The organism is Bacteroides sp. AF25-5LB (assembly GCF_003602965.1).
Lineage (GTDB): Bacteria > Bacteroidota > Bacteroidia > Bacteroidales > Bacteroidaceae > Bacteroides > Bacteroides uniformis.
In genome coordinates this window covers 1-81,133 of the sequence record NZ_QTMC01000020.1, presented here as the reverse complement: position 1 = coordinate 81,133, position 81,133 = coordinate 1, and the positions used below count along the sequence as shown (strand labels likewise).

67 protein-coding genes and 3 pseudogenes are annotated in these 81,133 nt (G+C 46.8%); 20 read left to right on the top strand and 50 right to left on the bottom strand.

The annotated features are described in order from the left end of the window. From DWY57_RS18070 to DWY57_RS21115, 5 genes and pseudogenes are all read right to left on the bottom strand, one after another. On the bottom strand, positions 1–1,720 hold a 1,720-nt coding region (locus DWY57_RS18070), incomplete at its 3' end, for a DUF6443 domain-containing protein (RefSeq protein ID WP_243634721.1). Between the two features lie 12 nt (positions 1,721–1,732). Further along, entirely contained in the window at positions 1,733–3,760 is a 2,028-nt protein-coding gene (locus DWY57_RS18065) for a hypothetical protein (protein ID WP_119962196.1), read from the bottom strand. A 174-nt stretch (positions 3,761–3,934) separates the two neighbouring features. Continuing rightward, positions 3,935–4,036: a smalltalk protein gene (locus DWY57_RS20975; RefSeq protein WP_005825315.1), complete on the bottom strand. Its 102-nt coding sequence runs from the start codon at positions 4,034–4,036 to the stop codon at positions 3,935–3,937. A gap of 122 nt (positions 4,037–4,158) precedes the next feature. Next, positions 4,159–4,582 (bottom strand): annotated as a pseudogene (locus DWY57_RS18060) (N-acetylmuramoyl-L-alanine amidase). Between the two features lie 115 nt (positions 4,583–4,697). Further along, positions 4,698–4,910, bottom strand: coding sequence for a hypothetical protein (locus tag DWY57_RS21115; RefSeq protein WP_171030469.1), 213 nt, complete (start codon positions 4,908–4,910; stop codon positions 4,698–4,700). Positions 4,911–5,007: 97 nt separating this feature from the next. Here DWY57_RS21115 and DWY57_RS18050 point away from each other — a divergent pair, with 97 nt between their 5' ends. Next, positions 5,008–6,972, top strand: coding sequence for an ATP-binding protein (locus DWY57_RS18050; protein WP_119962195.1), 1,965 nt, complete (start codon positions 5,008–5,010; stop codon positions 6,970–6,972). On the opposite strand, the gene DWY57_RS18045 is transcribed toward DWY57_RS18050, so the two are convergent. The 15 genes from DWY57_RS18045 to DWY57_RS17975 all read right to left on the bottom strand — a co-directional run bounded on the left by DWY57_RS18045 (position 6,962) and on the right by DWY57_RS17975 (position 21,755). Next, complete coding sequence (locus DWY57_RS18045; protein ID WP_119962194.1) at positions 6,962–9,193, bottom strand: TonB-dependent receptor; 2,232 nt, start codon at positions 9,191–9,193, stop codon at positions 6,962–6,964. The two genes, DWY57_RS18050 and DWY57_RS18045, sit on opposite strands and share 11 nt — an antisense overlap. Positions 9,194–9,383: 190 nt before the next feature. Continuing rightward, complete coding sequence (locus tag DWY57_RS18040; RefSeq protein WP_243634719.1) at positions 9,384–10,220, bottom strand: hypothetical protein; 837 nt, start codon at positions 10,218–10,220, stop codon at positions 9,384–9,386. Between the two features lie 12 nt (positions 10,221–10,232). Continuing rightward, on the bottom strand, positions 10,233–11,225 hold the full coding sequence (locus DWY57_RS18035; RefSeq protein ID WP_117599973.1) for a thioredoxin domain-containing protein: 993 nt from the start codon (positions 11,223–11,225) through the stop codon (positions 10,233–10,235). A 4-nt stretch (positions 11,226–11,229) separates the two neighbouring features. Next, positions 11,230–12,015 carry a hypothetical protein gene (locus DWY57_RS18030; RefSeq protein WP_227187013.1) on the bottom strand — a complete coding sequence of 262 codons (786 nt, stop codon included), beginning with the start codon at positions 12,013–12,015 and terminating at the stop codon, positions 11,230–11,232. Between the two features lie 6 nt (positions 12,016–12,021). Beyond that, positions 12,022–12,213 (bottom strand): hypothetical protein, encoded by a 192-nt coding sequence (locus tag DWY57_RS21430; RefSeq protein WP_227187015.1) that lies wholly within the window; start codon positions 12,211–12,213, stop codon positions 12,022–12,024. An 18-nt stretch (positions 12,214–12,231) separates the two neighbouring features. Beyond that, positions 12,232–12,573 (bottom strand): DUF3244 domain-containing protein, encoded by a 342-nt coding sequence (locus tag DWY57_RS18025; protein ID WP_227204128.1) that lies wholly within the window; start codon positions 12,571–12,573, stop codon positions 12,232–12,234. Between the two features lie 177 nt (positions 12,574–12,750). Further along, the gene (locus DWY57_RS18020) at positions 12,751–14,385 is read right to left on the bottom strand and encodes a tetratricopeptide repeat protein (protein WP_117599954.1); all 1,635 of its coding nucleotides are present in this window, start codon (positions 14,383–14,385) and stop codon (positions 12,751–12,753) included. 270 nt (positions 14,386–14,655) lie between these two features. Next, positions 14,656–15,948, bottom strand: a complete 1,293-nt coding sequence (gene metK / locus DWY57_RS18010) for a methionine adenosyltransferase (RefSeq protein ID WP_025834620.1) — start codon at positions 15,946–15,948, stop codon at positions 14,656–14,658. Between the two features lie 300 nt (positions 15,949–16,248). Next, complete coding sequence (gene folK, locus DWY57_RS18005) at positions 16,249–16,725, bottom strand: 2-amino-4-hydroxy-6-hydroxymethyldihydropteridine diphosphokinase (protein ID WP_117599952.1); 477 nt, start codon at positions 16,723–16,725, stop codon at positions 16,249–16,251. Between the two features lie 2 nt (positions 16,726–16,727). After that, the gene (gene queA, locus DWY57_RS18000; protein ID WP_005825296.1) at positions 16,728–17,786 is read right to left on the bottom strand and encodes a tRNA preQ1(34) S-adenosylmethionine ribosyltransferase-isomerase QueA; all 1,059 of its coding nucleotides are present in this window, start codon (positions 17,784–17,786) and stop codon (positions 16,728–16,730) included. A 123-nt stretch (positions 17,787–17,909) separates the two neighbouring features. Beyond that, complete coding sequence (truB, locus tag DWY57_RS17995; protein ID WP_117599951.1) at positions 17,910–18,617, bottom strand: tRNA pseudouridine(55) synthase TruB; 708 nt, start codon at positions 18,615–18,617, stop codon at positions 17,910–17,912. A gap of 115 nt (positions 18,618–18,732) precedes the next feature. Further along, the gene (locus DWY57_RS17990; RefSeq protein WP_117599950.1) at positions 18,733–19,524 is read right to left on the bottom strand and encodes an undecaprenyl-diphosphate phosphatase; all 792 of its coding nucleotides are present in this window, start codon (positions 19,522–19,524) and stop codon (positions 18,733–18,735) included. 46 nt (positions 19,525–19,570) lie between these two features. Then, the gene (locus tag DWY57_RS17985) at positions 19,571–19,813 is read right to left on the bottom strand and encodes a DUF3098 domain-containing protein (protein WP_117599949.1); all 243 of its coding nucleotides are present in this window, start codon (positions 19,811–19,813) and stop codon (positions 19,571–19,573) included. Between the two features lie 84 nt (positions 19,814–19,897). Beyond that, entirely contained in the window at positions 19,898–20,773 is an 876-nt protein-coding gene (locus tag DWY57_RS17980) for a permease-like cell division protein FtsX (RefSeq protein ID WP_005833998.1), read from the bottom strand. Between the two features lie 82 nt (positions 20,774–20,855). Next, positions 20,856–21,755 carry a class I SAM-dependent methyltransferase gene (locus DWY57_RS17975; protein WP_005833996.1) on the bottom strand — a complete coding sequence of 300 codons (900 nt, stop codon included), beginning with the start codon at positions 21,753–21,755 and terminating at the stop codon, positions 20,856–20,858. Between the two features lie 372 nt (positions 21,756–22,127). On the opposite strand from DWY57_RS17975, the gene DWY57_RS17970 reads away from it, so the two are divergent. Further along, positions 22,128–22,631: a DUF3836 domain-containing protein gene (locus DWY57_RS17970; protein WP_005833994.1), complete on the top strand. Its 504-nt coding sequence runs from the start codon at positions 22,128–22,130 to the stop codon at positions 22,629–22,631. A 98-nt stretch (positions 22,632–22,729) separates the two neighbouring features. On the opposite strand, the gene miaB is transcribed toward DWY57_RS17970, so the two are convergent. Further along, the gene (gene miaB / locus DWY57_RS17965) at positions 22,730–24,103 is read right to left on the bottom strand and encodes a tRNA (N6-isopentenyl adenosine(37)-C2)-methylthiotransferase MiaB (protein ID WP_117599948.1); all 1,374 of its coding nucleotides are present in this window, start codon (positions 24,101–24,103) and stop codon (positions 22,730–22,732) included. A 393-nt stretch (positions 24,104–24,496) separates the two neighbouring features. On the opposite strand from miaB, the gene DWY57_RS17960 reads away from it, so the two are divergent. Beyond that, positions 24,497–24,877, top strand: a complete 381-nt coding sequence (locus DWY57_RS17960; protein WP_117599947.1) for a hypothetical protein — start codon at positions 24,497–24,499, stop codon at positions 24,875–24,877. Between the two features lie 85 nt (positions 24,878–24,962). Continuing rightward, positions 24,963–26,459 carry an acetyl-CoA hydrolase/transferase family protein gene (locus tag DWY57_RS17955; RefSeq protein ID WP_117599946.1) on the top strand — a complete coding sequence of 499 codons (1,497 nt, stop codon included), beginning with the start codon at positions 24,963–24,965 and terminating at the stop codon, positions 26,457–26,459. 432 nt (positions 26,460–26,891) lie between these two features. Here the strand turns inward: DWY57_RS17955 and DWY57_RS17950 are convergent, their stop codons facing one another. From DWY57_RS17950 to DWY57_RS17940, 3 genes are read right to left on the bottom strand one after another with little or no spacing between them, the layout of a single operon-like run. Continuing rightward, entirely contained in the window at positions 26,892–28,298 is a 1,407-nt protein-coding gene (locus tag DWY57_RS17950; RefSeq protein WP_119962193.1) for a TolC family protein, read from the bottom strand. 29 nt (positions 28,299–28,327) lie between these two features. Then, a complete protein-coding gene (locus tag DWY57_RS17945; protein ID WP_117599944.1) occupies positions 28,328–31,507 on the bottom strand; it encodes an efflux RND transporter permease subunit in 3,180 nt (1,059 codons plus the stop codon). A gap of 37 nt (positions 31,508–31,544) precedes the next feature. Further along, positions 31,545–32,651: an efflux RND transporter periplasmic adaptor subunit gene (locus DWY57_RS17940; protein WP_119962192.1), complete on the bottom strand. Its 1,107-nt coding sequence runs from the start codon at positions 32,649–32,651 to the stop codon at positions 31,545–31,547. Between the two features lie 222 nt (positions 32,652–32,873). Here DWY57_RS17940 and DWY57_RS17930 point away from each other — a divergent pair, with 222 nt between their 5' ends. Beyond that, entirely contained in the window at positions 32,874–33,785 is a 912-nt protein-coding gene (locus tag DWY57_RS17930) for a helix-turn-helix domain-containing protein (RefSeq protein WP_119962191.1), read from the top strand. Between the two features lie 97 nt (positions 33,786–33,882). Here DWY57_RS17930 and dacB read toward each other — a convergent pair whose 3' ends face one another. After that, positions 33,883–35,322, bottom strand: coding sequence for a D-alanyl-D-alanine carboxypeptidase/D-alanyl-D-alanine-endopeptidase (dacB, locus tag DWY57_RS17925; RefSeq protein WP_117599941.1), 1,440 nt, complete (start codon positions 35,320–35,322; stop codon positions 33,883–33,885). Between the two features lie 167 nt (positions 35,323–35,489). Between dacB and DWY57_RS17920 the strand changes: the two genes are divergently transcribed. Then, positions 35,490–36,761: a M1 family aminopeptidase gene (locus tag DWY57_RS17920; protein WP_119962190.1), complete on the top strand. Its 1,272-nt coding sequence runs from the start codon at positions 35,490–35,492 to the stop codon at positions 36,759–36,761. 8 nt (positions 36,762–36,769) lie between these two features. Here the strand turns inward: DWY57_RS17920 and DWY57_RS17915 are convergent, their stop codons facing one another. Together DWY57_RS17915 and lpdA are read right to left on the bottom strand one after the other, a co-directional pair. Beyond that, positions 36,770–37,192 carry a DUF2007 domain-containing protein gene (locus tag DWY57_RS17915; protein ID WP_119962189.1) on the bottom strand — a complete coding sequence of 141 codons (423 nt, stop codon included), beginning with the start codon at positions 37,190–37,192 and terminating at the stop codon, positions 36,770–36,772. Positions 37,193–37,226: 34 nt separating this feature from the next. Continuing rightward, positions 37,227–38,585 carry a dihydrolipoyl dehydrogenase gene (gene lpdA, locus DWY57_RS17910; protein ID WP_119962188.1) on the bottom strand — a complete coding sequence of 453 codons (1,359 nt, stop codon included), beginning with the start codon at positions 38,583–38,585 and terminating at the stop codon, positions 37,227–37,229. 190 nt (positions 38,586–38,775) lie between these two features. On the opposite strand from lpdA, the gene DWY57_RS17905 reads away from it, so the two are divergent. Next, the gene (locus tag DWY57_RS17905) at positions 38,776–39,723 is read left to right on the top strand and encodes a hypothetical protein (protein WP_119962187.1); all 948 of its coding nucleotides are present in this window, start codon (positions 38,776–38,778) and stop codon (positions 39,721–39,723) included. Here DWY57_RS17905 and DWY57_RS17900 read toward each other — a convergent pair. Together DWY57_RS17900 and DWY57_RS17895 are read right to left on the bottom strand one after the other, a co-directional pair. Beyond that, positions 39,720–40,052 (bottom strand): DUF4907 domain-containing protein, encoded by a 333-nt coding sequence (locus DWY57_RS17900; protein WP_016272216.1) that lies wholly within the window; start codon positions 40,050–40,052, stop codon positions 39,720–39,722. The genes DWY57_RS17905 and DWY57_RS17900 overlap by 4 nt on opposite strands. Before the next feature lie 25 nt (positions 40,053–40,077). Then, complete coding sequence (locus tag DWY57_RS17895) at positions 40,078–41,157, bottom strand: kelch repeat-containing protein (protein WP_057281503.1); 1,080 nt, start codon at positions 41,155–41,157, stop codon at positions 40,078–40,080. Positions 41,158–41,440: 283 nt separating this feature from the next. Here DWY57_RS17895 and DWY57_RS17890 point away from each other — a divergent pair, with 283 nt between their 5' ends. Both DWY57_RS17890 and DWY57_RS17885 read left to right on the top strand, forming a co-directional pair. After that, entirely contained in the window at positions 41,441–42,757 is a 1,317-nt protein-coding gene (locus DWY57_RS17890; RefSeq protein ID WP_119962186.1) for a DUF4270 family protein, read from the top strand. Continuing rightward, a complete protein-coding gene (locus tag DWY57_RS17885; RefSeq protein ID WP_119962185.1) occupies positions 42,754–43,965 on the top strand; it encodes a hypothetical protein in 1,212 nt (403 codons plus the stop codon). The genes DWY57_RS17890 and DWY57_RS17885 overlap by 4 nt, the downstream gene beginning before the upstream one ends. Positions 43,966–44,118: 153 nt before the next feature. Here the strand turns inward: DWY57_RS17885 and DWY57_RS17880 are convergent, their stop codons facing one another. Next, positions 44,119–44,865 carry a LytTR family DNA-binding domain-containing protein gene (locus tag DWY57_RS17880; protein ID WP_119962184.1) on the bottom strand — a complete coding sequence of 249 codons (747 nt, stop codon included), beginning with the start codon at positions 44,863–44,865 and terminating at the stop codon, positions 44,119–44,121. 204 nt (positions 44,866–45,069) lie between these two features. On the opposite strand from DWY57_RS17880, the gene DWY57_RS17875 reads away from it, so the two are divergent. After that, the gene (locus DWY57_RS17875; protein WP_119962198.1) at positions 45,070–45,678 is read left to right on the top strand and encodes a hypothetical protein; all 609 of its coding nucleotides are present in this window, start codon (positions 45,070–45,072) and stop codon (positions 45,676–45,678) included. A gap of 33 nt (positions 45,679–45,711) precedes the next feature. On the opposite strand, the gene DWY57_RS17870 is transcribed toward DWY57_RS17875, so the two are convergent. Next, the gene (locus tag DWY57_RS17870) at positions 45,712–46,104 is read right to left on the bottom strand and encodes a PH domain-containing protein (protein WP_117599934.1); all 393 of its coding nucleotides are present in this window, start codon (positions 46,102–46,104) and stop codon (positions 45,712–45,714) included. Between the two features lie 108 nt (positions 46,105–46,212). Here DWY57_RS17870 and nadB point away from each other — a divergent pair, with 108 nt between their 5' ends. Next, positions 46,213–47,784 carry an L-aspartate oxidase gene (gene nadB, locus DWY57_RS17865; RefSeq protein WP_016272212.1) on the top strand — a complete coding sequence of 524 codons (1,572 nt, stop codon included), beginning with the start codon at positions 46,213–46,215 and terminating at the stop codon, positions 47,782–47,784. A gap of 131 nt (positions 47,785–47,915) precedes the next feature. Here the strand turns inward: nadB and rbr are convergent, their stop codons facing one another. Next, positions 47,916–48,494: a rubrerythrin gene (gene rbr / locus DWY57_RS17860; RefSeq protein WP_005825226.1), complete on the bottom strand. Its 579-nt coding sequence runs from the start codon at positions 48,492–48,494 to the stop codon at positions 47,916–47,918. A 320-nt stretch (positions 48,495–48,814) separates the two neighbouring features. On the opposite strand from rbr, the gene sulP reads away from it, so the two are divergent. Together sulP and DWY57_RS17850 are read left to right on the top strand one after the other, a co-directional pair. After that, positions 48,815–50,497 (top strand): sulfate permease, encoded by a 1,683-nt coding sequence (sulP, locus tag DWY57_RS17855; RefSeq protein WP_117599932.1) that lies wholly within the window; start codon positions 48,815–48,817, stop codon positions 50,495–50,497. A gap of 7 nt (positions 50,498–50,504) precedes the next feature. Next, the gene (locus DWY57_RS17850; RefSeq protein WP_008662282.1) at positions 50,505–51,344 is read left to right on the top strand and encodes a DNA/RNA non-specific endonuclease; all 840 of its coding nucleotides are present in this window, start codon (positions 50,505–50,507) and stop codon (positions 51,342–51,344) included. Positions 51,345–51,349: 5 nt separating this feature from the next. Here DWY57_RS17850 and DWY57_RS17845 read toward each other — a convergent pair whose 3' ends face one another. Both DWY57_RS17845 and DWY57_RS17840 read right to left on the bottom strand, forming a co-directional pair. Beyond that, complete coding sequence (locus tag DWY57_RS17845) at positions 51,350–51,859, bottom strand: flavin reductase family protein (protein ID WP_009037517.1); 510 nt, start codon at positions 51,857–51,859, stop codon at positions 51,350–51,352. A 10-nt stretch (positions 51,860–51,869) separates the two neighbouring features. Continuing rightward, positions 51,870–52,643: a radical SAM protein gene (locus DWY57_RS17840; RefSeq protein WP_057281510.1), complete on the bottom strand. Its 774-nt coding sequence runs from the start codon at positions 52,641–52,643 to the stop codon at positions 51,870–51,872. 250 nt (positions 52,644–52,893) lie between these two features. On the opposite strand from DWY57_RS17840, the gene DWY57_RS17835 reads away from it, so the two are divergent. Both DWY57_RS17835 and DWY57_RS17830 read left to right on the top strand, forming a co-directional pair. Further along, positions 52,894–53,337 carry a hypothetical protein gene (locus DWY57_RS17835; protein WP_117588639.1) on the top strand — a complete coding sequence of 148 codons (444 nt, stop codon included), beginning with the start codon at positions 52,894–52,896 and terminating at the stop codon, positions 53,335–53,337. After that, a complete protein-coding gene (locus DWY57_RS17830) occupies positions 53,330–53,533 on the top strand; it encodes a helix-turn-helix transcriptional regulator (RefSeq protein WP_008662275.1) in 204 nt (67 codons plus the stop codon). Before DWY57_RS17835 ends, DWY57_RS17830 begins: the two co-directional genes overlap by 8 nt. A gap of 80 nt (positions 53,534–53,613) precedes the next feature. Here the strand turns inward: DWY57_RS17830 and DWY57_RS17825 are convergent, their stop codons facing one another. After that, on the bottom strand, positions 53,614–55,659 hold the full coding sequence (locus DWY57_RS17825; protein WP_117599930.1) for a helix-hairpin-helix domain-containing protein: 2,046 nt from the start codon (positions 55,657–55,659) through the stop codon (positions 53,614–53,616). Between the two features lie 97 nt (positions 55,660–55,756). Here DWY57_RS17825 and DWY57_RS17820 point away from each other — a divergent pair, with 97 nt between their 5' ends. Next, the gene (locus DWY57_RS17820) at positions 55,757–56,389 is read left to right on the top strand and encodes a DUF4294 domain-containing protein (protein ID WP_005833968.1); all 633 of its coding nucleotides are present in this window, start codon (positions 55,757–55,759) and stop codon (positions 56,387–56,389) included. On the opposite strand, the gene DWY57_RS17815 is transcribed toward DWY57_RS17820, so the two are convergent. The 3 genes from DWY57_RS17815 to DWY57_RS17805 form a co-directional block, all read right to left on the bottom strand. Then, the gene (locus DWY57_RS17815; protein WP_117599929.1) at positions 56,384–57,124 is read right to left on the bottom strand and encodes a DUF5131 family protein; all 741 of its coding nucleotides are present in this window, start codon (positions 57,122–57,124) and stop codon (positions 56,384–56,386) included. The two genes, DWY57_RS17820 and DWY57_RS17815, sit on opposite strands and share 6 nt — an antisense overlap. A gap of 129 nt (positions 57,125–57,253) precedes the next feature. After that, on the bottom strand, positions 57,254–58,216 hold the full coding sequence (locus tag DWY57_RS17810) for a YitT family protein (RefSeq protein ID WP_005825206.1): 963 nt from the start codon (positions 58,214–58,216) through the stop codon (positions 57,254–57,256). 257 nt (positions 58,217–58,473) lie between these two features. Next, positions 58,474–59,001 carry an RNA methyltransferase gene (locus tag DWY57_RS17805; RefSeq protein ID WP_005833966.1) on the bottom strand — a complete coding sequence of 176 codons (528 nt, stop codon included), beginning with the start codon at positions 58,999–59,001 and terminating at the stop codon, positions 58,474–58,476. 464 nt (positions 59,002–59,465) lie between these two features. On the opposite strand from DWY57_RS17805, the gene nadA reads away from it, so the two are divergent. After that, on the top strand, positions 59,466–60,404 hold the full coding sequence (gene nadA / locus DWY57_RS17800; protein ID WP_119962183.1) for a quinolinate synthase NadA: 939 nt from the start codon (positions 59,466–59,468) through the stop codon (positions 60,402–60,404). 93 nt (positions 60,405–60,497) lie between these two features. Here nadA and DWY57_RS17795 read toward each other — a convergent pair whose 3' ends face one another. From DWY57_RS17795 to leuS, 3 genes are read right to left on the bottom strand one after another with little or no spacing between them, the layout of a single operon-like run. Next, entirely contained in the window at positions 60,498–61,076 is a 579-nt protein-coding gene (locus DWY57_RS17795) for a non-canonical purine NTP diphosphatase (protein ID WP_016272207.1), read from the bottom strand. 37 nt (positions 61,077–61,113) lie between these two features. After that, the gene (locus DWY57_RS17790; RefSeq protein ID WP_117599927.1) at positions 61,114–62,016 is read right to left on the bottom strand and encodes a YitT family protein; all 903 of its coding nucleotides are present in this window, start codon (positions 62,014–62,016) and stop codon (positions 61,114–61,116) included. Positions 62,017–62,021: 5 nt separating this feature from the next. Further along, positions 62,022–64,889 carry a leucine--tRNA ligase gene (gene leuS / locus DWY57_RS17785; RefSeq protein ID WP_119962182.1) on the bottom strand — a complete coding sequence of 956 codons (2,868 nt, stop codon included), beginning with the start codon at positions 64,887–64,889 and terminating at the stop codon, positions 62,022–62,024. 351 nt (positions 64,890–65,240) lie between these two features. On the opposite strand from leuS, the gene DWY57_RS17780 reads away from it, so the two are divergent. From DWY57_RS17780 to DWY57_RS21420, 3 genes are all read left to right on the top strand, one after another. Beyond that, positions 65,241–66,119, top strand: coding sequence for a DMT family transporter (locus DWY57_RS17780; RefSeq protein ID WP_119962181.1), 879 nt, complete (start codon positions 65,241–65,243; stop codon positions 66,117–66,119). Positions 66,120–66,212: 93 nt separating this feature from the next. Beyond that, positions 66,213–66,389, top strand: a complete 177-nt coding sequence (locus DWY57_RS21425; RefSeq protein WP_243634718.1) for a hypothetical protein — start codon at positions 66,213–66,215, stop codon at positions 66,387–66,389. A gap of 118 nt (positions 66,390–66,507) precedes the next feature. After that, positions 66,508–66,846, top strand: a complete 339-nt coding sequence (locus DWY57_RS21420) for a hypothetical protein (RefSeq protein WP_243634716.1) — start codon at positions 66,508–66,510, stop codon at positions 66,844–66,846. 784 nt (positions 66,847–67,630) lie between these two features. Here DWY57_RS21420 and DWY57_RS17765 read toward each other — a convergent pair. The 9 genes and pseudogenes from DWY57_RS17765 to DWY57_RS17725 all read right to left on the bottom strand — a co-directional run. Next, positions 67,631–68,812, bottom strand: coding sequence for a glycosyl hydrolase (locus DWY57_RS17765; RefSeq protein ID WP_119962180.1), 1,182 nt, complete (start codon positions 68,810–68,812; stop codon positions 67,631–67,633). 17 nt (positions 68,813–68,829) lie between these two features. Continuing rightward, positions 68,830–70,317: a hypothetical protein gene (locus DWY57_RS17760; RefSeq protein WP_119962179.1), complete on the bottom strand. Its 1,488-nt coding sequence runs from the start codon at positions 70,315–70,317 to the stop codon at positions 68,830–68,832. Between the two features lie 19 nt (positions 70,318–70,336). Beyond that, positions 70,337–71,794: a hypothetical protein gene (locus DWY57_RS17755; RefSeq protein WP_119962178.1), complete on the bottom strand. Its 1,458-nt coding sequence runs from the start codon at positions 71,792–71,794 to the stop codon at positions 70,337–70,339. A 7-nt stretch (positions 71,795–71,801) separates the two neighbouring features. Beyond that, on the bottom strand, positions 71,802–72,764 hold the full coding sequence (locus DWY57_RS17750; protein ID WP_119962177.1) for a hypothetical protein: 963 nt from the start codon (positions 72,762–72,764) through the stop codon (positions 71,802–71,804). Positions 72,765–72,775: 11 nt separating this feature from the next. Further along, complete coding sequence (locus tag DWY57_RS17745) at positions 72,776–74,287, bottom strand: RagB/SusD family nutrient uptake outer membrane protein (protein WP_119962176.1); 1,512 nt, start codon at positions 74,285–74,287, stop codon at positions 72,776–72,778. A 13-nt stretch (positions 74,288–74,300) separates the two neighbouring features. Next, the gene (locus DWY57_RS17740; RefSeq protein WP_243634715.1) at positions 74,301–77,339 is read right to left on the bottom strand and encodes a TonB-dependent receptor; all 3,039 of its coding nucleotides are present in this window, start codon (positions 77,337–77,339) and stop codon (positions 74,301–74,303) included. A 216-nt stretch (positions 77,340–77,555) separates the two neighbouring features. Continuing rightward, positions 77,556–78,590: a glycosidase gene (locus tag DWY57_RS17735; RefSeq protein WP_119962174.1), complete on the bottom strand. Its 1,035-nt coding sequence runs from the start codon at positions 78,588–78,590 to the stop codon at positions 77,556–77,558. A 30-nt stretch (positions 78,591–78,620) separates the two neighbouring features. After that, positions 78,621–79,808, bottom strand: a pseudogene (locus tag DWY57_RS17730) (sodium/solute symporter); the annotation flags it as partial. A gap of 353 nt (positions 79,809–80,161) precedes the next feature. Beyond that, a pseudogene (locus DWY57_RS17725) lies at positions 80,162–81,133 on the bottom strand (hypothetical protein); the annotation flags it as partial.

Below are 81,133 nucleotides of genomic sequence, written 5' to 3'. Positions count from 1 at the left end.
CGTTTCCGGTGTTATAATACAGATTCTGCGTGAACTTGCTTCCGCTGACCCCCGTCAGCCAGTTGCGGATGTTGTAAGCATAGGTCTGCTTGTTGACGGCACTGCCATGCAGCGACTTCGACTGTAGACGCCCCAGGTCGTCATAGACATTGTTCACGAGCGTAACCTCTCCCAAAGCATCCAGCTTGTGCTTCACCGTCAATAACCGGCCTGCATGGTCATAGGAATATGTACGGACCTCCGTACGGACAGCCTTGCCTTGGGCAGTATGAACATGGCGCAACCTGGTAGGCTGGCCGGTAAAGTTATAGGCCGTGTATTTCGTTTCCTTGCCTCCCAGGGAATTGGAACCTTGCCGCTGGACAGGCCGTGAACGGCGGTCATAATACACCACACTGTAAAGCTGTCCGGCGCCGTCCCCGGCCAAGCCCGTCACGCTGCCCGTAAGCATTCCCCGGGCATCGGATTTGGTGCCGTATCCGGAGGACTCCATGGAACTGTCGTAGGCATAGGCAGGAAAACCGTTCTTGCCAAGAAAGTCATAGTTGTCGTAGTAGTTCACAGTGAGCAGCCTGCTTCCGGAAAGTTCACGGACGGTTCCACCCACTTTCACGGCATATCCCTTATAACTTCCGCTGCCCGTGAACTCCGCTTCTACCGGACTTCCGACCACCGGCAGGGTGTCCGAGCAGAGCCCGGAAAGCACTGTACGGCCCAGAGCGTCGGGAATGGTGAAGCGCCATCTGCCTTGTCCCTTCAGGTTGCCGTCCTGCACGAAAATCAGACGGTCGGCCTTGTCGTAGACATAGCGCACGGCATCACAGCCGGGCAGCTTCCTCCACACGCACCGGTCACGGCTGTCGTACCGATAGCAATAGGCCAGTGCATCCAGCTTGTCTTGTGAGATTCCCTCGTCCCGGATGCGCGGGGGAAGGACGAAGCGGAGATTGCCCCGGTTGTCGTAGACGTAGTAGGTGTCGTGGTTGTCGCTTCCAATGACCCAGCGCTGCAATACCATACGTCCCAGCTTGTCGGTAAACAGGTAGGAAACGTTCCCGTCCTCGTCCGTGGTGCATACCACACTGAGCTCTCCCGAAGCATAGCTGCCGGATTGCACCAATGCAGTGCCGCTCCCGACACCCCCTACCTTGTAGCGGATGCAGTCAAGCCGGTTGTCGCCCGTCCTGTTGGTCAGGTAGCTTGTCTGCACACGCTTCCGGTTGTCGTGCCACAGCTGGCCGGCACCATACTCCTCACAGACGCGTCGGTGTATGGGTTCCTCATAGGAAGACATGCCATAAGGAGCGGTGTCGCCGTAGTTCGTCCGTGCCTGTGCCGTGACAGAGGAGGGGGCGGTATATGCCCCGCCCGCACTGAAAGCCACCGGCAGCCAGTGCTTTTCCGGCACATCAAGGGAAGCGTACTCCTGCATGCTTATCAGATCCTTTCCCGCAGGCGAAGTGCGGTATTCCACCTGCTGCGCCGGGCGTCCCAATCCATCCATGTAACAGATGGAAACCTGCACGTTGCCGCTTTCGTAATTGCTGATTGTCCCGTTGTTGCAAGCCACGGAGGAAACCCCGTTGCGGGGAGTGAGCGTAGCCACATAATTCTTGTCCTTGCTGAACGAGACCGTTGCCGGACCGGAGCTTTGAGACTGCATTTCCAAAGAGATGCCCAAAGCGAATATCAATAGTATATATCTTAAAATCTTATTCATAGCCATGTTGTTTTAGGGATTGACATAATTATATTCATAGGATTGAAGCACTTTTCTGGACAGTCCTTCCAGCATCCAGACTTCTGACAGGCGGCCGAAGTTGTCGTATCCGTAGTAAGTGGTTGTTCCTGCCGGAGAAGTTTCTGTCAGCAACCCCACCTGGGGTTTATAGGTATAGGTGGTGACATGCGCCTTGCCCAATTTCGTCCTCAGTCCGTCTATCAGTGCCGTATCGGGACTGGAAGAGGAGGACAGTGATTCGGGAGCGGTGCCCAGGGCTGCCTTTACCTCTTCATACGTGGCATTCACGATTTTTGCCACCGGGTACATGCCTTGGTAGCTCCATAGGAAAACCATGTTTCCGGTTCCATCGGCAGAGACATACAGAGGATTGCCGTAGCTGTCGTATTTGTGGCGCTGGCTGGCAGACAATACCACCTCTTGTACGCGGTACATCAAATCTTTTTTATAGGGGTCTTGTTCAAAATCATTTGTCTTGTATACATTCGATTCATAGGTGAATTCCGCCGTTCCCCCCGTCGGATATGTCACCCACCTCAACTGGAATGCTTGTGCGAATGCCGGAGTGGGTTCGCGATCGGCACTGCCTCCATGTTCCAAAATGACCGAATCAGACTTTTGATTGCTGTTACAGCAATAGGCAGGAATCAGACTTTTGTTGGCCGCACCATTATAATATCCCCAATGATCACGAGCTTCCGACAACTTGGTGGGTAGAGCGGCTTCGTTGTAGGAAAAGGAATAGACTTCCGGTGAAGCCACATTGCTTGCCGTATGTTTGAGTCCGGTCAGTTTCAGTCTTTTGGTATTCCAATCTTTCGTAAACATCTTGTTGTTCCATGTGGAGTTGTAATAAGCGCTGTTAGGCAGCCTGCGATTCAGTTCGTCAAGGGTAGGCACATCGAAGCCAGTGTTGGCATTGGAAACAAAATATCCCTGAATCAACTCCCACTTGCTCAGATTGTTGCCCGCAGCGTCGTTGATGCGAACAGCCGACAAGCGCACTTCCGAACTGTAGTCCAACCGGTCTGTGGCATACTCAAAACTAATGCTGCCACCGGGATAACTGATTCTATCCAGATAGGGCACCTTGTAATAAGCCATATCCGCGGTGATATATTGTTCCATCCGACTGTCCTGAATATTGGCAAAAGAAGCCAAATGGAAATCCCTGGTTTTATAGCCGAATGTAACCACTGCTTCGGCCGTTGTCTTTATCCGCGTCAGGTAGAAAGCACTGGAATAGCTTTCTGCACGCGGACAGTCTGTGAAAAACGTCTGTTCAGTCTGTTCAAAACGGTATTCAGTGTCATCGGGGGTGGTCATGACCCAGCCGGCCAGTTTGGGATGGCCCATAGCATCGTTTTCCGTAAGAGGCGTAATCCGCACATTGTCTTCTCTTTCCTTCACTATGTGGCCCGAGTGAGAAAATATGAACTTTCCCGAATATCCCAAGAAGTGATAGTGGAAGACATCAGGAGCCAGTTCCGTACCGCCACAACTGGCATAAGTATCGCTCGTCAAAGCTCTGTACAGCATTTCATGGGTCATACCTTGGGGTAGAGCGAACGGCAAGGAAGTGCCGGCTCCCTGCGTAAGATAAGTGTCGATATGATAGATGCCCGCAATGTCCTGGAGCTGGTTATCCGGGGAGTCATTGAAATAGGCCCACTCGCAGAAGTCCTGATAACGTCCTCTCACGGTATGGGTCACAACTCCGCCGGCATTCAATGTCCAGCCCAGCCCTACCCGAGTGGCCTCCTCATTTACCTTGATGCCCGAGGCATTGTAGGAAAGAGAGACGGGAAAGGAAAAATCTTTCAACTGGACGGTATAGAGGGGGATGGTAATATCCGGTACCCCTGTATAGCCGGACACCGGAAAATGTCCTGCCTTCAGCATGCTTTGTGCATGAGGGGAAGGTGGAGTCACATTAGAGATAAGAATATTGTCTGACTGCGCAAACGTGGCAATTGCACACCATAGGCAGCAAAATAGGATATAAATTGTTCGCTTCATGTTTTTTTGTATTTCCTGATGAGTAAAAGTCTTAAGTTTCGTAAGTCCAATAATTGACTTTCAACAGAGGACTTGCGAAACTTGAACGAATGCTTTCTGTTTTTTTTCATAAAACTGCCCCACTTGGTAGCTTTGTATACCAAGCTGTAAGCGGGGTAGTTGTCATCCGGGAAATCAGAGCGGCATCGCCTGCACCCCCAGCACACTGGCTATGGTAGCGATGATAGTACCCACAATTTTCAGGATGTCTTTCCAAGTTTCTTTACTTATTTTCATGATGTTCTGTGTTTTTAGACCCCTCGTTCCCCTAAAGGGGAAGGAGAATACTCCCGCCAATCCTGCGCGCGCTCAATCTTCAGGACTATCCCCCTCCCCCTTCAGGGAGTCCTAGGGGGGGATTAAAGTTCTTTACTAACCTCGAAGCACGGGCACTGCTTCACCCACTCCCGTGGCTGCACCGTTCCGTCCCCGTCCAAATCCGGACTCAGGTCGCGGTGGCCGCAGACACGGGCATTCCGGAACTGCTTCAGCAGCTGGTGTACCAGCAGCCGGAGTGCCGAACGCTGCTCCGGGGTGCGGGTATCTTTCGGATTCCCCATGGCATCCAGTCCGCCTTCGTAGCAGATGCCGACCGAATACTTGTTGTGGCCGCAGTTCCAGAGAGCGGGCCCCGAGCACAGTGCCGTCGCGCCGGATATAGTAGTGATAGCCCGTCGTGCGGAAGCCGCGACGGCGGTGCTCTGCCTCCAAAGCTTCGGGAGTGAGCGCATGGCCCTCCCGCGTGGCGCTGCAATGCACCACGATGTTGTTGATTTTTCGCATGAATGATGAATAGGGATTAAGAGTTAATGATTAAGAGATGTACGATTTGACGATGTACGATTGGGATTACTCCTCGTATCATAAATGCCTACACAGGCGCGGCTATTTAGCAGTACTAACTCCAATCGTACATCGTCAAATCGTAAATAATTTTATCCCAAAGGATTTTCGCCCTGGTCGCCGTCGTTGCCGCCCGAACCTGCCGTGTCCTGAAGGTCGAAGCGATGGCCATCGTGAAGTTCTCAATAAGGAAGAATATGATGATGTAGAGGGCGGCATTATCACCGGAAATTTCGTAAGAACACTCCTGACAAGAACTATTTAACAAGTAAATAGAGAAATTATGCAAATAAAAAACTTGTAATTTATTCTTTTATCTTATTTTTGCGATGCCATAGGCATAATAATAAGTATCCGGAAAAAACATGCTTATTCCATCCAATAGAACAAAGAGGGAGTGCATTCTTTCAAGGTTATGTTTTCTAGTGCTTTCAGTATGGGTGTCCCTACCTTCCGCAGCACAGAACAATCCCTACAAGATAGACGATGCACTCTACCCCATCTACCAGCGGGCTTCCAAGCAGGCACGCCAGCAGGAGGGGCTGCTGGTGGCCGACACTTTGTATCAACAGGCTCTGAAGCTCGGTGACAAAAAAGCACAATGCCTGGCATACATCATCCCCCTGCAGTTCTATATATCCCAAAAAGATGATAGCAAAATAGAAAAGGCATCCACTGACCTGAAAGAGATTTCACGTGCCAATAACTATCTGCAATATTATTATCACGCTTGGAGCAGCGAAATCATCTACTTCCTGAACCAACAACGCTCATTGCTCGCCTTGCAGAAAGCGGAAAAAATGAAAAAGCAAGCTTTTGCCGACAGATACCCTTACGGTATCTTCAGCTGTATCCGAACCATGGGCCATATCTACAAATCACGCGGAAACTTCGACCTCTCCGCCCAATACTATCAGGAAGCCTTGGACTATATGCTGAAGAATATGCCCGACCAGGATCCCAGCCAACTATACTCAAACCTTGCCGAATATTACCGTAACACCCAAAAAGATTACGCCACCGCACTGGACTATTGCGAAAAAGCCTTGAAGAGCGCTAAAACAGAACGGAACATAGCCCAAGCCATGATAGAGAAATGCTTGATACTGTTCAAGCAGAAACGTATAGATGAATTCAACGACTGTTATAAAGAAGCCGTACAAATGGCAGACCGCTGCAAGCTCTCTGCCAACGTTTCCCTACTGATAGCCCACATCAGCAAGAACATACTGGACAAACAGTATGAGCAGGCCCATGCCCACGCTGACCAATTGTCCGAGAAAGGCTTGCAACAACATGCCTACATTTACGAATGCGCCAAAGACTATCCCAATGCCATCAAATATCTGAAAAAATATTACCAGCAGTTGGATTCGACAAACAATCTGCTGCAACTGTCGGACATCGCCGAACTGAACACCCAGATAGGCGCCGAACGCCTGAAAATAGAAAACATACAGGCCACCTCGCGCTACCGCATCACTCTTTTCAGCATTGTCACCGGCTTTTTACTGTTATCTCTGCTTTTCCTAATGCTCTACCTCCACCGCAAACGTAAAGTCAACCTCGAACTATGCCACAAGAACGAGGAACTTTCCGAAGCGCGCGACCAAGCCGAAGCAGCCAACAAGGCAAAGAGCATCTTCCTGCAGAACATGAGTCACGAAATACGGACACCGCTCAACTCTATCGTGGGCTTCTCACAACTCATCACTTCCCCCGACACGAACCTTTCCCAAGAGGAAAGGCAGGATTTCTGCCATCTCATACAGCACAATTCCGACCTCCTCCTCACACTGGTGGAGGACATCCTCAGCGCAGCCGAGTTGGAAAGCAACAGATACACCATGAAGATAGCGCCGCACAGTTGCAACAAACTCTGCCGGGAAGCCATAACCACCGTTGAACACCGCACGCCCGAAGGCGTGAAGCTCTACTACACCTCCGAAGTGGACGACTGCTACGAACTGAGCACCGACGGGCAACGTGTGTGCCAGATACTCATCAACTTCCTTACCAATGCCGAGAAACACACCACACAAGGCGAAATCCGCCTGCACTGCTCCCTCACAGAGCATCCCGGATACGTCACCTTCTCCGTCACCGATACCGGTACCGGCATTCCCCCGGAATACTCGGAAACCATCTTCGAACGCTTTGAAAAGGCCGACAACTTCGAGCAAGGCACCGGCCTGGGACTCAATATCTGCCGCCTCATCGCCGAACGACTGAAAGGGAAAGTGCTGCTGGACAAGGAGTACAAGGAGGGGGCAAGGTTCGTGTTTGTACTGCCGGTGGAGGAAAAAAATAAGAGTTATCTCAAAACTTGAAAGAATAGGTCAGCGAAGGGACGATGCCATAAAGATACAGTTTATAGATACGCCCGTTTCCTACAGAAAAGTGCCCCTGCCTCCCTGCATAAATAGAGAACACATTTTTCCGGCTATAAGCATTGATGATGGAAAGGCTCAAGCTACGGTCTTGCCTGATACGCCACGTTGCCGAAAAGTCCAACTGGTGGAAAGCCGGGGCACGATAACCATTCCGGTCAGAATAAATATAGACCAGTACATGTTCCGATTCATACTTTCCAACGGGAAGCGTAAGATTCATCCCCGATGCATAGGAGAAAGTGGAAGACAGAGACCAATGTCTGTTCATTTCCCAGTTTACGAACAATTTTAGGTTATGGGGACGGTCGTACACCGGTCGGTACTCCTCTCCTCCTATACGGTTACGCGCACGCGAGAGAGTATAACTAATCCATCCGGTCACGGCTCCTTTATTCTTTGACAAATAGAATTCCAATCCACACCCTCTGGCAGAACCGGTTTCGACTTCATCCTCTATCCGGTCGTTCTGAAAAATATCGGCATTTTTCCTATAATCTACCACATGGTTTGTTCGGCGCATATATGCCTCCAGTGACAATGTATATTCCTTATCAGGGAAATTGTATTCATATCCCAATGCCAGTTGGCGCATGACGGAGGGCTTCAACAGTGCATTGGCAGGCATCCACATGTCCGAGGGGATACCTACTGAAGAGGTGGTAAGCATGTGTATGCTCTGTGCCGCCTGTGTATACGATGCGGAAAACCGGTGCGAGGCATTCGGAATAAAAGAGAGTTCGGCACGGGGTTCGGGCATCACAAATGTCTTGGCTGCATAATAGGTAGAGGCCGGTGCATGCAATACGGACAGCCTAACCCCGGCATTCAGAAGAAAACGGGGCAGGAATTTATAATTTGCCTCGGCATACAATGCCGCATCCCACAAACTCTTGCGCGACATTTCCGAAGGAGTGATGTTAGAATCCTTACCGGACTTGCCCACCTCACCGGGCATCGTAGTGAAATAATGCAGGTTCACCCCTCCCTTCAAGGTCAGCAGATTGTTCTGATACCTCTCCCAATCCGACTTCAACTGATACGACTGCATGTTCGACTTCCACACATATCTCAATCCGTCCGACAACGATTTGTACTTATAATAATAGTTGCTGAAGACAGCGCTTGTATTCACATTTGTCTTATCATTCAGTATATGATTCCAACGTATCGTAGCCGTAGCATTTCCCCAATCCATCCCATAGCCTTTCACCAGCTTGTTGAACACGGTATGGTCGCCTCCGCTATACAAGGAAAAGAACATACGATTTCGAGCATCCAGCGTTCTGTTCACTTTGGCATTGACATCATAAAACCACATCTGCGGTTTCGACGTCAGGTTACTTCCCAACAGTCCGGCTACTACACCCGGATATCCAAACCGGCCGGAAACCAGATAAGACCCCTCTTTCTTCTTCAAAGGTCCCTCCAACAACACTTTCGAGGCTATCAGCCCCAAGCTGGCACTCCGTTCACGTTCCTTGCTGTTACCTTCGCGCATACGCACGTCTATGACGGATGAAGAACGACCGCCATACTTCAGCGGGAAGAACGATTTGTACAAGTTCACCTCACGGATGGCATCGTTGTTGAACACCGAAAAGAAGGACAATACATGACTGGGGTTATAAACTACAGCCTCATCCAGCAAGACCAGATTTCCCCATTGGTTACTACCCCGTACAGAAATATTGTTTGTCCCTTCATTGCCACTCTGCACTCCGGGCAGAAACTGCAATGACTTCATCAAATCCGGTTCCCCTCCCACAGATGGCAATGCTTGTATTTCCTTTGCTTCCAAAGCAAATTGTCCGCTATGCTTGCGGCTTCCCACTATCTCGATACCTTTCAGCCAATAATCATCGGGAGTCAATGCGATATTCACCACCGTATTTCCTGATAAAGTCAAGGTATCTCTCCAAGTAACATACCCCAACATGGAACATTGCAATATACATTCCCCCTTGGGAAGTAATATGGAATAAAGTCCGTAAGCATTGGTTGCCATTCCCGTTCCCGACCTTCGTTCCAGCACATTGGCATCCGAAAGAATCTCACCCGTTTTGGCATCCGTCACACATCCTCGTACAACGGCCTTTTGAGCAACCACTGCCTGACAACTCAAAAACAAAATACAGAAATAAATCAGCAACAGTTTCATTAATTTTATCTTCTTACGATTACAAAAAAGAACGCATCATCTTTCCCCCGTTGCAATACCTTTTTCGGAAACCGCACTCACACGGAAGCAGCCATACGCCCCGCCGCTTATATTGCTGCCCACCGATGACGGTGCAGGTGTATAAGCGCCACCATCCGACCGGAACTGGCGTATCATCTGGTCGAAAACGTCATAACAACTCTTGGATATGGTCTGAGCCCCATACATATACAGAATCTCCCATGGGATAATCCCAACCCGGAGGATAACCCAGAGGATTTTCTCCGTCGTCAATCAGAAAATCAACCACATTCTCTTCAAGATACTCATCGCTCAAGATAGAATACTCCCAAAAGGTATTGGAGCCCAACAAAGAGTGAGGGCGCGAAAAAGAAAAATGCTTGTAAGTACGCGAATATAACCGGAACAAATAATAGTTATCTACCTCAGACGGATTAGTGAAACTTATACATGGCGCCCACCTGCCTCCTTTTTCATTAAAGTCGAAATATTTCAGCTTCAAATCAGTAATGACAAGTGCAGGCTCCATCTTCTGGACATCGGACTGATAATGCTTACCATCGTGATAAATATCCAATTGATAAGAATGACCTTCTATGCCATAAATTTTGGTAGTGACATACATACCCCTGCCAGAACCATTATCATACATGAGGTTCACTCTTTCGCGAGTATTCTTCTTTAAATGATAATCATAAAAATCATAAAACACTCCACCGTAATCACCATACGGATAAAGCACCTGCATAGTATCTCTGATACCTTCAGTAAGGTCCGTAACAATCATCACAGCATCTTCTATACCCTCATAGGCATAATCTTCAGCCGACATCAATGCCGGTTCCCTCAAAAGAAAGAAATAAGGGGGATTTTCGTTTGTAATTACTCCATTAAATACAATTCCCTCAAGCATAGAATCGGGGATATTGACATCAAACACTTCCTCACAACTTGCAAGCAGGAGAGAAAGGCCGGCCAGAAATGTAATTATAAGGTATCTTACCATCGGCATCAGAGTTTATCTGTTTTGTAATTCTTGGTCTAAGAGTCTAGTCAGTTCCTCATACGAATTTGTGATGTATACTAGTCTGTCATTAATGATAATGGTAGGAGTGGCAAAAAGCCCCCGTTCCATCAACTTATTGATAGCATGGTTTACCTTATCATAATTTGGAGCAGACAACAACTCTTGTTTATATGCTTCTAAGTCTAAACCCAAATTTGTGGCTATATTAAAAATAAAAGATGAATCTACCAAAGCTTCGTGTTCAAAAATAGCATCGTGGAACTCCCAGAATTTACCATACCTGGAAGCAGCCTCGCACGATAAGGATGCAAGGGTAGGCTCATCAGCAAAATTGATGAATCCAAACTTTACCCGCTCCTTGTATTTATCATAAATCCGCCTCAATGTCTTTTCAAAATCAACACAACGTTTGCAGTCAAAGTCGGAAGCAACAATGAAAGTTGTAGCAGCATTCAGATTGCCCCTATAGCGCACGTTCAAATCACCAACAACACATTTGGGCTGTTTAGGAGGATAAAGGTATCTTTTAACTTGCGCCTTATTATACAATGAATCTGCCAAATGCTGAATGATAGCTGCACGAATATCATTCTTCACAGAAATAGTTCCTTCAATACTTTCTGAAGAAATCTTGTTTAATCTCTCCCTTGAATGGAGAATTCGCTCATTTACAGAACCATACACCGCAAGCAGGCTGTCTTCTTTAATGCTCATCACCTTTTCTATATAGTCATTCAAAAAAGTCTCGAAAGTTTTTCCTGCAACGGTGGCTTCTTGCTCTATCAACTTTTGTTTAATCAAGTCTTCCAAAGCCTTCATCTTTATCTCATAAGCCGTATTAAGCAAATCAAAAGTCTCTTGGGTAGTTAATTGAGACAGCTCGGAAGAATAAACTTTATGTCCATTCACTTCTGCCACAATGCTCTTGTCCCAGTTGGAACAAGAGCATAAAAGAAGTAAACAGCAAAATATTTGATATTTCATATTATTACGGTCTTGGTATAGGGGTTCCAAAATTAGGATGGAATATATTATTCAATGCAAAACCTTTGTTTGTGTTTAATAAAACATAATATCTTGTGTTGTCTGTAGCATTAATTCCATACATGCCTTGGTCACCAGACAATTTATCTTTGTATGTATATCCCTTATAGGATTTAAGCCAGTTTTTATTGCTGGAATCTTCGTCATCAACATAAATCATGCCTAAGTCCTCAATAGTATAGGCATAAGCTAAAACTCCATACTTAATAGAATTTCGAGGACCAACTCCAGGAATATAGCCCCATTGATTGCGAGGATAAGGAGGGTAAGCCCAGGCTAATGCTGCATTAGAATTCACGACAGTATACCCTCCAAGCTGATCAATTCTTTGGTATTCAGGATGTGTGCTATCAATTATTTTATTATCAGTATGCTTATCATCACAATCATGATAACGAACAAGTATATCCATTGTACCACCAAACTGACTGTAATTTATATGGTCAACAAGAAAAACTCCTCCAGGATAATATTGAGTTGCTTCCGTCAAGCAGAATTTGAAACGGACATTGCCATTATTATCTACAAACGTATCTCCTACATAACCTTCAATCTTAGAATTCTGTCTTGTATCTTCTGCATCAAGATAAAGTGTCAGTTCTTTATAAGTCCCACATGACTCTACTTTGAACACCCCTACTACATCAGTAGTTCCAGTGTAAGCAGTTCTCATTACTCTTTCTTTAGCAACAGACTGTCTATTCATTAATTCCTGCTCGTACTCATCCATCAAAGCCTAAATAACTTGTTCATCGGCTACAGTCTCAATTTTTGCCGTATCCCCCTCCTCATTAATTGCTCTGGTTGATAGCTCATAATCTTCAGCAGCTTTAGCAAGCTCCGCATCATTTTCCAACAAATCGTAGCTGTTACTGCATGAGTAACAAGCCAGCGCACCTAAAAAGGCGAACAGCAAATGTTTCTTCATTTTTTCTTAAATATAATGTTAGTAAATAAAATCCCCGTATAAAACGGTATCTCCGATAGTAATTTCTAAGCGATACTCTTCTCCTTCATTTAATAAGCCTGCTAAATTTAGTATTATCTCAAAAGTAGAGTATGAATCAGAAAAGATGGTTTCATTAGTAAAAAGGTTGGTAACTGAAACCTTGACATCAGCAAAGCCATTCTGAGAAGTTATCATAATTGATTCTGAATTAGAATCGAATAATGCAGAAGCCTCTAAGATAGCAGAACGTGTTCCTTTACTATTTGTAGTAGAAGAAGCTACAATTTTTTCAAGATCTATCTTTTTCGGTCGTTTCTGAGACATTGCATTTATATTCATACAAGTAAATGCAAATAGACACAATAGTAGTTTTCTTGTTCTCATTATTAATTAAGTTATTAAAAGTTTAATACTGCAAATAACTTAATCTTTTATAAGAAAGCCTACAAAAAAGAGGTAACAGTGGTAACAGAGCAATGTAACAGAAGTAACAAATCCATCATAATACGCTATTTATCAATAGTCAAACATACGATTGAACAGTTCTTCATCAATTTTATTCTTGATACGGCTCTTTCTCGTTTTTATAGCGTCCGAAGAGACATCCAGTATACATAAAACAATAAATTTGGAACAACGGAGCAAAGACAATATACAATAAAGCAAATCATCATTAGTCAAACCGGGATAGTGTTCCTTCAAATCTTTCATGACATCGGCAAAAGTCTTTCTTATATCACTCACCATCACTTGCCTATAAGTATCTGCAATCGAAACCTGCATTTTAGCAGTTGCTTTCTTCAATTCATCAAGTTTTCTACTTCCCTCGGTGGTTCTAAATATAGAAACACAGATACTGAATCGTTCCTCCTCCAATTTGTGTAATTCTGCTACTTTCGTATTAGAAGCTGATTCAGGAATTTCATTCAAAAGCATCACCTCCGCACGGTTTTCCATCAAGCGCTGCTGCAAAGCCATATACTCCTTTTTCCTACGGGCATCACGCCACAGATAAACAATGACCAATACAAACATGAATAACAAAAAAAGAACCGCCAAGCCTGCAACTATCCGTTGATTTCTGACAGACAATTCACGTTTATGAAGTTCTATTAAATGATTATCCATCAGTTCATCAAGTTCTGCACGATAATTCATCATTTGAATGGAGTCATAGAAAAGAATGAAAGAGTCAACATATACAGTAGCATTTTCCCAATCCTTCATTTTTTTATATCCTTCAAACAAATGATTATAAGACGATGTCTTTACATATATATTAGAAGACCTTGCTCCAATTTTCCAATAATAAACAGCAGAATCATTCCGATTTAAGGAATTTAGAATATCCCCCTTTATAGAACAAGCCGATGTATAATCTTCCTCAACGGTCAAATAGGGTAAAGCTTTTGAAAGAGCCGATTCCGCCTCCATATACCGCCCCAACTCATTATAAAGCCCCGCTATGTTTTTATAAATAAGGGATAAACACTCATTGTCTTGCAGCGAGGATGCAATTTTTAAAGCTTGTTGATAGTAACAAAGCGCACTATCCAATTGATATTCCAACAAAAAGGTATTTCCAATATCTCTTAATGCATAAAAAGAACGTGCAGAATCCTTCACTGCACATAAATTATATCCCTTCCGATACATTTCCCTTGCCGTAGAATGTAAATCTTGCTCATTATAACAGTTCCCCAAATGGCTGTACAGCATCGCCACGAATATAGAGTCTTTCTTTGGCATCAGTTCCAGCGACTTCAGATAGAGGCTTATCGCCTTCGGAAACTCTTTATTTTCCATATAGACACATCCCCAATAGAAATATGCTTGCGCCAGCCGTTCCTGCTTTCCGCCTCCTTCGTAATAGTCTACCGCTATCTGTATCAGCGAATCGTTCTCCAGCAGCACACAACTCTTGTATCGGGCTTGCGTCAGCAGCAACGCATACAAGGCGCGTTCTTCTCCCCGCAACTCGCGGGAATCCGGTATCTGTTCCAACACCAGCAAAGCACTGTCGGGATTGCTCCACATCATGGAATCTGCTGCCACGAGCATGGAACGTGCAGAAGTGACTTCCTCCTTGCACGACTGGCACAGCACAGAAGTTACTAAAAAGAAGGAAAAAGCAAGCAAAAGGTATCTCATAGGCAGCCCTATATTCGTTGTTGTTCACAAAGGTACACTATTTAGAGGAGATTACTGTACACATTCCATGCACATTTTGCAGGTAAGCTACGAATGCAATGGCAAAATTGCTTGTAAAATAAGGAAAAGAGAGAAGAAGAATCGCTTGTTGATAAACCACCATGCCCCCGTGACGAGCAAAAACACGAAAGCCACCTCTTCTGCATATACCGATATTCCGGAGATGCAGAAGGGCAGCCTTCTATATAAATAGCCGTAAAGCTATGCTGATTATAAACCGAATGCGGCTTTCACCTTGTCCACATAGTCCAGCTTCTCCCAGGTGAAGAGTTCCACTTCAATGTCCTTGTTGCCTTCGTAGCGGCTCTTGAAATGCTTGACGATGGTCTGCGGCTCGCGGCCCATGTGTCCGTAGGCGGCAGTCTCCTGATAGATGGGGTTGCGCAGTTTCAGGCGGTCTTCTATTGCCTTGGGGCGAAGGTCGAACAGCTCGTCAATCTTACGGGCAATCTCACCGTCGCTCATATTGACGTGGCTGCGGCCATAAGTATCTACGAAAATATTGATGGGGCGTGCCACACCGATGGCGTAACTTACCTGCACCAGCATTTCGTCGGCAACGCCGGCAGCTACCAGATTCTTGGCAATGTGGCGGGCTGCATAAGCTGCGCTGCGGTCTACCTTAGAGGGGTCCTTTCCGGAGAAAGCGCCGCCGCCGTGGGCACCCTTGCCACCGTAGGTATCTACGATAATCTTGCGTCCCGTCAGCCCGGTGTCACCGTGAGGACCACCGATTACGAACTTGCCCGTGGGGTTGACGTGGTATGTGATATGGTCGTTGAACAGTGCCAGCACCTTTTCATGATGGATGGAAGCAATGACACGCGGCATCAGAATCTCGATTACATCCCGGCGGATTTGGGCGAGCATTTCCTCGTCGGCCTTCAGCTGGGCGGCATCACTGTCGTCGGCAGGCTGGACGAAGTCGTCGTGCTGAGTGGAGACTACGATGGTGTCGATGCGTACCGGCGTGCCGTTGTCATCATATTCGATGGTAACCTGGCTCTTGGCGTCGGGACGGAGGTAGGTCATCACCTTGCCTTCGCGACGGACATCTGCCAGCACTTGCAGGATGCGGTGTGCAAGGTCCAGTGAAAGCGGCATGTAATTCTCCGTTTCGTTGGTGGCGTAGCCGAACATCATTCCCTGGTCTCCGGCACCTTGTTCCATGGGGTCCTGTCGCTCCACGCCGCGGTTGATGTCGGGGCTCTGCTCGTGGATGGCGCTCAGCACGCCGCACGAATTGCTCTCGAACATATACTCGCCTTTGGTATAGCCGATTTTCTTGATTACTTCGCGTGCGATGAGAGGCATGTCAACGTACGCTTTGGTTTTCACTTCTCCAGCCAGCACTACCTGACCGGTAGTAACCAGAGTTTCGCAAGCTACTTTCGAACTGGGGTCGTAGGCCAACAGTTTGTCAAGCACAGCGTCCGATATTTGGTCGGCCACTTTGTCGGGGTGTCCTTCAGACACCGATTCGGATGTGAATAAATATCCCATTTCAGTTGAGAATTGATAGTTGATAATTGATAATTCAACGAATGGCGGAAGGAGGTGTGTGGAGTAGATGCATCCGGCACACAAACGTGCCGTCAGAAAAGGATGTGTTTTAGCATTTTTTTCTGTGGTTGCAAGCTACTCAAATCTCTCCACATATCGTTTTCGGGCGCAAAGATAGTGCAAACCGAACGCAGAACAAAATGAACTTGTTCATTTTTTATGCTGAGGTGCAGCCTATCTTCGCCTTTCGGGGGCAAAGATAAAAAAGAAATCTTGTATCTGCGCTACAGATAGCAGAGATTAACACTGATTTTGCAACAATTCCCCGATTGTCTTTCCCAATACCGGGTGCACCACGCCTGAAGCAATCTCCACCAACGGCTCCATCACGAAACGGCGTTCCTGCATCAGCGGATGAGGAAGTTTCAGTTCGGGAGTATCCAGCAAAACGGGAGTACCGTCATCGGCAAAACAAAGCAGCAGGTCGATGTCTATCACACGGTCGCTATACACTGCATTGACAGACTTATGCGTACGCCCCATCTCCCGCTCGATTTCCTGCGTCGTTTGCAACACCTCCAAAGGTGCCAAAGCAGTGTCTACGCAGAGTGCGGCATTCAGAAAAGTATTATCGGAAGAAAAGCCCCACGGGGCAGTAGCATAAAAAGCAGATAGGGAAATCACTTCCCCTATCTGCTTTCTTATCTTTTGGACGGCCATGCGGAGGTTCTGCTCCTTATCGCCGAGATTGGTACCAAGACTGAAATAAACAACCATAATTACCGGTCTGTAATCAGCATCGCATCTCCATACGTACCAAAGCGGTACTCTTCCTTCAATGCCACATTGTATGCCTCCATCACCTGCTCGTAACCGCCGAAAGCGGCAACAATCATCAGCAGGGTACTGAGCGGCATGTGGAAGTTGGATATCATGGCATTGGCCACGGTAAAGTCGTACGGCGGGAAGATGAACTTGTTGGTCCAACCCTCGTATTCCTTCAAATGTCCGTCGGTGCTGACGGTGCTCTCGATGGCACGCATCACGGTGGTACCTACGGCACAGACTTGGCGGTTCAGGTCTTTGGCATGGTTCACAATCCGTACGGCTTCCTCGTTCACAATCATCTGCTCGGAGTCTGTCTTGTGCTTGGTAAGGTCTTCCACATCAATGTCTCGGAAGTTACCCAAGCCAGCATGCAGGGTGATGTAGGCAAAGTCAATACCCTTGATTTCCATACGCTTCATCAGCTCGCGGCTGAAGTGCAGGCTGGCGGTAGGCGCCGTAACAGCTCCTTCGTTGCGTGCAAAAATAGACTGGAAACGTTCGGCATCGTCCGGCTCTACGGGACGGTTGATGATGCTGTGGGGCAGCGGCGTTTCGCCCAGCGCATAGAGCGCCTTCTTGAACTCATCGTGAGGACCGTCGTAAAGGAAACGAAGCGTACGCCCGCGCGAAGTGGTGTTGTCGATAACCTCAGCCACCATGGAGTCGTCGTCACCGAAGTAGAGCTTGTTGCCGATACGTATTTTACGGGCAGGGTCCACCAGTACATCCCACAACCGGAGCTCTTCGTTCAACTCACGCAACAAGAACACTTCAATACGCGCACCGGTCTTTTCCTTGTTGCCGTACAGACGGGCAGGGAAAACCTTGGTGTCGTTGAAGATAAACACATCTTTGTCATCAAAATAGTCCAGAACATCCTTGAACATCTTGTGCTCAATCTCACCCGTCTTACGGTGCAACACCAGCAGACGTGACTCGTCTCTGTACTTCGTGGGGTGCAAAGCTATCTTCTCTTCGGGAAGCTTGAATTTGAATTGCGACAGTTTCATAATTAGTTATGAGTTATAAGTTATTTATTATTTATATCAGTCTGTTTTAGTTATAAGAGGGTATGAGTTATCCGGCAGTATGCTACACTTCATAGCAAATAACTTATAACTCATAACTTATAACTAAATATCTATCTCCTGCGCATCTATCCACTCTTTGAAATCGAGGGGATTGAGGCAGTCCACCAGCCGAACATCGCCTACACGGGTACGCTCCAAGGCGGTGAGGTGGGCACCGCTCTGCAAGGCTTCACCGATGTCACGTGCCAAAGCGCGAATATAGGTTCCTTTACTACATACTACGCGTACTTTTATCCACGGTTCGGCAATGCCCAGTCCGTCGTCCAGCAGCTCTATCTCGTCGATGACGAGCAACTTGGGTTTCAGCTCTACCTCCTCTCCCTTGCGGGCAAGGTCGTAGGCACGTTTCCCGTTCACCATACATGCCGAGAAGGCGGGAGGCACCTGCTGTATCTCGCCGACAAACTTCTTCAGCGTCTCTTCCACCAGCTCACGGGTGATGTGCTCCGTGGGATAGGTGGCATCTATCTCATGTTCCAGGTCGTAAGAGGGAGTGGTGGCACCCAACCGGATGGTGGCAACGTACTCCTTCGTGTGATACTGGAATTCCTCAATCCGTTTCGTGGCCTTGCCCGTACAGACTATCATCACCCCCGTAGCAAGCGGGTCGAGGGTACCGGCATGGCCTACTTTCAACTTCTTCTCCTTTATCCGCCGGCAGATGTGGTAACGCGCATGTCCCACAACCTTGAACGATGTCCATCCCAGCGGTTTATTGAAATAGAGGACTTCTCCTTCTTTAAAATTCATTGGCCTCTCCCCTAACCCCTCCCCGGTAGGGAGGGGGATAAAATGGTACAACTTAATATTTTTCTCTTATTGATTTCCGGAGTAATCAGTCTTTCCCCCACACAAGGAGGGGACTTTAGCTTAATATGAGCGTTATGACACCGGCTATCGCGCAATAGATGGCAAAATAAATCAGCTTGCCCTTCTTCACGATATTTATCATCCACTTGCAGGCCAGGCAGCCCGAAACAAAAGCAGCCAGGAAACCTACCACCAGCGAAAGCGTCGGAATATCCCCTGCAACCGCCTCACCTTTCATCATCTTCATCCCATCCAGCAGTGCCTCACCCAGGATGGGAGGTATCACCATCAAGAAAGAGAACTGTGCCAGCTTCGCCTTGTTGTCGCCCAGTAACAGACCAGTTGCAATGGTGCTGCCCGAACGGGAAAGCCCCGGAAGCACCGCGCATGCTTGTGCCAGACCGATGATAAAGGCATCCTTCATGCAGATGTTCTCCTTCTGCTTCGGCTTATAATAATAGGAGAAAGACAGCAGCAGAGCTGTCAGCAGCAGGCAGCAGCCCACAACGAGCAGTCCCGAACCGAAAATGGCCTCTACTTCGTCCTTGAAAAATACCCCCACAATGCCGATAGGTATCATGGATACCAGTATATTGATGACGTAACGTGTCTCCTCGTTCATCTGCCACTTGAACAGTCCCTTGAAAATCCAGTCAATCTCTTTCCAGAGTATCACCAGCGTACTGAACACCGTAGCCACATGTACCACTATCGTAAAAGCAAGATTCTCCTCTCCCTCAATGCCGAACAATGCCGAACCGATGGCAAGATGTCCGCTACTGCTCACCGGCAGATATTCGGTCAGTCCTTGAATAAGCCCAAGGATAAGCGCTTCAAACCATTCCACTGTTATGAATTATAAGTTATAAGTTATTAGGGTGTAAGGGATTGGGTTACTGCTCCCCCGCGCCGCTGCCTTTAGGCTTGCGCAGCACGGCATATATCATGAACACAAACCCCAGCAGGCAAACCACCGGAGCCACCTTGATGCGTCTCACACTAAAAATGTCCGGCTCAAAGGTCGTCGGGGTAGACGCGGGACCGGTCATCAGAAGAAAACCAATGATAACCACCGCCATTCCGATGCCAAGCAGGATAAAATTGGTCTTATCAAAAGCGAATTTCTCTTTACTCATCTATACATTTACAATTTAACTATTTACAATTTACAATCTAACGTACCGTGCCAACAGTACTTTCTCTCTATGCACTTCAAGGCGTCAAATATAATACAGCGTGCTTGCCTTCATCCTCAGATATTTGTTGATGGAAAGCAAAGCGCACAGCCACGTAATAAGTACACCGAACACCAGCACGGCACCCGACACCAGCACCATCACCTCGGGCGTAATCACCTTGACCAACTCCGGTTCGTAGGACACCAGCCAATAGGCGGCTCCCCACAGAATGCTGTCGGCTATGAAAGCGGCCAGCACACCTATCCAGAAATTGCGCCGCAGAAACGGACGACGGATGAATGCCCAGCTTGCCCCCACCAGCTTCATGGTGTGGATAAGGAAACGCTTGGAATATATAGCCAGACGGATGGTGTTGTTTATCAGCGCAAAGGAGATAAACGTCAGTATCACAGCCAGCCCCAGAAGCATCAGGCTGATGTTCCTTATATTATCGTTCACGGCATCTATCAAGTCTTTCTGGTAGAGCACTTCCTGGATGTTGGTATTCTTTTTAATCAGTTTCTCTATTTTGGCGATGCTGTCCGAATTGGCATAGTCGGAATGCAGCTTGATTTCGATGGAGGCAGTGAAAGGATTGTAGCCAAGGAACTCTTGCGGGTCCGTACCCATCGCCTCAGTCTGCTCGCGGAGTGCCTGCTTCTTGGAAATGTACTCCGTCTGCTTCACAAAAGCCTCCTTGTCCAGCCTCTTCTGCAGTTTCAGGATGTCGCTCTCCTTCATGTCGTCACTGACAAGCACGGAGAAACTGATGTTCTCCTTGACGTACACGGAAAGATTATGAGCCGCGAGCACAAAGAATACGACCAGCCCCAACAGCAGCAACACCAGCGTCGTACTGATGCTGGACGTAATGAACTGCATGTCAAAATAGGATACCGAGTTATTCTTTCCTTTCATTATATCAATTATAAGTTACGAGTTACAAGCTACAAGTTATGTAAATCAGTCGCTATTAATCATTAATCCCTAATCCCTTTTCTCACCCTTTCTTCCTGAACACGTAAATCATGGAACTGCTGCGTTCCTTCTTCACCAACGCGCTGAACCAGGCCAGTGTACCGGTCACCATTCCCCGCAGGAAAGTACACGAGTGCCTCATGTGCTTTTCCGTCAGCATGGACACGTAGAAAGCATCGAACGGCATGGGATGCCGCTCTGCCATGATGAAGCCATGCTTGGAACCGAATTGCTGGATGGTGCCCGGTGTGAAGTGCCACAAATGGCGGGGCACATCGTAGGCAGCCCAGTAAGCCCCGTATTTCTTTGCATCGAAGGAAGAGCAGTTGGGCACAGCTACAATCAGCACCCCTTTTTCAGTCAGCAGGGAGTGCAGGGTTTCCCACGTTTCGTTAAGGGGTTCCAGATGTTCCATGACATGCCATAGGGTGATGACGTCGAAACTGCCCGGTGCAAAATCTTTCAATGCCGTATGGGGTTTCACATCCAGATTGAAGTGTTCTTTGGCAAAGGCACGCGCCTGCGCACTCTTTTCCACAGCTTCCACCTGCCAGCCGCGACGCTGCATGGCATCGGCAAAGTAACCGGTCCCCGTACCCAAATCCAGCAGACGGCCCTCCTTGCGGTGTGCTTCACGGACCACAAGACGTGCCTTGCGTCCCAGCATATAGTTGCGCACCCAGTGGTACACGGAGTTCATCGCCCCCTTGCGGGTATCGGTATGTGAAATGTAATCAGGAGTTTCGTAGTAACGACCGATTTCAGCCTCCACGGGAAAGTCTTGCGTGAAAAGGAAACCGCAATCCCGGCAGCGGCACAAGTGGAACATTTCGCCCGAGGCATAATGGTCTACACATGTCAGGGCACGCTCCAAATGCGTTCCACCACATAACGGACAAGCTTTTATAGTGAGTTTATTCATCGAACGTTCTGCCAATAAGGAAGTGCAGCCCAAATGAAACAGACCACACTATACCTAAATTTGGTGCAAAATAACAAATAAAAAGTGATTTATAGGGCTTCCATTAAGGAGATTTAAGAAAACAAACGCTTACTCCGGCCAGCCGGCGGAACGAATGACCGACTGTTCGATATTAAGCGGACAACTGTCCGATAATGAACAGTTTTCGAAAGCATTTATTCATTGATTATCAACAACTTAAATATTTGGCATGGGAATTGACTATAATTAGGCGAAGGCGTTTGAGAAAAAGATTAGTTGAAATGCAACCTTTTAATCGGGAACAACGTCTAAAAGAAACAGAGTAAGTAACAACAATTAAAAATAAAGATTATGAAAACTACAAATTTATTCAAGGCAGTCGCATTCGTAGCAATGACTATCGTAAGCGTTATGAATACAGAAGTGAAAGCTCAGGAAAACAACTTCATCACCAATGAAGAAGTGAAAAACGAATTAGTAGTTGCCAAGACCATCTTTAAGCAAGACGGCGCACAACTTTACCGGCACATCCGTTATGAATACTCTTATGACGACCAGAAACGCCTGACCTGCAAGGAAGCCTCCAAGTGGGACGGTGCAAAAGATGAATGGATACCTTACTTTAAAATGACATACCAATATGGCAATGATGAAATCACCATGTCCTACGCACGTTGGAACGAGTCTCACAAGGCTTATGACAAAGACATGAAGAAAAGTGTGTATGAATTGAACGATGAAAACATGCCGGTAGCTTACAAACTCTACAACCAGGACGTTCCAAAGTCCGAATTGACCCTGGTAAGCTACAACAAGACCGACTACGTAGCGAATATTCTGGCCATGACAGAATAAAATTTAAAGTTTATAATATGGAAAAGCACGGACCGTGAGGTTCGTGCTTTTATTTTTATACCGATAGTGTCATCGAGACTGTACTCTGTCATATCCCATCAGCCAGCTACCTCTTCTCCTTTCAGCGTAGCCGAACTGGATTCGGTAACCTTCACCATCACAAAATCGCCCACACGGTGCGTGCCACGGTCAAACACCACCACACGGTTCTGTTCTGTACGGCCGAACAACTGGTCGCGGCTGCGTTTGGAAACACCTTCCACCAGCACCTCGTACGTCTTGCCCACGCAACGGGCATTCGCCTCGGCAGAGAGACGGTTTTGCAAGGCGATGATTTCATTCAAACGGCGAATCTTCACCTCCTCGGGCACATCGTCCGGCAGGTGCTTGGAAGCATGCGTACCGGGGCGTTCGCTGTACTTGAACATGAAGGCGGAATCGTATCCGCACTCCTCCATCAGCGAGAGGGAAAGCTGGTGGTCCTCCTCCGTCTCACTATGGAAACCGGAGAATATATCCGTAGACAAGCCACAATCGGGGATGATGCGGCGGATGGCTGCCACGCGGTCCATATACCACTCGCGGTCGTACTTGCGGTTCATCAGCTTCAGGATGCGGCTGCTCCCACTCTGCACCGGCAGGTGGATGTGCTTGCATACGTTGGGCATGTCGGCGATGACCTGGAGAGTTTCGTCGCTCATGTCTTTAGGGTGCGAGGTGGTGAAACGGATACGTACGCCCGGCGCTGCCTCTGCCACAGTGCGCAGCAGCATTGGGAAGGTAACCGTCTCTCCGTCCGGCTTCTCGAAGCGGTAGGAATTGACGTTCTGTCCCAGCAGGGTAACTTCCTTGTAACCCTTTGCCACGAGGTCGGCCACTTCATTGAGGATGCTTTCCACATCACGGCTGCGCTCGCGGCCACGGGTGTAGGGAACGATGCAGTAGGTACAGAAATTGTTGCAACCACGCATAATGGACACGAAGCCGGAGATGTGGTTTCCGCAGATGCGCGAGGGAATGACATCCCGATAGGTCTCTGTAGTGGAAAGCTCCACGTTGATGGCTTTCTCACCGGCCTCTACCGAGGCAATCAGTTCGGGCAGAGTAAGATAGGCATCCGGTCCCACCACCAAGTCCACATGATGGTTGGTGATTAAGTCGTCCTTCACACGCTCTGCCATACAGCCCAGCACACCCACTATCAAGCCGCGTTTCTTCTTCTTAAGCGAATGGAAGAATTCCAGACGGTTCAGAATCTTCTGCTCCGCATTGTCGCGGATAGAGCAGGTATTCATAAACACCGCATCGGCTTCCTCCAGGGTGTCGGCCACCGAATATCCCGCCATCTGCATGACGGATGCAATCACTTCACTGTCGGCCACATTCATCTGGCAGCCGTAAGTCTCGATAAACAACTTCTTGTTGTCATCAGCAGTTGCAGATTTAAAGTCTGCTCCCGTTACTTTTTCCATAATCAATTCGTTTAAAATCAGTTTATATCATAAGTTGGTATCTGTCATTCGGAGCGCAAAGATACTTCTTCCCTCCCAATAAACGGATGAAATGAAAGAAAAATGCCATTACAAGTTGTCAATCTGCGCCTTATCAGCTAATTAATGTTAAGAGAATAAACATTTTCCGAGTGTTAATTTGGCATAGAGCAAATTAATTCACAAATTTGTGGAATGAAAGAAACATTAGATTTTTTCATAGTTAAGGTTTAGGTTAAAAAAATTAAGGGGAGCTGTGAAGCTGCCCTTTTTTATTACCAATTCCTTGGCTGTAATCAGATTAAATAATAACTTTGCCCAAAAGCAAAGATAAGAGATAATTGCACTATCTTTGGGTGGAAAATCAAAAAGAATATGGAAGATGTCTTCAAGTTTCTGTTAGTTGCGGCTGTCATAGTAATCGGACTCGTCAAGCAGTTTAAGAAAGAAGCAGATAAAAACGCTGACAAGAGTCCCGACATACCTATGCCCGACGTCGACAACCCACTGCCCGAATACTGGGGCGAAGACACTTACGGAGGCTTTATTCCCGAAGGCCCCAAACCGACAGAAAAGCCCAAGCCGGTATCCAAACCGTCTGCCAAATCCAAGCACACTTCCATAAAGGCTTCCCCTCCCTCCCCGGCATCCCGTCCGCAGGAATCTGATGAAGCAATGTCCGAATACGGCATCCACTCGGCAGAAGAAGCGAGGAAAGCCATTATCTGGTCAGAAATACTTCAACGAAAATATTAAAGAACGGATAGTTTACAGTCGATAATTGCAGAACCAATTACGAGCCCCTTCAGAATCTTTACACGAAAAAATAACTATTTATATTATGGCACTCAATTACATTTCGGCAGCAGAAGCTGCGAGCCTCATCAAACATGGCTACAACATCGGCTTGAGCGGATTTACCCCCGCAGGAACAGCCAAAGCCGTTACGGCTGAATTAGCAAAAATCGCGGAAGCAGAACATGCAAAAGGAAACCCGTTCCAGATAGGTATCTTCACCGGTGCTTCTACCGGAGATTCCTGCGACGGTATCCTTTCACGCGCTAAAGCTATCCGCTACCGTGCTCCTTACACCACCAACGCCGATTTCCGCAAAGCCGTGAACAACGGTGAAATAGCCTACAACGACATCCACCTTTCACAGATGGCTCAGGAAGTCCGTTACGGTTTCATGGGAAAAGTGAATGTTGCCATCATCGAGGCATGCGAGGTTACTCCCGACGGTAAAATCTACCTGACGGCAGCCGGCGGTATCGCTCCGACTGTCTGCCGCCTGGCCGACCAGATTATCGTGGAACTGAATGCCGCCCACAGCAAGAGTGCCATGGGTCTGCACGACGTCTACGAACCCCTAGACCCTCCTTACCGCCGCGAAATCCCCATTTACAAGCCGAGCGACCGTATCGGCCTGCCCTACATCCAGGTAGACCCGAAAAAGATTGTCGGCGTAGTGGAGACCAACTGGCCAGACGAGGCACGTTCGTTTGCCGCCGCCGACCCGCTGACCGACAAAATCGGGCAGAACGTGGCCGACTTCCTTGCCGCCGACATGAAACGCGGAATCATTCCGCCTACCTTCCTGCCGTTACAATCCGGTGTGGGCAACATTGCCAATGCCGTACTGGGCGCTTTGGGACGTGACAAGACCATCCCTGCTTTTGAAATGTACACAGAAGTTATCCAGAACTCCGTTATCGGACTTATCCGCGAAGGCCGCGTGAAATTCGGCAGCGCCTGCTCACTGACCGTAACGAACGACTGTCTGGAAGGTATCTACCAGGATATGGACTTCTTCCGCGACAAACTGGTGCTCCGTCCGTCGGAAATCTCTAACAGCCCGGAAGTGGTGCGCCGACTCGGTATCATCTCCATCAACACTGCCATCGAAGCCGACATCTACGGCAACGTGAACTCCACGCACATCGGCGGAACCAAGATGATGAACGGCATCGGCGGAAGCGGTGACTTCACCCGCAATGCCTATATCTCCATCTTCACTTGTCCGTCCGTTGCCAAGGAAGGTAAAATCTCGGCTATCGTGCCGATGGTTTCGCACATAGACCACACGGAACACGATGTCAATATCATCATCACCGAACAAGGTGTGGCCGACCTCCGCGGCAAGAGTCCGAAAGAGCGTGCACAAGCCATCATCGAAAACTGTGTCCATCCGGACTACAAGAACATACTGTGGGATTACCTGAAGCTGACCGACGGCAAATCACAAACTCCCCACGCTCTGCGCGCCGCACTGGCTATGCACGCTGAGCTGGCCAAAAGTGGAGACATGAAGAATGTAGACTGGGCACAGTATAAATAAACTGCTCCCTAAAAAGGCGGAGAGAAACCGCCCGAAAGATATGCCGCGTTGCATGTATATTTCCGGTTTGCTGGATCTATATATGCAACGCGTTGCATATATAGATGGAACACGCTGCATCTATAGGTCCAACAACAAGCTATTTCAGTACCTACTACATCCCTGCATCAATTCCTGGCAAAACCTCCTTCTTACCGGTAAACTCACTATCTTTTGCTTCAGTTTCCTTTTCAGTTTCTTCAATCGATCTCTCACCGAGCCAACGCTTATCGTTCGCATTGAGTGAAAAACTGCAATAATTTGTCCAGAGAAATACTTGCCTCCATTTGATCCCTCCTATTCATTGAAAACGGGCTGTCCTGGAATCACTTCCCGGACAGCCCTTCCTTCACTTTTAAAATGAAGATGCAGAGAGAGTAGTATGATGACACTCTATTCCTGACCTCCCCCTAACGCCTTGTAGAGGTTAATCAGGCTTTGTATTTCAGAAAACCGGTTTGCCGTCTGTGCCAGTTGTGCGTTGAGCAATGTCTGCCGGGCGGTAAGCACCTCCAGATAGGTGGTGTTGCCATGCTCCATCAGCAGGGAAGTGCTGCGGGCAGCTGTCTGCAAGGAAGCTACCTGCTTGTCCAGCAGTTCGCTTTTGGATAGGCTTGTCTGCCAAGCAGTCAAGGCATCGTTCACCTCGCTGCCTGCATTCAGCAATGTCTGCTGGAAGGCAAGGGAAGCCTCCTCCTGCTGGGCACGGGCTATGCGGTACTGTGCAATGACCTGCCCGCGGGCAAAGAGCGGCTGCGTCAGCGAACCCACTGCCGAAGCCAGGAACTTGCCGGGATTCACAATCATTGAACCGGCAGAATTGGTCCAGCCCGCACTCCCGCCCAGCGTGATGGAGGGATAGAAGGCAGAGCGCGCCGCGTTGGTGCCATAGAACGCCGCTTCCAGTGTCCGCTCAGCCGAGCGGACATCAGGACGGCAGGAAAGCATCTGAACAGGAATCCCTATAGAAAAGCCCACAGGGAACTGCTGCTCTGCCAGCACACCGCGCTCGTAATGACGGGGCGTCTCTGCCAGCAACAGCGCAAGGCTGTTCTCCACCTGGTTTATCTGTTCTTCCAAATCAAGCACGGAAGTCTGCACCTGATAGTACGTGGCCTCCATCTGCGACACGGCGGACTCGTTCGCCATGCCCGCATTCATCAGGGCACGGGTGGAAGCAACGGTTTCCCGCCACGTCTCTTCGGTCTGCCTGGAGATGGCAAGCTGCTGGTCCAGCATCAGCAGGGTATAGTAAGTATTGGCTATCCCGGCAATGAGCTGGGTACGCACGGCCTGGCGATAGTCCTGACTCTGCGCATAGAGCGCCTTCGACTGTTTCTTGGCATTGCGCATGCGGCCGAAAATATCCAGCTCCCAACTGGCAGTGACGGGCAGCGAATAGGTCTGTGTAGCCTTGCGGCTGTCAAAGCTGCTCACCGTGCCCTGCGGCGCAAGGGCAAAGGAGGGCAGGAAAGCAAGCTTTGCGGACAGCAGGGTAGCTTCGGCTTCCTCCACGCGGAGCTGTGCCGACTGGTAGTCGGTATTGTTCTGCAACCCTTGTCCGATGAGTGCCTGCAGATGCGGGTCGGTGAAAAGCTCGTGCCAGTCCATGCCGCCCAGGCCAAGGTCCAGGCTGTCTTCGGGAGCCACCGGAGAACCGTCGGTGCTCTCCGTAAAAGTGGCTATTTCTTCCCCGTAGAGGCCGTCGGGGACCTCGGTAGCGGGTTTGTATTTGGTGTACACGCCGCAACTGCTGAACAGCAAACCGGCGGCGGACAATAGGATGATATGTTTCTTCATTGTTCCAATCTGTTTTTATTTTATTTTCCTCAATCTTTCGCCCGTTCTGCCTCACTCTTCTGCTTTTCAAGCAATACCTGCATATCGGCTTCTTCCTCCATTGGCGGACGAACCTTCTCCTGCAAGTACTCAAAGATGATATAGAATACGGGAACCACAAATAGCAATGCCAATGTTCCTACAAGCATACCGCCTACTACACCCGTACCCAGCGAAGAGTTGCCGTTGGCACCCGCACCTCTCGAGAACATCAACGGAAGCATACCGAATATCATCGTCAGCACCGTCATCAGGATAGGACGCAGGCGGACCTGGGCGGCCGAGTAGGCCGATTCCACAATGCCCATTCCCTTGCGGCGCCGCTCGATGGCATACTCCGTAATCAGAATAGCTGTCTTGGCAAGCAGACCAATCAACATAATTACACCCGTCTGCAAATAGATGTTGTTCTCCAAGCCAAGGACTTTGGCAAAGAGGAACGAACCCATCAGCCCGAACGGTACGGAGAAGATGACCGCAAACGGCACCAGGAAGCTCTCGTAGAGACATGCCAGAATGAGATAGATAAGGAAGATACAGATGGCATAAATAAAGACAGTCTGCGCACCACCGGTATTGGCTTCCTCACGTGCCATACCTCCGTACTCGTAACCGTAGCCCAGCGGCAATGTCTGTTCCGCCACTTCCGCAATCACTTTCTGCACTTCACCGGACGAATATCCTTCTGCCGGATTCACGTTGGCAGAGATGGCGCTATACAGATTGAAGCGGTTGGCCGTCTCCGGACCAAGCACCCGATTCAATGTCACAAACTGGCTGACCGGAGCCATCTCCGTACCGTTGCGCACAAACATATTACCCAGTGCCTGTTCGTCCAGACGATATTCGGGCGATGCCTGCATCATGACGCGGTATACCTTACCGAACTGGTTGTAATTGGAGATATAAGCTCCACCGCAATAACTGCCCAACGCGTCGAGCACCACACTCGGCGAAATGCCCGCACGCTTACACTTGGCCGCATCTACATCTACCGATACCTGCGGGAAGTTCATAGCATAAGAGGTATACGCCATAGCCACCTCAGGACGCTGGTTCAGCGCACCCAGGAACTGTATCACTGCCTCGTAGAACGTTGCCATGTCACCGCCCGTTCTGTCCTGGAGGTTCAGCTCTAAGGAGTTACCCATACCGTAGCCCGGAATCATACCCGGCTGGAAGCTGAATATCTGCGCCTCCTTCACACCGTAGAACTGGGCATTGAGGCGTGCCACCACAGCATCGGACGTGTGTTCGCTCCCCTTTCGCTCACCCCAGTCCTTCAGACGGATGATGATGGTGCCGTAGGAAGTTCCCTGACCGGACATCAGCCCGTAGCCTGCCACCTTGGCATAGTGCTCTATCTCTGGTGTGCTCTTCAGAATATCCTCCAACTTGTTCATCACCTTCGTAGTTTCTTCCAGCGTGCTTCCCGGTGAGGTGCTGACGTTCACCATGATGACACCCTGGTCCTCCTGCGGCACAAGCCCTGTCTTGGTGGTGCTCATCAAGTAAACCAGCAATACGACGGTAGCCGCCAATGAAGTCCACACCATCCAGCGGCGGTGGATAAAGAACATCACACCTTTCTTATATTTTCCCAGCACGGCGTTGAACGAAGCATTGTATGCCGCGCGCACCCGTCCGTTGATGCTCTTCGCACTCTTCGTGCCGTCCGACGGACGCATCATGATGGCGCACAAGGCGGGGCAAAGCGTCAATGCCGAAATCATGGAGATGCCCACTGCCGTTGCCATCGTAATGCCGAACTGCGTATAGAACACACCCGAAGTACCACCCATAAACGTCACGGGGATAAACACCGCCATGAACACGCAGGTACAAGAGATGATAGCCATCGTCACATCGCCCATCGCATCCTTCGTGGCAAGGTAGGGAGACTTATATCCGGCGTCGAACTTGGACTGCACCGCCTCCACCACCACGATGGCATCGTCCACCACCGTACCGATGGCAAGCACCAGTGCAAACAGCGTCAGGATATTGAGACTGAACCCCGCAGCCACCAGGCAGGCAAACGTACCGACCAGCGACACGATAATGGAAATGGAGGGTATAAGCGTACTCTTGAAGTCCTGCAGGAAGAAATACACCACCAGAATTACCAGTATAATGGCAATGACCAGTGTCTCCACCACATTGTGTATGGAAGCGAAGAGGAAGTCGTTGGAACTCATCATCGTCACAAATTCCGTCCCTTCGGGCAGGCTCTTCCTCATCTCGTCTATCTGTGCGGTAATCTGCTTGTTGACAGCGGTTGCGTTGGAGCCTGCCGTCTGGAACATCATGAAAAGTACCGCCGGCTTGCTGTCCATCTCACTGCGGAAACTATAGGTCAGCGTACCCAGCTCCACATCCGCCACGTCCTTCAGACGGAGCACGGAACCGTCACTCTGCGAGCGTACCACCGTGTTCTGGAATTCCTCCACACTCTTCAGGCGTCCGCGATACTTCATCGTAAACTGGAACACGTTCTTTGAATTCTCGCCCAGCGAACCGGTAGGCGCTTCGATGTTCTGCTCGCCCAATACGGCGGTCACATCCGAAGGAACCAGTCCATACTGCGCCATCCGTTCCGGTTTCAGCCAGATACGCATGCTGTATGTATCGCCCAGCTCCATTACATCACCCACACCTTCGATACGCTTAATCTGCGGAATCACGTTGATATCGAGGTAATTGGCTAGGAAAGTCTGGTCGTAGCGTCCGTCGGTGCTTACCAAAGCACCGATTTGCAGGAAGCTGGTCTGGCGCTTCTGGGTAGTCACACCGATTTTCGTCACTTCGGCAGGCAGCAGTCCCTGCGCCTTGGATACGCGGTTCTGTACGTTCACCGCAGCCATGTCGGGGTCCGTGCCCTGCTTGAAGTAGACCTGTATGGTGGCAGAACCGGCATTGGTGGCGGTAGAGCTGATGTACATCATGTTCTCCACACCGTTGATACTCTCTTCCAACGGCATGATGACACTGTTCAATACGGCTTCGGCGTCGGCACCGGTGTAGTTGGCACTGACGTACACCGTGGGAGGTGCAATATCAGGATACTGTTCCACCGGCAGCGTAAAGAGCGAGATAAGCCCTATCACCAGAATCAGTACGGAGATGGAGATAGCCATCACCGGCCGCTTTATAAATATATTTCCTTTCATCTTAATGGGTCATTGATAGTTGATAAATAGCAGTTCATTATTTCACCTGTGTCCCTTCGCGCAGCAGTCCGGCACCAGTGGAAACAATCTCGTCGCCGACTTCCAGTCCGTCCAGCACTACGTATTCGCGTCCGTCATTTATTCCGGCCACGGTAATCAAGGCAGAAACGGCCTTGCCATCCACTACCTTATATACCACTGTCTTGTCCTGCAACTGCACGGTGGCCTCTTGCGGAATCACAATACAGTTCTTATAAGTGGTAGGCACCACCACCGTGCCCGACGCCCCACTGTGGAGCAGGCGCGATTCATTGGAAAATACCACACGTGCCACTACCGTACCCGTCTGACGGTCAATGACGCCACTGATGGACTCGATGGTTCCTTTCTTGTCATAGACGGAATTGTCGTTCAGTCTCAGTTCCGCTTGAGGCATGTTCTTCAACGCCTCGTCCATGCTTCCGTATTGGCGGGTCAGGGCAAGCAACTGGTTTTCGGTCATGGAAAAGTAAACGTACATGTCGCTGTTGTCACTGACCGTTGTCAACGGCTGCGGCAGGCTGGGGCTGACCAATGCTCCTGCACGGTAGGGCAATGCCCCCACCACACCGTCGCTGGGACTCTTCACTTCCGTATAGGAGAGGTTGTTGCGCGCACTTATCTCCTGGGCTTCGGCCTGCGAGAGCTGTGCCTTGGCGGTAAGATAGGCGTTCTCGGCAGTCTTCAGACTAAATTCCGAAACCACTTTCTGCGCATACAGTTCCTTGTTGCTATTGTAAGTCAGTGCAGCAGTAGCCAGTGCAGCGCGTGCAGCCTCCACATTGGCCACGGCCGTTTTGAGGGCAGCCTTGTAGGGCACTTGGTCGATAATGAAAAGCGACTGTCCGCGGCGCACCTTCTGCCCCTCAGTCACACAAAGCTTCTCAATGGTACCCGACACTTGCGGATAGATATCTATGTCCTGCCGTCCGCGTATCGTTGCCGAATACGAAGTGGAAAGCTCTTTGTCTGTCGCCTCCACTTTCATGGTAGCGTAAGAAGGTTTCATTCCGGAAGCATCCGTTGCCTGCTTGCAAGATGCCAAACACATTGTACAACCGACAATCCCTATCAGCCGTATCCATTTCCTGTTTAATGTAATCATACTCTTTCTCATTGTATTTTTGTTAAAACTGGTGGCAAAAGTAGGAGAAAGGAACAACGCCATAATGACCAATTACACTCCAAGGATGTCCCTTTTTCGACATTCATCTTTTTTAAGGCTAATGAATTGTCTATAAATGACATATAGAACAAGAAAGCCGCATAATGGAACATTCCATATTTCCCATTATTCACCAACTTTGCAAAACGAAAAAGGAAGAATATGGAGAAAGGGAACATAAAAATCGTAGAAATCGCGGACTTTAAGAACAGCGAACATGTCCTTGACTATGTAGACAATGACTTTGTCATAATCAACAGTCTGGAGGGAAGCCCCTACAATGAAGATACAATAAGATTAGGATGCTTCCTTATCGCTATCTGTCTAGAAGGCTGTATCCAGTTGGACGTCAACTACAAAACCTACCAACTGGAAGCAGGCGACTTACTGCTCGGCCTTCCCAATACCATTATCAGCCACGCGATGGTAAGCCCAAAGCACAAGATAAGGCTTGCCGCATTCTCCACACAGTTCCTACAACGCGTGGTCAAGATGGAGAAGGATACATGGAATACCGTTATGCATATCCACAACAATCCCATAAAATCTGTCGGGGAGGAAGGAGACAAGGAAATCTTCAAATTCTACCGGGAACTGCTTATGGCAAAGATAAACGACGAGCCTCATCCCTATCATAGGGAAGTGATGCAACACTTGTTTTCTGCCATTTTCTGTGAGATGTTGGGACACCTCAACAAAGAAGTGAACCCTTCAGCAATGACAGCCGATACAAAAGAAAGCATCAAACAGTCCGACTATATCCTGTGTAAATTTATAGAGATGTTGTCCAAAGACAACGGCATACACCGTTCTGTAGGATATTATGCCGATGCACTCTGCTATAGTCCCAAACACTTTTCGAAGGTCATCAAGCAGGCGTGCGGACGTACACCGCTGGACTTGATAAACGAGAATGCCATTGAACACATCAAGTACCGGCTGAAGCACTCGGACAAGTCCATCAAAGAGATTGCAGAGGAGTTCGATTTCCCCAACCAGTCTTTCTTCGGGAAGTACGTGAAGTCTTATCTGGGCATGTCTCCGGCACGTTACCGCAATACGAAAGAGGAGTGATTTCCCCTACTCTTGGGGCTCACTCCGTAAAGGTCTGCATTAGGAAGCCAAACCTTAACTTTACGACGCTAAAGGTCAACTTTACGATAACTAAACCTCAACGTATCACTTCATCACACACTGCATCCTGGAAAGCGCGTGCTTCTCTGCCCGACAGTGCATTCTGGTTCATGATGGCAAAGGCTATTTCGTGTCCGTTGCGGGCTTTAAGGTAGCCGGCCAGGCAGTTGATGGCGGTAAAGGAACCCGTCTTGGCATGTACATTTCTGTGGGAAAGGGTACCTTTCTTCATGCGGAATTCCAGCGTGCCGTCCACTCCACCGATGGGCAGAGCCTTATACAGTTTCTGGAAAACATCCGTACGCGAGTAGGCATATCGCAGGAAAGAAACCAAGAGTTCCGGTGAAATGTAGTTGTAATTGGAAAGGCCGCAACCATCTGCCAGATTATACCTATCGGGGTTATATCCCATCTCTTTTATCAGCATGCGGATGGCGGAAAGCCCGTCCTCGGCAGAGACACGCTTCTTTCCGCTGCTCTGCACACCCAACCGGCAGAGCATGGCTTCAGCATTGAGATTATCGCTCTCCTTCATTATCTGTTTCACCACATCCTGCACGGAAGTTTCATAGGAAGCCATCCGCACGGAAAGGCTGTCTTGCCTGAACTCGCCGAAGAGGTAAGAGACTTCCGCATCTACCGCCGGAATGCACCGGATGCCTCGTGCCTGCAACCGTTCCATAAAGGTATGCATAAAGAAGTCCTGCGAAGAAAAGATATTGACCGTACCTGCACGGCGGGCATCGACGTTGCCCGTCACGGTGATGTTGTTCCCGTTCACCAGCCAGTCGCGCGACACACGGAAACGTCCGGCAGAAGGAGTACGGCTTCGGGTCTTGTTCGTCAGTGTATAATAGGAAGAGACGGGAGTGCATTCAAGGCGTGCGCTGTCGCCCCGTTCGCCGGGTGTAGCGGTAACCTTTACCACTCCTTTATTCAGCATCAGCGGTGAGAGGTAGGGCTGGAAAGAATAAGGGGTGTCATCCCACAACCAACCGCTGCCCCAGTACAAGGAGTCTTTCATGGAGACATCTCCATACACCTTGCCTTTGATGACGGAGAAGGGGAAACGGGCCACGGCAGCCACCAGGGAATCCAACGCCTCTTCATCAAACTCCGGGTCGTAACCGCCTATCACGTACATATCTCCCTGCAAGGTATCGCGCTCAATGGTTCCCTGATACCACACTTCCGTACGGAACGGCTCGTCGGCTTCGGGACGGGAAAGGGCGGTAATGGTAGTCAGCAGCTTCATGGTAGAAGCGGGACGGGAAAGCTTGTCCGCTTGGTAGCCGTACAAGGGTTTGCCGACAGTCAGGTCATAGACCGAAATGGCCACATTAGAGCCTGCGGAAAGTTTGTGTTCTATCAACGCATCAATCCGCGCAGAGAGCGGCTTCACCGGAGTTACCGTCTCTTGGGGCCATAATGGGAGCAGGCAGACGGATAAAATTAACAGCAACAATATCCTTTTCATAAATATATTTATCTTTAAAGGCAAAAGTACGACAATCTTACAAATGAACAACAACCAGGTAGTCTTTTCATAAATTATATCCAGCCAGCCATCTTATATTCCTTTAAAAATACTACTTTTACATAGGCAAAATCTCCCAGTTACTATCACTTTAAAATTGATGTATCATGAAACTACAACTTGCAATTGCCAGCTTTACAATATGCCTCCTTTTCTTCCCCATGCTTCGGGCACAAGAATCTCCGCGCATTGTCAGTTATGACTTAACCGTACAGATTGATGTACCGAACCGACAGGTCGAAGTAGGCGGTTCGTTTGAAATCGATTTCCAGGACAGTGACTCAATCTCGTTGGTACTATGGCGCCATGCCCGTATCGACACACTACGCCACAGCAACCGGGAAATAACCTACCGTTTCGATACGCTTGCCCCGGCACCTGCCCAATTCATTCCCGACGGACGGACCTTGACCCTCTACCGGCCGGCAGGAGCCGATGACCGCTGCCGCATAAATACCCGTTACACACTCTACATGCAGGAAGTGCAGGGCCCTGCAAAATCATTCAATGACCATTGGATTGAACTTGGTTACTATACGGGATGGTATCCTGTCTGCAACGGTAACCGGGCAGATTATTCGCACTTACGAATCGGCATCACTGACGGTTATACGGTGAGCGGCTCAGGTATTATTTCCCATACAGAAGAAGGGATGTGGGAAATGGAGCAACCTTGGGAGAATTTCGACAATGTTATCCTGGCTTCACCCATGCTGAAAAGCCGCCGCATCAATGATAACGGAACTACCATTGAACTTATCTATACAGACTTCCCGGATGCCGGTGCAGACTCGGCACTTCAATGTTGCCACAATGCCTTGAAATTCTTCCGACGCCTTTATAAAATTGCGGGAGATGAGGATATTTACATGAAATTCCTGCTTTCAGCTTCCGGCACCTCAGGAGGGTACAGCCGTAAAAATTTCATTATGCTCAGTTCCCGAACATTCAATGAATATGTACTCAAGAACACCGCCCACGAAATCGGCCACTTCTGGTGGAACAAGGCTCCGGTGGAATCTTGGCACGACTGGCTGAACGAATCTTTTGCCGAATTCAGTGCTTTGCAATACATACGCCACGCCCGCGGCGAAAAAGCCTATGCCGCTTACATCGACGCCTACCGTAAGGAAACACGCCATATCCGTCCTATCTGGGGTATTGACCGCAACGACCGCGAAGCGCATCTTGCCCTCTATAGGAAAGGGTCAGTACTACTCGCCGACCTACTTGTCCGGGTGGGTGAAGAACCTTTCTTCAACTTTCTGGCAGGTGTCATCCAAGCCCATATAACAGACACATCGGCTTTCCTGGATTTTGCGGAAAGCCGATTGGGACGTAAAAACCGGAACTGGATTAAAAAGCGGTTAAAAGAATAAACACCTGATTATTCTTCAACTGTTCCTTTCGACACCGGCTTCTCAAAATGAGTGCCGCACTTCCTGCATACATACTCCCAATGCTCAGTGCCCGGAGGTGCGGCCGACAATGCCGCAATAACAGCAGCCACCACAGCACGCACCCGATGGCTCTTCTTCAGCACAAACTTAATCTCATCCGAACCGCAATGGGGGCAGTACCTCAACTGTTCCGGAATCATCTGGTTCCGTTCAAGCAGACGGAGGGCATTGTCATATTCGTCCTCATAGACAAATATATCCACTCCCGTGACATCACGGACATATCCGCGCATCACGGAAGACATGTTTTCATTATGCAAAACAGACGCAATGCCCTCATTCTTCAAGGCACCCTGAATAACATGTGCCTGAAAGGCATCGTCGCAGGTGATTAGCTTTACGGTTTTCATCTTTTATGTTTATATGAAACAATAGTCATGGGTTCTACAATGCCTCCTTGAATATCTCTCCCACCGTGGGGTGCGGAAAGACAATCTTCTTCCATTCATCGGCAGTAAGTTTCAGTTCAATAGCCATGCCTGCCAGCGTGATGATTTCCGAAGCGGGATTACCCAAGACATGTGCCCCCAATACGGTATCGTCACTGCCCAACAGTAACTTGCAGACGCCATTCACTCCTTCATTCTCTGCTACAAAGCGACCACTGTACGCCATCGGCAGCTTCACGGCACGATAGGCAACGCCTCTCTTCTGCAGGGATTCTTCTGTCTCGCCCACACCGGCTATTTCGGGATTGGTATATACCACGCCGGGGATGGCACGGTAGCTCATGGCATCCTTCTTGCCAATGATGGAATGTATGGCTACTTCTGCCTCGCGGACGGCTGTATGCGCCAGCAAGGAATATCCCGTCAAGTCGCCGCAAGCATATACTCCGGGAACTGAAGTCTGCATCTGTCCGTTGACAAAGACATTTCCGCGCTCCGTTCTTTCCAAGCCCAGATTCTCCAATCCGAAGCCTTTCATTACCGGACGGCGCCCGACACTCATCAGAAGCCGTTCGGCAACGACGGAACCGGGACCGTCGGCTGTTTCATAATTCACCTGGATAAGGGAAGAAGCTTCGGCAGTATCCGGCATGACAGACACTACTTTTGCACTCAGCATGAACTTGATTCCCCGCTTGGCGTACTCTGCACGGAGCATACCCGCCAGCTCTCGGTCCATACCGCCTCCCAGTATCTCGTCCAGCATCTCGACGACGGTTACCTGCACTCCCAGGCTGTTGAAGAAAGAAGCGAACTCCATACCGATGACACCGCCGCCGATGATGGCAAGCGAAGCGGGCAGTTCCTTGTTGTCCAGCGCGTCACGATGGGTCCAGTAAGGCACCTTGTCTATGCCGGGAATGGCAGGGACAAAGGTTTCGGAACCGGTGCAGAGCAGCAGGTTCTCGCATTCGTAGGTTTCTCCGCCGCACTCCACATGATTCTTGTCCGTCACTGTGGCCTCTCCGCTGACAATCGTCACACCATGGGCAGTCAGCTTTCCTTTGATTCCCAATACCAGCTTGCGCACTACCTTCTGCTTGCGGGCAATAATCTTGGGCAAATCAAACGATACTTCGGGCACACTGACCGCATACTTCGAAGCATGGCGGGCTCCGTCATAGGTCTTGGCCGAATACAACAAGGTCTTGGTAGGGATACACCCTTCATTCAGGCACACTCCACCGAGACTCTGCTTCTCAAATAGTACGACACTCAATCCTGCTTTTCCGGCAGCTTCGGCAGCAGTATATCCCGCAGGACCTCCACCGATAATAGCAACTTGGTATTTCATGGAATCAATGATTAATGGTTAGTGATTAGTGGTTAATTTGTGCGCAAGTTAATAAAACCCGTATTATCCGGCAAAAAAGAGTACTTCTTTCTTTCGGAGAATACACCGTAAAGAGGAAATAATTATCTTTGTCGTGCAGCATTTACAAAGAATGCCACGTCCAATGGACATAAATCAAATAATAACCAACATGAAAACGACTGACTTATTCCAACCCATCCTTCTGTTCGCTCTTTTTCTTTGCGGCTTGACAGCTTGTAGCAACGACGATGACCTTCGCCTCTCGCCCATGCAGGAAACTACTCTGGATGGAGATGCCTCTACCCTGCAGATAGACCTGACACGTAGTGACTGGCGCATTGCCTCCATCACCACCCTTGGCGGAACCACAATGGTAGACACCAACAACCGCCCCTTACAGTTGGAAGGCTTGGGAAGCCTTCACTTCCGCTGGTTTGACCTCACCCGCGAGAACGAAACCCGGCTCACACTAAAGACTGAAGATAATTTCGACGGAGAAGAACGCGGGCTTATCCTCAACCTTGAGATAAAGACGGGCTTCTACAAAGAACAAATCACCATACGGCAAGCGCCATGCGAAAATTTCTATCAGATAGAATCCATTGAATACAGCGTGGGAAATAATGACGGGGTGGAAGAAGCCGGGACGGAACCCGACAAGAGTACCTATAAAGATGAAACTATGGGCAACACAACCGGAAAGCATGACCATTATCCGTTCATCAACAAATGGACAGAATACGCATTCTTGCTCAACGACCACTCCAACGATGTCTTCAACTGGATAGACCCGAAGAAACGCAGCATCTACCTGCCCGACCGTATAGAAGACGGAAAGGTGGTGATGGGGCAACAACAGCTATTCTTCCTTGCCCAAGGCAAGTACTACAAAGAAGACGAATTGAGATATAAACATTTTGAAATGGATATAGTGGGCATGAAATGGAACATATACACTTCAACCATCTACTACAAACGGCTTCAAGTGACATTCACCGCCACTCTTTCACGTCCCGGTAGCGATACAAAGAAGGTACTCAAGGGTAAATTCATGCAGAGATACCCTTATGACTGCTCGGAAATACATCACGAAGTAAAGGATTCTTTAGAAGATTAGAGTCCGGTGTCTGTCAGACAAGACTCCACCTCCTCCCTGCTCAATGCCGGAGCTTGCCCATCGGCAAGCTTGCGGCATACCAACCGACCGGCCGCCAGCGCTTCCACCTTTGTTGCAAATGGCAGGCGACCGCTCAAAGCAGGTATAAAAGGTTGATATATCAGGGTATCGGCTCCATGCAGCACCACGTAGCCGTAACCGCCTTCCACCTCCATCACCCGGCATTTCAACTCATTGCCACCGCCGGCAGTATGACCCGAACAGCAAGAAAGGCATACCGCCATCACAGCCGGTACACCTATCTTTATCATCATAAACATCAGCTTCATAAGTTCCGTTCAGTTATGGGGCGAATCAGACTTCCTCTTCCTCATCGGGCAGAAGTTCGTACACATCATCAAAGTAGCTGGTACCACTTGTTCCCGTCAGCACAAAACCACGTTCGCCGGTAGAGAAACCAACGGCAGCCCTGCGCGAAGAAGCACCGGAAGGATAATTATGTACATCTGTAATGGGGGTAAAGTCGTCATCGGAATCGCCGTACCATAAGTCCTTGTCAGGGTCGTACAGCCAGTAGTCGCTGCTCAGGGAAGTGCTGTTACGTATTCCCGTAGCCACAAATCCCCTTCCACCGATGACGAAGGATACGGCTTCGGACCGTGTGATGGCGTAGTCATCGTCATAGTCATTGTCGGAGTCCGTATCGGCAATGTCACGCAACTGGGTCCAGTTGCTTCCGTCGAACTTCCAGAAATCCACCAGGTCAGTATTGTTGTTTCGCCCGCAACAGATGTAGGCCACCTCATCGATGACGAATGCCGTACCGAAGTAGCGCTTCTCGCCTCCATACCCGCTCACCGCTTCCCATTGCGAACCTTCGGCGCCATTGGGGTTGAAACGGTAGAAGTCCATCTTGTAGGCACTCTCGCTGCCGGTGGCGTCGCTGTTGCAGCCCGTACCGACATAGCCATATCCGCCTATACTGAAAGCCAGGGCACCGTCGCGTACTCCGCCTTTGAAGTCGTCTTTCCGTGTCCAGGTATCCGTGGCAGGGTCATACTCCCAGGTATCTGCTACACAGTAGGACGAGGAGCCGTCCTTCACGGAACCGGTCGTAATGTATCCCTTGCCATTCACGGCAAAGCCCACAGCAGCCTTGCGCCCGGCAACGGGCATGTCGGCACACTGCGTCCAGCTGTTCCGGCTCATGTCATACTCCCAAAGGTCGTTCAGGTAATCCTTGTTCGCTCCGTAGAAGCCGCCACACAAATATCCATAATTGCCGATGGTGAAGCCGGAGGCATAAGCGCGGTACACACCGTTATAGCTGGCTTTCTTCATCCACTGCCCCTGAGTGTATTCATCCTCGTCCGTACAACTGCCGGCAATGCACACGATGGCCAGCAACATTATTCCTACCAATAGTCTGTTCATTGTTTATTGTTTTAAAGATTAATTTTTCATACCCCTCGTTCCCCTGAAGAGGAAGGAGAATAGTTTTAGTATCGGGATGCCGAAACTATTCCCCTCCTCTTTCAGAAGGGCGGAAGTTCTGCCCGCAAAAGTAAACCGCCGCAACCACACCGGCAAAAATAACCGACGAACAGTCCGAAATTCCCGTTAAACGCCTTTACCGATAAAAACCGCCCGAATGCCGATTTTTGTAGGAAGATATAAAAGTTTTGCCCTTCCTTTGCCGCCAACTAAAAGAACAGAAATGAAGAAATCATTGTACAGCTTATTCGCAGTCCTCGCTATCCTCTGCGCCTGCCAGGACGAGAACTCGCAGCTTGGAAAGAGCCTCGTGGAAAGCTCCTTCTATAATGTATACGCAGACACCTGCTCGGTAGACATCAGCACCATCCTGCTGGACTCCATAGAAACCCGGGGCGACAGCATCTGCCAGCTGGGACATTACCGGAGCAGCTCTTGGGGAGAAGTATCCGCCACCTACTATGCCGAATACTCCACGTCCGACTTCACCCCTAACACAGACTATACCTATACCCTCGACTCCCTCGTACTGCGAATGATACCTTCGGGCCATTTCTGGGGAGATACCCTGACGCAACAGCGCATCTCCATCTACCGGCTGAAAAACCCCATCGTGCTGGACAACGACGAGGACCTTTACAACAGCACCGTACTCCCGACGGAAGATGCCCCGCTCTTCAGCTTTACCTTCACCCCCTGCCCGGGGCGGAAGAAGGAAGTAAGCGTCCGCCTGCCCGACTCATGGGGACAACAACTGCTGAATGACCTCGTGGCCCAGGACGACTACTTCGATACCCAAGACAAGTTCAAGAAGAAATTCCCCGGACTGGCCTTTGTTCCCGAAAACGACGGGCAGTGTATCACCGGATTCATGGTGAACGACTCTGCCATGAGCATCAACCTCCACTATCAGGAAGTCTCCAACCAGCGGACCGGACAAGTGCTGACTTTCAGCGTAAACACTGACTATGCCTATACCGGTATCCGGCACGACCCCACCGGCACCCACCTTGCTTCCCTGAAAAGCGGAATAGAGAACCTCGTCCACTCCAGCGACATGGGTTGCCTGGCCTATATGCAGGGATTGACGGGTTACTACAACCAACTGGAATTCCCCTACCTCAACAGCCTCGGAAGTGCCGGACAGATAGTCTCCATAGAGAGCGCCACACTCTACCTCTATCCGTTGGCCCGGAGCTACAACGAAGTGAGCCAGCTTCCCAATGACATCCGCCTTTATATCACGGACGAGAACAATGTGCTGGAGGACTACGTATACGGTAGCGACGGCGTAACCGTACAGACCGGTAACCTGACCATCGACGAGATGTACGGGAAAGAGACCTACTACTCCTTCGACCTCACCGAATTCATCCGCAACAACTACGGCACTTCGGGCATCAAGCGGCAGAAACTGCTGATGAGCCTGACAGACGAAGAAAGCACCACCACCTTCAACCAGGTAATCTTCACCAACGACCCCGAACAAGAAAACCAATGCAGATTAGACGTAAGATTCAAAATATACAACGAGCAATGAAATACCATCACCGGATTCCCCTTCTGCTGTGCAGTCTGTGTACGGCAAGCCTCACCGTCATGGCACAAAACACCACCAACCTGCCCACCTCCATGTACGGAGTGGGCGAACTGAGTGCCGGTGACGGCGGACGTTATGCCGGCATGGGCAACGTCGGCATCGCCCTAAACCGTACCGGATTTCTGAACACGCTGAATCCCGCAGCCATCACCCGCATGGACACCGCCTGCTTCACGTTCGATGTGGGTGCGTCGGCCTCGTATGCCCGTTATTCCTTCCTAAGCGAACACAGTTCCAACTTCACCGGCAATCCCAACCGCATCAGCATGGGCTTCCGCATCCTGCCGCGCTGGTATGCCCTTGTAGGTGCAGCGCCATACAGCAGTGTGGGCTACGTCATCCAGACCGAAGAAGAGATAGAGGGAATGCCCGGCAACTACACCTACTCGCTCTTTGAGGGTACGGGCGGACTATACCGGTGCTACGTCACCAATGCCTTTGCACTGAGCAGACAACTGTCGGTCGGCATCAACCTGGGGATGATAGTGGGCACAGTGACACAGAGCGAAACGCAGGAAAGCGCCGTCGTAAAGTACGAATCCTCCAAACGGGCCTTTTATGCGGACTTCGGCATACATTACGAATGGGGTGCGCCCGGACAACGGAAGTGGGCGGCAGGGCTGGTATTTGCTCCCTCCCTTCCCATCAGCCACGACAATACACTGACCTACAGCAACTCATCTACCAGCGAGAACCTCGATAAAGGATACCACAGCCGTACACAATATCTGCCCATGCACCTCGGCACCGGCCTCAGCATGGCCACCGAACGCTGGGTGCTGACCGCCGACTACAACTACCTGGACTGGAGCCGCAACTCCTCTTCCTATACCTCCATGAAATACGAGAACCAGCACAAAGTGAACATAGGCGGCAGCTACATTACCAAGCCACGCCTGGCACGTTCCACCGAGCTGATGGGCGGAATAGGTTTCGGCAACTCCTATATCAATCTGAAAGGCGGGAAGATGCAGTATCTGGAAGCCAGCGTAGGGGCGAGCTTCCCCATCCGGTACTCCTATCTCTCGCTAGGCGCCACGTGGCGGAAACAACTGAACTCACGCAGCAATCTGATGCAGGAAAGCCGGTTCAGTCTGAATCTGAACTTGACGTTCGGGGAAAGAATTTCGAGAGCAAAACTAAAGTAATACAAGGTTCCGGTTCACCACAGATTACACGGATTTTACACCGAATGATTATCATTTGTTGGATCTATATATGCAACGCGTTGCATATATAGATGCAGCACGCTGGAACTATAGATCCAACAAACAAAGTATATAGTATCTGAAAACGGGGTATTACAACACTGCCAGCCTGGACACATACCCTTTTACCCTTTCGCGGTAAGCATCGCCAATGGGGACATCCTTCTGCTCGATGAGCAGTGTGCTGCGCCCGATGGCGCTGATGCAGTCCATGCGGACAATAAAAGAACGGTGCACGCGGATAAATTCGTCCGCCGGAAGTTTTTCCTCCATGTACTTCATACTGCATAGGCTCAAGACAGGTTTGGAGGCACCCTTGCAGAAAATCTTGACGTAATCCCCCAAACCCTCTATGTAGTTTATCCGCTCCAGGTCGAGCCGCATGATGCGGTTGTCACACCGCATGTAAATCACCTTCGGAGTCTCTTCCAGACCTTGCCTGTGCTTGGAGTCGGACGTACCTGCATCTTGCAAAGAGAACCAGCGTGCCGCCTTGCTGACAGACTGGAAAAACGTGGAGAAATTGAGCCCGTCCATCAGATAGTCCAACGCATCCAGGCGGAAACACTCGGCAGCATACTTGTCGGTATCTGTAATGAAAATGACACGAGTGGACGAGGACAAGAGCCTGCAAAAATCCATTCCGTTGATTTCACCTTCTTCCACCGGATAGATGCCGACAAAATAAACTTCCACTTTTGTCTCATAATAATCCTTCAGCGCTTCAAGAGGATTGCCGTACTTTCCGTGCAAAGAGAGAAAAGGAACCTTGTCGATATACTCTTCCAACCTTCCGGCAATCTCCGGGTCTGCATGTAAAATGGCACAATTCAAATTCATGTTCGTTTCTTTTTTACATAATGGACGCTGCCATATCCGAAAAACTGCAAACAGAAGAGCTAAAATTAAGCTTTATTTATGATTCAAAGATTACCTGCATTTACAGAAAGACTAAATTATCAGGAAAATAAAGTGCTCACTATGAATAGTTTCAAAAAAATAAACTTATCTTTGTACGTACATCCTCACAAAAAAGTAAAGGCTATGAGACAACAGAAACTATTCCACCTCGTATTGTCCGCCATATTGATTGTCTGCACGACCGGCTGTTATGATAAAGACGAAATTAAAGATGCTGAAAAATATCTGTTCAAAGATATTCAATACTCTTTTGAAGAAGAAGGGGATGGATTCAGTACCTATGATGTAGAACTCCTGCCTTTCATCATGGAAAACAATTTGAACAGCAGTATTACCACCACAAACTCCCCCTTTGAAGACACATGGCAGGAAACCACCTTCCAAAGCAACGACCCCGGAGCATTTGCATGGATGGGGGAAGAAGACATATTCGTCAATGCCCCTTACATGTTTGGAGATGAACTATCGTTAAGCGGGACAACAATAAAATATGGCAGCGAAACAACAAAAGCCAAAGGTCCAAACAGCAGTACTTCCACCATCAGCATACCACCTCACTGTCGGCTCATCATAAAAGGAACACTACACTACAGCAAGCTTGTAGCTACCTATACGCTGACATTCGTAGGTGAATATACAAAAACGGAAAAACAGATAAAGGGAAAGTTCATACAAACAACTCCGGAAAGCTACACAGGAGACATTACCATGAAACCGATAACGGCAGATTAAAACGGAATCACATACGTGGGCACACCATATTGCTCATCCTCTCCGTTCCTCCATCAACCGGATGAATTCCTCCTCTTTGACCGGAAACAATACCTCGCACTTACCCGCTCCATACTTCACCAGTACGTAGCGCATTACTGCAAACCGTCCTATCTGCATGGAAGAGGCACGCTCCACGGAAATGACATCCTTCAGCAGAATCTCCTTGCTGCGCGAGAAGCGGCCGAAATACAATTTCAGCTTCCCGTCCGGAGTCACCGTATAGGTAGTATGAATCAGCTTCTCGATGACAACTATCAGCCAAAGCATGAAAAGCGCCGCAGGCAGCACGTATTTATCCCACAACATATAAATGGCAAGACCACTTATCAGAGCCAGAAACAAAAACTGCCCTACAGCAATACGGGCATGAAAGATTCTATTCATTCTATCGGATTTTTGCCGCTAAGGTAGGTCTTTTTACGAATAAATCCCTACGGAATGAACAAGGAATGTACTTATTTTGTAGTTTTGCAGCGATAAACACTAAATCCTATGGTAAGAAAGTTCGATTTCCTCGTTATCGGCTCCGGGCTTGCCGGTATGAGTTTTGCGCTGAAAGTGGCGCACAAGGGGACAGTAGCCCTTATCTGCAAGGCAGGTCTGGAAGAAGCAAATACCTATTTTGCACAAGGAGGTATCGCTTCCGTCACCAATCTGGCTGTGGACAACTTCGAGAAGCACATCGAGGACACCATGATTGCAGGCGACTGGATAAGCGACCGCGAAGCCGTAGAGAAGGTGGTGCGCAATGCTCCCGAACAAATCAAGGAGCTCATTAAATGGGGAGTGAACTTCGACAAAAAGGAAGACGGAGAGTTTGACCTGCACAAAGAAGGCGGCCACTCCGAATTCCGCATCCTCCACCATAAGGACAATACGGGTGCAGAGATACAGACCAGCCTCATCGAAGCTGTGAAGCAACACCCCAACATCACCGTACTGACCGACCATTACGCTGTGGAAATCATTACCCAGCATCACCAGGGAATCATCGTTACCCGCCATACCCCCGGCATCAAGTGCTACGGTGCCTACGTGCTGAACGAAGCGACGGGCGAGGTGGATACCTTCCTTTCCAAAGTCACCATCATGGCAACGGGCGGTTGCGAAGCCGTTTACCGCCATACCACCAACCCGCTGGTAGCCACGGGAGACGGCATTGCCATGGTCTACCGTGCCAAGGGAGCAGTGAAAGACATGGAATTCATCCAGTTCCATCCCACAGCCCTTTTCCATCCGGGAGACCGCCCCTCGTTCCTCATCACCGAAGCCATGCGTGGTTATGGCGGCGTGCTGCGCACCAAAGACGGAAAAGAATTCATGCAGAAGTACGACCCGCGACTCTCACTGGCCCCGCGTGACATCGTGGCGCGTGCCATCGACAACGAAATGAAACAGCGCGGTGAAGACCATGTGTATCTGGACGTCACACACAAAGACCCCGAAGAAACCAAAAAGCATTTCCCGAACATATACAAGAAATGCCTCAGCATCGGTATAGACATTACAAAGGAATACATACCGGTAGCCCCCGCCGCCCATTATCTCTGCGGTGGTATCAAGGTGGACTTGGACGGACAGAGCAGCATCCGCCGTCTGTACGCCATCGGCGAATGTTCGTGCACTGGACTGCATGGCGGCAACCGTCTGGCAAGCAACTCACTGATTGAAGCCGTGGTTTATGCCGACGCGGCAGCCAAACACGCACTGAGCGTGCTGGAACGTTATGACTTCAACGAAGACATCCCCGAATGGAACGACGAAGGTACCATCTCCACCGAAGAACGTGTTCTCATCACACAAAGCATGAAGGAAGTAAACCAGATTATGGAGGCATACGTAGGTATTGTCCGCAGCAATACCCGGTTGACACGTGCCTGGAACCGACTGGACATACTTTACGAGGAGACAGAAGCACTCTTCAAGCGTAGCAAGGCTACCCGGGAGCTGTGCGAACTGCGCAACATGATAAACGTAGGATACCTGATAACCAAGCAAGCCATGGAACGCAAGGAAAGCCGCGGACTGCACTATACGATAGACTATCCGCACGTCGGGAAGTAACTAAAGTAAAACTCGCGCCACTATACTGGCACGGAAAACGAACATGGTCATTTAAACAAAGCGCCCGGATGCTCTGAAGAAAGCATCCGGGCGTTTCCCGTTATCCATACCTGCACAAGCAGGAGACATTATCAATAGTTTGACTTCTTTACTTCGAAGTAAGCCTGCGGATGCAAGCAAGCCGGACATACCTGAGGAGCTTCCTTACCGGTGTAGATGAAACCACAGTTGCGGCACTGCCATACCACTTCACCTTCCTTGGCAAATACGCTGGCAGTCTCTATATTCTGGATAAAAGCGCGATAACGTTCTTCGTGTCCCTTTTCGGCAATGGCGATGTTACGGTACATAAGAGCAATTTCGGGGAAACCTTCTTCGTCTGCAATATCAGCAAACTTAGGATAATCCAATGACCACTCTTCGTGTTCGCCGGCAGCAGCTTCCTGAAGATTTTCCAGGGTAGTGCCAATAACACCTGCAGGATAAGAAGCGGTGATTTCTACCATACCGCCTTCCAACCACTTGAACATACGTTTAGCGTGTTCCTTTTCCTGGTCAGCCGTTTCTGTGAAAATAGCGGCGATTTGTTCGTAACCTTCTTTCTTGGCTACACTTGCAAAATAAGTGTAACGCATTCTTGCTTGTGATTCACCAGCGAATGAAGTCAGCAGATTCTTCTCAGTCTGAGTTCCTTTAACACTTTTAGCCATAGTCTCTTTTTTTATTAGTTAATATAATTACGTATAAATGTCGTTCGTACTGTTCGTAAACAACACAAAATTACGAATTTAGTTTGAAATAACCACACTTCTGCCCCATCTGATTCATTTATCGTCTTATAGAAAGAATCTATCTTCACCGATAATCCGAAAAGGCATTTTAGCATAATTAATAGCACATATCTGATAAGGAAAACAAAATACATCACAGTTGTGTTCACTAATATCCATTATTTTATCTACTTTTGCAGGCAATTTGCAATATATACATTACATTCTGTATAAAAAAACGTATAAAAAAGTAGATTATAATGAAAGCGTTCGGATTCAGACCAAAGCTATACACGGCTTTAAAAAATTACTCTAAAGAACTGTTCATGGCAGACTTGATGGCAGGTATCATTGTAGGTATCGTTGCCCTCCCGCTTGCCATTGCATTCGGTATCGCCTCCGGCGTATCACCGGAGAAAGGTATCATTACGGCTATCATAGCCGGTTTCATCATCTCTCTGATGGGTGGAAGCAAGGTACAGATTGGAGGACCGACCGGTGCGTTCATCGTCATTATCTATGGCATCATCCAGCAATACGGTGAATCGGGGCTGATTGTCGCCACACTGATGGCAGGCGTACTGCTTATTCTGCTGGGAGTTTTCAAGCTGGGAGCTGTCATTAAGTTTATCCCCTATCCCATCATCGTAGGTTTTACAAGCGGTATTGCCGTCACCATCTTCACCACGCAGATTGCCGACATTTTCGGGTTGACGTTCGGAGGAGAGAAAGTTCCGGGAGACTTTGTAGGAAAATGGATGATTTATTTCCGACATTTCGATACCGTAAACTGGTGGAACACGATTGTAAGTATTGTCAGCATCTTCATCATTGCCATTACACCGCGGTTCTCGAAGAAGATTCCAGGGTCACTTATTGCCATCATCGTGGTGACAGTGGCAGTCTGGCTGATGAAAGTATATGGAGGCATTGACTGTATCGATACCATCGGCGACCGTTTCAGCATCCGTGCCGAACTGCCGGATGCCGTGATGCCTGCCTTGGATTGGGAAGCGATAAAGAACTTGTTCCCCGTAGCCATTACAATCGCTGTACTGGGTGCCATCGAATCTTTGCTGTCTGCCACCGTAGCTGATGGTGTGATAGGCGACAAACACGATTCCAACACGGAACTGATAGCACAAGGTGTTGCCAACATGGCTACCCCGCTGTTTGGCGGTATCCCTGCCACCGGAGCCATCGCGCGTACCATGGCAAACATCAACAACGGAGGAAAAACTCCCGTAGCAGGTATGGTTCATGCAGTGGTGTTGCTGCTTATCCTACTGTTTCTCATGCCACTGGCACAGTATATACCAATGGCCTGCCTGGCGGGTGTACTGGTCATAGTATCCTATAACATGAGCGGTTGGCGTACGTTCAAGGCATTATTGAAGAATCCTAAATCGGATGTCACGGTACTGCTGATTACTTTCTTCCTGACCGTCATCTTCGACCTGACTATTGCCATTGAAGTAGGTCTGGTGATTGCCTGCGTGCTGTTTATGCGCCGCGTCATGGAGACTACCGAAATATCCGTCATCAAAGATGAAATAGACCCGAATGCAGAATCGGACATTGCAAGCAATGACGAGCACCTAATAATCCCCGAGGATGTGGAAGTATATGAAATAAACGGTCCTTACTTCTTCGGCATCGCCACCAAATTCGAAGAAATCATGGCGCGGCTGGGCGACCGCCCCAAAGTGCGCATCATCCGCATGCGTAAAGTTCCGTTCATCGATTCTACCGGTATCCACAACTTGACAAGCCTTTGTGAGATGTCCCAAAAGGAAAAAATAACCATTGTGCTCTCCGGTGTCAATGAAAAGGTACATAAGGTACTGGAAAAATCGGGCTTCTATGAGCTGTTGGGCGAAGAAAATATCTGTCCGAACATAAATGTGGCACTGGAAAGGGCCAAAATAATTATCCAACACTAATCCCGGCATGGCACGAAAAAAAAAGAAACAATCGCAAGGCGTCTATTATCTTATATTGTTTATATGTGCGGTCTGCCTTGCCTATGAACCCGTTGCAAAGATACTTTCGGATGCCAGGCAAAAGAGTTCTACGCCTGCCAAGATAGAACTCACGGCAGGCACACGCCTTGAAATACCGGCAAAGCTGAAGAACGTCTCCGAACAGATTCTCCAGCGGAAAGGCTACACAGTATCCTACAACAAGGATTTAAAGATACCCAACTGGGTAGCCTGGGAACTCACTCCCGAAAAACTGGTGGAGCGTGAAAGCCGTACAGACAAGTTCCTGCCCGACCCCGACCTGCCTGAGCACGAGGCAGTAACCACCGATGACTACAAAGGAGCCGGCATGGACCGCGGACATATGTGTCCGGCCGGTGACAACCGCTGGCACTGGAAAGCCATGCAAGAGAGCTTCTACATGACAAACATTTGCCCGCAGAACCACAATCTAAACCGTGGCGACTGGAAAGAACTGGAAGAGTCATGCCGCCGTTGGGCACAAGAAGAAGGCAAGATATACATTGTATGCGGTCCTATTCTCTATGACCAACGTCACCGCACCATTGGTAAGAAGCACAAAATTACAGTGCCCGAAGCATTCTTCAAGGTCGTTCTGTGTGCAGACAGCAATCCCCCCAAAGCAATCGGCTTCATTTATAAGAATGCATCAGGCAATCATCCGTTGGACAGCTACGTCAATACAGTGGACGAAGTGGAACGTATTACAGGTATCGACTTCTTCCCCGCCCTTCCGGATGAAATAGAAGAGAAGGTGGAAGCCGAATATGACTTGAAGCTGTGGTAAAGGAGCTATTCCTTTACCCAGGCATCTACAATCTCGGCTACATAAACCCGGTGCAATCCACCGTGGTCACCGCCATACCAACGCTCGTAGACGGAATGGTCGAGAAAGAGTTCTTCTTTCATATCGGTAATGAAAAGCTTGCGGCACTCCAATCCCAGGCGGTCCTGCTCAAAGAGAATGTTTCCCCGCTCGGTAACGATAGGATTCAGACCAGTTTCCTTTACCTTATCCACTTCCCTACCCGATTTACTGCCACAAAGGTTGTAAATGCTCCGATTTTCCTTTCCTAAAAAAGAAAGGGTGAAATATTCGTTCTCCTCCATAAACTCATACGTATAGCGCTCGGAACGTATAAAGACAAACACCACCGGCTTGTTCCAAAGCCAGCCAATACCTCCCCAACTGGCAGTCATGGTGTTGAAATGTTCTTTACTGCCTGCCGTAACCAGCATCCACTCTTTGCCTATCACTTCGAAGAAGTTCTCGCTTAAATCTTTAATTGCTATTGATTTCATAAGTATATTATTAATAAGAAACACTTACCGGTATACCCGTTTCCCGTATCCGTTCCGCAATGCGATCCAGTTCCTCGCGGGTGGCCTTCTGCAAATCATGGTCGGGCGTTTCGCGGTCGATGGTATAAATCATCACTTGGCGGGGAGCAATCTCCTTGACAGCTTCCAGCCAGGGAAGAACAAATTTATCGGATGTATTATCCATATCTTGTCCTTTATAACTTCCTTTGAGAAACATGGTCTGGATAATGCAGTTCCCTTTGAACGCTTTCATCCCTTCTATAATCTCCCGGATGGAGTAATGTCCGGTAGGACGGTCAAGTACACGGATATACTCTTCATCCACCGTATCCAGTTTAAGGATGTTGTTGTCAATCTTGTTCAAAGCCTCGAATACGGCAGGACGATGAATAAAGGTAGAATTGCTCAGTACGCTCACCTTTGCATTCGGAAAATACTTGTCGCGCAAGGCAAGTGTATCTTCTATGATTTCGGGGAAACGGGGATGTGCCGTCGGTTCTCCATTACCGGCAAAAGTCAGAACATCCGGTGTAGGTCCGTTTTGCTGCATGTCCCGCAGACGGGCTTCAAGGGCCGAACGGACTTCTTCGCGCGTAGGCAACGGCTGTTTGGGACGATGGTCGGCATTGAAGCCACATTCACAGTAAATGCAGTCGAAAGTGCATACTTTGCCGTCTGCCGGCAATAAATTTATTCCCAAAGATACTCCCAGACGGCGAGAATGAACGGGACCGAATATGGGAGATGGATAAATGACAGTCATACTATTTATGATTTGACGATTTACGGTTTGATTAATGCTTAAACAATCTTACCGCTCCAAAGTTAAGTGAAAACTATGGTATCTGGCAATGTTCGGCTTGCAAAAGTTTACCCATAAAAGAAAATATTCCCTTTATAAAGCATACATTTCATGTTAAAAAAGTAAATCATACATTACATTTTATCTATTTTACTTGTTTATATATAAAGTACACATTACATTTGCAGATAACATCTAAATGCATAGTATTATGAGAAAGAACTATTTATTTCCAACCACTTTCAGAAAGATAGGTTGGTGTTTATTTGTCCCATTCGCCATCACGTCCTTCATCTGCCTTTTCGACGGCAGCAATGAAGATTGGTTGAAGGTAAACGCGTTGTCAGTAATTCCCTGGGGTATTATCAAGAACTCTTTATTCGACGAGTTGAGTATGATAGGGCTTACGGTTTCACTCTTGTTCATAGCTTTCTCAAAAGAAAAGGACGAAGATGAATGCATTGCCAATATTCGTTCAAACTCTCTTATCTGGGCTACCATAACAGCGTATTCCCTACTGATAGTATGCACTATGCTGATTTATGACATGCAATATCTTAATTTTGTATTTATAGACTTGTTCATGATATTGTTTCTGTTCATCATAAAGTACAACATTGAACTTTATAAATTTAGGAGGAGCAACAATGACTAATACATTAAGGGTAGAAAGAGCCATCAAGCATATGACCCAACAGCAATTGGCTGAAGCCATAGGAGTGAGCCGGCAAACCATCAATGCCATAGAATCGGGAAAGTATGTCCCTTCCACCTTGCTGTCATTGAAAATATCAGAGATATTCGGAAAGACTGTAAATGAAATTTTCATGTTGGAAGAAAGTGACAGATAAAGAGAAGACTCTAAAAAACTGTTTTAATTTTATTTTTCAGGTTGCCTCAGAAGAAAACTGAAATAAAATTAAAACAGTTTCTAAAACTTGATACGCAGTTGCATCTGCAAGTCCGCTTTCCTATTTCCCGGTATCTCATCATTGCCCGAACCAATCGTCTCCCTATCCTGATAAACCGTCTGTCCGAATTTGGCAAGAAACATGAAGTTCTTACTCAAATCATATCGCAGATGAGCGGAGTAACGGAACCCTTTGCCATAGAAGGAAGGGGTATAGAAAGTATATAACAATCCACGCTCGGAGGCGTAAACACGCGAATCGTAATCGTCCGTATGAAACCAGGTTCCCTGCACGGAAACTGACAGAGGGAAGGGGAAAGTGTACGAGCAAAATTGAGTACACTGATAACCTTGCCGTCTATCAAAGCGATACCCTTCCCCATCCTGCTGACGGAAGTGGTTATAATCTATTGTAGTACGAAAGATATATCTTCCCGGCATATAGGTCAGCCGATAACGGAGTTTATGGTGATAGATAGGTTCGATAACTGCACCGCTTGTACCCGTCACGTCTCTTTCTTTCTGTTTGTACCGATAATTAAAATACATCGAAAGGCTCTTTCGAGGAGTATAAGTAACCTGAAACATGGCATCCACTCCCTTTGAGGGCTTACTTATACGGTATTTCCACCAAGGAAAAGAAAACATATCCAATGAAGCGAAAAACTTCCACCGGGCGAAAGGTGTGGCCTCTGCTGCCAGATACCATCCGTTCTCATTCTGCGGCATACTGCTTTCGCCAAAGGAACGCCCAAACAAAGTCCAATAATCATATGAATAATACCGGTGAACAAGTAGCAGATGATAATCGGAAGAAAGATTATACTTCAGCCGGTTCAGCAACGCATAGCCTTTACTGCCGGTTGCCGCCTCCCCCACCCACACCAAACGGCCCAGACGATACCTATAATCCATGCCCACGTTATAGAAATTACTTCCATGAAGATTGTACTTTGCATACTTGTTCAACCGAGGCTTGTAAGGACGGTCGAAAAAATAGTAAATCCCCGTCACTCCCACCTTCAGAGAGTTCTTTTCATAGGTCATGTTTCCACCTATTACCTGCAAGGCAAAGGCATTCATTTTATCTGCCTCCTTCTGCGTGCGATGCAACCCTGTCTTGTAAATGGAAGTTATCTCGCCATCCTCCACCACACCGTCCATGGAGCGATGCGAATAGAAAGCCGAAATATCCAAGTAAGGCAATACTCCCACCGTTGCCGCCACTCCCCGGAAATAATTGTACTCATCAGTAGAACTATGCTTACGGATGCCTCCGGTACGATATTCTGTTGTAGACATAGAGAATGTTTTTCCTAAACGAAAATCCGTACTAAGTACCAGTCCCTGCCCGAAGCTCAGACGGTAATTGCCCAATGCCAAAGCCTTCAGCCGCCCCAGATTCTTTATCAGAAAATAGAAAGAATAGTAATCATAGCCTTTTCTGTTGTGCAGGGCAAAGAAGGGTTCTCCGGCATCCTTCTCTCCCGTCACGCCTATTTGGAGATAATCTCCATAATGAAAATTATAGCGCAAAGAATGGTAAAGGGAAGGTCCCAGGTAATTCTTCTCATATCCTTTACGGATATAGAACGGTACATCCAAACGTGCCAATGTTTCGTGTTTCCCGTATTTCAGTATAGATTTTAAAGCAGGATACCCCCTACCCGCTTTCACTGCCCGCACACAGACAAAGGGCAGCAGTAGGTCGATGGTACGTTTATCCATCTCCTCCACCAGTTGCAATTCATAAATGGTCTGCATCTGTCCGTATATATAGACATAAGCCAGAAGATTCTCTATCTGTATATCCGTAAGAAAAGGAAACTGCTCCAATTGCTGTTTAGTGGCGGCATTGAGGTTGACAGGCTCTTGCAGACGTCGGGACAACTCCTCCAATTCATCTTCCCAACCGTATTCTTCCTCATTCCCGATGGAAAGTTGTTCTAAATTTTCTTCCAAAAGAAGTAAAGGCTGTTCTTTCTGAAGGCCGGATATATTTTGAGCTTCAAGCATAGGAGTCATTGACAGCATACTTACAAAAACTCCTATCTTGAGTAATTCCATTAATAGTAGATCACTTTCATGTTTTGGGAAGCGAAGTTACCTTAAATAAGTTAATTGAGCAAGGAAAAATCAACATGATGCAACAACATTACACAGAATGGTGTACTTTTGCAACATGAACGCAAGGCTTAACATAGTAATACTCATCATGTTTCTTTCTCTCGGAAGCCTGAAATGTTTTGCACAGCAGCAACCACAGTCTGCTGCGCAAAAGAGTGTCTATCTTACTCCCATGTGCGTTTACGAAGGAGATACCATCCCTTATGTCAAGCTCCCCACTGTCTACATCTTCAAGCCGCTTAAATTCAAGAACAAGCGCGACATGAACAAGTACTACAAACTCATTCGTGACGTAAAGAAGGTACTTCCCATCTCCAAGGAGATTAACCGTGCCATCATTGAAACCTACGAATACATGATGACCCTGCCCACCGAGAAAGCCCGCCAGAAACACATGAAAGCAGTAGAGAAAAGCTTGAAGGAGCAATACACTCCCCGCATGAAGAAACTTACCTTTGCCCAAGGCAAACTGTTGATAAAACTGGTAGACCGACAGACCAACTCCACCGGATATGAACTGGTAAAAGCTTTTATGGGCCCTTTCAAAGCCGGTTTCTACCAGACTTTTGCCGCACTCTTCGGCGCTAGTCTAAAGAAGCAATACGACCCTATGGGAGACGATGCATTGACCGAACGGGTGATATTGATGGTGGAAAGCGGACAATTATAAACTGATGTTTATTCCCGCCTTGCGTGCCTGCGAATGTTGAAACTGGCGTTTCACATCATATGTCTTTCCGTCTTTGACGAACTTAGAGCCGGTCTGCTTAAACCAGAACTCCACTTTATTTTCCACACAAATTCTGCGAAGGTCCATCACCCATTCAAAATCACACGGACGAGCTTCGTAACCGGATTCTCCCCCTGCAACTATCTGTTCAATCCATTCGCCAACAGCATAAGTACTTAAATCTATCCTTTCCAGCAGCGGTTCACAGATTATTATCTTATGCTTTATGGGAGCCCTCTCATAGATGGGCAAGCGATAATCGGCGCAAGCCTGGTTTTCAACCGTACAACAGATGGTTACATTATCATATCCGTCTCCCCAATCATCGGGCAGACAGTCAGAAAAACGGTCTATACGCTTGGTAATCATCATAAAATGCAGGTCACTGCGGCAACGCATCATCTCCCATGCTTCGGCCCGCCATTTGTCAGCATCTTCCACAAAGAAATCGGAAGTAAAGCAGGTGTAGACAAATGTTCCAGGTGGTATCTTGAATTCTCCGTTACGCTTTTTACGCAAAGGCAGGTCAAAGTTTTTTGTCCGCACCACCACCGAACTGTCCACCTCTCGCCGGGCATCACCACGATAAACATAACAATGCTTGCAACCTGCACTCAATTTATGGCAACCATGCCATAAGTTCCACATCATCGACTTCGCAACAATACCGTTCATTCAAACAAAAAACTTATCGTTAACACCATGTTGAAAACTATGTTAGCAACATAAATAATCAGTTATTAAACAATTGATATTAAGCTATATATTCAGTTAATAACAGAATGAACAATTGTTTATTACTACCTATTCGGGTTGTACCTCTCCTGCCATCGGAAGCTCTTTCCAACCTTCACCAAATGCATCATAAGCATCGGTAACCACTACAAAAGCCTTTGGGTCTACTTCCCTTATCTTCTGCTTGATACCTACCACTTCCTTGTAACTCACCACAAGAAACAGCATTTCCTTGTCTACATTGGTATAAAGACCACTACTTTTGATGCAAGTGGCTGTACGGTCCAAATCTTTAAGAATATAGTCGTGCAAAGCGGTAAGGCGCATATCACTGATGACAAACAGTATCTTGTCATTCTTCTCCCCATTTATCACATAGGCCAATACCCTCGAAGTGACAAAAATAGCTATCAGTGAATAGAAAGACAAATGCCACGAAGGTTGTGTAGCATCATCCGGATTTCCGATACCGAAACCGATAACCAATAGGCCGAATCCCACCACAATACCATCTACCAGCAGTATCGCCTTTGAAAAACGTATATGGCAATATTTCTGCAATATCATCGCCACAATATCCGTACCTCCTGTAGTAGCCCGGCTACGCACTACAATACCACAGCCTATACCGATAACCACCGCACCAATCACAGAAGTCAGCATCAAATGGTCGGACATATTCAGACTGCCACCCAGCAACTGTGTAGGGTCCAACTGATGGAGCGCTTCTTCAGAAGGATAGGAGAGGAGAGACAGCACATTCATGGCAAGCGGAGTGAATAGTGCCGCCACGATAGTACGTGCTCCCAATTTTGCTCCCAGTACCAGCACGGAAATGATAAGCAAAGGAATATCAAACATATAACCGAAAGTACCTACCTGAATAGAAGGAAACAGATTATGAAGCACAATACTGGCTCCATACACCCCGCCAGGAACAAGATTATAAGGATTGATAAAGTAAACAAAACCTGCTGCCAGAATAGTACAACCTACAAAAATGCCTATCCATGAAGATATTATCTTTTTCATATCGATATGATTTATATATATTCAGCAAATATACAAAAAATAAGAAAAGACACCAACTGTACAGCAAGTTTTCTACATACAACCGATATGTGTTGAATACATGGTTAACAAAAAGGATAGATTATGAGATAAAGCATTAATTTACAATAAATAAAGTGATTGATTTTTATAATCAACCACTGTTCATAAAATCTCTCATCATACCTATATAGCTCCAACAAACCCGATATATTGACAGCTTATTAACAGCCCTGTTATTATCTCAGTTTCTTGAATAAATCCCAAATAACAATACCCGCCGTAACCGATACATTCAACGAATGCTTTGTGCCGTATTGAGGAATTTCAATGCAACCGTGCGAATGGTCAATCACTTCTTGTTGAACACCCTTCACTTCATTTCCCATTACCACAGCATACTTTTTAGTCTTGTCCAGCACCAGTTCGTCCAGCATCACACTACCTTCCGCCTGCTCTACAGAATAAACGATGTATCCCTCGGATTTTAGGTTATCAACAGCTTCAACAGAGTTATCAACATATTTCCAATCTACGGTAAATTCCGCTCCCAAAGCTGTCTTGTGCATCTCCGGATGGGGTGGGGTAGCTGTAATGCCACAAAGATAAATGCACTCGATGCGGAAAGCATCCGAAGTACGGAAAACGGAACCTATATTATGGAGACTGCGGATATTATCCAATACCACTACCAAAGGCAGTTTTTCGGCTTCCTTAAATTCCTCTACACTAATACGATTCAGTTCAGTTATCTTCAGTTTACGCATGACAATATACTTTTAAATCTCCCTGCAAAGATACTTTTTTCCGTTTATATCCCGGTTAATAACCGTTGAAAAGGTGTCAATACAATAGGGAAACAATTTTAAAAATAATCCTTGCATTATTCAAAGGTCTGCATATTACAGCAGTGAAACGAACAAACCAAAAAAGTTAAGGAGAATTTTCCAGGCTTCATTCAACATATTTTTCAGCCTGGTTTCATCGGTTTATAACTCTAAAGTTATTAACTTTGCATATTATTAACAACATGTTAATGCTGTTTAGCAGAAGTCTTATTATCAACGGATAAACTTAAAAACCCCGGTTTATAAGCATAAGAGTAAAATTCAGCTTGATACTAATAACTTCATAGGCAAGAAAAATCGTATTTATTTGTCCACACTGTTAACAGCCTATCATTACTATCAAAGGATTTTTAAAGAAGAAAGAGAAATTAAAAAATATAATTATGGATAATCTTATAGAAGCTATCAAGCAGCTGAAGAAGGAGAAGAACGCAATCATTCTGGGACACTACTACCAGAAAGGTGAAATACAAGATATAGCCGATTACGTGGGCGACAGTCTGGCTTTGGCGCAATGGGCGGCCCGGACGGAGGCAGACATCATCGTGATGTGCGGTGTGCACTTCATGGGAGAAACGGCGAAGGTGCTTTGTCCCGACAAGAAGGTACTGGTGCCCGATATGGCGGCAGGCTGTTCGTTGGCAGACAGTTGTCCGGCAGACAAATTCAGTCAGTTTGTCAAAGAGCATCCCGGATATACGGTGATATCCTATGTGAACACAACGGCTGCCGTAAAGGCGGTGACCGATGTGGTGGTAACTTCTACCAATGCAAAGCAGATTGTGGAAAGCTTCTCCAAAGATGAGAAAATAATCTTTGGCCCGGACCGGAACTTGGGTAATTATATCAACTCCATTACCGGAAGAAATATGTTATTATGGGATGGCGCATGCCATGTACACGAGGAATTCTCGGTTGAAAAGATTGTTGAAATAAAACGGCAGCATCCCGATGCGGTGGTACTGGCACATCCCGAATGCAAGAGTACAGTCTTGAAACTGGCTGATGTGGTAGGCTCTACGGCAGCTTTGCTGAAGTACGCAGTGGCACATCCCGAAAAGAGCTACATTGTAGCTACCGAAAGCGGTATCCTGCACGAGATGCAGAAACAATGCCCGCAGACAACATTTATTCCGGCTCCTCCCAACGACAGCACTTGTGCCTGCAATGAATGCAGTTACATGCGGCTGAATACACTGGAAAAGCTTTATGATTGTTTGAAAAACGAATCACCGGAAATAAAGGTGGATGCTGAGATTGCAGAAAAAGCAGTGAAACCGATTAAGAGGATGTTGGAAATATCGGCTCAACTGGGGTTATAATGTGCTGATATGCCAATGTGCCAATGACCTTTCGGCGTGACAGCGCAGCCAATTAGCACATTGGCACATTAGCATATCAGCACATTAAAAACATTATCTCATTAAGAACTTACACAACTTGTTAGTGGCCAATGCCCGGTGACTGATTTTATTCTTCAGTTCATTCCCCATTTCTGCAAAAGTCTGCGTATATCCTTCGGGAATGAATATGGGATCGTAACCGAAGCCTGAAGCGCCTTTTCTGTTTTTCGTGATTTCTCCTTTCACGATGCCTTCAAACAGATGTTCCTTTCCGTCGATGATAAGTACAAATACGGTACGGAATTGTGCCTTACGGTTCTCGATGCCCTCCATATCTTTCAGCAACTTCTTCATGTTTGCTTCCGAATTGTGTGCATCGCCGGCATAACGGGCGGAATATACACCCGGTGCCCCACCAAGGGCCTCCACTTCCAAACCGGTATCATCGGCAAAACAGTCCAGATGATAGTTATCGAAGATATATTTTGCTTTCAGCAAAGCATTTCCTTCAAGTGTGTCTGCAGTTTCCGGAATGTCAGTATCGCATTTGATATCCTTCATGCTGAGAAGTTCGACCTTTTCTCCCAAAATGGCAGTCACTTCTTCCAGTTTGTGTGAATTGTTGGTGGCAAATACAAATTTCTTTCTCATATTATGTTCTCCTTATACTTGTGGCTTATACAAGTCCCTATTTCACTTTCAACCGGTCGAAACCTTCTCCGTATACACCGATGACGGAACTTTGGGAAATGAAAGCGTTCGGGTCTATATCTTTCACCATCCGAAATATTTCTACCGATTGGCGTTTGTAGGCAAGTACGACCAGTACCTTCACGTTGTGTTTACTGTACCAGCCGATACCGTCGAGTACCGTTACACCGCGATGGGTTTCTTTGGTGATGCGATCGGCAATCCTTTCATATTCTTTGGAGAAAATAAAGAATTGAACAGATTGCCGGGTGCTATTGACAATGTAATCCAGTACAAACCCGATGACAAACAAAGTTACAAAACCAAATATCACACGTCTCCAGTCATGAAATACCACGTAGCAGGAACTGATGATGATGAAGTCACAGGCCATTATCATGCGTCCCAGTGTGACATCCTTGTATTTGTGGATGATGGCTGCAATAATATCCGTACCTCCCGTGCTACCGTTGCAGTTGAATACGATGCCCAGGCCGGCACCGCACATTGCAGCACCTATCAGACAAGCCATGAAGTCTTGTCCTTCGCCCAGCAGTTGGGGAGGGACACCATCGGGACCATTCACCAACAGCTGGAAAAACCATAGAAAAAAGGTCAGTCCGAAGATGGCAAACGTGGTCTTGATACTGAACTTCGGTCCGAGTATCTTGATGGCAAAAGTCATCAGTACGGCATTGATGATGAAGTATGACCACTGGATGGGAAATCCAGTGGCATAATAGATGATGGCACCAATACCGGTAGTACCTCCGGTCGTAATCTGGTAAGGGATGAGGAAAGCTGCCCATCCCAATGCATAGCTGATGAGCCCCAAAGTGATGAAGATATAATCCTTCAGTTCCCTCGTCACTTCCGCTTTGGTTGGTTTTGTAATTTGCATATCTGTTATTTAACAACGATGTTCACAATCTTCTTTGGTACTACGATTACTTTGGCAATGGTCTTGCCTTCTATCCATTTTTCAGAGCGTTCGTCGGCCAATACAGCAGTCTGGATGGCATCCGATGCCGCATCTGCGGGGAATTCCATGTTGAACCGTGCCTTTCCATTGAAGGAAATGGTGTAGTTGACCGTATCTTCCACCAGGTATTCTTCGTTGCATACTGGCCACTTGGCATCGCATACAGAACCTGCATTGTCCAGAGTCTCCCACAATTCTTCGCATACATGCGGAGCAAAGGGAGCCAGAACGATGATGAACTGGTTCAGAATTTCCTTCTTGCTGCATTTCATCCCGAACAACTCGTTTACACAAATCATGAAAGCACTGATACTTGTGTTGTAAGAGAATTGCTCAATGTCTCCCGTCACTTTCTTAATCAGTTTGTGGAGGGATTTCAGTTCTTCCTTGGTGGCAGGTTCATCTGTTACCAGATAATTGTCGTTGCGGTCGTAGAACAGTGACCAGAACTTCTTGATGAAGCGGTGTACACCGTCTATTCCGTTTGTATCCCATGGCTTTGATTGTTCTACCGGGCCGAGGAACATTTCGTACATGCGGAGAGTGTCGGCACCGTATTTGTCGACAATCATATCGGGATTGACAACGTTGAACATGGATTTACTCATCTTTTCCACAGCCCATCCACAGATGTACTTGCCTTTACTTAAATTGCCTTCAGTTCCTTCCGGCGATTCAAGTATAAATTCGGCAGTTTCGTATTCGGGACGCCATGCTTTGAAAGCTTCAAGGTCCAGAACATCATTGGATACGATATTCACATCGACGTGGAGTGGGGTAGTATCGTACTGGTCTTTCAGATTTAGGGACACGAATGTATTGGTATCTTTGATGCGATAGACAAAATTGCTTCGTCCTTGAATCATGCCCTGATTCACCAACTTTTGGAACGGTTCTTCGGCTACGGAGATGCCGAGGTCGTATAGGAATTTGTTCCAGAAACGGGAGTATATCAAGTGACCAGTTGCATGTTCGGTACCGCCTACGTAAAGGTCTACATTGTGCCAGTATTCATCTACTTTCTTATCCACAAGTGCCTGGTTGTTGTGTGGGTCCATGTAGCGCAGATAATAGGCGCTTGAACCGGCAAATCCGGGCATAGTATTGAGTTCCAGTGGGAAGACGGTGGTGTTGTCTATCTTTTCGTTTTCCACAACACATTTGTTCACAATATCCCAAGCCCATTTTGTGGCATGTCCCAATGGAGGTTCACCGGTTTCGGTAGGCAGGAATTTGGCAACTTCGGGTAATTCCAGGGGTAGGGCACTTTCATCAATCATATAAGGCATGTTGTCCTTGTAGTAAACCGGGAACGGCTCGCCCCAATAGCGCTGACGTGAGAAAATGGCATCACGCAGACGGAAGTTCACCTTTACACGTCCCAGATTGTGCTCTTTCACATATTTCTTGGTAGCAGCAATCGCTTCCTTGATGGTCAGTCCGTTCAATGAAAGGTCACAATAGGGAGTAACGCCTTCTCGTGGAGAGTTACATACAATACCTTCCTTGGCATCGAAGCTTTCTTCGCTTACATCGCAACCTTCTACCAGCGGGCGGATTTCGAGGCCGAAGTGCTTGGCAAAAGCATAGTCACGGCTGTCGTGTGCAGGCACAGCCATGATGGCACCCGTACCATATCCGGCAAGCACATAGTCGCTTATCCAGATGGGCACTGCCTCACCGGTAAAGGGGTTGATGGCATAGCTTCCGGAAAATACACCGGTAACGCTACGGTCGGCAATACGTTCGCGTTCAGTACGTTTCTTGGTGCGTTCCAGATAAGCGTTTACTTCATCTTTCTGTGTGTCGGTGGTAAGTTGCTGTACCAGTTCGCTTTCGGGAGCCAATACCATGAAGGTGACACCGAACATGGTATCTGCACGGGTAGTGAAGATAGTGAATTCCAAATCACTGTTTTTTACTTTGAATTGTATCTCCGCACCTTCACTGCGTCCTATCCAGTTTTTTTGGGTTTCTTTCAAGGATTCGGTCCAATCAATGGTATCGAGTCCATCCAATAAGCGTTGTGCATAGGCAGATACACGGAGACACCATTGGCGCATTTTTTTCTGGATGACGGGGAAACCGCCGCGTTCACTGACACCGTCTATTACTTCGTCATTGGCCAGTACGGTACCGAGTTGTGGACACCAGTTAACCATTGTCTCGCCCAGATAGGCAATACGGTAGTTCATCAGGATTTCCTGCTGTTCCTTTTCACTCTTGGCATTCCATTCTGCGGCGGTAAAACTCAATTCCTCGCCACAAGCCACATTCATTCCTTCAGTACCGGTTTGGCTGAATGTTTCAATCAGTTCCTGGATAGGACGTGCCTGCTTTTTATCGTTGCAGTAGTAACTGTTGAACATTTTGAGGAACGCCCATTGGGTCCAATGGTAATATTCCGGTTCGCAGGTACGAATTTCGCGGTTCCAGTCGAAAGAGAAACCTATCTTATCTAACTGTTCACGGTATCGGTTGATATTGTTGACGGTCGTAATTGCAGGGTGCTGTCCCGTTTGTATGGCATATTGCTCTGCTGGAAGACCATAAGCGTCATATCCCATGGGATTCAGTACATTGAAACCTTGCAGTCGTTTGTAGCGGGCGTAAATATCCGAAGCAATGTATCCCAGCGGATGACCTACGTGCAGTCCCGCACCGGAGGGGTAGGGGAACATGTTCAGCACATAGAATTTCTTCTTCGTTTCGTCTTCCGTCACTTGGTAGGTTTTGTTTTCCACCCACCTTTTCTGCCATTTCTTTTCAATCTCCCTGAAATTGTATTCCATAGTGGTACTAATTAATATTTTGTTGAAAACATTGTTTATTCAATGGTTAAAACCGGTTAGTATCCGGTTAATATCGGTGCAAAGTTACGGGTTTATTTTCAGATTTGTAACTAAGTAACATAAAAAACAATGGTAAAGACTTGATAATTCACTTTTTATTACTTACATTTGTGATGTGCTTTTAAAACTAATTTTTTGTTTGTAATACAAATAATAGCTAAATTAATTCAATAGGATATTTACTAAAAGATTTTTAGGATATAGCGAAGGATGAAGTCTGGGAAGATTTCATCCTTCGCGTTATTGTGTTGAAGAAGAAAGTCGTATCTTTGCGCGACTTATCGGAAGTGTATGAACACAATGAAAAATTATACTTATCATCTTGTCGCCGTCCTTACGGTAGGTATTTGGGGGCTGACCTTTATTTCAACGAAAGTATTGATCGGGCATGGTCTTTCCCCACAGGAAATATTCTTGCTTCGTTTCCTAATAGCTTATCTGGGCATCTGGTTTATTTCTCCCCGAAAACTGTTTGCTGATAATTGGAAAGATGAATCTTGGCTGTTTTTAGGAGGTATAGCAGGCGGTTCATTTTACTTTTTTACGGAAAATACAGCTTTGGGGATTACATTGGCGACGAATGTGGCATTTATTGTCTGTACGGCACCATTGCTCACGACCATTCTTTCTTTGTGGATTTATAAAAAGGAAAAGGTTACCCGTGGATTGATGGCTGGTTCTTTGCTGGCGTTGGTTGGTGTGGCATTGGTGGTTTATAATGGTAGTTTTGTATTAAAGATTTCTCCTTTAGGTGATTTCCTTACTTTACTTGCAGCTTTTTCCTGGGCATTCTATAGTTTAATAATGAGAAAAATGTCCAACCGTTACAGTATAATTTTTATTACCCGTAAGATATTTTTTTATGGGGTATTGACTATTCTTCCTGCATTTCTGATTCATCCCTGGAACTTCGACATTGTCCGTCTTCTCGAGCCGGCTATTTTGTTCAATTTACTTTTCCTGGGTGTATTGGCTTCTTTGATTTGTTTTGTAGTCTGGAACGTAGTCTTAAAACAGTTGGGAACGATAAGAGCTTCCAACTATATTTATCTGAATCCTCTCTTCACTCTGGTAGGTTCTGCTTTTCTGCTTGGCGAACAGCTTACTATAGTTGCTTTGATGGGGGCGGTGCTGATATTGGGAGGAGTATATTGGGCGGAAAAAAAGTAAAATTCTCCTTTTCTATGATAAAATTCTATCTTTGTCTTCAAAATAATAGGCAAGACGAAACTTCTTTCACTCTATATCCTTTCTATTGTAGGATTGCTACTGGTAATTGTGGTGCAGATTGGTGGTATGATGTATGCTTATGACAATATCAAGAAAGAGGCGGAACGTACACTGAACGAATATTTCCGTTTGGCTTTTATCGAAACGGTGGACAACGAGATTAATAATTTACTGTTTCGGGCAGATATAGACAACATTTGCTGGATATGACAGAACATACGCTTGCGGGAGCTAAGCAAACGGTAGTGGCAATTGCGCAAGCAATATCCTTTTAAAGTCTTTTCGATTGTTGGGTTGATTGTCGGCTGTCTGCTGATAGTAGTCTGGTTTGTCTATCTGTACCCGTGCTTCTTTCAAAGAAACGGCCTATCAGGTAAATGATTGTTTTGAAGCAGCTTTTTATGACAAGGTCTTGAAACGTCGCCTTCCTTTGCTCTACGGACAGACTGATAGGAATGGAAAGGATGAATGGGAAGAGAGTGTTGAATCGCCTTTTGGAAAGGAGCGAAAGGAATTTCTGGAGAAAGAGCAGTCGAAGTATAAGGTGAACCGCTTTGGAGTGGTACATATGTACAATCCGGTCGATTTGAATTATCGACTACGCTCTGCTTTGATTATGCAACGCAGCATTAATGAAAGCGGGGTTGTTTCTCTATGTATTGACTGAAACAGAATCAGCATTGGTTATGGAGACTATGATGCCGTATTTATTAATCCTCTTGCCCGAAACTACTATCTCTGTCCTTTTCCGGCTTTTGGTTATTGAAATATCTGCTTTCATTGTATGGATTAAAATGTTATTTCCTTGTATTGATGTTGTAAAGGTAGAGTGGGGCACATGCTTTATAAGTTATCGCTACGTTAATGTTAGGTTAAGAGGTGTTTTTTCCCTTATTTATTTTATGACATCTATTACTGGCAGAAAGAGAACTGACACTCTCGGTGATGTTAGTGGAGCTGTTGTGGCTGCTTTTCCCAACTTTCAGATCTCTGATTATTGAGAAAAGGAGTCTATATTTCATTTTTCGTAGACTCAAGGCATGTTTCTGAATTATCTATAAAAAATAAGAAGAGACAAGCTTTTAATCCGGCTCATCTCTTCCATTATCTTATCTGTCTCCCGCATGTCACATCATACACGGAGCAACTTTTTGTGTAATCATCTACCCCAGGTTCGAACTCCTTCCACCATTTTCAGACATACAGACCATATTACAGCATCTCTGTCCTCACCAGTAAATGTCCTCAACTCTATTGCCATTACCGAGGAGCTCTACCGTTTACAGAACTACCTATCAGTACGCTTTGTAGATTGGCGTGACACAACATTCCAAGAATCTGGCAAGTGCATCCGTTTCGAGTCTAAATCTCCACTTATAGTGATTTTTAAAAGGAAACGGATTTTGATATTAAGTGGGAAAGACTGTTGAACATGCCCCGAAAATAAAAGTTTATTTTATTGTAATATGCTCAGGCTTCAGGTACATGTTGGGCAAGTCCTTGCTGAAGTAAGTCAATTCATTGTTATAGAATTTTATGAAATCGGTTTCACTGGCATGTCCTTTGAAGACGGAAAAATAGTGCATGTCTTGGTCGTTTCCACCTACAAACTTGTTACGCCACATCACAATCATGCTTATTTTGCGGCCTGTGACGGGAGTTAGGATTTGCTTGCTCCAGTAGTCTTTGGCAGTGAAACCTTCCACGCCGGTTTCTGTTACTCCACAAGGTTTCTGTTTCTTTTGAGACAAGTCGGAAATTGTTTTCAAATTATAAGAAAAAATTGTAGAGTTCAGTCCGTGGTAACAATCCATGCCGATGAAGTCTACATAGTCATCACCCGGCCAACGGAAGAGAAAATCATCCTCTGTCTTCACTGTATCCATTTGTGGGGAGATGGCGTAAATAAATTGATGTATACCTTTCGTATCACGTAGATAATTCACCGTGAATTTCCAAAGGGCAATAAATTCAGTGGCTGTGGTACAACTTGCTCCCCACCATGACCATGTTTGCGTGTGTTCGTGGAAAGGACGGAAGATGATAGGGATAGGCTTTCCCTCGTCGTCTTTCAATTCTCCGGCAAAAACAGCTAGGCGATCGAGCCAAGTCTTGAACTTGTTTTGCACTTCGCTTCCTTCTTTCAGAATCTCACTGACCACACGGGTATTGGAATTATCCCAAGAATCACCGCCGGTCAGAGGATTGTTCAGATGACAGCAAGCTGTAATAACCTCTCCACGGCGACGTGCCTCAAGGATACAGCGTTTGCGGATGGCATTGGCTTTGTTGTCTTCGTGGCGGTCATCCATAATTTCGGCGAAGTCCAGACTGAATACTCCAGGATAATCCCCACACACATCTTTGGTGTCCGAATTTCCAGATACATCATACCATTTACGACCATAAAACAAGTCATCGTGATGGCCAAATATTACCCCCTTTTGTTGTATCTCCCATAAGTTGGCATACAATGCTTTTGTTTCTGAGGTTGCATTTTTGTCGACGATGCTCAGTTCTATATTTTCAGTAATTGGTGGTTCTGGTGTAAGATCGTCAGGTGTATCATTACTTTCGGAACAAGCGGTGAGTCCTGGCAAAACTAGCAGAAGTGTTAACCAAACGTTTCTCATATAGCAATTTGTTTTTATTAGTGTTGAATATTTGTTAATAACTTGAATGATTGAGCTTTTAGTGTTGTTTCGTATATTCTTCTCAGACTCAAACCCGATTCTTGAGGAATGGGGAAGCCGTCACTGTCTTTGGGTTGCCTGTGTTCCTCATAGGTATAAAGTAGCACATCTCTCATTGGTTGTGGTAATGAAATACGTATAAATTGGTCTTGTTTACCCACGTTCACCATACCTATGGTCATTTTTCCTTTGTAGAGGCCTGCTACAACGTAGATGTCCTTTTCCTGTTGTGATACAGTTGTGTGCAAGATGTCTGTACCTGAAGGGAAATAACGGCACATCAGTGACCATGTATAGAACCAAGGACGAATTGCTTCTTCCTTGGAAGCATGGAAAACTTCTTTTCCTAATGTATTCCAAAATCCCCATATCTTTATATCTTCTGTTTTACCGGAGTCACCGTTACTGTGCATGGCGTCGTCCAGCATCCATGCAGCCATGCCCGAATATCCACTGTTCATAACCTCCATAGCAAGTAAGGGCATGTCCAGCCCATAAAAGTAATCGTAACAGAGCATATTGCAATCGCTTCCTTTCGTGAAAGGATGTCCCTCTACGCGACGGTTATACTCTGCCATCAGCAGAGAGTCGGCTTTGCGCCAGTATTTATATCCCGCCTCTCCCAATACGATTTTTTTCCCTTTTGGAAGATGCTGTTTGTAGCGAGTGAGTATTTCTGGATATTTCCCACTACGTACCTCATTTTGTCCGGGATAGGAGTGTACATCATATAACCCAATGATGGAGTCGGCATCGAGTACGCTCTGTTTTACCCAATCTTCAGCGTCATAGTTGGATGCTTTGTTGCGGTAATCTGCTACCACATCCGGACCGGCAAGTGTTACTTTCTCTGTCAGTCCCGGATATTCCTTCATTTTTCTTTGGAATCGGAAAAGCATCTTTTTCCACATCTCATAATCTCCATTGGTGGATGCCCAGCTTCCGTCAGGCTCGTTGAAGATAACGAAATGCTTGATACAAGAGAAACCGAGGTCGTTGACCAGATGGTTGAGGTAATCAACGGACATATTCACCCATTTCTGATCTTCTTTCATCTCCCAGGCTGGCGGGTTATATTCACCGTAGATAACGTAAATACCTCGTTCTGTGCAATACTTCAACAAACGGGATATGGAGGCGATATTCCGTGTTTTGTCATACTTGCCGGTTGCGGCGTCGTAATAGCGGTAAGGGCTGTTTATCATGCAGCGTATGTATTGCGGCTTCATGAAGTCAAGACGTTTGTAGAGAGTTTCCCAGTCTTTGTCAGAAACGGAGGTGCCCCAAGATTCAGCTTCGTCATAGGGGTCCCACTCGGCACCGTTGCCGATGTAGTCGGCGTTGATGACTTCTGGCGAGACTGTGATTTCTATCGCTTCTTTGGGAGTGCAGGCTGAAGTTATTCCTAAAAGCAGACTGTTCAGTAGGATATTTATCTTTTTCATATATTTGAAATGCGGATAGTTAATAGTCGAAATTGGTATATACGGTCAATGATTCTCCGGACATACGTATAGTCTCTCCCTTATCTAAATGTAAGGTCACTCCTTGACGGTGGGGAAGCAGTCGGCAATCACCTTCCTTTTTCAGCTGCCCTTCGGCATATAAGTATTCTTTTACCTCTTTCAGTAGGGGAAGGGTGGAACTTTTCAGCATGACCGTTTTTTTTTCTTTGGAAACGTTGACCACGGCAAGCATGTGGTTTCCGCCTTTCTCCACGGCAATGGCTTTGATGCAGGAATCTCCTTCTACATAGACTTTATAGGCTCGCGAGCCAGCCGGCATGTAGCGTGTCAGTAATGACCAGGCGTAAAACCAGGGACGTACTTCCTCTTCTTCCGAACCGAACTGCTCTTCACCGAAGATGTTCCAGAATCCCCATATCTTCAGTTTGTCCAGTGCTTCCTTGGAGTGCATGGCATCATCGAGCATCCATACCACTGAACCGGAATATCCGGCATTGATTGTTTGGAAAAGTGCGTCGGCCATGTCTGTACCATACATGGAGTCGTACACAAACATCTGGGAATCATCCATAGAAGCATGAGGCTTGGCTTCGGCTCTGCGGAGGTTCTCTTGTTGGAAGAGGGAATCTTCCTGAGCTACGAACTTGAATCCGATTTCTCCCATTACTATTTTCTTATCAGCGGGGACGCTTTGCTTGTAAGCACGGATAATGTCGGTATAGGCGCCGCTGTTTACCGTTGATTTGGAGGGATAGGTATGGATGTCGTACAGACCTATCTCATTGTTTAGGTGGGTGGCACAACTGTCTGTCCACCAAGATTCGTGAGTACTCCAGATGGCGACGTCAGGGCCTATGATTTGCAGTTTGTCAGTCAGCTTATTTTCTTTCAGTTTTTTGTGAAAGAAGCGGATGGCGCGTGCCCATAGGGAATATTTTCCGTTTGTTGCAGACCAGTAGCCATTAGGTTCGTTTATCAGGTTGTAGTATCGGATACAGGAAAAACCTTTCTCTTCTATCAGGAAGCGGACATATTCGGCAGCTGCCGTGAGATTCTCTTCATTGATGGTTTCCTTGTGTGAGTCCACTAGACTTCCTCCCCAATCACCGAACATCACGGTTACATTACGTGTCTGGCAGTAGTTCAGGATATGTGAAAGGTGTTCCAATCCTTGTTCGGGATGGAGTATGCCGTCTTTCATTACAGAGGTTGTATTGGTCATTACTCGTATGAATTGCGGGCGCATGAAGTCCAGTCGGTGGTACATTTTTTCCCAGTCGGCTTCTGAAATTTCCAATCGTCCTTTACTGTACTCCAACTGATAGGGGTCCCATTGAGCTCCATTGCCAATATAGTCTTCATTGACAACTTGTTCTGTATCTATGGAAACGACAGTCTGTGGAACTGCCTCACAGCCCCACAGACTTAATATGAGAAGCATATAGAATATACTCATGTTGTGTTTATTGTTTTATGACAGAAATCCAATAACGGCGTACTTTCTTCACGAACTTGTCATAGTCGCTGTAGATGTTGTCCCAATCGTCCGTGCCGTTCAGATTAAAAGCGAAAGCATTCTGCTCTATTGTCATGCTTAGTCCGTTCCCTAAGTCTTCTTTACCGGTACCAACAAGGGAACCTACGGTTTTCCGCCCGTCTTTGTCTATGAAGGTAATAGTCTTGGCGGCATAGTCGCGTACCCAAGTGCTTTCCCCTTCGGGAATCTGCCGGTAGAACTTCTTTAAGTCAATGTCTACACCCGGATTCTCTTTGTTTTGTGAACCATTGAAGATGAAATCGGCATATTTACCGTCATTTCCCGGACTATTGATACAAGTTCCGCTGGTATTCCCCTCCTCCGACACATCAGTCATGATGAAAGTTAACGTGTTGTCGCATTCCACCTTCGGTCCATGGGTGCTAGACCAGCACCATGGCTTGGCAGCTAACAGCATTACGGCACCACCGCCATATTCAGGTCCTGTACCACCGTAGACAGTCAGTGCTTTGATGTCCCATGTACCAATCAACTCCTCTTTGAATTCAGAAACGGTAATGGTATATTCGCGACTCTCACCGGTAGTGGAAGTTACTGTAAAGGAGGCGCTTCTTGAATCGTTTTCAAAGTTTAACGCTTCACCCGGTTTCAATGAGGAAACAGCCTGATAAGAAACTTCTATTTTTTTCAGCTTGATGTTTGACAAGTCAGGGGCTGCATCAACATTGATGGACAATTCTACACTACCAGTAGTTTCGTCTATATTTTCAATGGTAGCAGTACCTACTTGATTTTCAAACTGTATGTTCAGTAATGAGCGTTCATGATTCCATCCACCTTCGTTGATGTCATCCATTACATCCTTCTGACATGCTTGCTGAGTGAAAGCGATACAAGCAAGTAATATAATTTTTATTATTTTTTTCATATCATATAGTATTAATCTCTAAGACTTCCATTCAAATTAATTTCTGCTTGGGGTATCGGATAGAAAGCGACTTGGTCTTCCGATAACCCGGTAGCTTCTTCCACATCTGTGGTGATGCGGTTCCAACGGCGTAAGTCGTACATGTGATCTCCTTCGAAGGCCATTTCAAAAGTCCGCTCTTTGAAAATCTCCTTACGGAAATCTTCTTTGGCTAAGTCCGGTTTTAGATTCCCTAATCCGGCACGGTTGCGGATAAAATTTACCAATTGGTAAGATTTTGAATTAGGCCCCGCCGCTTCAGCATAAATCAATGCAACGTCCGAGAAGCGTATCAAAAAAGGACGGGTAGAGGTTTTGTCTTGCTCGTATTTCGGATCGATATATTTGCGGCAGAACGGATAGGGCAATTTTCCTGGATACTCGCCTAACAAGGAACCGTCCTTATTATACACTTTGTCCACAATCAAGTCTTTCTTACGCTTGTCATTTGCATCGAAACTGTTGAAAAAAGGAATAGTGGTCCGATACTCGGCATATCCGTCATGTGTGGGTATATACTCGTTCTTATCACCTTGTTTTAAATATAAGACAGAACCGTCCACGTAAGGGATGAACATCTTCGAAATCTTAGAATACTGCCCTTCGCTGGATCCAGAACGGTCCATTGCCATAATGAAAATATGTTCTTTTCCACGTGCTTTTTCTACATCGTAAATATCAAGAAGGTTGTCTTCAAATCCATACACCGATTGCTTTTCTATAATTTCGTTTGCAAAATACGCAGCACTATCATACATGACTTCAACATCACGGTGCATATCTTTATATAGTTTTACTCCATGCTCTTTGGCAGAAGCGATATACAAGTAAACTTTAGCGGCTAATGCTTGCGCGGCAACCCGGTCTGCACGACCTATTCTGGGCGTACTGTTTATAGGCAATAATTCAGCCGCACGACGACTGTCTGCCAAAATCAAGTCATACACGGCATCCATATTGGGTGCCAGTGCAGATGATGTCTGCTCTACTGTCTCCACTACAGTATAATGGAGAGGAACCAATCCGAAGTTGCGGGCTAAGTTAAAATAATTCCAAGCACGCAAGAATAAAGCCTCACCCAAGAAATGATCTTTCTGCTCTTGGCTGAAGTTTGCGGCAGGAACTTTCTTGATGACAGCATTGGCACGATTAATCCCAATGAAAGCATATTTAAAGAAGTTTTCTAACGAGCCGTTTGTTTTAAAATTGTCTATTTTCCACAAGTTCAAATCCTGATTGTCAGCAGTCGCATCTGATTTTGTGGTCATTACCTCACTTGGCATATCTCCAAGGAAGAATATCGTTCGTGAATACTCTATAAAATTGAGTGCACCGTAAGCATACAATACTGCTGCTTCCGCATCGGCAGCCGTCTTGAAAAAGTTGTCTTCAGAATAAAAACCGTAAGCTGTCTCGTCCAAATCACATGCCCCCAATGCTAAGGATCCCACAAGCAATGATATGATAAGTTTGTTTTTCTTCATATTTTATATTGTTTTAAAAGGTTAAGTCAAGGCCGAATGTCCATTTTCGCAAACGTGGATAGCCACCGCTGTAAACACCGTTTAATCCAACTTCCGGATCGTACCCATCGAATTTTGTGAACGTATACAAATTAGAAGCATTCATATAAAGCCGCACCTTAGAAAGGAAAGACTTTTCCGGCAATTCGAATGTATACCCTATATTCAGATTCTGAATGCGTAGGAATGCCCCGTCTTCTATCCACCAGTCAGAAATCTTAGTCTGACGTCCTTCACGCAGACTAGGATATTTGTTGGTATGATTGTCTGGCGTCCAGCGCAGAGGTGAATTGTTGGGTTGACCGAATGCTTTTGTGTTTAGTACATCTTGTCCGAATACGCCATTGAAGAAGATGCTTGCATCGAACTTCTTCCAAGAGAGATTCAATGCCAAACTAGCCGTAAAATCGGGATTTGGGTCACCAATGATGGTCTTATCTGCTTCAGAAATCTGGTTGTCTCCATTCAGATTCATATATTTGAATTCTCCTGGTTGAGCGTAATCCCCTGATAAACCAGCATCTATTCCTTCATTTAGTGTCTGTACGATTCCATCCACCTTATAACCATAGAACACGTTTACCGGTTGGCCTATAGCCAAAATATTGGTGTAGTCGCGATACTGTTCAAGATTATTTCCTGAATATTCGAAAAGCATACCAGTCATGGGGTCTGTAATCAGCCCAGACTCTATGGAATTACCCAAGTCTTTCACTTTATTCCGATTACGTGAATAAATCAAAGTTCCACTCAAATGCCAATCCTTGGTGCTCACAATGTCAGCATCTATAGTGACTTCAAAACCACGGTTTTGAATTTTACCATCGTTTACCCACATCTTATCATAACCGGAAGAAAGGGCCAGATTGCGTTCACGCAGCAAATCACTGGTCTGCTTGTCATAATAGTCAAAAGACACCTGTAAACGGCGATTGAAGAAAGCCATATCAATACCGAAGTCGGCTTGTGCAGTAGTTTCCCATTTCAAGTCAGGATTCGGAATACCGCTCCATACACGGTAAATCCATCCCGGACCCGTCCATCCAGAAACGTAGCCCGGACCAATAGTCGTAGCCCAATCTCCGTCGTTGTAATATTTGTCTGTGCCATAACGGCTCAATGTCTGGTAGGGACTGATACCTTGATTACCGGAGATACCATAGCTGAAGCGGAATTTCAATTCATCAAATACATTTAATTTTTTAATGAACTCTTCTTCGTGGGCTTTCCAGCTGACTGCACCCGAAGGGAACATTGCCCATTTGTTGTTCTTGCCAAACTTGGAGGAGCCATCGGCACGAGCTGTCAGAGTCAGCAGGTATTTATTGTCATATGTGTAGTTCAGGCGGAACATACCAGAAACCAGTTTATTTTCAGAATAACCGTTCCAGACTTCATTCTTTTCAGGATTTCCGGAACCCATATTTTCATTACCTAATGACTCATTAACGAAATCTTTGGCTCTGAGACCGGAACTACGCGACATATAGTATTCATAAGAATAACCTGCCATGGCGCTTATTTCATGTCTGTCGAAAGTCTTTAGGAAATTGGCGAATGTTTCGGATACAAGGCTATGTCCTTCCCAATTCTCAATTTCGGCTTGGCCATTACTGAACTGTCCCGCTTCAGTATAGGTTTTCGGATAATATTTGTCTGACACGGATTTCCCGAATTTATAGTTCAACTGTGAAGTTAATTTAAGGTAAGGGAACAGTTGCCATTCTAAAGCCAATGAAGAAATTACGTCTAAACTCTTTGATTCATTTTTGCGTAACTCCGTCAGGGCTATTGGGTGGCTGAAGTCATTGGCGTTACTCAACCAATAGTTGCCGCTTTCATCATAAATCGGATAAATGGGGTTTCTCCAATAAGCTAATCCTCCGTTTGAGTTGCGTACACCACGTGAAAGTATGTTCGAGAAGCGCACTTTGAGGTTATCGTACAGATTATGGTCTATGCTCAGGTTGTAACCTCCCTTTTTATAGTTATCCTTAATGTACATACCATTGTCTGTATAGTAGTTGGCACTAAGATTAAATACGGTACGGTCGTTGGAACTGGAAATTGTGGCAGTGGTATTGTTGGAAACCGGAGTGTCGCGAAACACCAAATCATCCCAACGGGTGTTTGTCGTCCAAGTTGTCTGCAACTCTTCTATAGACGGGTAATAAACACCTGTAGAATTCGTTTTTCCCACATAGAGCGGTTCAAAACCACCGTTGATGCGCGATTCATTATTTAGTGAGGCCATTAATACTGGGTCGCGCCACAAATTCAACTTACTGTCGAACTGTGAAAGGGTAATTTGTTGACGGAGTGTTATGCTGGTTGTTCCAGTTTTGGCACGTTTGGTGGTAATCATAATAACACCATTTGCACCACGTGAACCATAGATAGCTGAGGCTGAGGCATCTTTTAGAATTTCTATATTTACGATATCGGATGGATTGATCTGTTTCAAGTCTCCCGCGTCTCCCAAAGGAAAACCATCCACAACTACCAATGGAGAATTGGAACCGCGCAAAGAAGAACCGCCACGAATACGTACTGTGGCATCGGCACCTGGATCTTGTGAAGAATTGATCACTTGTAGACCAGCCGCGCGTCCTTGCAACAATCCTTCTACCGAATTAGCAGGAATTTCTTTTAAAGCCTCTGTTTTGACGGAAGCTACGGAACCGGTCACATCACTTTTCTTTACACTACCATACCCTATGACCACCACTTGTTCCAATTGTTGTGTGTCATCACTTAAAGTGACATTGATAGTTTTCTTTCCGTTGACAGCTACTTCTTTGTTCTGCATACCTACAAATGAAAATACCAATATTCCCCTTGCTGGCACATTCTTTAGCATATAGTTGCCATCCACATCAGTAATGGTTCCACCAGTGACACCTTTTACCTGTACTGTGGCACCAATAAGCGATTCGCCGGTGGCATCTTTTACATATCCCGTAACCGTTATGCTTCCTTGTGTTTGAGCAAGAGCTGGCATACTAAAGAGCATACATAAAGCTATTGAAAATAATGTATACCATAAACATTTTGCTTCGTTTTTCATATATTTATAATTTAATTAATGAAAGGTTTGTTTCAGTTCATATTGTTTTTTTATTAAGAAGATTTAGTACATGACAAAATTATAGTATTAATTAAAAATATAATTAATATTATTTGCTCAATCATTGTACTTTTTTGAATAAGTTATCTCTGGCTGATGAAGTTATTGGCTAATGCAGCACTCTTCGGAAAGCAAATAATTGATTAATTCGTCTACTTGGCAAGTTGCTGTACACACGTATTTATCGGCAGCTCCATAATATACGAAGAGCGTACCGTCTACTATCACATTACCAGTGGGGAATACACATCCGTTATAGTACCCTTTAGTTTCAAATTCAGTTTCAGGTTCCAGTATCGGTAGTGGTGTCTTGCCGATGATGCGTGTGGGATTATTGCTGTCCAATAGCATTGCACCTACTCGGTAATAGCCCAAGCCTCCACTTTCTACTCCATGGTAGAGCATCAGCCATCCTTTGCTTGTCTTAATGGGAGGGGTGCTTCCACCTATTTTTTCTTCCCAGGAATTATCACGACCGGTTAGCAGCAAGTGACTTTTCTTATCCTCCCAGCATAAAAGGTCATTAGAGAACTTTATCCAGATAGAGGGGTATTTTACACCGTACTTTTGGCCGATGTATTCTTTGGGACGATGGAGAATCACGTATTTTCCTTGTACTTTTTTAGGGAATAAAATGACATCTCTGTCATCTAGTATAGGGGAGGTGAGCCTACCCAGTCTTCTGAATTTGTGGAAGTCTGTAGTCATAGCTAATCCAGTGTTACCTAAATTATTGCGAAGAGCCAAGGGGGCATCATCTCCGCATTCGGGAAGCAAGATTTCATCGTGCCCGAACTTCCAGTATTGACCGGGAGCATATGGACGGTAAGCATAAGTAATATAAAATTCCTTGCCGTATTTCACTATGCGAGGGTCTTCTACGCAACCTGAGTCAGGACCATCCTCACTGGGGCCGAATACAGGCTGATCGGAGACACGCTGAAAATGAAATCCGTCTTTACTGATGGCCAAGCCAAGGCGAATGACATGTTCGGGGTCATTTCCGGCAGCTCTGTATAACATATAGAATACTCCATTGTCGTAAATTACTCCCGGATTACAGGTAACCAGTGATTCCCAATCGTTTGTTTTCAAAGGAGAAAGTATTGGGTTCCCTTCAAACTTTTTTAATTTCATATTTTTAAAATTTATGGTTATATATTATGGTCAATTGAATATAAGCCATATTAATGCGCTTAAAATCAGCAATGTTGTAGCCCATGAATAGTAATTCTTGTACCAAGGCAATGCTTTGTTGGCTTTGAATTCTGCTTTTAGTTCATCTGGAATGAACACGGTATCTTTCAGCTTCTCGATAGAGGGCTTGGGATAGCACAGGCTCACTACATAGATGATTATTCCACTGGCTAGGAGCAGGAAAGGTACAATGAACAGGAAATGCATGGCTCCAAAAATTTTATCTTTCATGAAGAGCATACTTATAGCTATGACTAAGCCACCAAATAATCCGGCAAAAGCTCCATTTCCATTAATCCGCTTGTTAAAGACACCTAATAGGAAGGCGGCAACTATAGGTGGGGCGATATAGGAGAGCATTTCTTGGTAATATTTTAATAAAGAGCCGAACTTGCCAATCTGAGGTGCCCACAAGGCAGCAATGACAATGATAACGCAAGAGGTGATTTTTCCGATAATGACCAACTTTTTGGAACCTGCTTTCTTGTTGTATTGGGCATAAAAATCCATTGTGAATAGAGTGGATGTGGAATTCAGTATGGCACTCAGGGTGGAGGTTAAGGCTGAGAGTAACGCTGCGAGCATAATGCCGAGTAGTCCGGTAGGAATCAACTGGAGTACCATGTTGGGGTATACCATATCGGGTTTTTCCAATCCAGGAAATAAGTGGCGGGCAATTACTCCTGGTATGGCGATAATGAAGAGAGTCGACATGGTCAAGAAGCCTGCGAAGAGAACCCCTTTGCGTCCTTCATCTATTGACTTGGAACTTAATACACGTTGTACTAGTGTTTGATTGTTCGCCCAAAAATAAATACCTAAAATAGGCATACCCACTATCAGACCAAGCCAAGGGGTAGCAGTGTCAGTTAGCGGACGAATCAGTTTGGTCATCATATCATTGCTATTGAACAATTGATAGAAGTAGTCACCTCCTTGTTGGAAACAGAAGAAGGTTAGCATAATGGAACCTAATATAAGGATAACAGCTTGTATCAGTTCGGCATTGATAGCTGAAGACAATCCTCCGGGGATGGTATAAGAAGCTGCGATGATGGCAAATATAATGATGATTAATTGCAGGTCAGCATTAGGAAGTATCAGTTTGATTATCAATGCAGCTGCATATAGTGCACCAGCTGCATCCAAGAAGATGTTTCTATAATCCGCAAATCGAAATGTTCGCGCGTTTCAAAATGAAAAGTTCATTTCACAAAACGAAGCGTATAATTTAAAGCACTCTTTATTCCATTTGAACTGGTCAATTCTAAGCTAAAAATAACAGAAAAATAACTTGCAAATATCAACAAAAATCACTATCTTTACATAGTTAAATTGAGGTCGTTTACCCTCAAATCAGTTCAGTTTTGTATTCCCCTACCCTATCAATATTCTAAAAAAATTCGGCCGGCTTCGCCGGTATTTGAATACCTTTTAAATGGAATTCGGAAACCATCCGAATCCCGTTCTTTCGTTTTAGTCGCTTCGCTCCACGCTTTGGCGCTTTGCGCTTACGCCACCTCGCGTATCGCCTTGTACGCTGCCACGCTTTGCGCCCGGACGATTTTGCCGCGGAAGGCCAGACGCGAGCCGATATGCGCATTCGCATTCGAAGCATCGTAACTCGCATCCGCATTCGACACACCGCCATGCGCGCTCGCATCGATGTACCCGCGATAGACCACACGGACCGTAGCGGTGCTTATCCAGTACATGTCGGTATAGTAAGTAGAAGATGATCCGTTCAGATTACCTACCGGAATCATGTCCATATACTTGCCGTGCGCCACGCCTGTAATCCACTGACCGCTGTCCTTCTTGCCCTGTACCATACGGATACTGCCGTCAGGCATCCAGATGCGCCATTTGCCCACGTTACCGCTGTCGTTCGGCAGATCCACGCCGTCCATCATGTCATACTTGTTGCCGTAGATGTCCTCATAGCCCAGGCAGCAGATATTGTTCACCTGCACCACAGTCGCCTGTCCGTATTCGTCCCGACTCTTATACCAGGCATACTGGTGCACCAGGCCGTCAATCAGCGAATTCGTGATTTTGTTGTTAATGACATACGCTTCATCGTAGCCGATGGTGTCTGTCATCCCGTGTTCGGCCGTTCCGCCTGTTGTGCGGTTATTGTTATGCTGACCGGCACCGCATTGTTCCTGCATATCCCTGCGCCCGTACTTTGCATAGCTCAGGTTCGCGATGCGGCTGTGCATCAGCGCATCTATCTGCTGCATACCCCGCTGCTGGCTGTAGTAGTGGAAGTCCGTCCAGGTCATACTTGCCGTGGTCGAAGCTCCGGTGATGCAGGCACGCAGTTTACTGCCCACCACCGAACTGCCCACAACGGCACACAGATGCTCCTCATTGGCCACCCAATCCGGTTCCATGTCCTCTATCTTGTCGCTGTGGCTCAGTACCACGCAGTCAAACTCTGCCGTGTTCAGAATGGAGAAATGCAGGGCTGTAGCACGTTC

Excerpts from the sequence above, each read along its gene's own strand:
- DWY57_RS18065 (WP_119962196.1), bottom strand. The coding sequence starts at position 3,760 with ATGAAGCGAACAATTTATATCCTATTTTGCTGCCTATGGTGTGCAATT.
- DWY57_RS20975 (WP_005825315.1), bottom strand. The coding sequence starts at position 4,036 with ATGAAAATAAGTAAAGAAACTTGGAAAGACATCCTGAAAATTGTGGGT.
- DWY57_RS18050 (WP_119962195.1), top strand. The coding sequence starts at position 5,008 with ATGCTTATTCCATCCAATAGAACAAAGAGGGAGTGCATTCTTTCAAGG.
- DWY57_RS18045 (WP_119962194.1), bottom strand. The coding sequence starts at position 9,193 with ATGAAACTGTTGCTGATTTATTTCTGTATTTTGTTTTTGAGTTGTCAG.
- DWY57_RS18040 (WP_243634719.1), bottom strand. The coding sequence starts at position 10,220 with ATGGTAAGATACCTTATAATTACATTTCTGGCCGGCCTTTCTCTCCTG.
- DWY57_RS18035 (WP_117599973.1), bottom strand. The coding sequence starts at position 11,225 with ATGAAATATCAAATATTTTGCTGTTTACTTCTTTTATGCTCTTGTTCC.
- DWY57_RS18030 (WP_227187013.1), bottom strand. The coding sequence starts at position 12,015 with ATGGATGAGTACGAGCAGGAATTAATGAATAGACAGTCTGTTGCTAAA.
- DWY57_RS21430 (WP_227187015.1), bottom strand. The coding sequence starts at position 12,213 with ATGAAGAAACATTTGCTGTTCGCCTTTTTAGGTGCGCTGGCTTGTTAC.
- DWY57_RS18025 (WP_227204128.1), bottom strand. The coding sequence starts at position 12,573 with ATGAATATAAATGCAATGTCTCAGAAACGACCGAAAAAGATAGATCTT.
- DWY57_RS18020 (WP_117599954.1), bottom strand. The coding sequence starts at position 14,385 with ATGAGATACCTTTTGCTTGCTTTTTCCTTCTTTTTAGTAACTTCTGTG.
- metK (WP_025834620.1), bottom strand. The coding sequence starts at position 15,948 with ATGGGATATTTATTCACATCCGAATCGGTGTCTGAAGGACACCCCGAC.
- folK (WP_117599952.1), bottom strand. The coding sequence starts at position 16,725 with ATGGTTGTTTATTTCAGTCTTGGTACCAATCTCGGCGATAAGGAGCAG.
- queA (WP_005825296.1), bottom strand. The coding sequence starts at position 17,786 with ATGAAACTGTCGCAATTCAAATTCAAGCTTCCCGAAGAGAAGATAGCT.
- truB (WP_117599951.1), bottom strand. The coding sequence starts at position 18,617 with ATGAATTTTAAAGAAGGAGAAGTCCTCTATTTCAATAAACCGCTGGGA.
- DWY57_RS17985 (WP_117599949.1), bottom strand. The coding sequence starts at position 19,813 with ATGAGTAAAGAGAAATTCGCTTTTGATAAGACCAATTTTATCCTGCTT.
- DWY57_RS17980 (WP_005833998.1), bottom strand. The coding sequence starts at position 20,773 with ATGAAAGGAAAGAATAACTCGGTATCCTATTTTGACATGCAGTTCATT.
- DWY57_RS17975 (WP_005833996.1), bottom strand. The coding sequence starts at position 21,755 with ATGAATAAACTCACTATAAAAGCTTGTCCGTTATGTGGTGGAACGCAT.
- DWY57_RS17970 (WP_005833994.1), top strand. The coding sequence starts at position 22,128 with ATGAAAACTACAAATTTATTCAAGGCAGTCGCATTCGTAGCAATGACT.
- miaB (WP_117599948.1), bottom strand. The coding sequence starts at position 24,103 with ATGGAAAAAGTAACGGGAGCAGACTTTAAATCTGCAACTGCTGATGAC.
- DWY57_RS17960 (WP_117599947.1), top strand. The coding sequence starts at position 24,497 with ATGGAAGATGTCTTCAAGTTTCTGTTAGTTGCGGCTGTCATAGTAATC.
- DWY57_RS17955 (WP_117599946.1), top strand. The coding sequence starts at position 24,963 with ATGGCACTCAATTACATTTCGGCAGCAGAAGCTGCGAGCCTCATCAAA.
- DWY57_RS17950 (WP_119962193.1), bottom strand. The coding sequence starts at position 28,298 with ATGAAGAAACATATCATCCTATTGTCCGCCGCCGGTTTGCTGTTCAGC.
- DWY57_RS17945 (WP_117599944.1), bottom strand. The coding sequence starts at position 31,507 with ATGAAAGGAAATATATTTATAAAGCGGCCGGTGATGGCTATCTCCATC.
- DWY57_RS17940 (WP_119962192.1), bottom strand. The coding sequence starts at position 32,651 with ATGATTACATTAAACAGGAAATGGATACGGCTGATAGGGATTGTCGGT.
- DWY57_RS17930 (WP_119962191.1), top strand. The coding sequence starts at position 32,874 with ATGGAGAAAGGGAACATAAAAATCGTAGAAATCGCGGACTTTAAGAAC.
- dacB (WP_117599941.1), bottom strand. The coding sequence starts at position 35,322 with ATGAAAAGGATATTGTTGCTGTTAATTTTATCCGTCTGCCTGCTCCCA.
- DWY57_RS17920 (WP_119962190.1), top strand. The coding sequence starts at position 35,490 with ATGAAACTACAACTTGCAATTGCCAGCTTTACAATATGCCTCCTTTTC.
- DWY57_RS17915 (WP_119962189.1), bottom strand. The coding sequence starts at position 37,192 with ATGAAAACCGTAAAGCTAATCACCTGCGACGATGCCTTTCAGGCACAT.
- lpdA (WP_119962188.1), bottom strand. The coding sequence starts at position 38,585 with ATGAAATACCAAGTTGCTATTATCGGTGGAGGTCCTGCGGGATATACT.
- DWY57_RS17905 (WP_119962187.1), top strand. The coding sequence starts at position 38,776 with ATGAAAACGACTGACTTATTCCAACCCATCCTTCTGTTCGCTCTTTTT.
- DWY57_RS17900 (WP_016272216.1), bottom strand. The coding sequence starts at position 40,052 with ATGAAGCTGATGTTTATGATGATAAAGATAGGTGTACCGGCTGTGATG.
- DWY57_RS17895 (WP_057281503.1), bottom strand. The coding sequence starts at position 41,157 with ATGAACAGACTATTGGTAGGAATAATGTTGCTGGCCATCGTGTGCATT.
- DWY57_RS17890 (WP_119962186.1), top strand. The coding sequence starts at position 41,441 with ATGAAGAAATCATTGTACAGCTTATTCGCAGTCCTCGCTATCCTCTGC.
- DWY57_RS17885 (WP_119962185.1), top strand. The coding sequence starts at position 42,754 with ATGAAATACCATCACCGGATTCCCCTTCTGCTGTGCAGTCTGTGTACG.
- DWY57_RS17880 (WP_119962184.1), bottom strand. The coding sequence starts at position 44,865 with ATGAATTTGAATTGTGCCATTTTACATGCAGACCCGGAGATTGCCGGA.
- DWY57_RS17875 (WP_119962198.1), top strand. The coding sequence starts at position 45,070 with ATGAGACAACAGAAACTATTCCACCTCGTATTGTCCGCCATATTGATT.
- DWY57_RS17870 (WP_117599934.1), bottom strand. The coding sequence starts at position 46,104 with ATGAATAGAATCTTTCATGCCCGTATTGCTGTAGGGCAGTTTTTGTTT.
- nadB (WP_016272212.1), top strand. The coding sequence starts at position 46,213 with ATGGTAAGAAAGTTCGATTTCCTCGTTATCGGCTCCGGGCTTGCCGGT.
- rbr (WP_005825226.1), bottom strand. The coding sequence starts at position 48,494 with ATGGCTAAAAGTGTTAAAGGAACTCAGACTGAGAAGAATCTGCTGACT.
- sulP (WP_117599932.1), top strand. The coding sequence starts at position 48,815 with ATGAAAGCGTTCGGATTCAGACCAAAGCTATACACGGCTTTAAAAAAT.
- DWY57_RS17850 (WP_008662282.1), top strand. The coding sequence starts at position 50,505 with ATGGCACGAAAAAAAAAGAAACAATCGCAAGGCGTCTATTATCTTATA.
- DWY57_RS17845 (WP_009037517.1), bottom strand. The coding sequence starts at position 51,859 with ATGAAATCAATAGCAATTAAAGATTTAAGCGAGAACTTCTTCGAAGTG.
- DWY57_RS17840 (WP_057281510.1), bottom strand. The coding sequence starts at position 52,643 with ATGACTGTCATTTATCCATCTCCCATATTCGGTCCCGTTCATTCTCGC.
- DWY57_RS17835 (WP_117588639.1), top strand. The coding sequence starts at position 52,894 with ATGAGAAAGAACTATTTATTTCCAACCACTTTCAGAAAGATAGGTTGG.
- DWY57_RS17830 (WP_008662275.1), top strand. The coding sequence starts at position 53,330 with ATGACTAATACATTAAGGGTAGAAAGAGCCATCAAGCATATGACCCAA.
- DWY57_RS17825 (WP_117599930.1), bottom strand. The coding sequence starts at position 55,659 with ATGGAATTACTCAAGATAGGAGTTTTTGTAAGTATGCTGTCAATGACT.
- DWY57_RS17820 (WP_005833968.1), top strand. The coding sequence starts at position 55,757 with ATGGTGTACTTTTGCAACATGAACGCAAGGCTTAACATAGTAATACTC.
- DWY57_RS17815 (WP_117599929.1), bottom strand. The coding sequence starts at position 57,124 with ATGAACGGTATTGTTGCGAAGTCGATGATGTGGAACTTATGGCATGGT.
- DWY57_RS17810 (WP_005825206.1), bottom strand. The coding sequence starts at position 58,216 with ATGAAAAAGATAATATCTTCATGGATAGGCATTTTTGTAGGTTGTACT.
- DWY57_RS17805 (WP_005833966.1), bottom strand. The coding sequence starts at position 59,001 with ATGCGTAAACTGAAGATAACTGAACTGAATCGTATTAGTGTAGAGGAA.
- nadA (WP_119962183.1), top strand. The coding sequence starts at position 59,466 with ATGGATAATCTTATAGAAGCTATCAAGCAGCTGAAGAAGGAGAAGAAC.
- DWY57_RS17795 (WP_016272207.1), bottom strand. The coding sequence starts at position 61,076 with ATGAGAAAGAAATTTGTATTTGCCACCAACAATTCACACAAACTGGAA.
- DWY57_RS17790 (WP_117599927.1), bottom strand. The coding sequence starts at position 62,016 with ATGCAAATTACAAAACCAACCAAAGCGGAAGTGACGAGGGAACTGAAG.
- leuS (WP_119962182.1), bottom strand. The coding sequence starts at position 64,889 with ATGGAATACAATTTCAGGGAGATTGAAAAGAAATGGCAGAAAAGGTGG.
- DWY57_RS17780 (WP_119962181.1), top strand. The coding sequence starts at position 65,241 with ATGAACACAATGAAAAATTATACTTATCATCTTGTCGCCGTCCTTACG.
- DWY57_RS17765 (WP_119962180.1), bottom strand. The coding sequence starts at position 68,812 with ATGAGAAACGTTTGGTTAACACTTCTGCTAGTTTTGCCAGGACTCACC.
- DWY57_RS17760 (WP_119962179.1), bottom strand. The coding sequence starts at position 70,317 with ATGAAAAAGATAAATATCCTACTGAACAGTCTGCTTTTAGGAATAACT.
- DWY57_RS17755 (WP_119962178.1), bottom strand. The coding sequence starts at position 71,794 with ATGAGTATATTCTATATGCTTCTCATATTAAGTCTGTGGGGCTGTGAG.
- DWY57_RS17750 (WP_119962177.1), bottom strand. The coding sequence starts at position 72,764 with ATGAAAAAAATAATAAAAATTATATTACTTGCTTGTATCGCTTTCACT.
- DWY57_RS17745 (WP_119962176.1), bottom strand. The coding sequence starts at position 74,287 with ATGAAGAAAAACAAACTTATCATATCATTGCTTGTGGGATCCTTAGCA.
- DWY57_RS17740 (WP_243634715.1), bottom strand. The coding sequence starts at position 77,339 with ATGCTCTTTAGTATGCCAGCTCTTGCTCAAACACAAGGAAGCATAACG.
- DWY57_RS17735 (WP_119962174.1), bottom strand. The coding sequence starts at position 78,590 with ATGAAATTAAAAAAGTTTGAAGGGAACCCAATACTTTCTCCTTTGAAA.